The following is a 114,157-nucleotide window of genomic DNA, read 5'->3' as shown; positions in this document are numbered from 1 at the left end:
TTGCCGGCGGTCACTTTCAAGGGAGCGGAACCGGTCGATCCGGTTCCGCCCGCTGCGCGTCAGTCGCCGGCGACGGTCATGCTTTCCAGCAGGATGGAGCCGGTTTCCTTGGTGCCGCGCACCAGGGTGTCGTTGCCGATGGCAACGATCTGGCGCAGCATGTCCTTCATGTTGCCGGCGATGGTGATCTCTTCCACCGGATACTGGATCACGCCGTTCTCGACCCAATAGCCAGAGGCGCCGCGCGAATAGTCGCCGGTCACGTAGTTCACGCCCTGGCCCATCAGTTCGGTCACCAGGAGGCCGGTGCCCATCTTCTTCAGCATGCCCTTGAAGCTGTCGCCCTTGGCGGTGCGCGTCGAGGTCAGCGTCAGGTTGTGCGAGCCGCCCGAGTTGCCGGTGGTCTGCATGCCCAGCTTGCGCGCCGAATAGGTCGACAGGAAATAACCCTGCACCACGCCGTCCTTCACCACTTGGCGCTTGACGGTGCGCACGCCCTCTTCATCGAAGGGCGCCGAGCCGACGCCGCCGACCACGTGCGGGTCTTCCAGGATCTGGATGTGTTCGGGGAAGACCTGCTGGCCCAGCGAATCGAGCAGGAAGGTCGACTTGCGGTACAGCGCGCCGCCCGACACCGCCTGCACGAAGGCGCCCAGCAAACCCGCCGCCAGCGGCGCCTCGAACAGCACCGGGCACTTGCGGGTGGACAGCTTGCGCGCGTTCAGGCGCGCCAGGGCGCGCTCGGCGGCGTAGCGGCCGATGGCTTCCGGCTGGGCCAGCTTCCTGGGATCGCGCTTGGAGGAATACCAGTCGTCGCGCTGCATGCCGGCGCCCTTGCCGGCGATCGGCGCCACCGAAATGGTGTGACGCGAGAACGGATAGCCGCCCACGAAGCCGCGCGAATTGGCGGCGATGAAATGCGAATGCTGCACGTAGACGCCGGCGCCTTCGCTGTTGGCGATGCGGGGGTCGGTGTCCAGCGCGGCGGACTCGCAGCGTTGGGCAATGGCCACAGCTTCCTCGGCGGAAATGTTCCATGCCGAAAACAGCTTGAGGTCGCGCGGCGCCATCTCCAGCATGTCGGCGTCGGGCAGGCCGGCGCAGTCGTCGATGGAAGTGAAGCGCGCGATGTTGTAGGCGGCCTCCACCGTTTCCTTCAGGGCCTGCTGCGAAAAATCGGAAGTGCTGGCATTGCCGCGCCGCACCTGGCGGCCCTCTCCGAGGAACACGGTGACGCCGATGCCCTTGTCCTTGTTCTGCTCGATGGTCTCGACGCGGCCCTTGCGCACGCCGACCGAGAGGCCGCTGCCTTCGCTGATGTCCACCGCCGCGTCCGAGGCGCCCTTCTCCTTCGCGTAGCGCAGGACGTCCTGCGCAAGCTGCTTCAACTGATCTTGACCGTAGGTGAATGGGGTATCGCTCATGAGCCTGATTTCTCTGGAATGCGGGTAAAGCGGTTATCATAGCAGCCGTTAAGCAATATTTCTTGAAGTTGACCATGCCCAATGCAAACCGCGGCGCCGTCGGGTTCCAATCCAGCGAATTCGAACAGGAATACGACCGCCCTTCCAAGTCCCAGCTCAAGCGCGAGATGGATGCCCTGCAAAAGCTCGGCGAGGCGCTCGTCGCCGAACCGCGCGACCGCGTCAAGCGCGTGCCCATGCCCGAGGACGTGCGCGACGCCATCCTCGAATGCCAGCTGATCAAGGATCACGAAGGCCGTCGCCGCCAGATGCAATACGTGGGCAAGAAGATGCGCACGCTGGAAGCCGATGAACTGGCCATCATCCAGAAGACCATCGACAGCTGGCGCGGCGCGTCCAAGGCTGAAACCGCCGTCATGCACGCGCTGGAGCGCCGCCGCGAAAAGCTGCTGGCCGACGACGGCGCGCTCACCGAGCTGCGCGACCGGCATCCCGAGATCGACCTGCAGCACATGCGCACGCTGATCCGCAACGCCCGCAAGGAGCAGGCCGAGAACAAGCCGCCCAAGGCCTATCGCGAGATCTTCCAGATCCTCAAGCAATTGCACGTCCAGTCCAACCTGAAGAAGGACCAGGACGCCGGCGACGAATTGCCTGAAGAAGATGAAGACTGAGCGCGGGCATCTGCTGATCGGCCTGGTGTCGATCTCGGACCGCGCCGCCGGCGGCGTCTATGAAGACCGCGGCATCCCCGCCCTGCAGGAATGGTTCGGCGCCGCGCTGGCCAGCCCCTGGAAGATGGAAACCCGCCTGATCCCCGATGAACGCGCGCAGATCGAACAGACCCTGATCGAGCTGGTCGACCAGGTCGGCTGCGACCTGGTGCTGACCACCGGCGGCACCGGCCCCTCGCGGCGCGACGTCACCCCGGAAGCCACGCTGGCCATCGCCACCAAGGAGATGCCGGGCTTCGGCGAGCAGATGCGCCAGATCAGCCTGCAGTTCGTACCGACCGCGATCCTCTCGCGCCAGGTGGCGGTGATCCGCGAGACCGCCGACCATGCGGCGCTGGTGCTGAACCTGCCTGGCCAGCCGAAATCGATCCGGGAAACGCTGGAAGGCCTGAAGGACGAGGACGGCCGGCAAAAGGTGCCCGGCATCTTCGCCGCCGTGCCCTACTGCATCGACCTGATCGGCGGCCCCTACGTCGAGACCAACGAGGCCGTATGCAAGGCCTTCCGTCCCAAGTCGGCCATCAGGCCGGCCGCCAGCTAATCACTCCCCGTCCCGAGCGCCTTCGATACGCCTTCGGCTACTCAGGACGAACGGTTGGGGGGGGGGCCAGCACACCCCGCACCTCACCACTCCCCGCCATCTTCTTCACCCGTTCGGACTGAGTAGCCGCGCATGCGGCGTATCGAAGACGCCCGGGACTAACGGCCACACATCATTTCGGACAAGCGCCCTCATCCTTGCCGCCGCACAGCGACGCGCCGTTGAGCAGATCCAGGTACTGCTGCAGCCTGGCCGGCGTGATGCGGTAACCGTATTCCTTGAGCTCATTCTGGGTCGACGGGCGCCAGCTGAACTGCACCACGAACAGGCGCTCCTTGCCCTGGTAGACCGCCAGCACCGTGCCCTCGCCATATGGCGCCTGGGGGCCCGCGCGGTCGCAGAAGCCGCCGCTGACCGAGGTCGGGATGTTGTTGGTCAGGCTGTCCTTCTGCTTCATCGGCACGAAGCGGCCCGGGCAATTGCGCTGCGCATTCTGCATCACCTCGGTGATGGCCACCTGCGCCACGCTGAGATTACGCGCCGTGATATTGCTCACCAGCGCGCTGTCGGGATAGCTGCGGCGCTGTATGCCCATGTAGCCTTCGCGCCAGGAATCGTGCGCCTCGTTGGCCGGCAGGAAATCGACCACGTAGTCGCCGTCGGCATCGCCGTCCATGAAGGCCATGCGCCATCCCGACGGCGGGGTGATCATCAGGTTCTCGCCGCGCGGCTGGAACACCGCGCCTTCGGCCTCGGCCCTGGCCTGCGCCGGCAGCAGCGCGGCAGCGGCCGCGCAGGCGAGCGCCAGCGCGGCGCCCAGTTTTTTCAGCATCATCGGCATCCTCCACATCCTCGTTTCTGGCCGGGGAGATTTTCTCCGGCGTTCGTCGTATGATTGCCGTCTCGCGCAAGCGCGGCGACATCGGCAAAAACGTATTGTGCCCCCGCGCGACGATGCGCACAAATCGCCCTCCAACGAACGACAGGATCCGCACCCACACCATGGCCGCACTACTCGACACCATCCAGATCGAAACCGCTCCCAACCCGACCGCCGCCGTCATCTGGATGCACGGCCTGGGCGCCGATGGCTCGGACTTCGTGCCCATCGTGCGCGAACTCGACCTCAGCGGCTGCCCCGCCATCCGCTTCGTCTTCCCCACCGCGCCCACCATGCCGGTAACCATCAACGGCGGCTACGTGATGCGCTCCTGGTACGACATCTTCACGCCCGACCTGGTGCGCCGCGAGGACGAGCCCGGCCTGCGCGCCTCGCAGCAGGCCGTCGAAGCGCTGATCGCCAATGAAAAGGCGCGCGGCATCCCCGCCGGCCGCATCGTGCTGGCCGGGTTCTCGCAGGGCTGCGCGATGACGCTGCAGGCCGGCCTGCGCCATCCGGAAAAACTGGCCGGCCTGATGTGCCTGTCGGGCTACCTGCCGCTGGCGGCCAAGGCCGCCGACGAGCGCCATGCAGCCAACGCCGCTACGCCCATCTTCATGGCGCACGGCCGGCTCGATCCGGTAGTGGTGATCGAACGCGCCGAGCAGTCGCGCCAATTGCTGGAGCAGCTGGGCTACGCCATCGAGTGGCATGAATACCCGATGCAGCACTCGGTCTGCGGCGAGGAAGTCGAGGACATCGGCCGCTGGCTGGCCAAGGTGCTGGCCGACTGATCCCGCTCACGCTTTTCAGCCGGCAAGCCCGCAGCACGCTGCGGGCTTTTTTATGCGCGTGAAGCACGAAAAAAAGCCGGCCGCCGGCACGAGGCTGGCGACCGGCTCAGGTAGCGCGAGGCGTCGGCTTACTTGAGCTGGAACTTCAGCTCTTCGCCGGCCTGGCGCATCGCGGCCTGCACTTCCGGCACCTTGGCCAGCACGTTCAACAGGCCGAAGTCATGGATCATGCCGTTGTAGCGCACGCTGGTCACGGCCACGCCGGCGGCCTGCAGCTTGCGGCCGTACTCTTCGCCTTCGTCACGCAGCACGTCCTTCTCGGCGGTCTGGATCAGGGTCGGCGGCAGACCCTTCAACTGCGCCGGGCTGGCTTGCAGCGGCGAAGCATAGACTTCCTGGCGCTTGGCGGCGTCGGTGGTGTAGCTGTCCCAGAACCACTTCATCATGTTCCTGGTCAGGAAATAGCCATCCGCGAACTGCTTGTAGGAACCGGTCTCGAAGTTGGCGTCCGTCACCGGCCACAGCAGCACTTCGGAACGCAGCGCCGGGCCGCCCTTGTCCTTGGCCATCAGCGCCACGACCGCCGCCATGTTGCCGCCCACGCTGTTGCCGGCCACCGCCAGGCGCTTGCCGTCGACCTTGATCTCACGACCGTGCTCGGCGACCCACTTGGTGGCCGCGTACGCCTGGTTGATCGCCACGCCGTAACCGGCTTCAGGCGACGGCGTGTAGTTCACGAACACCGCCACGGCGCCGGAGTTGGCCACCAGGTCGCGCACCAGGCGCTCGTGGGTCGGGAAGTCGCCCAGCACCCAGCCGCCGCCGTGGAAGAACATGAAGGCCGGCAGCGTCTTCTGTACGCCGGCGGGGCGCACGATGGTCAGCTTGATTTCCTGGCCGTCGGCCACGATGGTCTTCTCCGACACGTCGGCCTTGGGCAGCTGCAGCTTCACGCCGGCCTGGGCGCCGACCAGCACGGCGCGCGCATCCTTGGGCGAGAGCTGTTCGAGAGGCTTGCCGCCGCCGGCCTCAAGCGCCTGCAGGAAGGCTTGGGTGGTAGGTTCCACACCGGCGTCGCCGGCCGCGTAGGCATTGCCGAATACCAGGCCGATGGCGGCCACTGCTGCGAGTTGTTTGAGCGATTTCATGATGTCTTCCTTGTGGTTGAGGGTGTCGCTTGTCGACGAATACGGCTTGCGCCGGTTTTGTTTTCCAGGGTGAAACGGGTGCTGCCTGAATTCCAAAAAACTAAATATCTATTAAATAGCAAACTACTTATTTACCGCTATTGGCTCTGGGGATAAGGTCCCCGTGCAACCTTTGCCGGCCATTCGATTGCTGCGGCATCAATATAAACACTATTAAATAGCGCACTATATATTTGACTTGAAAAACGGATGCCGAGGCATCCGCCTTCACTCGCCGGTGTTCTTGTGCAGCCGCGCCCGCAGCGTCATCAATTCTTCCTTCATCGCAGCCAGCTCGGCGGCGGTCGACTCGGTCGCCCGCAGCACCTCGCGCGGCAGCTCCACCGCCTTCTCGCGCAGCGCGTCGCCCTCGGGGGTCAGCGAGATCACCACCTGGCGCTCATCGCTGGCGGCGCGCTGCCGGGTGACCAGGCCTTGCGCTTCCATGCGCTTCAACAGCGGCGTCAGCGTCGCCGAATCCAGCACCAGGCGCTCGCCGATGTCGGACACGGTCAACTGGTCCTGCTCCCACAACACCATCAGCACCAGGTATTGCGAATAGGTGATGCCGAGATCGCGCAGCAGCTTGCGGTACAGCTTGCTCATGGACAGCGACGTCGAATACAGCGCGAAGCACAGCTGGGCATCCAGCAGCGGGGCCGACTTGCGCTTGTCTGTTTTCGAGTTCATGCAGCGCAGTTTATCCATCTCAAAATTAAATAGCAAGCTATCTAAGTAAATAAATTGTCCGTTTTGTTTCAGAAGCGTTGTCCAAAAACATCAGCTCACATTCCAATGTGCATTGAGAGCAGCGCCAGCAAGGCTTGCGGCGCGTTCTCGCTAGCCGATAAGTGATATCCGTAGCGAATTTTCTTTGTGAAAGAAAACAAGAATCGTTATCATTCTAGCCTTCCTTAACAAGACCTTAACAAGATAAGGCTCGCTTTTAACAAATAACAGCGCGGAGATCATCCGCGCGCCCTCGCTCAAGACCGACTCTTATGAAGACCATCCAACAACGCGCACTCAACGCGCGCCGCACCCGCTGCGCCGCCGCCATCTCGCTGGCCCTGCTCTCCTTCCACGGCATCGCTTCGGCCCAGCAGGCCGCCCCTGCCGCCTCAGCCACCCCGGCCGATGGCCTGGAAACCATCCAGGTCAGCGGCGACTGGCTGGGCACCGGCCTGGCCAACAGCGTCAAGACCTATCCTGGCGCTCGCACGGTGGTGAAGAAGGATGAAATCGAAAGCACCGGTGCCGTGAGCGTGGGCGACCTGCTGCGCCGTATTCCTGGCGTGCAGGCCACCGACAACTCGGGCTCGGCCGGCAGCTCGATCGCCCTGAACATCGGTGTGCGCGGCCTCACCGGCCGCTACTCCCCGCGCTCCACCATCCTGCTGGACGGCATTCCGCTGGCCTCGGCCCCTTATGGCCAGCCGCAGCTTTCCTTCGCCCCCGTCAACCTGAACAACATCGAATCGGTTGACGTCGTGCGCGGCGGCGGCGCGGTGCGCTACGGCCCGCAAAACGTCGGCGGCATCATCAACTTCAAGAGCCGCTCGATCCCGACCGGTCCTGGCGTCTCGGGCGATGCCACGATGCGCTACAACAGTTATGGCCAGGGCGGCTCCAACAACCAATACAGCGCCTTCGTCGGCGGCACCGCGGACAACGGCCTGGGCGTCGCCGTGCTCTATTCCGGCCAGGAAGGTTCCGGCTGGCGCGACAACAGCAACGAGCGCTTCAACGACTTCGCCCTGAAACTGCGTTACGAACTCAGCCCCACCTCGGAGATTTACGGCAAGATCAACTATTACGACGTCCTGTCGCATACGCCGGGCGGCCTGTCGGTGGCGCAATACAACGCCAATCCTTTCCAGAACACGCGACGCCGCGACTTCTGGAGCGGCGACCGCAAGGGCTTCGACCTGGGCTACCTGAACACGATCTCGGATGACCAGGAATTCGAGATCCGCACCTACTTCAATCAAAGCGTGCGCCAGAGCGCCCTGAGCAATATCGCCCAGACGGTCCTGACCTACCAGCCGCGCTACTATGAAACCCTGGGCATCGAGCCGCGCTACACCCAGCGCTTCACACTGGGCGGCAGCACCAACGACGTGACCGTCGGCTACCGTTACATTCGCGAGCGCGGCAACGACAACAATTACACGATGTCGATGACCACCGGCGCGACGACGGTTCCGACCATCATCAACAGCAGCACCGATGCGCATGCCGTCTACATCGACGACAAGATCTCGATCGGCCAATGGCGCATCACCCCGGGCCTGCGCGTTGAACACATCAAGACCACCCGCGTCAGCGGAGCCACCGTCAATGAAGTGGTCAATAACAAGCCGCTGCCATCGATCAATGTCGCCTATCTGCTGACCCCGGAACTGACGCTGTTCTCCAACTACAACACCTCCTTCGGCGTGGTGCAGAATACCCAGCTGACCTCGCCCTCGGGCAACCAGCTCTCGCCCGAACTGGCCAAGACGATGGAAGCCGGCGCGCGCTGGAAGGGGCAGCAGCTCTCCGCCGAGGCGACGCTGTTCCGCATCGACTTCGACAACCAGATCCAGCAAGTGGGCAACACCAATCCCGCGGTGTTCCAGAACGTCGGCAAGACGCAGCATGACGGCATCGAACTGGCCCTGGACTATGCGTTCGACAAGGCCAGCCTGCTGGGCGGCTGGAGCGTCTACGCCAACTACACCTACACCCGGGCCTTGCAGAAGTCCGGCGCCACCGCCGGAAAGGACCTGCCTTTCTACTCGCGCGTGACCGATACGCTCGGCACCCGCTTCCAGTCCGGTCCGTGGGGCTTCAACCTGTCGACCACGCATCAGGGCCGCCAATTCTCCGACCCGTCCAATACCGTGGCCGAGAGCGCGGACGGCGGCACCGGCGAAATCCCCGGCTTCCGCCTCTGGAATGCGCAGGTGGACTGGAAGGTTCCGGGCGCCAAGGGCTTCGACGTGTTCGCCGGCGTCAACAACCTGACCGACCGACGCTACTACACCCGCACCAACGACACCACGACCATCGGCCGCCTGGTCGGCGCGCCGCGCACGATTTACGTGCAGGGCCGCTACGCGTTCTGACGAGCTCTCCGCCTTACCTGCAAAGGGCAGCCCCGCGGCTGCCCTTTTTTATTGCCGCGCCTCCTCATCCCCCTGGCGGCCGCCCTGCTGACTATGCGCCGGAACGCAACGCGCGCGACATTTTCCGCACCATATCCGGACAGGCTGCGCGCCCCGGCACGCTGCCGCGCGCGGTTTTTCCCGCCGGCTGGAAGAACATGCGCGGAGCGCCCGTTGGCACGGAAAATGCATGTCTCCGCCAATGTATACATTGACGTATTTTGTCTTGCCGTCATGGTGTTCACAGGCTAACCTGCCCCCATGCCGGGCCGCATGGCCTGCTGTCGCCGAGCCGGCTTCGATGTGTCCGTCTTGAACTCTCAAAGGAAAAAGAATGAACAAGCGCGTTCCCCGCCTGCTGCTGTCCACCCTTTCCTGTGCGCTGCTGGCCGGCTTCGGCTGGTCCGCCATGGCCGCCACGCTCAACATCTCGCTGGATGCCGACCCCGGCAAGCTGGATCCGACCCAGTCCTCGATGCTCAACGAACGCATCGTCTACCAGAGCATCTTCGACAAGCTGGTGGACCTGGATGGCGAAGGCAAGATCGTGCCCATGCTGGCCGAGCGCTGGACCGTGTCGGACGACCAGAAGACCTACACGCTCTACCTGCGTAAGGGCGTCAAGTTCCAGGACGGCACGCCCTTCGACGCCAAGGCAGTGGAGTTCAACCTGCTGCGCGGCCAGGAGAAGACCTCCCTGCGCCGTAATGAACTGAAGTACGTCAGCAAGATCACGGTGGTCGACGAGCACACCATCAAGCTGGAGCTGTCCACGCCCTTCGCGCCCTTCCTCTCGATCCTGACCGACCGCGCCGGCATGATGTCCTCGCCGGCGGCGGTAAAGAAATACGGCGACGACTACGTCAACAATCCGGTCGGCACCGGCCCCTTCGTCTACAAGGGGCGCCTCAAGGGCGCCACCATCACGCTGGAGAAGAACCCCAACTACTGGCAGGCCGGCCTGCCCAAGGTGGACGGCGTGGTCTACAAGATCATGCCGGACGTCAACGTGGCCTTCAACAACCTGCGCAGCGGCCAGGTCGACATCACCAACCGCTTCCCCTACAAGGAAATCACCAACATCGCCGCCGGCGCCAAGTACACCGTGCTCAACAAGCCCTCGCTGGGCTTCCGCGGCTTCTACATGAACACCGGCAAGCCGCCCTTCGACAAGAAGGAAGTGCGTGAAGCGGTGGACATCCTGATCGACCGCAACGCCATCGCCAAGGTGGTCTACAACGGCGCGGTGGCGCCCGGCCACTCGGCCTTCTCCAAGGCCCAGTTCGCCAACGGCCCCAGCGACGCGCCGCCCAAGGTCGACCTGGCGCGCGCCAAGGAATTGCTGAAGGCGGCCGGCAAGGAAGGCGGCTTCTCCTTCAAGCTGACGCTGCCCACCACCGCCGACGAGCTGCAGGCCGGCCAGATGATCCAGGGCATGCTGCGCCCCGCCGGCATCAACGTGACGCTGGAGAAGACCGAGCTGGCGACGCAGATCGAGAACGGCAAGACCGGCAACTTCGAGGGCCTGTTCGTGGGCTGGAGCGGACGCCCCGACCCGGACCAGAACATCTATGACTTCGTCACCACCAACGGTTCGCTGAACTACTCGCACTACGGCGCCAAGGAGGTCGACGAGCTGCTGCAGAAGGCCCGCGTGGAAGGCGACCTGGCCAAGCGCAAGGCCATCTACGACCAGGCCATGGCGCTGCTGGTCAAGGAAGTGCCTTACATCTACCTGGTGCACGACAACGTGCTGTTCGGCATCTCGAAGTCGGTCGCGGGCTTCCAGTACGTGCCCGACGGCGTGATCCGCACCGCCACGGTCTCCAAGTAAGCTCGCGGCTAGGGGGCGGCGTCGCCGCTCCCCCACCCTTGCGTCCAGCCTTTTGCCAGACATGCACAACCTGTTCAAACGCCTCCTGCTTTCCATCCCCACGCTGATCCTGGTCAGCATCGTGGTGTTCTCGCTGCTGGCGGTGCTGCCGGGCGACCCGGTGGCCGCCATCCTCGGCATGGAAGCCACGCCTGAAGCCGCCGCCGCGCTGCGCCTGAAGCTAGGCCTCGACGATCCGCTGCTGGTGCAGTACGGGCACTGGATGTGGGCCGTGCTGCACGGCGACCTCGGCCGCTCCTTCATCGACAACACGCCGGTGGCCGAAGCCCTGTGGCAGCGCCTGCCGGTGACCATCGAGCTGGCCGCGGGCAGCTTCATCGTGGCCGTGATCATCGCGGTGCCGGCGGGCATCCTCTCGGCCGCCCGCCCGCGCGGCATGGCCAACGCGGTGGGCACCTTCATCGCCCTGTTCGGCATGTCGGTGCCGCATTTCTGGCTGGGCATGATGTTCATCATCCTGTTCGCGGTGAAGCTGGGCTGGCTGCCGGCCTCGGGTTTCGTGCCGCTGTCGGAGGACTGGCAGGCCAACCTGCTGGCGATGATCATGCCGATGGTGGTCACCGGCCTGCGCGAGGCGGCGATCCTGATGCGCATGGTGCGCAGCAGCCTGCTGGAGGTGCTCAACGAGGACTACATCCGCACCGCCTTCTCCAAGGGCCTGCGCGACTGGCAGGTGGTGCTGGGCCACGCGCTGCGCAACGCCATGATCCCGGTGGTCACGGCCAGCGGCCTGATGGTGTCCGGCATGCTGGGCGGGCTGGTCATCACCGAAAGCATCTTCGGCATTCCCGGCATGGGCAAGATGATCGTGGACGCCATCTTCCAGCGCGACTACGTCACCGTGCAGGCCGGCGTGCTGGCCGCCACCGTGATGGTGGTGATCGTCAACCTGTGCGTCGACCTGCTCTACAGCGTGATCGACCCGCGCATCGCGCGCTGACCAACAAGCTCCCGCCATGACCACCACCTCCCCTTCCCATAGCGCGGCAACGCAGCCAGCCCTGCCGCCGGCGCCGCGCTGGCGCATGCTGCGCCGCTTCGCCGGCAACCGCCTGGCCGTGCTCGGCGCGGCCATCATCGCGCTGCTGGTGCTGCTGGCGCTGGCCGCGCCGCTGCTGGCGCGCTACGACCCCATCTTCGACCAGGACTACGCCAACATCCTCGCCGGCCCCGGCGCGGCCCACTGGCTGGGCACCGACGACCTCGGGCGCGACATCTACACCCGCATGCTGTACGGCTCGCGCATCTCGTTGCAGGCTGCGCTGATCTCGGTCGGCCTGGCCTTTTCGCTGGGCGTGCCCATCGGCATCGTCAGCGGCTACTATCGCGGCGCCGTCGATGCGGTGGTGATGCGCGTGGTGGATGCGCTGCAGGCCTTCCCCTCGCTGATCCTGGCGCTGGCGCTGGCGGCCGCGCTGGGCGGCGGCTTCTACAACGCCATGGTGGCGGTGGGGATCGGCTTCACCTCGTCCTTCGTGCGCCTGGCGCGCGGCCAGGCCATGACCATCCGCAACCTCGACTACGTGATGGCGGCGCGCTCCATCGGCGCCGGCAACCTGCGCATCATGTGGCGCTACGTGCTGCCCAACGCGCTGGCGCCGTTGGTGATCCAGGCTACCTTCGCCATGGGCACGGCCATCATCGCCGAGGCCGGGCTGTCCTATCTCGGCCTGGGCGCGCGTCCGGAAGACCCGAGCTGGGGCTCGATGCTGCACATCGCCCAGGGTTATCTCAACACCGCGCCGATGCTGGCCATGTGGCCGGGGCTGGCGATCTTCCTGGTGGTGCTGGGCTTCAACCTGCTGGGCGATGGCATCCGCGAAGTGTTCGATCCAAAACTGAGCCGCTGAGGACGCCGCCATGCTAGAGATCCAAAACCTCAAGGTCGAATTCCAGAGCCATGGCCGCCGCGTGGCGCCGGTGGACGGCGTCTCCTTCACCGTCGGCCGCGACCAGACCGTGGGCCTGCTGGGCGAATCGGGCTGCGGCAAGAGCGTGACCGCCCTGTCGGTGCTGCGCCTGTTCCCGATGGCCAGCAAGGCCAGTCTTTCCGGCGCGATCAGGTTCGGCGGACGCGACCTGCTGCAGTCCGACGACGCCGCCCTGCGCGCCATCCGCGGCCGCGAGATCGCCATGATCTTCCAGGAGCCGATGACCTCGCTGAACCCGCTGCACCGCATCGGCCGGCAACTGGCAGAGATGCTGAAGATCCACACCGACCTGCCGCGCGGCGAGATCGACGCCAGCGTGATCGCGATGCTGGAGCGCGTCGGCCTGGCGCGCGCGGCGCAGCTGGTCGACGAGTATCCGCACAGCCTCTCGGGCGGCATGCGCCAGCGCGTGATGATCGCCATGGCGCTGCTGTGCCGCCCGCAGGTGCTGATTTGCGACGAGCCGACCACCGCGCTGGACGTCACCATCCAGGCGCAGATCCTGGACCTGATGCGCGACCTCAAGCGCGAGCAGCAGACCTCGATCCTGATGATCACCCACGACCTCGGCGTGGTGGCCGAAATGTGCGAGCGCGTGGTGGTGATGTACGCCGGCCAGGTGGTCGAGGAAAGCAGCGTGACCGACCTCTTCGACCGCCCGGCCCATCCCTACACCCATGCGCTGATGCGCGCGCGCCCGGCGCTGGACTCCACGCCCGGCGCGCCGCTGACCGCCATCCCCGGCAGCGTGCCGCCGCCCGGCCAGGCCGGCCCCGGCTGCCGCTTCGCCGCGCGCTGCCCGCGCGCGCAGGAGGTCTGCCGCCAGGAGATGCCGCCGCTCGACGAGATCGCCCCCGGCCACACCGCGCGCTGCTGGTATCCGCATTGAAAGGCCAACCATGAACATGCCCCTGCTTGAAGTTTCCGGCCTGAAAAAACATTTCGGCGCGCCCGGCGGCGCCGCGGTGAAAGCGGTCGACGACGTCTCCTTTTCCATCGCCGAGGGCCGCACCCTGGGCCTGGTCGGCGAGTCCGGTTGCGGCAAGTCGACCACCGGGCGCAGCGTGCTGCGCCTGATCGAACCCAGCGCCGGCAGCGTGCGCTTCATGGGCCGCGAACTCACCATCCTGCCCGACGGCCAGCTGCGCGCCATGCGGCGCCACATGCAGATGGTGTTCCAGGACCCATACGCCTCGCTCAATCCGCGCATGACCATCGGCGAGGTGCTGGAAGAGCCGCTGATCGTGCACAAGCTGCACGACCGCGCCACGCGCCGCCGCAAGGTGGCCGAGGCGCTGGACATGGTGGGACTGAACCCGTCCTACGCGGCGCGCCATCCGCATGAGTTCTCCGGCGGCCAGCGCCAGCGCGTGGGCATCGCGCGCGCCATCATCACGCGTCCCAAGCTGGTAGTGGCCGACGAAGCCGTGTCCGCGCTGGACGTCTCGATCCAGGCGCAGATCCTGAACCTGCTCAAGGAGCTGCAGCAGGAGCTGGGACTGACCTACCTCTTCGTCTCGCACGACCTGGCGGTGATCCGCCATGTCAGCGACACCATCGGCGTCATGTACCTGGGCCGCATGGTGGAGCTGGGCACGCGCGAGCAGATCTACGCCAACCCGCTCCACCCCTACACGCGCGCGCTGCTCTCGGCGATCCCGCGCGAGCATCCCAACGAGCGGCGCGAACGCATCGTGCTGCTGGGAAGCATCCCCAACCCAGCTGCCCCGCCGGCGGGCTGCCACTTCCATCCGCGCTGCCCGTCCTGCATGGAAGTCTGCAAGACCGAAGCGCCGCCTGCTATCAGGCTCGACGCCGGCCAGACCGTGGCCTGCCACCTGTACCGATAGAATATCGCCAACACAACCAGAGACTCCCCATGCCCAACTTCCCCGATTTCAGCTGCAACCACTATCCCTATATGTCCCGCCGCAGCGCCGTCTACGCTCGCCGCGGCATGGTCGCCACCTCGCAGCCGCTGGCCGCGCAAGCCGGTCTCGAAGTGCTGCAGAAAGGCGGCAACGCCATCGACGCGGCGATCGCCGCGGCCGCCGCTCTGACGGTGGTGGAGCCGACAGCCAACGGCATCGGCGGCGACGCCTTCGCGCTGGTGTGGCATGGCGGCAAGCTGCATGGGTTGAACGCCAGCGGCCCGGCGCCCAGGTCCATCACGGCCGAGAAGCTGGCCGCCGCCGGCCACAAGGAAGTGCCGAAATACGGCGCCCTGCCGGTGACCGTGCCCGGCACGCCGAGCGCCTGGGCCGCCATGGCCAAGCGCTTCGGCAAGCTGCCGCTGACGCAATCGATGGCCGGCGCCGTCGCGCTGGCGCAGGACGGTTTCCCGGTGTCGCCGGTGGTGGCGCATGCCTGGCAGGTGGCGCACAAGAACTTCAGGCGCGAGTTCAAGGAGGCTCACTTCCAATCCTGGTTCGACACCTTCTCCATCGACGGCCGCGCCCCCGAGGCCGGCGACCTGTGGCGCTCGCCCGGCCATGCAGCCACGCTGGCGGCGATCGCCGCCGACAACGCCGAGAGCTTCTACCGCGGCGCCCTGGCGGAGCAGACCGCCGCCTTCATCCGCGCCGCCGGCGGCTACATGGATGTCTCCGACCTGGCCGAGTACCAGCCGGAATGGGTCGATCCCATCGGCGTGAACTATCGCGGCTACGACGTCTGGGAGATTCCGCCCAATGGCCACGGCATGGTGGCGCTGATGGCGCTGAACCTGCTCAAGGCCTACGACTTCTCCGAGCGCGACACGCTGGCCACCTACCATCGCCAGATCGAGGCCATCAAGCTGGCCTACGCCGACGGCCTGGCCCATATCGCCGATCCGGCGCACATGAAGGTCACGGTCGAGCAGCTGCTCTCGCAGTCCTACGCCGACGAGCGCCGCAAGCTGATCGGCGAGCGCGCCACGCTGCCGGTGGCGGGCGATCCTTCGCGCGGCGGCACGGTCTACCTGTGCACCGCCGACGCCGAGGGCAACATGGTGTCCTTCATCCAGAGCAACTACATGGGCTTCGGTTCCGGCCTGGTGGTGCCCGGCACCGGCATCTCGCTGCACAACCGCGGCAACAACTTCACGCTGGAAGCCGGCCACCCGAACGTGCTGGCCCCGGGCAAGCGCCCCTACCACACCATCATCCCCGGCTTCATGACCAGGGACGGCCAGGCGGTCGGCCCCTTCGGCGTGATGGGCGGCTTCATGCAGCCGCAGGGCCACGTGCAGATGGTGATGAACACGGTGGACTTCGGCCTGAACCCGCAGGCTTCGCTGGACGCGCCGCGCTGGGAATGGGAGAAAGGCAACAAGGTCGCCATCGAGCACACCACCTCCGAGCACCTGTTCCGCGGTCTGGCCGGCCTGGGCCATGAGGTATCGTGGTCGGGCAACCAGCTGGGCTTCGGCCGCGGCCAGATCATCTGGCGCAACGACGCCGGCGTGCTGTGCGGCGGCACCGAGCCGCGCACCGACGGCTGCGTGGCTGCCTGGTAAGGACGCCGCCACCGTGAAAAGCATCGTCGCTCCCCTGCCCGCCGAACTGCTGCCCGAGCCCGCCGAGGGCGAGACCCGCAGCGGTTCGCTGCCGGAGTACGTCTATGCGCGCCTGCGCCAGGACATCTTCGACATGCGCCTCCTGCCCGGGGACCAGATCACCGAGACCGAGATCGCGGCCTTCTTCAAGGTCTCGCGCACGCCCGTGCGCCAGGCCTTGCAGCGGCTGCAGGGCGACGGCCTGATGCAGGGCTACGTGCGCGGCGGCTGGGAAGTGGTGCCTATCGACTTCAAGCGCTTCGCCGACCTCTACGAGATGCGCAAGCTGATCGAGACCCACGTGGTGCGCCGGCTGTGCGCGCGCGAGGCCGGGCATGCGCCGGACCTGTCGGTGATCGAGGCCTTGCGGCGCGACTGGTGCGTCGGCGCCGCCGAGCGCGAGCAGGACGGTCCCAAGGCGGCGCTGCTCGACGAAGTGTTCCACCAGACCCTGGTGCATGCCGCCGGCAACCAGGAGATGGCCGAGACCTTCGACCGCCTGACCGACCGCATCCGCATCGTGCGCCGGCTCGATTTCCTCTACGGCGACTGCCTCAACCCGACCTACGAGGAGCACGCCGCCATCCTCGACTGCATCGTCGCCGGCGATGCCGAGCAAGCCATGCGGCGCATGGGCGAGCACATCGACGGCAGCCACGCGGAAGTCAACCAGATCACCCTGCACCGCCTGCACAGCGCCCGCGCCACGTCCACCACCAAGCCGCCGCCGTATGTGTCGGTGCGCGTGCGCCGGCAGTTCTGAGGGCCTGCCGGCGCGGCATCGCTGTGTTAGGCTGTCCGCTTTCATACGGACAAGGAGGGACGGCAATGAAAGTCGCGGTGATGGGCGCGGGCGCGGTGGGCTGCTATTACGGCGGCATGCTGGCGCGCGCCGGACATGAGGTGGTGCTGATCGGCCGCCCGCAGCATGTGGCGGCTTTCAACCGGACCGGCTTGCGACTGCAGGCGCAAAGCTTCGACGACACCATCCCGGTCAGGGCCGATACCAACGCCGCCATCGCCGGGGGCGCCGACCTCGTCCTCTTCTGCGTCAAATCCACCGATACCGAAACCGCCGGCGCCCAGTTGCGCGAGCACCTGCGCGCCGACACCCTGGTGCTGACGCTGCAGAACGGCACCGACAATGCCGAGCGCCTGCGCGGCGTGATCGCGCAGGAGGTGGCCGCCGCCGTGGTCTACGTGGCCACCGAGATGGCCGGCCCCGGCCACGTCAGGCATCACGGCCGCGGCGAACTGGTGATCGAACCGGCGACGCGCAGCCGCGAAGCCGCCGATGCATTGATCGCCGCAGGCGTGCCCACCGAGATTTCCGACAACGTGCGCGGGGCGCTGTGGTTGAAGCTGATCCTCAACTGCGCCTACAACGCGCTGTCGGCGGTGACCCAGCTCCCCTACGGCAAGATCGTGCAAAACCCGGGCGTGCCCGCCGTGATCGCCCACCTGGTCGCCGAATGCCGCGCCGTCGCCGCGGCCGAGGGCGTGACGCTGGCGGGCGACGTCGATGCGGCGGTGCGCCGCATCGCCGAGACCATGCCCACCCAATACTCGTCGACCGCCCAGGACCTGGCGCGCCGCAAGCCCAGCGAGATCGACCACCTGAACGGTTTCATCGTCCGGCGCGGCCAGGCGCTGGGCGTTCCCACGCCGGTCAACCTGACCATGCATACGCTGGTCAGGCTGGTGGAGGCCAGGCAGGCAGAACAATAAGACAGCGCCGTGAAGTAACCCGAACGCACGGAGGTGCAAGCCGCCTCTGTCCTGTCGTTCCTGCGAAAGCAGGAACCCAGCGTCGTGCAACTGCACGTCGATGCGTAGAAAACGTCACTGGGTCCCTGCTTTCGCAGGGACGACAAGTCGTGAAATAACTCGAACGCACGAAGGTGCAAACCACCCCATCCCTGTCGTTCCTGCGAAAGCAGGAACCCAGCGTCGTGCGGCGGCCGTCGATGCGCAGAAAACGTCACTGGATCCCTGCTTTCGCAGGGATGACAAGTCGTGAAATAACTCGAACGCACGAAGGTGCAAATCACCACCTCGCTGTCGCTCCTGCGAAAGCAGGAACCCGGCGGCGTCCGTCGCGCGCCGCTCAGCGCAGCATGGACGACATCGCCGACAGGCTGTTCAACACCCGCACGGCATACTCGGCCGAGGGCGCGTCGAACTGCACCGTCACGTTGTCGATGCGCTCCAGGATGGGCAGCTGGCTGAACAGGTCGGCCAGCGCCACCGTCTGCGCCTGCAGGCGGCAGCGCAGCGGATGGTCGAAGCGCAGCGCGGGCGTCGCCTGCGCTTGCGCGATGAACGCCGAGACCGCCTCCCGCGCGCGCGCTTCCAGCAAGGCGCAGGAATGTTGCGGCGTGAGCGAGTCGCCGCTGTTGGCGCCGTAGGCCTTCTTGGTCTCGGCGAACAGCGCGTGCGGGAACAAGGGCTGGTTCTCTTCGATGAAGGCGTCGTCGCCGCTGCCGAAGATCACCGGCACGCCATACTCCCCGGCCAGCGCGCCATACAGGCCCGCCTCGCCCAGCTCCATCCCTGCCAGCCAGACGCGCGCAAAAGCGAAGCTGTTGGTGGTGTGCGCCAGGATGCCGCGGCCTTGGGCGCGCGAATGGTAGCCGACCAGCATGACCGCGTCGATGTCGTGCTCCACCCCGCCCATCATGCCCAGCACGCGCGGCTTGCCCAGCACCATGCGGGCCTGCGGATGCAGCAGGTCGGGCAGCAGGTTGCGAAAACCGCCGTGGGAATCGTTGACCTTGATGGCGCCGGCGCCGGCGGCCAGCGCGCCGCGGATGACGGCGTTGGCCTCCTCCGTCATCCAGCGCCGCGCGCGCTCGTATTCGCCATTGCCGGCGCGGGTCTGCTCCGGGTGGAAGACGCCGGCGACGCCTTCGATGTCGACCGATACCAGGATATTGGCGCGCGTGGAATTGCTCATGGAGGTGTCTCGAAAGAAGCCAGCCGCTCGCGCAGGCAGGTGCGCACATGGCCGTCGCGTCCGCGCACGGTCTGCGCGGCGAACAGCGCATTGACGATGGCCTGCTCGACGCTGTCGGCGGCGGCATGGAACAAGGGATCCAGCAGATGGTCGGCCAAGAGCGCCGCATGCACGCAGTCGCTGTCGGACTCGATCTGTTGGGCAGTGGAAAAAGCCAGCGCGATGTCGCCGCTGCCGTGGCCGTAGGCCGAGCCGGTGCGCGCCAGCCCTGCGCCGGCGCGCGTGGCCAGGCGCTTCAACTGGCGCGCGTCGAGCGGCGCGTCGGTGGCCAGCAACATGATGATGGAGCCCTTCTCGGGCACCGCATCGGGCCCTTCGCCGGCGGCCAGTTCTCGGCCCAGCGGGCGGCCGTCCAGGATCAGATCGGGCAGCTTGCCGAAATTCGACAGCACCAGCGCGCCGACCATGTATTCATCGCCGGCGGCGCCCACCGCGGCTTTGCGCGAGGCGCTGCCGATGCCGCCCTTCAGGCCGAAACTGGACATGCCGCGCCCGGCCCCGAGCGCGCCCTGCCCGACCTCGGCCGAGGCGGCGGCCAGCGCTTGCCGGAAATGCTCTTCCCGCACGGCGAAGGCATGCAGGTCGTTGAGGTAGCCGTCATTGCATTCCATCACCACCGGGTTGACGGTCGGGAGGTTGCGGCCGATCCCGGGCGTCGCCTGCAACGCCTGGCGGATCTGCGCGGTGACGAGCGTGCCGACCGAAAAGGTGTTGGTCAGCGCGATGGGCGTCTCCAGCGTGCCGAGTTCCTCGATCTGCACCAGCCCGGCGCTCTTGCCGAAGCCGTTGATCACGGCCGCGGCGGCCGGCAGCTTGTGGGAGAACAGGTTGCCGCCATGCGGCACCACCACCGTCACCCCGGTCTGCACCGGCCCATCGTCCAGCGTGCAATGCCCCACCGTCACGCCGGCCACGTCGGCAATGCTGTTGCGCGGGCCGGCGGCCAGCCGGCCGATATGCGGCAGGTCCATCAGCGCTGGTCGATCTTGGGATCGAGCGCGTCGCGCAGGCCGTCGCCCAGCAGGTTGAAGGCCAGCACGGTCAGGAAGATGGCGATGCTGGGGAACAGCGCGATGTGCGGCGAGGTCATCATGTCGGCGCGCGACTCGTTGAGCATCAGGCCCCACTCGGGCGTAGGCGACTGCGCGCCCAGGCCGAGGAAGGACAGGCCGGCGGCGGTAATGATCGAGGTGCCGATGCGCATCGTGAAATACACCACGATGGCCGACACCGTGCCGGGGAAGATGTGGCGCCACATGATGGTCATATCGGAGGCGCCGATGCTGCGCGTGGCCTCGATGTAGGTCAGGTTCTTCAACTGCAGCGTATTGCCGCGCACCAGGCGGGCGAAGGCCGGGATGCTGAAGACCGAGACCGAGATGATCACGTTGAACATGCCGCCGCCGAGGATGGCCACGATGCCGATGGCCAGCAAAATGCCGGGGAAGGCGAACAGCACGTCGCACACGCGCATGGTGATGCGGTCCCACCAGCCTTCATAGTAGCCGGCCAGCAAGCCGAACACGGTGCCGATCACCGCGCCGATGGCTACCGACAGGAAGCCCGAGGCCAGCGAGATGCGGGTGCCGGCCAGGATGCGGCTGAAGATGTCGCGGCCCAGCGAATCCACGCCGAACCAGTGCACCCAGGTCGGCGGCGAATTGAGGGCGTCGTAGTCGAAGAAATTCTCCGGGTCGAACGGCACCACCAGCGGCGCGAAGATCGCCAGCAGCACCAGGAAGATGACGAAGCCGCCGGCATACATCGCCAGGTGCTGCTTCTTGAACTTCCGCCAGAACTCGCGCCACGGGGTGCGGATGCGCTGGCCGCCGGCGGCAGCGACAGCGGACGGATCGGGCGGCGGCAGCGGCGCGCCGCCGGCGTCGGATTGGGAGATGGGTGCGTTGGAAAGCGACACGGTGCCCCTCACTTGAAACGGATGCTGGGGTTGATCACGGCATACAGCACGTCCACCACCAGGTTGATGAAAATGAATTCCAGCGAGAACAGCAGGATCTCGGCCTGGATCACGGGGTAGTCGCGCATCTCGACCGCGTCCACCAGCAGGCGCCCCATGCCGGGCCAGTTGAACACCACCTCGACCAGGATCGAACCGCCCAGCAGGAAGCCGAACTGCAAACCCATCATGGTGACCACCGGAATGAGCGCGTTGCGCAGGCAGTGCTTGATGACCACCACGGTCTCGGTCAGGCCCTTGGCGCGCGCGGTGCGCACGTAGTCCTCCTGCAGGATCTCGATGAAGGAAGCGCGGGTGAAGCGCGCCATCACCGCCGCCACCGCCGCGCCCAACGTGAGCGAAGGCAGGATGTAGTGACGCCAGGTGTCGTCGCCCACCGTGGGCAGCCAGCCCAGTTGCACCGAGAACACCTGCATCAGCAGGATGCCCAGCGCGAACGGCGGCAGCGAGATGCCCGAGACCGCCAGCGTCATGCCCAGCCGGTCCGGCCATTGGTTGCGCCAGACCGCCGAGGAGATGCCAATGACCAGGCCGAACAATACGGCCCACACCATCGCCACCAGGGTCAGCCACAACGTGGGCCAGAAGCGCGCGCCGATCTCCTCGGCCACCGGGCGCTTGGTGCGGATCGAGCGGCCGAAGTCGCCCTGGGCGGCGTTGATGAAGAAGTTCACGAACTGCTCGGGCAGCGGCTTGTCCAGGCCGAGGTCGGCGCGCACCAGCGCCACCGTCTTCTCGTCGGCCTCGGGGCCGGCCGCAAGCCGCGCCGGATCGCCCGGCAGCAGGTGGATGAACAGGAATACCAGGACCGCCACCAGCAGCAGCGTTGGAATCAGCCCTAACAGGCGTTTGATGACATAGGAAAACATGAAGCTCCGCCGGTGTATCCAAACCTTGGATGTTGCCGCTTGCCGGCGGGAAGGGCTCGCCCTGCCCGCCATTGAAATCGTCGCTCGACGGCGGCGCGCCATATCGCGCGCCGCCGCCTCACGTCACTGCATTACTTGGCGAATTCGATGTTCTCGAACTCATAGGCCTGGTCGGGCATGATGTAGATGCCCTTGAGGCTCTTGGCGCGCGCGTACAGCAGCTTCTCGGTCACCAGGAAGGCCCACGGGGCGTCCTTCCAGATTTCCTGCTGGGCGCTCTTGTACAGCGCTTCCTTCTCCTTGCGGTCGGACACGGTCAGGGCCTTGGCGATATCGCCGTCGACCTTGTCGCTCTTGTAGTAGGCAGTGTTGAACAGGCGCGGCGGGAAGGACTCCGAGGCCAGCAGCGGACGCAGGCCCCAGTCGGCTTCGCCGGTCGAGGACGACCAGCCGACATAGAACAGGCGGATCGGCGCGGTGGCCGGATCCTGCCAGCTTTCCACGCGCTCCACGCGCTGGCCGGCTTCCAGGGCCTGGATCTTGACCTTGATGCCCACCTGGGCCAGCTGCTGCTGCAGGAACTGGATCACCTTCATGGCGGTGGTGTGGGTGTAGGCCGACCACAGCTCGGTCTCGAAGCCGTTCGGGTAGCCGGCTTCGGCCAGCAACGCCTTGGCCTTCTTCACGTCATACGGCCAGGCGCCGCTCTTGTAGGCGTAGTCCACGCCCTGGGGCAGCACGCCGTCCTGCGGCACGGCATAGCCGTTGAACGCGACCTTGGCCAGCGCTTCCTTGTTAATGGCGTAGTTGATCGCCTGGCGCACCTTGAGGTTGTCGAACGGCTTCTGCTGCACGTTCATCGACATGTAGCGCTGGATGATGGAGGGGCCGGCCACCACGTCCAGGTTGCTCTTGGCCTTGAGCAGGTCGGCCTGTTCATACGGCAGCGGATAGGTGAACTGCGCCTCGCCGGTCTGCATCATGGCCGAGCGCGAGTTGTTGTCGACCACCGGCTTCCACAGGATCTCGTCGACCTTCGGGTAACCCTGCTTCCAATAGCCGTCGAACTTGGCGACCTTCAGGTAGTCGGTCTGCTTCCACTCGACGAACTTGAACGGGCCGGTGCCGACCGGATGGAAGGCGATGTCCTTGTTGCCGTACTGCTTCAGCGCAGCCGGCGAAATCATCGCCGCCGAGGGGTGGGCCAGCACGTTGATGAAGGCCGAGAACGGCTCCTTCAGGGTGACCTTGACGGTGTAGTCGTTGAGCGCTTCGGTCTTGGCGATGCGGTTGAAGAGGTTGTAGCGCTTCAACTTGTTGTCCGGGTTGGTGACGCGGTCGAACACGGCCTTCACGGCATCGGCCTTGAACACGGTGCCATCGTGGAACTTCACGCCCTGCTTGAGGCGGATGGTGTACTCCAGGCCGTCCTTGCTGACCAGGTAGCCTTCGGCCAGCACCGGGATCAGCTTCATGTCCTTGTCGAAGCCGTACAGGCCCTGGTAGAACGACTTCATCACCGACAGCGACAGGGTGTCGTTGGCGTCGTACGGATCCATCGTGGTGAAGGTGGAGGCCACCGCCACGGTCGCCGTCTTGGCGGCGAAGGCGTTCGCGGCGCCGAATTGCAGGGCGGCGCCCAGGGTGCCCATGGCCAGCCATTTGGCGGCGGTCATGGCTTTGCTCTTTGCGATTGCGGACATCTGTCTCTCCTGATCAGTGAAGCGTGGTTGATGCTGCTTGTTGAGATGCTTGGTGGACTTCATTGACAACAAAAAAACCTCTCCGCCGCTCAGAAAGCGCCGGAGATGCGATGGGTGGCCACGAAGTGCCCGGGGGCGACTTCATGCAACGGCTCTACCTTGGGCTCGTCGCCCACCAGCCGGATCGGGCTGGGAATCTCGTCGGTCATCAGCTTCTTGCCGGGCTGGCGCAAGGTGGGATCGGCCACCGGCACCGCCGCCATCAGCTTGCGGGTATAGGGATGCTGCGGATTCTCGAAGATGGCGCGGCGCGGCCCGATCTCCACGATCTGGCCCAGGTACATCACCGCCACGCGGTGGCTGATGCGCTCCACCACCGCCATGTCGTGCGAGATGAAGATGAAGGAAATGCCCAGCTCGGCCTGCAGGTCCAGCATCAGGTTGACGATCTGCGCCTGGATCGACACATCCAGCGCCGAGACCGACTCGTCGGCGATCACGATCTTGGGGTTCAGCGCCAGGGCGCGCGCGATGCAGATGCGCTGGCGCTGGCCGCCGGAGAATTCGTGCGGGTAGCGCTGGCCATGCTCGGGCGTAAGGCCCACGCGGGTCAGCAAGGCGTCCACGCGCTCCTGCGCCCCTTCCTTGACCCCGTGCACCAGCATCGGCTCCATGATGGAGTAGCCGACCGTCATGCGCGGGTCCAGCGAGGCGAACGGGTCCTGGAAAATGAACTGGATGTCGCGCCGCAGCTGGCGCAGCTCCGAGCGCGGCAGTTGCGCCAGGTCGCGCCCGCCGAACTCGACGCGGCCGCCGGCGATGTCGACCAGGCGCAGGAGCGAGCGGCCGGTGGTCGACTTGCCGCAGCCGGACTCGCCGACGATGGCCAGCGTCTCGCCCGAATACAGGTCGAAGCTGACCTTCTCCACCGCGTGCACGCGCTGCTTGACGCGGCCGAAGATGCCGCTCTTGACGTCGAAGCGGGTAGTCAGCTCGCGCACCTTGAGGATAGGCTGGCGCTGCTCCGCGATCTGTTGCTGGCCTTGCAGCTCGGCGGCGATCGCCTGCGGCTGGGCCTCGGCCTCGGCGGCGATGCCGAAGCGGCGCGGGCGGTCCGTGCCGCGCATCGAGCCCAGCCGGGGCACGGCTGCCAGCAGGGCCTGGGTATAGGGATGGGCCGGCGCGGCGAAGATGCTCTTGACCTCGTTCTCCTCGACCTTCTCGCCGCGGCGCATCACCACCACGCGGTCGGCCACCTCGGCCACCACGCCCATGTCATGGGTGATGAAGATCACGCCCATCTGCATCTCTTCCTGCAGCGAACGGACCAGCTGCAGGATCTGCGCCTGGATGGTCACGTCCAGCGCCGTAGTCGGTTCGTCGGCGATCAGCAGCGACGGCTTGCACGACAAGGCCATGGCGATCATCACGCGCTGGCGCATGCCGCCGGAGAGCTGGTGCGGATGGCGCCCCAGCACGCGTCTGGCTTCCGGGATGCGCACCATCTCCAGCATGCGCAGCGCCTCGGCCTGCGCGGCGGCGCGGCTCTTGCCCTGGTGCAGGCGGATCGACTCGGCGATCTGCTCGCCGACGGTGAAGACCGGGTTCAGCGAAGTCATCGGCTCCTGGAAGATCATCGCGATCTCCTTGCCGCGGATGCCGCGCATGGTGGCGTTGTCGGCCTGCGCCAGGTCGATCGCCTGGCCGTTGCGGCGCTGGAAGCGCATGGCGCCGCCGACGATCTTGCCGCCGCCGTGTTCGATCAGCCGCATGATGGCCAGCGACGACACCGACTTGCCCGAACCGGACTCGCCGACGATGGCCAGGGTCTCGCCCTGGCCGACGTGGAAGGAAAGTCCGCGCACCGCATCCACCGTGCGCTCGGCGCCGGTGAAGCGCACGCTCAGGTCGCTGACGTCGAGCACGCGCGGGTGATGAGCGGAATGTTGTGGCTGTTGCATCTCTGTTTCTCCTGACGGCGCCGCTCAGGCCGGGTCCGCGTAGATCTCGGTCACGGGCGCGAGCTCGCCGCGGCCATATGCACGATACATGCCTTCGGTGTTGAAGGGCAGCGCCAGGTTGCCCCGGGCATCCACTGCGATCAATCCACCGCGGCCATTAACCGTCGGCAGCAACTGGAAGACCACCTCGTGCGCCGCCTGTTCCAGCGACCGGCCGGCATAGGCCATGCGCGCGGCCACGTCGTAGCAGGCCACGGCGCGCATGAAGGATTCGCCGGTGCCGGTGGCCGACACCGCGGCCGTGGCGTTGGCCGCATAGCAGCCGGCGCCCACCAGCGGCGAATCGCCGACGCGGCCGGGCTGCTTGTTGGTGATGCCGCCGGTCGAGGTGGCGGCGGCCAGGTTGCCGAACTTGTCCAGCGCCACGGCGCCGACGGTGCCGAACTTGTTGTCGGGGTCGATGGGGGCCTTTTCCGCCGGCGCATCCTTGTGCGCGAAGGCGAAGGAAGCGGCGTCATGGTCCAGCATCGCCTTCGATTGCCCGCGCACGCGCTGCCATTGCTGGTGGCGGGCGTCGGTATGGAAGTAGTCGGGGCCGACGGTCTGCACGCCGTTGCCGGCGGCGAAGGCCTCGGCGGCCGGGCCGACCAGCAGCACATGCTCGCTCTTTTCCATCACCGCGCGCGCGGCCAGCACCGGGTTGCGCACGTTGGTGACGCAGGCCACCGATCCGGCCTCCAGGTCGGCGCCGTTCATCACGCAGGCGTCCAGCTCATGCTTGCCCTCGCTGGTGTAGACCGCGCCGTGGCCGGCATTGAACAGCGGGCAGTCCTCCAGCAGGCGCACGGCCTCGGTGACGGCGTCCAGCGCCGAGCCGCCGGCGTTGAGCACGGCCTGTCCGGCGGACACGATGGCCGACAGCGCCTGGTGGTAGCGCGCCTCTTCCTCGGCTGTCAGCGAACTGCGCGAGATGGTGCCCGCGCCGCCATGGATGGCGATTACCGGAGTCGTCATGCTTTGATCTTTCCTTTGTTCTTGGCGGGCTTGCCCGCCGGATTCGTTGCCGGGCGCTGTTGCTGCTGCGGCAGGTAGAGCCAGGGCAGCACGAACTCGGCCATTTGCGAGGCGGCCTGCACCGAGCGGCGGGCGCGGTGCGCAACGGCGTCGCACAGCGCCTGGATCAGGATCAGCGCGGCCGCGTCCGAGGTCGGCGACAGCGCGCGCTCGGTCTGGGCGTAAATGGTGACGTCGGCCAGCGGCACCAGCGGCGAACCGGGAGTGTCGGTGATGGCCAGGATCTTCGCCCCCTTCTCCACCGCGCGCTGGGTCAGCCACACGGTGTCGGCCGCATAGCGCGGAAACACCATCGGGATCACGAGGTCGCGGCTGTCGAGCTTGAAGAACTGGCGGCCGGCCTGCGACGGGCCGCCCGCCAGCGCCACCGACGACACGGTGCGCACGTAGGGCTCCAGCGCGTGCGCCATCAGCCCGGCCAGGTAGGCCGAGGCGCCGAAGCCGGTGATGAAGATGCGTTCGGCCGACAGGATCAGGTCCACCGCCTGGTCGCAATGCTCGGGCGTGAGCATGCGGCGCGTGGCCTCGATGTTGCGGATGTCGTTCTCGAAGGCGGCGGCCATGGTCTCGGCGCTGGTGGCCGGGCGCTGCACCTCGTCGCGCAGCTTTTCCACCGGCGCCAGCGTGGTGGCGAAGTCCGACACCAGCGCCGCGCGGAACGAGGCGTAGCCGTCGAAGCCCAGCGCATGCGCGAAACGGTTGGCCGTGGCCACCGAGATGCCGGCCGCCTCGGAGAGCTCGTCGATGGTCATCGTGGCGGCGCGAAAAGGGTTGCCCAGCACGTAGTCGGCGGTCTTGCGGTGCGACTTGGAGAGCTGCGGATACAGCTTTCCCACGGCATGCGCCACCGCTCCCGCGCCTTGCAGCGATATGTTCTTCGCCTGTTGCATCCCGTCTGCCTGCCCCATGAAATGTTTTATATCGTTGCCTTGCGGCAGCTTTTGCCGTCGTGCTTCAGGAAAAAAACGCCTGCGCCGATCTCAAAAAATGTAAATATATTTTCATTTTATTTTCGAGTAAAGAAAAAATACTTTCAAAATCCAAATATCGATATGACGCACCAGAAGCACGCGCGAAAGCGCCGCGCATGCACTGTTATCGGATTCATTTTTATCGCAGCGCACCAAAAATGACAGGCTCTCGCGCGCCTGCTCTGCGGCTAAAATACGCTCCTTCGCGCCGCCCCGCCATCGGACCGCGCGACATCGTTGCATCCGTTCGTCCCTCGCTTCTTACTTTGCCCTGCGCCCGCGCCATCCGCCATGAACATCCGCTTCCTCGAAACCTTCGTCTGGCTGGCCAAGCTGCGCAACTTCCGGCTCACCGCCGAGCGCCTGCATACCACCCAGGCCGCGGTCTCCAGCCGCATCGCCTCGCTTGAGCAGGACTTCGGCGTGCGCCTGTTCGACCGCAGCGCGCGCGAGGTGGCGCTGACCGCCGACGGCAGCAAGGCGCTGGTGTACGCCGAGCGCATGGTCAAGCTGATGCGCGAGATGAAGGACGACATGTCCGACAAGCAGGTCTACGCCGGCGTGATCCGCATCGGCGTGATCGAGTCCATCGTCCACAGCTGGTTCCCGGATTTCCTGGGCCGCCTGCACAAGACCTTCCCGCGCCTGCAGATCGAGATCGCCAGCGACACCACCATCCACCTGCACGAGCAATTCAGCAAGGGCAACCTCGACCTGGTGCTGCAGGCCGAGCCGGTGATTGGCCCGCAGGTGAGCAATATCGCGCTGTGCGAATTCCCGATGCGCTGGGTCGGCAGCCCCAAGCTCGACATCGGCAGCGAGACGCTCTCCATGTCGGACCTGGCCGCCTTCCCGGTGATCAGCTTTGCGCGCAACTCGGGGCCGCATGCGGTGATCGAGCGGCTGTTCTCGGGCAGCGAGCGCGGCAACCTGCACGTCAACTGCATCGCCTCGGTGGCCACCATGATCCGGCTGGCGACCGACGGCTTCGGCATCGCAGCGGTGCCGCCGGCCATCATCCAGCGCGAGCTCAACGAAGAGACCTTGCACGTGCTGCGGGTCGATACCGAGTTTCCCGCGCTGGCGCTGATCGCCTGCTTCCGCTCGGACCATGAGAATCCGCTGACCGAGACCGTGGCCCGCATCGCACAGCAGACCGCCTCGGATTTCGCACTCAATTGGGGACACGAGATCGCCCGCCTGCCCTCGCCGCTGGCCGCGGGCAAACCCGCCGCCGGCGACAGCGGCCCGGCCTGACGGCCTTATCTCCGTCCCGCGCGCGGGCGCCGCCGCCATGCTGCGCGGCACCATCATGCGGCATCGCGCGCCCCGCTTTTGCTCATAAGATTTTTCAATCGTTCCTGTTCATATTTTCTTGTTGGACAGCGCGCCTCCGCCATCCCCATACTGAATTTAAGACCGGCACCCGCGGCATGCCTCACGGCAAGCTCCGGGCAACAACAAGAGCACAGCCGGATCCGCTCATCGTCCAGCGAACCACACATCCAGACACCCACGCGCCGCGACAAGCCGGCCGGGCTCAACAACTTAGGGAGGTAGTTTCATGTCTTATTCCACATCCGCCGCGCTCGATCCGGGCGCCAAGGCAGGCGGCGCATCCGAGATGGATGCCACCTATCGCAAGATCGCCTGGCGGCTGATCCCCTTCCTGGTGTTCTTGTTCGTGCTGGCCTGGATCGACCGCGTCAACGTCGGCTTCGCCAAGCTGCAGATGCTGCAGGACCTGCAGTTCTCCGAAGCGGTCTACGGCCTGGGCGCCGGCATCTTCTTCATCGGCTACTTCCTGTTCGAAGTGCCCAGCAACCTGCTGCTGGAAAAGATCGGCGCGCGCAAGACGCTGGCCCGCATCACCATCCTGTGGGGCCTGGCCTCGATGGCCATGGCCTACGTCACCTCGCCGACCAGCTTCTACATCCTGCGCTTCCTGCTGGGGATCTTCGAGGCGGGCTTCTTCCCCGGCGTGGTGCTGTACCTGACCTACTGGTTCCCCGCCCAGCGCCGCGCCCGCGTCAACGGCCTGTTCATGACCTCGTTCGCCATCGCCGGCGCCGTCGGCGGCCCGATCGCCGGGCTCATCATGAGCAGCATGGAAGGCGTCGGCCACCTGGCCAACTGGCAGTGGCTGTTCATCATCGAAGGCATCCCGTCGCTGCTGGCAGGCTTCGCCGTGCTGGCCTGGCTGCCGGAAAAACCGGCCAACGCCAAGTGGCTCTCGGAGGCGGAAAAGAACGCCGTCTCCGCCGTGCTGGCCGCAGAGAACACCGCCCCGGGCAAGCATGTCTCGTTCAAGGACGCCTGTTCCAACTACCGCGTGTGGATCTGCGCCGCGGTGTACTTCTGCGTGGTCAGCGGCAACGCCACCATCGCCTTCTGGGCGCCGTCGATCATCAAGGAGATCGGCGTCAAGGGCAACCTGCAGATCGGCCTGATCTCGGCCATCCCCTTCATCGCCGGCACGCTGGCCATGATCTGGAACGGCATCCACTCCGACAAGACCGGCGAGCGCCGCATGCACAGCGCCATCGCCACCCTGATCGCCTGTATCGGCCTGATCGCCACCGGCCTGTCGCTGGGCAACGCCGCCGTCGCGCTGTGCTCGCTGACGCTGGCCGCCATCGGCATCCTGGCCGCGTTCCCGGTGTTCTGGTCGATCCCCGCCGCCTTCCTGGCCGGCACTGCGGCCGCCGGCGGCATCGCGCTGATCAACTCGATCGGCAACCTGGCCGGTTTCGTGGCGCCGTACATGATCGGCGCGTTGAAGACCAGCACCGGCTCGCTCTCCTCCGGCCTGTACTTCGTGGCCGCGCTCGAATTCCTCGCCAGCTTCCTGGTGGTGGTGTTCGTCAAGAAGCAGTAACCCTTTTTCGCCGGATCCGCTCGGCGGCTCCGGCGATCCTGCCCCCGCAATCGTTGTGAAGTGAACATCATGAAGCTCTCTTTCTCCCTCCCCGACAACACCGTCGTCGACGCCGACCTGAAGAACCTGGTCATCGCCGGCTGGGCCGGCCGCGACATGGCCGCCATCGAGCACCACATCGAAGAGCTGGAAGCTCTGGGCATCTCGCGCCCCAGCGCCGTGCCGCTGTTCTACCGTGTGTCCGCCAACCAGCTGTCGCAGGATCGCGACGTGCAGGTGCTGGGCGGCGAATCCTCCGGCGAGGTCGAGACCTTCGTCTTCAACGCCGGCGGCGAACTGTATGTCTCGATCGCCTCCGACCACACCGACCGCAAGCTCGAAGCCCACAGCGTGGCCTTCTCCAAGCAGGCCTGCATCAAGCCGGTGGCCGCCTCCGCCTGGAAGCTGGCCGATGTCGCCGACTACTGGGACGAGCTGGTGATCCGCTCCTGGATCGAAGAAAACGGTTCCACCGTGCTGTACCAGGAAGGTCCGCTGGCCTCGCTGCGCACGCCGTCCGACCTGATCGCACGCTTCACCGACGGCCAGGCCATCCTGCCCGAGGGCTGCGGCATGACCTGCGGCACGGTCGGCGCCATCGGCGGCATCCGTCCCGCGGCGTCGTTCACCATGGAACTGTTCGATCCACGCCGCAATCGTTCGCTGCGTCACAGCTATGTGACGGAATCGCTGCCCGAAATGGCATGACGGACGACGCTGGGTCCCGGCCTGCGCCGGGACGACACTGAAGTGGTGGTTTGAACCTTCTGTCCTTCGAGCCCATTCCTTGCCTGTCGTCCCGGCGCAGGCCGGGACCCAGCGGCGTTGAAGCGTCACCCAAACGCAGCGCCGTTTGATGCGATACTCTCCCCTCGCCCTGCGCATCCATCCACGCAACACCAGAGACAGAACCGACCATGTTCCCCAAACTCTCCCAACTCGCCGCCGACCTCGACGCCGGCCGCACCACCTCCGTTGAACTGACCGAACAGGCGCTGGCCAGGATCGCCGATGCCAACGGCGAAGGCGCGCGCGTCTTCACCAGCGTCTACGCCGACCAGGCGCGCGCCGCCGCCCGGGCCTCCGACGCGCTGCGCGCGGCCGGGCTGCGCCGCTCGCCCATCGACGGCCTGCCGGTGTCGGTCAAGGACCTGTTCGACGTCGCCGGCGAGACCACCACGGCCGGTTCCGTGGTGTTGCGCGGCAAGCCGGCGGCCCGCGCCAACGCGGCTGCGGTGCAAAAGCTGATCAACGCCGGCGCGGTGGTGATCGGCAAGACCAACATGACCGAGTTCGCCTACTCGGGCCTGGGCATCAACCCGCACTACGGCACGCCCAAGAACGCCTGGCAGCGCGAGGCGGACGGCGGCCGTATCCCCGGCGGCTCGTCCTCCGGCGCGGCGATCTCGGTAACCGACGGCATGGCCTTCGCCGCCGTCGGCTCCGATACCGGCGGCTCGGTGCGCATCCCCTCGGCCTTCAACGGCCTGACCGGCTTCAAGCCGACCGCCTCACGCGTATCGATGCAAGGCGTGCTGCCGCTGTCGGAATACCTGGATTCGATCGGCCCGCTGGCCGCCTCGGTCGAGTGCTGCGCCATCATGGACGCGGTGCTGTCCGGCGACGACTACGCCGCGCCCATTCCCCACACGCTGCGCGGCCTGCGCCTGCTGGCGCCGACCAACGTGGTGCTGGACGGCATGGACGAGCAGGTCGGCGCGGCCTACCGCGCGGCGCTGGCCAAGCTGTCGGCGGCCGGCGCGGTGGTCGTCGAGAAGGCCGTGCCGGCCTTCGGCGAACTGGCGGCCATCAACGCCAAGGGCGGCTTCACCGCCGCCGAGGCCTACGCCTGGCATCGCGAGCTGATCGCCGAGAACAAGGACGGCTACGACCAGCGCGTGGTCTCGCGCATCCTGCGCGGCAAGGAGATGGGCGCGGCCGACCTGCTCGACGTGATCCACGCGCGACGCGCCTGGATCGCCAATACCGAGGCCCAGCTGGACGGCTTCGACGCCCTGGTGATGCCGACCGTGCCGGTAGTGGCGCCGAAGATCGCCGACCTGCTGGCCAGCGACGAGGCCTACTACGGCGCCAACGGCGCCATCCTGCGCAACCCGACCCTGATCAACTTCCTGGACGGCTGCGCGGTCTCCCTGCCCTGCCACCGGCCGGGCGAGGCACCGGTCGGCCTGTCGCTGGCCGCGCCAGGCGGCAACGACCGCCGCCTGCTGTCCATCGCGCTGGCGGTGGAAGGCTTGCTGGCCGGCTGACGCGCGGCGCCTGCACCGCCCGCCCGGGACAGGAAAGGCTTGCCGAAAGGCAAGCCTTTTTCATTTGCGGCCTCCGCCAAAGTTGATTCAGCGGCAACATTCCGCGACAGCAATCTCCTGCGCTGCGGAATTTTCATTAGAATGCGCTTTGTCGACGCAAAGGCGGCCCGGTCTCCCGGCCTCCCGCGGCGCCCGCGCAATCCCTAGAATTCATCCGGCAAGCATCCGCCACGACCAATCAACTGCATGGCAACCAAGAAAACATCCCTGTCCGATTACAGTGAATCATCGATCCGCGTCCTCAAGGGCCTGGAGCCGGTCAAGCAGCGCCCGGGCATGTACACCCGGACGGAAAACCCGCTGCACATCATCCAGGAAGTCATCGACAACGCCTCCGACGAGGCGCTGGGCGGTTATGGCAAGAGCATCAACGTCACCCTGAACGCGGACGGCAGCATCGCGGTCGAGGACGACGGCCGCGGCATCCCGGTCGGCCTGCACCCTGAAGAGGGAGTGCCCACCGTCGAAATCGTATTTACCCGCCTGCACGCCGGCGGCAAGTTCGACAAAGGCTCGGGCGGCGCCTATGCCTTCTCGGGCGGCCTGCACGGCGTCGGCGTCTCGGTCACCAACGCCCTGGCCACGCGGCTGGAGATCATGGTGTGGCGCAAGGATGAACAGGGCAACGGCGTGCATACGCTGGCCTTCTCCGGCGGCGATGTCATCGAGCAGCTGAAGTCGCGCCCCGCGGCGCGCGACGACAAGAAGTCGGGCACCCGCGTCACCGTCTGGCCGGACTCCAAGTATTTCGACTCGCCGGCGATCCCGCTGGGCGAGCTGCAGCGCCTGCTGCGCTCCAAGGCGGTGCTGCTGCCGGGCGTGAAGGTCACGCTGACCAATGCCAAGACCGGCGACACCCAGACCTGGCAATACGACCAGGGCCTGCGCGGCTACCTGATGGAGCAGCTGGCCCAGACCGGCAACGGCGAGACCCTGATCCCGCTGTTCGAAGGCGAACAGTTCGCCGGCAAGGATGCCGAAGGTTTCGCCGAAGGCGAAGGCGCCTCCTGGGTGGTGGCCTGGACCGAGGAAGGCGCAGTGGTGCGCGAGTCCTACGTCAACCTGATCCCCACCTCCAACGGCGGCACCCATGAATCGGGCCTGCGCGAAGGTTTGTTCTCGGCCGTGAAGAGCTTCGCCGAGATGCACTCGCTGCTGCCCAAGGGCGTCAAGCTGCTGGCCGAGGACGTGTTCGCGCGCGTCTCCTTCGTGCTCTCGGCCAAGGTGCTCGATCCGCAATTCCAGGGCCAGATCAAGGAGCGCCTGAACTCGCGCGACGCCGTGCGCCTGGTCGCCGGCTACTCGCGCCCGGCGCTGGAACTGTGGCTGAACCATCACGTCGACTACGGCAAGAAGCTGGCCGAGCTGGTGATCAAGCAGGCCCAGAGCCGCCTGCGCTCGGCGCAGAAGGTGGAGAAGAAAAAATCCTCCGGCGTGGCCGTGCTGCCGGGCAAGCTGACCGATTGCGAATCCTCGGACATCTCGCGCAACGAACTCTTCCTGGTCGAGGGCGACTCCGCCGGCGGCTCCGCCAAGATGGGCCGCGACAAGGAGTTCCAGGCCATCCTGCCGCTGCGCGGCAAGGTCCTGAACGCCTGGGAAACCGAGCGCGACCGCCTGTTCGCCAACAACGAGATCCACGACATCGCGGTGGCCATCGGCGTCGACCCGCACGGCATGAACGACACGCCGGACCTCTCCGGCCTGCGCTACGGCAAGATCTGCATCCTCTCGGATGCGGACGTGGACGGCTCCCACATCCAGGTGCTGCTGCTGACGCTGTTCTTCAAGCACTTCCCCAAGCTGATCGAGAGCGGCAACATCTGCGTGGCGCGCCCGCCGCTGTACCGCGTGGACGCCCCGGCGCGCGGCAAGAAGCCGGTGCAGAAGCTGTACGCGCTGGACGACGGCGAGCTCGAAGCCATCGAAGACAAGCTGCGCAAGGACGGCCTCAAGGAAGGCGCCTGGAGCATCTCCCGCTTCAAGGGCCTGGGCGAGATGAACGCCGAGCAGTTGTGGGAAACCACCATGAATCCCGACACCCGCCGCCTGCTGCCGATCGGCTTCGGCGAACCCGGCGTCGAGACCTCGGAACAGCGCTTCAACATGCTGATGGGCAAGGGCGAAGCCGCCTCGCGCCGCGCGTGGATCGAAGAGCACGGCAACGAGGCCGAGGCGGACATCTGATCCGTTCGCCAGCACTACCTGCAACTGCACGTTAAAACAACAATACCGGGGTCGGCAGCATGATCATCGCCATCGATTTGGGCACCACCAACAGCCTTGTCGCCGTGTGGCGCGACGGCAAGGCGGAAATTATTCCCAATGCACTGGGTGAACACCTGACGCCCTCATGCGTCGGCGTCGATGACGACGGCACGATCCTGGTCGGCCGCGCCGCGCAAGAACGGCTGCAAACGCATCCGGAGATGACGGCCTCGCTGTTCAAGCGATATATGGGTAGCGACAAGCGCATTCCGATGGGCAAGCAAAGCTTTCGTCCGGAAGAATTGTCGTCCATCGTGCTGCGTGCCCTCAAGGCCGATGCCGAGACGCATCTGGGACATGCTGTGACCGAAGCGGTGATCACGGTGCCTGCCTATTTCAGCGACGCGCAACGCAAGGCCACCCGCCACGCCGGCCAGTTGGCGGGCATGAAGGTCGATCGCTTGCTCAACGAGCCCACTGCGGCGGCGCTGGCGTTCGGCATGCACCAGGCCCTGCCTGAAAGCAAATTCCTGATCTTCGACCTGGGCGGCGGCACTTTTGACGTTTCCATCCTCGAACTATTCGACGGCGTGATGGAAGTGCGCGCAACCGCTGGCGACAACTTCCTCGGAGGCGAGGATTTTCTGCAGCTCATGGCGGTCGACTTTCTGGCTCGCAGCGGCCTTGGCGCCAAGCTGGGTGATGCACCGCTGGGAGCGCAGCAGGCACGCAAACTACGTAATGAAATGGAACGCGGCAAGCGCGCGCTGTCGGACCAGACCTCCACTATCCTGCGCATCCAGTACGGCGAACAGGAATACACCTGCGAGCTGGACGAAGAGCACTTGGCGCGGCAAGCTGAATCGTTGTTGACGCGCTTGCGCCAACCGGTCGAGCGCGCCATGCGCGATGCGCGCATCCGCGCTCAGGAGCTGGACAAGGTCGTGCTGGCCGGCGGCTCCACGCGCATGCCGCTGGTGCGCAAGCTGGTGTCGCGCATGTTCGGCCGTTTCCCCGACATCTCGGTCAATCCTGACGAAGTAGTGGTGCTGGGCGCGGCGGTGCAGGCCGGCCTGAAGATGCGCGACGCAGCGCTCGACGAGATCGTGCTCACCGACGTCGCCCCCTATTCGCTGGGCATCGCCACCTCGCAGCGCATCGGCCCCACCCAATACAGCCACGGGCACTACCTGCCCATCATCGAGCGCAATACCGTCATCCCGGCTTCGCGCGTGAACAACGTCTCCACCATCCTCGACAACCAGGCGGAGGTCGACGTCCATATCTTCCAGGGCGAGTCGCGCATGGCGGCCGACAACATCCGCCTGGGACATATCAACATTCCCGTACCCAAACGCAAGGCCGGCGAGGTTTCGCTCGACATCCGCTTCACCTACGACGTCAACGGCATCCTTGAAGTGGAAGTCAAGGTGCTCGGCACCGATGACGTACGCAAGCTGGTTATCCTGGAAGCGCCGGGCGTGATGTCGCAGCAGGAAGTCCAGCGGCGCCTGGCCGAACTGGCCGAGCTGAAGATACATCCGCGCGACCAGTTGCAAACGCGCACGCTGCTGGCGCGCGCCGATCGCATCTACGAGCAGTCGCTGGGCGAACGCCGGCAGATCCTGTCGCACATGGTGAGCGGGTACCAGGCCACCCTGGAAACCCAGGACAGCCACCAGATCCGCAAGGCCCATGTGCATCTCAGCGAGCTGCTGGACCAGTTCGAACAGGAGAGCGTGCTTTGATGTACGCCGAATGGAACAAGTGGGTCTGGGACACGCTGGATATCGCTCCCACCGACGACACACGCGCCGTCAAGCGCGCCTATGCCAGCCGGCTGAAGGCAACGCGTCCCGAGGACGATGCCGATGGCTTCCAGAAATTGCGGCAAGCCTATGACACGGCGCTGGCCCTGGTGCAACACGCCATCGCCCAGCAAGATGCCGACACCCCTGATACAGCGACGCCGGCCGCGCCCGAAACCCTGGTCGCGCCGGCAATCGAGCCGACGGTCGCGGCGCGGACGATCGCCCCCGTGGCCGAGCCAGCCGCGCCGACGGCATCCTTCGTCGCCTCGCGAACACCGGAACAGAGCTGGCATGATTTTCTCGGCGCCTATGTCCGCGCTCATAACAAGAGCCTGCACTACAGCCTGCCGAAGGTGATCGAGGCCTTCACCGGCACGGAAGACTTTCACAACCTGGATTTCGCCGGCGCCTTCGAGATCGAGGCCGCCAACTACTGCGCCCAGGCCGACGCCGACACCGACCTGCGCGAAGGACTGGCCCAGTTCTATCGCTGGGAAGAGGATGCCAGCCATCTGCATCGCGCCCGCGTTGGCCTGGCCGGCCAGATCATTTCCAGAATCCGGGCCGAGCGCATGTACCAGCATCTGCTCGCCATGCGCACGCCTGCCGCGCAGGCGCTGCTGGCGGCCACCCATCCACGGTTTCCATTGCGGCTGCACCAACGAAAATTCAGCGACGAGATGGGGCAACTGATCCAGCACCTGCGCTGGAACGTTCCGGAAACCATCGCCTACAAGCTCAATCAGGACGTCGTCGCGTGGTGGGAAGAAAAACTCGCCGCACGCCGGCTGCAGACGATCCATCTGGGGGTGTCGTGCTTCGCCGGGGTGCTGCTTTCCCTCATGCTGATGGCGTCGGCCAGTCATACCGGCGCGGACGTGCCTCTACTGGCCGCCGTCGGCAAAGGCCGCTACTACCCGGGAATATGGATCCTGGGTCAACTGCTGTGCCTGGGCGTCGCGGTGCTTCTGGTGTTCGGCAAACCGCAAATCGCCCCACGGCTGATCGCCCTGCGCGAAACCCACAAGGGACAGTTAGGATGGATCATCCTGGCGGCGTTGCTGAGCTTGCCGATCCTGCTTACGCCACAACCCTCGGCATGGATGCTGCCGGTTTGCCTGGCCTTGTCGGTGCTGGGCCTGTACGCCATCTTCGCCTGCGCCGCCTTCTTCGAGGGGCTGCACATGATGCTGGCCCTGGGTATCTTCATCGCCATGATGCTGCTCTTTTCCGGCGACTCCGCCTGCTTTGGCCCAATGTTCCTCCCTTGGGCACTGCTGGTGGTCGCTGGCGGAGACCGTATTTACCAGCAACTGGATCCCGAATTCAAGCATTTGCTCAAATGGCGCGTGACCTGGCTGGCACTCGGCGCACTGACGCTGGCGGGAAGCGCGAACTTTTCGTACCAGGCCCCGGTGACCTGGACCATATGCTGCTGGATCCTCGCCGTGGCTGGATTGCTGCTGTCCAACATCTATAGCGGGTCGCGTACGTTGCCGTATCTTTGCGTGTTCACTTACTTTACCGCCAGCAAGTTTGTCGCCGTATTCGTCGCGGGTGAAATGGCGGGCTTGCTGATTCCGGCTACCATGCTGCTTACCGCCATGGGATTCACCATTGTCAACATGCTGACAATGACAGTCAGCAAAGGAAAATTTTTGTAGCAGCGATGCTGAACGGCCGCATACGAAGCGACTCTCAAGCATGACGCAATCACCAACCAGTGCCATGACCGAACAAGCCAAACCGTTCAATCCAATCCAGCCAGTGCCGGGCGACGCATCTGCCCCGTGGACGGCTGGCCGCGTCCCGCGTGGCCATATCTGACATGCCAGCCCCGGCGCCGCGCTGCCTGCCGCGTACGCTCATTGTCGCCCTGGCGGGCGCCGGCTGCGTGCTGTGCGCGCCGTTCGCGCTGGCCCAGCGCAGCGTCAACTACACCGACGCCGACGGCGTGGTGCACACGCACATCGAGTCCGAGGCGGCCGGCACCAACGACGGCCGCAGCATCGTCTATCGCTACACCGACGCCCAGGGCATGGTGCACTTCTATGCCGAGCGGGTCGACGATCGCGAGCGCCTGCTGGCCAACAGCGCCGCCGCGCTCAACCACACCCGCGGCAAGGACGGCTTCGCCGAGCGCGACCCGCCGTTCGTGAAGACCATGCTGGCCCATCCGGACGCGCGCAAGTACGACGCGCTGCTGGGCAAGACGGCCGACGAGTTCGGTCTGGATGCCGCGCTGCTCAAGGCGGTGATGACGGCCGAATCGGGCTTCAATGCGCGCGCGGTGTCGACCAAGGGCGCGGTCGGCCTGATGCAGGTGCTGCCGGCCACGGCCGAGCGCTACGGCCTGCAGGGCGACCGCCGCAAGACCCTGCACCAGAAGCTGACCGACCCGAAGATCAACATCCGCCTGGCGGCGCGCTACCTGCGCGACCTGATGACGATGTTCCCGCAGCACGCCGAACTGGCCATCGCCTCCTACAATGCGGGCGAAGGCGCGGTGCAGAAGTACGGCAACAAGATTCCGCCCTATCCGGAAACCCAGGGCTACGTGCGATTGGTGTCGCGCTTCTACCAGCTGTACCGTCCGGCTGCGCCTGGCGGCGCGATCGACGTCACCGCCAGGCGCGGCGCTGCGCTCGACGCCGGCGGACCGCGCCTGAAGGTCACGCTGCCGCCACACGCGCCCGGCCAGGCGCTGGCAGAGGCGCCCGCGCCGCAAGCCGTCGCCGGCGCCGCCAGGGAGCCATTGAACGATCAACACGAGCAACACGATTAATCCAGTCAGCCATCAAGACATATGACCGAACAAGCCAACCTGTTTGACCAGACCCCGCCCCCGCCGGACGGCGACTCGCTGACGCTGTCGACCTTCGCCGAGCGCGCCTATCTCGACTACGCGATCTCGGTGGTCAAGGGCCGCGCCCTGCCGGACGTCGCCGACGGCCAGAAGCCGGTGCAGCGCCGCATCCTGTACGCGATGAACGAGCTGGGCCTGAACGCCACCGCCAAGCCGCGCAAATCGGCCGCGGTGGTCGGCGACGTGCTGGGCAAGCTGCACCCGCACGGCGACCAGTCGGTGTACGACGCGCTGGTGCGCATGGCGCAGGATTTCTCGCTGCGCTATCCGCTGATCGACGGCCAGGGCAATTTCGGCTCGCGCGACGGCGACGGCGCGGCGGCGATGCGCTATACCGAGGCGCGCCTGACGCCCATCAGCAAGCTGCTGCTCGATGAAATCGACATGGGCACGGTGGAATTCCAGCCCAACTACGACGGCGCCTCGGAAGAGCCGCGCCTGCTGCCGGCGCGCCTGCCCTTCGTGCTGTTGAACGGCGCCTCCGGCATCGCGGTGGGCATGGCCACCGAAATCCCTTCGCACAACCTGGTGGAAGTGGCCAGGGCGGCGGTGGCCATGATCCGCAATCCCAAGATCACCCATGCCGAACTGATGGAACTGGTGCCCGGCCCCGACTTCCCCGGCGGCGGCCAGATCATTACCCCGACCTCCACCATCGCCGAGATGTACCAGAGCGGCCGCGGCAGCATGAAGGTGCGCGCGCGCTGGAAGATCGAGGACCTGGCGCGCGGCCAGTGGCAGGCGGTGATCACCGAGCTGCCGCCGGGCGTGTCGTCGCAGAAGGTGCTGGAAGAGATCGAGGAGCTGACCAACCCCAAGGTCAAGCTCGGCAAGAAGTCGCTCACGCCCGAACAGCAGACGCAGAAGGCCGCCATCCTCGGCCTGCTCGACGCGGTGCGCGACGAATCCGGCCGCGAGGCGCCGGTGCGCCTGGTGTTCGAGCCCAAGTCCAAGAACCAGGACCAGACCGAGTTCATGAACACCCTGCTGGCCCAGACCTCCCTGGAAACCAGCGCCTCGCTCAACCTGGTGATGATCGGCGGCGATGGCCGCCCGCGCCAGAAGAGCCTGGGCGACATCCTCGGCGAGTGGATCAGCTTCCGCTTCGAGACCGTCACCCGCCGCACGCAATTCCGCATGCAGAAGGTGAACGACCGCATCCACATCCTGGAAGGCCGGGAAGCGGTGCTGTTGAACATCGACAAGGTCATCAGGATCATCCGCGAGTCGGACGAGCCCAAGCCGGCGCTGATCGCGGCCTTCAAGCTGTCGGACCGCCAGGCCGAGGACATCCTGGAAATCCGGCTGCGCCAGCTGGCGCGCCTGGAAGCAATCAAGATCCAGCAAGAGCTGGCCGAGCTGCGCGGCGAGAAGGCCTCGCTGCAGGACCTGCTCGACAACCCGGCCTCGATGAAGAAACTGGTGATCAAGGAAATCGAAGGCGACGCCAAGCTGTACGGCGACGAACGCCGCACCATCATCGAAGAGGCCGTGCGCGCCACCTTCGAGCAGAAGGTGATCGACGAACCGGTCACCGTAATCATTTCGCAAAAGGGCTGGGTGCGCGCGCGCACCGGCCACGGCCACGACGCCGCCCAGTTCACATTCAAGGCCGGCGACGGCCTGTACGGCGCCTTCGAGTGCCGCACGGTGGACAACCTGCTGGCCTTCGGCTCCAACGGCCGGGTCTACACCATCGCGGTCAACGCCCTGCCCAACGCGCGCGGCGACGGCGTGCCCGTGACCACGCTGGTCGAACTGGCCGGCGGCAGCAACATCCTGCACTACTTCACCGGCCCGGCCGACACCACCCTGCTGCTGGCTTCCGACGCCGGCGTGGGCTTCGTCGCCAAGGCGTCCGACATGTTCGGCCGGGTCAAGGGAGGCAAGAGCTTCTTCACGCTGGACGAAGGCGCAGTGCCGCTGGCGCCGCGCCCGGTCGCTCCCGATGCCGGCGCCGTGGCCTGCCTCTCGGGCAACGGCCGCCTGCTGGTGTTCGGCCTGGACGAGATGAAGACCCTGTCCTCGGGCGGCCGCGGCGTGAACCTGATGGAGCTGGAAAAGAACGAGAAGCTGCTGGGCGCGCAGGCCATCAGCCAGAAGGGTGTCGTGATCCACGGCATCGGCCGCGGCGGCAAGGAGCAGGAAGTCTCGCTCTCGGCGGCGGCGCTGGCAACACACATCGGCAAGCGCGCGCGCAAGGGGAAGGCGCTGGAGTCGAAGATCAAGCCGGCCGGATTGGCTGCGTTGACCTGATCGCCGCGCGCGAGTAAAAGAAAAACGGCCCCTGATGCAAATCAGGGGCCGTTTTTTCATTCCGCCAAACACCGTCTCTCACGGGCAAACACATACGCTTGTTATTCGCCTTGAGTCCAAGCAGTTTCATAACCGCTATAAATCCGCTTCAAGCAGCAGAGTCGATAGCTGGCATCCCAACGCATCGGCAATACGCACCATGTTCAACACGGTGACATTGCGCTCGCCCCGCTCAATCTTCCCCATGTGAGACCGATCCAGGCCTGCCGCATCCGCGAGCGCTTCCTGTGAGATACCAGCGTTTTTTCGCCGGGCGCGAATGGCCGCCCCGATATTCATCAAGTGCGGGCTTCTTTCAAGTGGTGGGGAAATTGTTGGCATACAGCCATCATCGCGATATGATCCCTATACGACCACGGCTTTTACGACCCTTTTTTGGTGACATTCCGCTTTGTATCAGCTGTGTGGTTCTGTCCGTCACGGAGATTTCATGCCCGATGCCTCGCCTTCCGCCGATCCCGCCGCCCCATTGTTTCGCCCATGCTCCTGGCATCGCCACGACGTCCCGCCATCCCATCAAAAGGCCCTGGCCGAATACACCCACGACGTCGGCAACGGGTTGGCGGCGCTCCTGGCGTTGCTCGAATTTCATGAATCGCAGGAGCTCGACGATGCACCGCTGCTTGCAGCGGTCGACAAGGGTGCGCTTCTTCGCCTGGCCATCGCTTCAAGCAAATTGCTGGGGTGCTACGCCTACGTGCAGATTTCCAAGGCAAACCGGGCGCAACGCAAGGCCATTGTCACGGAGCGCCGGGACGAAGAAAACGGCCCCTGATACAAATCAGGGGCCGTGCTTGTGCACCAGGGTCGCCGCGCGGCTCAGTCCAGCTTGGTCAGCGCCTGCGCCACCGCTTCCGGCACCGAAGGACGGCCGTTGACGAAGCAGGTGGCGACGAAGGTGGCATCCGCGCAGGGCACGCCATCCACATTGATCTGCTGGAAGAAATTGACGCGGTTGCGCTTCTCGTTCTTCTGCAGCGCGCAGGTCACTTCCAGCTTGTCGCCTTTCTTCAGGCTCTTGCGGAAGCGCAGGGAGTATTCCAGCACCATGTACATCTTGCCCTGCTTGAATTCTTCCTCGATGTCGATGCCGAGGCCTTCCTTCATGAACGCGTGCCGCGTCCACTCCATGTAGAACGGGTAATAGAGACCATCGACCACACCCTGGAAATCGATATGCGCGGGGTCCACTTCGAAGTGTTTTACAAACATAGATTCAACCTGATCCGGTGACGATGCTTCAACAATAATAAAACCTGGGCCCGGGCGGGCCCTGATCATAGAGCATTATGTACCGGACAAGTTGCACGGACTTGCGTGCGCCCGGAACGCCCGCGGCCTACTCGCTGCAGCGCGCGCGTCACGGCGCCGCGGCCGCATTCCCGTCCGCATCGATCCAGTGGTAGTGCTCCGGCGCCGCCTGCCCGCGACGCAGGGGATTGCGCGTGCAAAACCGCGCATAGGCAGGATCGACGAAACGATACGGCAAGTGCTCGTCCCGCCCTGCCGTGATGCCCAGTCGCGTGGCCTGGATCAGCAGCGGCGGCGACTCGCCGACGTCGTCGACGAACAACTCCTCAAGATCGAACTGGCGCGCATCCCACTCCGTCACCCGCAACGCCAGCGCCCGGCACAGCTGGACCTGGCCGCCGCAAAGCCGTTCCGGCGGCCGCATCGCACCGCCGGCGGCGGGATTCTCCGCCTGCATCACGGCCAATGCCTCCGGTCCGGCGATGGCGTCCGTCCAGGGATAGGCCGACTTGATCAGTACCGCGTTGCCGGGCCCGGCGGCGCTGATATTGAATGAATCGCCGCCGCGGGAGTAATACATGTAGATGGTGCCGGCGTCCATGAACAGCGCGCGCCGCTTGTGCGTGTATCCCAGCGACGCATGGCTGCCCTTGTCGTCCAGCCGGTACGCTTCGGTCTCGATGATGCGCGCGGACAGCCACTGGCCCTTCCAGCGGCGGCGCAGCACCTTGCCGATCAGGGCGCGGGCCAGTGCCGGGCTGTCCTGATCGAAGAAGGATTGCCCCAGCGGGTGGAACCGGAGCGAGCCGCTCTCCTCATCATGTACCGCATCTGTCATTGAACACGCCTTGCCTGATTGGACCACAAGCGTGATTATTCCATGGCCCGGCATGAGGCCGCCCAGGGGGTGCCCGCCTCATCCCAATTGCAGGATGGTGGTGATCAGTTGGGGAAGCCGGGAGATGCCGACCGTCACAAACAGGGCCTGGATCTGGGCGCGCACCGTGGTGATCGAGACACCCCGGCCCTGCGCGCACTCCTGCGGGGAGATGTCGCGATAGGAGATGAGAATCGCCAGTTCAGCTTCGGCGCGGGTCAGTTGAAAAATCAGCTGCAGGCGCTGGCTTCGCGCTGTATGCGTGTCCATGCCGAATGCCGTCGTCAGGGCGAGCATGCAGAAGGGGCTGCAAGCCATGGCTTGCAGCCCCTTCTGCATGACGGTTTGAGGCGTGCCGGCAAATCAGTGCGGCACGCCGACCTGCTCCACGTAATGGTTCACTTCGGCCGCCACGGCGTTGAACAGCGCCTTGAGCTCAGCCAGCAACGGCCGGGCGCTTTGCGGCGGCTCGGCCCTGGACAGTTGTTCGATCGCCTTGAGCTGATCGGTCAGCGGGCCGGCGCCGACCAGCGCCGTCATGCTCTTCAGGCTGTGCGCCTCGCGCTTGACCTGCGGGGCGTCGTCGGCCGCGATGGCCTGCTCCAGCCGCGCGAACGTGGCCGGGGCGCTCTTGGCGAAGGTGCCGAACATGTGGCGGCAGGCGGCGCCATCGCCGCCCATGGCCTCCAGCAGAGGTTCCGGATTGATGTGGTGATACGGATGTTCAGTCATGCGTTTCTCCCTGTGGCCCCGCGCAATGTACGCATGCATTGCAATTCTTTCAATGTTTCTTTGACCATCTGGCGGCGCGGGGGTTCGCCGCTTGCACCGTTGGCGGGTGGCGCGGCTTTTCCATTAACGTAACCAAGCACGTAACCGGCGTCAACCAAAAGTCACGTTCCACTGGGAAATAGTCATCGGCGCGCCACAGCTCAGCGTCTTTTCGAGGCGCCTGCCGCCATTACCGCCAGCGCCGCCACGCAGGCCAGCGCGCCGGCCAGGAAGGCGGCGGGATAGCCGTACCAGCCGATCACCACGCCGACGATGGGGCCGGTCAACCCCGAGGCGACATCGATGAAGGCCATGAAGCAAGCCACCGCGATGCCGCGCGAATGGGCCGGCACCCGCGCCATGGCCTGCACGCCCATGGAGGGGAACACCAGCGAGAAACCGATACCGGTCAATACCGCGCCGGCCAGCGCCGCCAGCGGATCGTGCGCCTGCCACAGCAGCAGCTGGCCGCACAGTTCGATCGCCACCGACACCGCGCCGACCCGGGCGCCGCCGATGCGATCCGGCAAATGGGCGAAGAACAGGCGCACGCCGATGTAGCCGGCGGAGAAGCCGAGGATGGCGTAGCCCGCGCCCTGCCAGCCGTGGCTGCCGTACAGCAGCACCAGGAAGCTGGTGAGGATGGCGAATGGCATCGCCGCCAGCGCCAGTGCCAGGCCGAAGCGCCAGATCAGCGCCAGCGCGCCGCTGAAGGACAAGCCCTGCGCGTTGCCGCGCGTGACTGCCAGCGCCGACAGGCTGCGCGCCACGGCGAACCCCACCAGCGGCAGCAGGATGGTGGTCCAGGCGATGCCGGCGAAACCGAAGCGCTGCTGGATCGCCACCCCGAGCGGTCCGCCCAGGCCGAGAGCGGCGAACATGGCGATGCCCTGCCAGGCCATCACCTTGCCGGTCTTGGCGATGCCCACGCGTCCGATGCCCCAGGTCATGGTGCCGGTCAGGAACAGGCTTTCGGCAGGCCCCATCAACAGGCGTCCCAGCGTCAGCACGGCGATGCTGCCGAGCGGGTCGGCCACCAGCGTCGAGGCCAGGTACAGCAGGCCGGCAGCCGACGCCAGCGGCAAGCCCAGCGAGACCGACTGCTTGGGCCCGTGGCGGTCGCACCAGGAGCCGGCGAACTTGCGCGTGAGGATGGTGGCGAAGGATTGGATACCGACGATCCAGCCGACCACGGCGGCGCTGTAGCCCAGCGTGCCGTTGACGTGCAGCGGCAAGGCCGGCAGCGGGATGCCGATGGCGAGGAAGCCGGAAAACACGATGGCCACCAGCGGCAGCAGGTTGCGGGCGGCGGAGCGCTCCTGGGTATTGTCTTGGAGGTTCATGTCGATGCTCATGCGCGGCCTCGCTGTGCGCAGACGCGCGGCGCGCCGGCGCGCGAGGACGGTCGGGACGAAGGGATGCAAGCGCGCGCCTGGCGCCGCCGGGCGCAGGACGACGATTGCGGTTCGGGGTGGGAGCGAAGGCCAGTCTGGGCAAGGGAATGCACCGGCGGATAAAGTCGTTTCAAGTTTTCACCATGGCGTCTGTGGCATCGCATGCGAACGTAGTCGCACTTGGCAAGCGATGCCGGATGGACGCGTTGGTTGACGTGAACGCTTACGTATTCCAGGTTCGATCGAACGACGGCCCGGGAATATTTGCGGCGATTATACAGAAATCGCCGGCGGGTGTTCATATCGTTGTGGCGATGAGGTGTATCGGCTTGCCGCTCTTGTGTCGCGACGAACGACGCTGGGTCCTGGCCTTCGCCAGGACGACATGGAAGAGATAACTTGTGCCCTCGACTGTTCGAGTTCCTCCTCGCTTGTCGTTCCGGCGAAGGCCGGAACCCAGCGACGTTCTAAGCGAACAGACTCCGGTGAAAAGGCATAAAGAAAATGCCGTTCAGCATTCAGCTGAACGGCGTTGCCGCGCGCGGCGGGATTGTTGCGGTGAAGCTTAGGCAGCTGCGCGAGCTGGGTCCTGGCCTTCGCCAGGACGACATGGAAGAGATAACTTGTGCCCTCGACTGTTCGAGTTCCTCCTCGCTTGTCGTTCCGGCGAAGGCCGGAACCCAGCGACGTTCTAAGCGAACAGACTCCGATGAAAAGGCATAAAGAAAATGCCGTTCAGCATTCAGCTGAACGGCGTTGCCGCGCGTGGCGGGATTGTTGCGGTGAAGCTTAGGCAGCTGCGCGATCCAGGCGCTGCACATTGCTCTCGGGCGCGCCGATGTCGATCTTGCGCGGCTTGAGCGCTTCCGGGATTTCGCGCACCAGCTCGATGTTGAGCAGGCCGTTTTCCAGGCTGGCGCCGGTCACCTTGATATGGTTGGCCAGCTGGAAGCGCTGCTCGAAATCGCGGGCGGCGATGCCGCGGTGCAGGAAGTTGACCTGCTGGTCTTCCTTCTGCTTACGGCCGGTGATCTTGAGGGTTTCATTCTCGGTCTCGATCTCGATCTCGCCGCGGGCGAAGCCGGCGACGGCCATCGTGATGCGGTATTTGTCTTCGGCCACCAGTTCGATGTTGTACGGCGGGTAGCTCGGCTGATCGGCGCGCTGGGCGTTGTCGAACATCTGGGCCAGGCGATCAAAGCCGATTGCGGTGCGGTACAGGGGGGAGAAGTCGAAGCTACGCATAAAATATCCTTTTCAAGTAAGCGATGATTTGTTGGCAGACCTCGCGTTTGAGCATCTGCTGGTACTGATCTAGGGACGCGCTTTTTTCTTTTCAAGGGATTTTTTTGCAAAAAAAATCCGGCGACCTCAGCCGCCGGAAATCTCCTCCTTATCTATCCTTCCGGCCTGTCACGCCCTTGAAAATGCGCCATCCAGCACCATGGCCACGCGCTCGCGCTCGGCCCTGACCATCTCAGCGCCGGCGGCCAGGCCTTCCATGCTGTAGAAGCGCACGTCGTGCAGGCCGATGGTGGCCAGCGCCACCTTCAGGTAGGGCGTAAGGAAATCCGCCTGGCGCGCGCCGGGGCCGGAGAAGCGTCCGCCCGACACCACGCCGACGTGCACCGGCCGGTCGCGCAGCAAGCCCGCCTTGCCGTCCGGCGTGATGGCGAAGGTGCGGCGCACGCGCACCACGTGGTCGATCCAGGCCTTGAGCGTGGAAGGCACGGTGTAGTTGTGCATCGGCGTGCCGATCACCACCGCATCGGCCGCCTCCAGTTCGCGGATCAACTGCTCGGACAGCGCCAGCGCGCCGCCGGCCCGGGTTTCGTCGCCGGCATACACGGGCGAGCCGAGCGCGTCGGCGTATTCGCTGTCGACGTGGGCGATCGGGTCGGCGTACAGGTCGCGCACGGTGACGGCGGCCGCGCCAGAGCCGCGCGCCACCCGTTCGACGATCTGCTGCGACAGCCACCAGGCGTTCGAGGCCTCCTTGCGCGGACTGGCGGAAATATGCAGGAGCTTCATGCCGCGCCTCCGATCGCCTTGCCGAAGCGCATCGCGCCGGTCAGCAAGCCCTGACGGAAATAGAAGCGCTGCGCCAGCGCGTTGGCCATGCCGGTATCGAGCACCAGGCGCGCCACGCCGGCCTCCAGCGCCACCGCGTCCAGCGCCTTGAGCAGGCGCTCGCCCCAGCGCTTGCCGCGTTGGGTCTCGGCCGAGACCAGGTCGTCGACGTAGAGGAATTTCCCGTAGACCAGGTTTTCCTGGAAGCGATAACCGGCGATGGCCACCACGCGCCCCTCGTCCCAGGCCGCCAGCATGCGGTAGCTCTCGTCGGCGGCGCGGCCGATGCGCTGCATGAACTCCTCCTCGCTGGCCAGGTGCGGGCGCAGCTCGCGCATGACGGCGTAGCAGGCCCGTTTGTCGGCGTCGGTGTCGGCATGGCGCAGGGCATCGTCGTCGATGCGCCATTGCCTTGCGGCCAGTTCTTGCAGGCGGTGACTCATGGCAATCCTTTTCTGTCGATGGTCGAGTTTGAACAAGCGCCATCTTAGTGCGCCGATGGCATAATCAGGAGAGCCAAGAAATGACATTTGGAGTGGACCATGAAACCCGCCGCAGCGCACGACTTCCTGCAGCTCAACCCCGCCGCCGGCGAGCCCTACTATCGGCAGATCTATACCCGCCTGCGCGCGGCGGCGGCCGACGGCCTGCTCAAGCCGGGCGACCGCATCCCCTCGGCGCGCGCGCTGGCGGCCGAACTCGGGCTGGCGCGCGGGACCGTCGAGAGCGCTTATTCGCTGCTGGCCGCCGAGGGCTATATCGAGGCCCGCGGCCAGGCCGGCACGGTGATCGCCGCCGGCCTGCAGGCCAAGCCGTCGACCGCGGCGGCGAAGGCGGCGCCGGCGCCCGCCGCGCCCGCCCCTTACGATTTCGACAACCCCGCCGGCCGGCCGGCGCCGCTGCCGCGCCCGTTCCAGATGGGCGTGCCGGCGCTGGACGCCTTCCCCCGCAAGATCTGGGCGCGCCTGGCCGCGCGCGCGGCGCGCGCCACCGGCGCGGCCGACATGCTGTATCCGCCGCCGGCCGGAACCGATGCCCTGCGGGCCGAGATCGCGCGCTACCTGCAGCTCTCGCGCGGCCTGTCCTGCGCGCCGGCGCAGGTCTTCATCACCGCCGGCTACCGCGACTCGCTCGACCTGGCCGCGCGCGCCCTGCTCGAACCGGGCGACAAGGTATGGGTGGAGGATCCCGGCTATCCGCCCACCGGCGCGCTGCTGCGCGCGGCCGGCATGACGCTGGTGGGCGTGCCGGTGGACGATGACGGCCTGCAGGTGGCCGAAGGCCTGCGCCTGGCGCCGCGCGCCCGCGCCGCGGTGGTCACACCGGCGCACCAGAGCCCGTTGTGCGTGGCGCTCTCGCTGCAGCGGCGCATCGAGCTGCTCGACTGGGCCACGCGCAGCAAGGCCTGGATCATCGAGGACGACTACGACGGCGAATACCGCTACGTCAGCCGTCCGCTGCCGGCGCTGAAAAGCCTGGACCGCGACGACCGCGTGCTGTACGCGGGCACCTTCAGCAAGGTGCTGTTCCCGGCCATCCGGCTGGCCTACCTGGTGGTGCCGCTGTCGCAGGTGGCGCGCTTCGAGGAGACCGCGCGCCATTTCTCCGGCGGCAGCCCGGCACTGACGCAGGGCATCGTCGCCGATTTCATGGCCGAGGGACATTTCGCCCGCCACATCCAGCGCATGCGCCGGCTCTACGGCGAGCGGCGCGAACTGGCCGCGGCCGGGCTGGACGCGGTGCTGGGCAAGCAGATGCAGATGGAAGCGCGGCCCGGCGGCATGCACCTGCTGATGCGCCTGAAGGGCCGCCGTTCCGACCGTGCGCTGGCCGAGAAGATGCGCCAGGACGGCATGTTCGGGCGCGCCCTGTCGGAATGCCTGCTGGCGCCGCGCGAGGGGCTGCCGCCCATGCTGATGCTGAGCTTCACCAACATCGACTCGCGCCGCAAGGCGCAGGAACTGGCGCGGCGCATCCTGGCCTTGCTGTAGCGGCGCGGCCCATTGTCATGGCCCACTCCGGATAGCCATTCTTGGCACTTCCCGGCTAGGCCATGCGCGCCCATGATGGAGGCTCTTCCAACCCCGCAACCATCTGAAAAGGCCACGCCATGAGCAAGCGCATCGACATGTACAAGAACGCCACCGAACCCTACAACGGCTTCCTGGCCATCAACACCTATCTGAAGAACTGCAGCCTGCCGGCCGACCTGGTCGAGCTGGTGTTCCTGCGCGTGTCGCTGATCAACGGCTGCGCCTACTGCATCGACAAGCACTCGCGCGACCTGCTCAAGAGCGGCATGACGATCGACAAGCTGGTGCTGGTGCCGGTCTGGCATGAAGCCGGCAAGCTGTTCTCCGAGCGCGAGCAGGCCGCGCTGGCCTGGGCCGAAGTGGTCACCGACATCGGCGAGACCGCCGCGCCCGATGCCGACTACGCCGCCGTCACTGCGCACTTCAACGAGAAGGAGTATTCGGAGCTGACCATCGCCATCGCGCTGATGAACGCCATGAACCGCCTGGCCATCCCCGGCCGCATGGCGCCGCAGGCGGCCAAGCACTGAAGCCTGCCGCCACGCGCCTTCAGGCCGCCTTCAGCGCGGCCGCCAGGGTGCGCAAGGCCTCGCGCGTGCGCGCCTCCTTCAGGCGCGAATGCAGCATCACCTGCGCCAGCGGCAAGGGCGGCAACCCGAGCCGGGCGCCGACCTCGATGGCGCCGGCCGGCGCCGTACGATGCAGCAGCGCCGACACCGCCAGCCCGGCGGTGACCGCCGCGCCCACCGCCTGGATGCCGCCGCCGACGAACACCTCGGACCAGCGGATGCCGGCATCGTCCAGCCGCGCCAGCGAGAGTTCGCGGATGCGACAGGTCGACGAGAAGGTCGCCACGCGCAAGGTGTCGCCCGTCCAGCAATTGCTCTGCGGCGCGGCGAACCAACCCAGGCGCTCCTCCATGAGCAACTCGCCGCCGACGTCGTGCGGCTCGCGCCGCACGATGGCCGCGTCCAGTTCCCCGCGTTCGTATTGCTGCATGATGTCGCGCGAGGAGGCGATCCTGACCTCGATCACCACGCCCGGATCGTAGCCGTTGACCTGCGCCAGCACCTGGGCGAAACCGCTGCCCGTGACGTGGTCGCTGATACCCACCGAGAAGCGCGTCGCGCCCAGGTTCAACTTGCCCAGCGCCCGCTCATGCGCGGCCAGCAGCTCGCGCGCGGCCGGCAGGAAGTGCTGGCCGTCGGCCGACAGCCGCACCAGCCGCGGCGTGCGTTCCAGCAACCGGCGCGCCAGCCGTTGCTCCAGCTTCTTCAGCTTGAGGCTGATGGCCGACTGCGTGCTGTCGAGCGCCTCGGCGGCGCGCGTGAAGCTTTGCATGTCGGCCACCAGCACGAAGGCCTGGACGGCGTCGAGATCGAGCGGTCTTTCCATGGTGTTCCCTTCCCTGCCTTGGCTTTCAATGATTCGAAAATCAAATCATTGAAATATTCATCGAGTTATTTTTTTAATGACCAGGCGAGCGTAGCATGCTTCTCAACGGGTCGCAGCGGGCAATCTCACGCGGCTCGCCGACTTGCCAACCTGTCATCCCCCAAGGAGATCGCCATGCCCCTCGTCCGAGTATCCCTGCTGCGCGGCAAGCCGCGCGCCTACCGCGCCGCCATCCTGGAGAACATCTACCAGGCCATGATCGAGAGCTTCAACGTCCCCAGGGACGACCAGTTCATGGTGCTCACCGAGCACGATCCGGAGGAACTGGTGTTCAACCGCAGCTACATGAACATCGAGCGCTCCGACGGCTTCGTGCTGATCCAGCTGACGGTCAGCAACACCCGCGACCAGGCGCAGAAGAACGCCCTCTTCAAGCGCATCGTCGAGCGCCTGGGCGACGATCCCGGGGTGCGGCCGGAAGACGTGATGATCAGCCTGGTCGAGGGCGACAAGGGCAACTGGTCCTTCGGTCACGGCATCGCGCAATACGTGGCCTAGCGCGGCGCAGTCGACATGAAGGGAGAAATCCCGCGCCCGGCCGCCGCGCCGCTGCGCCGGCGCGGCTCTGCTGTTACGATGTCGTCCATTGACATCGCCTGCCGCAGTGCCGCTGCCGCCACCCATGCCGACCGACCTGCCCACACAGCACCATCGCCCCCGAGTTCTTGCCCAGGCCCTGGGCCTGCTCCTCGTCCTTGCGCTAGCGCTCGCCGGCTGCTCATCCTCCGGCAAGTACTACGACCCGGCCAAATCCAATCGCACCGAAAACGGTTTCCGCAACAATTACCCGCAAACCGAGCGCGCTTCCTTCTGGAAGTGGCAATGGGAGCGCCTCACGCAAGGCCTGCCCAAGCCGCCCGCCAACGATTACCGGTTCCCGGTGCAAAAGCCCGACCTGGCCTGGCTCAAGGCCAACCGCATCGCGCCCAGCGTGACCTGGATCGGCCACGCTACCGCCTTCATCCAGATCGGCGGCAAGAACGTGCTGACCGATCCGATGTTCTCGCAACGCGCCTCGCCCTTCTCCTTCATCGGCCCCGAGCGCAAGGTGCCGCTGCCGGTGCAGGTTTCCGAGCTGCCCCACGTGGACGTGGTGGTGATCTCGCACAACCACTACGACCACCTCGACCGCGCCAGCGTCGAGCAGCTGAACCTGCAGCCGGGCGGCCCGCCGCTGTTCCTTGTGCCGCTGGGCCTGCTCGCATGGTTCAATGACATCGGCATCACCAACGTGCGCGAGATGGACTGGTGGGACCGCCTCTCGCTGGGCAGCCTGGATATCTACTTCGTGCCCGCTGCGCACTGGTCGGCGCGCGGCCTGTTCGACCGCTCCGAGACGCTGTGGGGCGGCTGGGTGCTGCGCAACCTCAAGATGCCTGCCACCACCGAGACGCCGGAATCCGAACAGAGCGACGCCTATTCGATCTACTTCGCCGGCGACACCGGCTACTCCAAGGACTTCCGCGACATCGGCGAACGCTTCGGCCGCTTCGACCTGGCGCTGATCCCCATCGGCGCCTACGCGCCGCGCTGGTTCATGCAGAACCAGCACGTGGATCCGGCGCAGGCGGTGCAGATCCACGAGGACGTGCGCGCCAAGCGCTCCATCGGCATCCACTGGGGCACCTTCGAGCTGGCCGACGAGCCGCTGGACGAGCCGCCGCAGAAGCTGGCCGAAGCGCTGAAGGAGGCCAGGCTGCCGCCGGACCAGTTCATCACCCTCAGGCACGGCGAGACCTTGAAGCTGGATGAGTGATACCGTCCGCGCACAAAAAAGCCCGCATCAGTCGATGCGGGCTTTTTTTCGGTCGGGACAATCGGGAATCAGTCGACGATGAACAGCTTCGCCCCATTCGCTGTCGACGAGCGGTGCGGCTCGGCGTTGTCGGCCACCTGGTAGCTCATGCCGGGCTTGAGGACGAAGCTGCGGCCGTCTTCCAGCTCGGTGTGCAGCTCGCCCTCCAGGCACAGCAAGAAGTGCCCCTTCACGCACCAGTGGTCGGCCAGGTAGCCCGGCGTGTACTCCACCATGCGCACGCGCACGTCGCCGAACTTGCGGGTGCGCCAGAAGGCGCGGCCGGTCACGCCGGGGTGCTCGGTCGCCTCGACCGCGTTCCAGTCGGTGGTGCCGAAGGGCAGGTTGTCGATCTTCACGAACGATCCCCGATCACAGCTTGGAGGCGATCAGCTTGCCCAGGCGCTCCATGCCGGCGCGGATCTGCTCCGGCGGCACGGTGACGAAGGACAGACGCAGCGTGTTGTGCTCGGCCGTGTTGGCGAAGAACGGCGCGCCGGGCACGAAGGCCACCTTCTCCTGCTCGACCGCTTCGTTGAGCAGCGCGCCGGCGTCGATATGCCCGGGCAGCGTGACCCAGACGAACATGCCGCCTTCCGGCTTGCTCCACGAGCAGCCGGCCGGGAAATACTGCTGCAGCGCGTCCAGCATGGCCTGGCACTGGTCGCCGTAGAGCTTGCGGATGGTCGGCACGTGCTGGTCCAGGAAGCCATCCTTGATCGCCTCGTAGACCACCATCTGGGTCAGCTGGGCGGTGTGCAGGTCGGTGGCCTGCTTGGCCTGCTCCATCTTCAGGATCAGCGGACGCGGCGCGACCACGTAGCCCAGGCGGATGCCGGGAGTCAGCACCTTGGAGAAGGAGCCCATGTAGATCACGCCCGACGGGTTCATCGACAGCATCTTGGGCAGCGGATCCTTGCGGTAGCTCAGGGCGCCGTAGGGATCGTCCTCGATCAGCGGCAGGCCCAGGCGGGCGCAGGTCTCGACCAGCTGGTGGCGGCGTTCGGTGGGCAGCGTGCGGCCGGTCGGGTTCTGGAAGTTGGGCAGCGAGTACAGCATGCGCGCGCCGTCGGCAATGGCGTCGATGGCTTCCGGCTTGAGGCCGTTTTCATCGCTGGGGACGGACTCGAACTTGGCGCCATACAGCGCGAAGGCCTGCAGCGCGCCCAGGTAGCTGGGGGTCTCGACCAGCACCTTGCTGCCCTCGTCGATGAGCACCTTGCCCAGCAGGTCCAGGCCCTGTTGCGAACCCGACACCATCAGCACCTGCTCCGGCAGGATCGGGGCGCCGTCGGCCGACAGCGAGCCGGCGATCCATTCGCGCAGCGGCAGGTAGCCGTCGGTCGGGCCGTATTGCAGGGCGGTCTTGCCCTGCTGCGTCAGCACGCGGTCGAACGCGGCCTTCATGTGCTCCACCGGGAAGGTCAGCGGCGAAGGCAGGCCGCCGGCGAACGAGGTGATGTCGGGACGCATCGTCACCTTGAGGATTTCACGGATCGCCGAGCTTTTCATCGCTTCGGCGCGATGCGAAAACTGCCATTGAAGCGGAGCGGGGTTGTCGAGTTTCATGGTGTTTCTGCTATGAGGTGGTGGCGACCGGCCGCGGCAAGAGGGCCTGCGGCAAAAAAGTCCCGGTCGCTTGTTCTGTCTGTATCGCCACGGATGGGCCGGGCGCCGTCCGGCTTCTGGCGGCCGGAGCGGTTTGCTGCGAACTGCGGAAGAACGCTTACGCGATCTCGGCGATCATTTCGATCTCGACGCAGGCGCCCATGGGCAGCTGCGCCACGCCGAAGGCAGAACGGGCATGCTTGCCGGTCTCGCCGAAGACTTCGCCGATCAGTTCGGAGGCGCCGTTGGTCACCAGGTGGTGCTCGGTGAATTCGCCGGTCGAGTTGACCAGGCTCATCAGCTTGACGATGCGCTTGACGCGGGTGAGGTCGCCGCCGCAAGCCGCCTGGAGGGTGGCGATCAGGTCGATCGCCACTGCGCGCGCAGCCTGCTTTGCATCGTCGGTGCCGATGTCGCGTCCAAGCTGGCCGACCCACACCTTGCCGTCCTTCTTGGCCAGGTGGCCGGAGAGGAAGACGGTGTTGCCGGATTGCGCATACATCACATACGCCGCCGCCGGGGTTGCCACGGCGGGCAGTTCGATGTTGAGTGCTTTCAGCTTTTCGTAGACGGACATGCAGTGCTCCTTGTGGTGCATCGCCCCGCGTCCCGGGTTGGCCAGGCGGGCGTTGCTCGTTAAGAAAAATAAGTGTTCGATTATCTCAAATATCGACGCGTTTAGCCGCACAATCGGGCTCGCAATGGGCTAGCCGGCGAGGCTTCCCGCCGAGCAAGAAGCGGCCGCTCATGCGCTCGACAGCCCTGCCGCGCGCACCCTCAGCGCCGCACCGCCATGCGGCGCCCGATCGCCACCACCACGATCACCGCCAGCGCGAACAGCAGGTTGCTCGCATCCAGGGTTTCACCGACGATCACCGCCGCCCCCAGCAGGGTCATGAAAGGTTGCAACAATTGCACCTGTCCGACGCGGGCGATGCCGCCCAGCGCCAGGCCCTTGTACCAGAAGAAGAAGCCGATGAACATCGAGAACAGCGAGACATAGCCGAAGGCCAGCCACGACGCCGGCGAGGCCGTGGCGCCGTAGGTCCAGACCAGCCAGGCCGAGACCGGCACGGTCACCGGCAGCGACACCACCAGCGCCCAGGCGATCACCTGCTGGCCACCCATGGTCTGCGACAGGCGGCCGCCCTCGGCGTAGCCCATGGCGGCCGTCACCACCGCCGCGAACAGCGCGAAATCCGCCGCGTGGAAACTGCCGCCGCCCTCGCGCAGGGCGAAGCCGATGACGATGGCCGAGCCCGCCAGCGCCGCCAGCCAGAAGCCCGCCGACGGCCGCTCGCCGAAGCGCAGCGCGCCGAACAGCGCAGTGGCCAGCGGCAGCAGCCCGACCACCACCGCGCCGTGCGCGGCCGGCACGTAGCGCATGGCGATCGAAGAGAACAGCGGGAAACCCACCACCACGCCCAGCGCCGTGATCACCAACCCGCGCAATTGCCGCGCGTTCGGACGCGGCGCCCGCATCCACGCCAGCAGCGCCAGCGAGCACAGGCCGGCCACCACGGCGCGCCCGAAGGCGACGAAGGCCGGATTGAGTTCGGCCACCGCGATGCGGGTGAACGGCAGCGTGAGGCTGAACACCGCTACGCCGACCAGTCCCAGCCACATGCCCCTGGATTCACTGCCTGTCGCCGTGCCCTGGACGGCTTGCGCGCCGGCTGGTTTGGATTGCGCCTGCATGGTTGTCGCTCCTCGGAGAATAGTGTGATGGATTTGCCGTGCCGTCAGAACCAGATCGCCAGCGCCGAATACAAGGTCAGCAAGATCATCGTGGCGGCGAAGACGCCGCGCCACAGCGGCCGCTCCAGGTAGCGCCGCAGCATCGCGCCGGCGCCGGCCCAGACCGACACGCATGGCAGGTTGATGGCGCAAAACACCAGGCAGTAGAGCAAAATCGCCAGCCACACGGGATGGTTATGCAGCATCGGCATGAAGGCAGAGGCGCCGGTGACGGCCATCACCCAGGCCTTGGGATTGGCGAACTGGAACACCGCCGCGGCCCGGAACGACATCGGCCGCGCCGCCCCCTCCACCGCGCCGGCCATGCGCATGCCGCGCAGTTGCCAGGCCAGGTACAGCAGATAGGCCGAGCCCAGCGCCTTGAGCAGCAGCACCAGTTCCGGCACCGCGATCACCGCCGCGCCTATACCGAATGCGCATAAGGCCAGCAGCACGCCGAAGCCGAAAGTGATGCCCAGCATGTGCGGCACCGAGCGCTGGAAGCCGAACCAGATGCCCGACGAGGTCAGCATGATGTTGTTCGGCCCCGGCGTGATGGAAGAGACGAAGGCGAACGAGATCAGCGGCAGCAAGGCTTCCATGTCAGCGCCCTTCCCCGCCGCGCGCCGGGGACGGCGGCGAAGCGTCGGCGTCCAGCACCCCGGCGACCGCCGACTCGCGCGCCAGCACGCGGGCGAACACGTCATGATCGACGTTGCCGCCGGACAGCGTCAGGCCGACCTTGCGGCCATGCAGGCGCGCGCCCAGCTGGCGCGCCGCCGCCAGCGCACAGGCGCCGGCGCCTTCGGCGACGTTGTGGGTGGCGATGAAATACAGCTTCATGGCGTCCATCACCTCGTCGTCGGTGACGGCGACGACCTCATCCACCTCGGCGCGCAGCACCGCCAGCGAAGCCTCGTCCGGCACCCGGCAGGCGACGCCGTCGGCGATGCGCGTGGACACCGGCGACTCCACCGCCGCGCCCTGCTCGAAGGACAGCTTGTAGGCCAGCGCATGCGCCGACACCACGCCGATCACCCGGGTCTTCAGGCCCAGCGCGTTGCGCGCGGCCACCGCCCCGCACATGCCGGAACCCTGGCCGACCGGCACCAGCACCAGGTCGAGGTCGGGCTGGGCGGCGAACAGCTCCATCCAGTAAGTGGACACGCCCGCCACCAGGTCGCGGTGGTAGGAGGGAATCATGTGCAGCCCGCGCTCCCGGGCCAGCTGCTGGGCATGCTCGCGGCTCTCCTGGAACTCGCTGCCGTGCTCCACCAGCGACACGCCCAGCGCGCGCATGGCGGCGTTCTTCTCGCGGCTGTTGCCTTCGGGGACGACGATGGTGGCGGCGATGCCGAAGCGCGCGGCGGCCAGCCCGATGGATTGCCCATGGTTGCCGCGTGTGGCGGAAATCACGCCGGCCAGTTGCGGCTGCTCGCGGGCCAGCTTGTCCATGTAGACCATGCCGCCGCGCACCTTGAAGGCGCCGGTGGGGGCGTGGTTCTCATGCTTGACCCAGACCTGGGCGCCCAACGCGCGGTTCAGGAGCGGCCAGGACAGCTGCGGCGTCGGCGCCATGGCGCCGTAGACCACTTGCGCGGCCTGTTCGATCTCGGCGCGGTTGGGCAGCAATTCGCGGGCGGCTTGGGTCATGGGGTCTCCTGGGTGACGATGTGTTCGGTCTTGCAATGGAAGCCATCGTAACGGACAATACCTGTACAGAACCTATACAGTTTTTGAAATAATTCCAAACATTGTCACGGTAAAATGACCAATACAGCCAAGCATTCCCGCCCCGCCCCGCGCCTCTCCGCCCCGGCCGCCGCCAATGCCGCCAGCAGCGACGCCGCCCTGCCCGGCTGGCCGCTGCTCTCGCGCGAGAGTGGCGACTCGCTGGTGGAACAGATCGTGCGCGGCATCCGTTCGCGCATCGACGACAAGCTCCTGCGCACCGGCGCGCGCATGCCCTCGATCCGGCAGTTCGCCGACACCCATGCGGTCTCGCGCTTCACGGTAGTAGAGGCCTACGACCGGCTGGTGGCGCAAGGCTTCCTGGAGTCGCGCCGCGGCTCGGGTTTCTATGTGCGGGAACGCTCGCCCATGGCCGGCGGCTACGGCGCCGACCCGGCGCGCGCCGCGACCGCGCATGAAGCGGCCGAGGGCGGGCTGGATGTGGTCTGGCTGGTGCGCAACATGTTCCGCCAGATGCCGGCCTCGAAGATGCCCGGCGGCGGCCTGCTGCCGTCCGACTGGCTGGATGGCGAACTGATCGCCAATGCGCTGCGCGCGATCAGCCGCGACAATCCCTCGCTGCTGCTGGGCTACGGCACGCCGCAGGGCTTCCTGCCGCTGCGGCACCAGCTGCAGCTCAAGCTGGCCGAACTGGAGATCGCCGCCGCGCCCGAGCAGATCGTGCTGACCACCGGCGTGACCCAGGCGCTGGACACCGTGGCGCGCCACTTCCTGCGCCCCGGCGACGTGATCTTCGTCGACGATCCGGCCTGGTTCCTGATGTTCGGCTCGTTCGCCGCGCTGGGCGCCAAGGTGGTCGGCATCCCGCGCCTGGCCGACGGCCCCGACATCGTGCGCCTGGCCGAGCTGGCGGCGCTGCACAAGCCCAAGCTGTTCGTCACCAACTCGGTGCTGCACAACCCCACCTCGGCCTCGATGACCGCCGCCAAGGCGTTCCAGGTGCTGCGCATCGCCGAGGAACACGACTTCATCATCGTGGAGGACGACATCTATTGCGACATGCACCCGGGTTCGCCGGTGCAGGCCGCCACCCGCGTGGCGGCGCTGGACCAGCTGCACCGGGTGATCTACCTGGGGGGATTTTCAAAGACCTTGTCGGCCAACCTGCGCGTGGGCTTCATCGCCACCTCGGCCGAGCTGGCGCGCCAGCTGGCCGACCGCAAGATGCTCTCGACCCTGACCACCGGCGAGATCGGCGAACGGGTGGCCTACAAGGTGCTCTCGGAGGGACATTACCGCAAGCACACCGAACGCCTGCGCACGCGCTTGAACGGCGCGCGCGACAAGGTGGCGCGGCAACTCGAGAAGCTGGGCGTGGAGGTCGGCGACCTGCCGCCCTGCGGCATGTTCCTGTGGGTGGATGCGCGCTGCGACACCAACGTGCTGACCGAAAAGGCCATGGAGCACGGCTTTCTGCTGGCGCCGGGCAGCCTGTTCTCGCCTTCCCAGCTGCCTTCCACGCGCATGCGCATCAACGTCGCCAGCATGGCCGATCCGGGGATCTGGCGCTTCCTGGAGAAGGAGCTGGGGCGCTGAAGCGGCCGCCATCCGCTTGCGGATGGCGACCCGCCCTCCTCGTCAGGCGGTCACGAGGTGGATGCGCGCGATTTCCTGGTTGCTGGCGTTGTAGAAGGCGTAGTCGGTCGTGCCGGGGAAGTAGACGTAATGGTCCGAACCGTTGGCCATGATCTGCAAGCTCTCCGAGGCGTTCATCTTGACCGTCAGCAGGTGCGACGTGGCGCCGCTGGCGATGCCCATCTTGATCACGTCGTCGGCGGTGATCACGATGTTGGTTGACGCGCCCGTGGTCACGTCCAGCGTCGTGATGCCGCTGACCTTGCTGGAGAAATTGCTCAGCGAGAGCGAGTTGCCGAGATCGTCGAAGTGCAAGGTGGTGGTGCCCGCCACGCCGTTGATGGAGACGATGTTGGTGGTGCCGGTATCCTTGTTGACGATATCGCTCTGCGCGCCCGCCGTGCTGTGGGAACCGGCGCTGACGTTGATGATGTTGGTCCCCGCACCGACCGTGACGGTGTTGTGCGCGCCTTCCAGCACGTTGAACACGTCGGTCTGGCCGGCGCCCGCCCCGCCGCCGCTGAGGGTATTGGTGGTGCCGGTGCCGCGCACCGTCAGGATGTTGCCGTTGGCGTCGCCGGTGAGGGTATTGTCGACGTAGGCGCTGCCTTCCAGGTTGGAAATGCCGATGTACTTGTCGCCATTGGCGTCGCTGCCCACGCCGCTGCCCTGGCCGGTGGCCAGGTTGGCGACGATGGCCGCGCTGGATGAGCCGCTGTTGGCGTAGTAGTAGCTGACGGTGTCGCCGGTGCCGGCGCCGGTGCCGCCGCCTATGTTGCCGCCGCCGGTGAAGGTGTTGGCGTTGCCGTCTGCATAGAAGGTGTCGTTGCCGGCGCTACCCACCACGTTCTGGATGTTGGCGTAGTGGTCGTTGGCGGCATAGCCGCCGCTGCCGTTGTGGTTGTACAGGTCGACGGTCACCGCGGCGGTGCCGGAACGCGCGTAGTTGACGGTGTTGGAGCCGGCGCCGCCCTCGAAGCTGTTGGCCACGTTGCTGGCGTAGAAGGTATCGTTGCCGGATCCGCCGATGAGGTTCGAGATGCCGTTGAACTTGTCGCCCAGGGCATAGGTTCCGCTGGCGGCCAGCGTGTTGGTGAGGTCGACCGTCACCCCGCCGGTGTCGTACTCGTAGCTCACCGTATCGGTGCCGCCGTTTCCGGTGAAGATGTTGGCTTGCGTACTGGCCTTGAAGAGGTCGTCGTGCGTACTGCCGATGACATTGTCGATGTTGACCAGAATATCGCCCTGCGCGTCGCCGCCCGTGCCGCTGCCGTTCTTCAGGTCGATCGTCACGCCGAGCGCCGAGCCGGCATAGGACGCATAGGTGCTGGCGCGGTTGGCCGCGATGGCCGTGATGGTGTCCGCGCCGGCGCCGCCCTCCAGTACCGATTGGGTTCCCACCGTGGCAAAGCCGGTCAGCGTGTCGTTGTAGGCGCTGCCGACCGCGTTCTCGATGTTGGCGTAGGTATCGCCTTGGGCGTAGTTGCCGCTGCCCACGCCGGTGGACAGGTTGACCGTCACGCCGGTGGTGCCGTTGCTGCTGGTGGACAACGAATAGTTGACGGTATCCGAACCGGCTCCGCCATCGAGCTTGTTGGCGAAGCTGCTGGCATAGAACACATCGTCGCCGCCGCCGCCGATCACGTTGTCGATGTTGACCAGCACGTCGCCCTGGGCATCGTTGCCGCTGCCGGTTCCCGCCTGCAGGTTGATCGTCACCGAGCCCGAACCCGCGTAGCTGGCATAGGTAGAGGCGCGGTTGGCGGCAATCGCCGTCAGCAGGTCGGCGCCGGCGCCGCCGGTCAGCACCGAGACCACGCCGACGTTGTTGACGGCATCGTAGTTGGCGCCGGTCAGGGTGTCGGCGAAGGCGCTGCCGATCACGTTCTGGATGTTGGCGTAGGTATCGCCCTGGGCGTAGTTGCCGCTGCCCACGCCGGTGGACAGGTTGACCGTGACGCCGGTGGAGTTGTTGCTGCTGCTTGAGCCGGCGTAGCTGACCGTATTCGACCCCAGGCCGCCATCGAGGCTGTTGGCGGCGGCGTTGGCGACGATGGTGTCGTTGCCGCTGCCGCCGGTCACGTCCTGGATGTTGGCGTAGGTGTCGCCGTTGGCCAGGCTGCCCGCGCCGCCGCTGCCGGTGCCATTCAGCAGGTTGATGGTTTCATCGACGGTCGAGTTGATGTAGCTCACGCGGTTGTGCGAGCTTGCGGTGCTGGCGCCGCCGTCGAAGAAGTTGGCCGCGGCGCTGGCCACGAACAGGTCGTCGGCCAAGCCGCCGGTGGCATCCTGGATGTTGGCGTAGGTGTCGCCGTTGGCCAGGCTGCCCACGCCGCCGCTGCCCTGCCCGGTGAACAGGTTGATCGTCTCGGCCACGGTCGACGTGCTGTAGTTCACCCGGTTGTGCGTGCCGCCTCCGCCCTCGAAATTGTTGGCCGCCGTATTGCCGTAGAAGGTGTCGTTGCCCCCGCCTCCGGTCACGTCCTGGATGTTGACGTAGGTGTCGCCGTTGGCCAGGCTGCCGGTGCCGCCGCTGCCCTGGCCGGTGACCAGGTTGACGGTTTCATCGACGTTCGAGTTGAGGTAGCTCACGCGGTTGTGCGAAGCCGCGGTGCTGACGCCGCCGTCGAACCGGTTCGCCGCCGCGTTGGCGATGAACAGGTCGTCGGCCAGGCCGCCGGTGACGTCCTGGATATTGGCGTAGGTGTCGCCGTTGGCCAGGCTGCCCGCGCCGCCGCTGCCCTGGCCGGTGAACAGGTTGACCGTTTCGGCCACGGTCGAGCTGGCGTAGCTCACGCGGTTGTGCGCGCCGCCGCCGCCTTCGAAGTTGTTGGCTGCGGCGCTGGCGATGAAGGTGTCGTCGCCGCCGCCCCCGGTCACGTCCTGGATGTTGGCATAGGTGTCGCCGGCGGCATAAGTGCCGCTGCCGGTGCCGGCGATCAGGTCCACCGTCTCGGCAACCGACGAATTGGCATAGCTCACGCGGTTATGCGTGCCGCCTCCGCCTTCGAAGTTGTTGGCCGCCGTGCTGGCGACGAAGGTGTCGTTGCCGGCGCCGCCGGTGACGTCCTGGATGTTGGCGTAGGTGTCGCCGTTGGCCAGGCTGCCCGCGCCGCCGCTGCCCTGGCCGGTGACCAGGTCGATGGTTTCATCGACGGTCGAGTTGAGGTAGCTCACGCGATTGTGCGAAGCCGCCGTGCTGGCGCCGCCGTCGAAGAAGTTGGCCGCGGCGCTGGCCACGAACAGGTCGTCGGCCAGGCCGCCGGTGGCATCCTGGATGTTGGCGTAGGTGTCGCCGTTGGCCAGGCTGCCCACGCCGCCGCTGCCCTGCCCGGTGAACAGGTTGATCGTCTCGGCCACGGTCGACGTGCTGTAGTTCACCCGGTTGTGCGTGCCGCCTCCGCCCTCGAAATTGTTGGCCGCCGTATTGCCGTAGAAGGTGTCGTTGCCCCCGCCTCCGGTCACGTCCTGGATGTTGACGTAGGTGTCGCCGTTGGCCAGGCTGCCGGTGCCGCCGCTGCCCTGGCCGGTGACCAGGTTGACGGTTTCATCGACGTTCGAGTTGAGGTAGCTCACGCGGTTGTGCGAAGTCGCGGTGCTGATGCCGCCGTCGAACCGGTTCGCCGCCGCGTTGGCGATGAACAGGTCGTCGGCCAGGCCGCCGGTGACGTCCTGGATATTGGCGTAGGTGTCGCCGTTGGCCAGGCTGCCCGCGCCGCCGCTGCCCTGGCCGGTGAACAGGTTGACCGTTTCGGCCACGGTCGAGCTGGCGTAGCTCACGCGGTTGTGCGCGCCGCCTCCGCCTTCGAAGTTGTTGGCTGCGGCGCTGGCGATGAAGGTGTCGTCGCCGCCGCCCCCGGTCACGTCCTGGATGTTGGCATAGGTGTCGCCGGCGGCATAAGTGCCGCTGCCGGTGCCGGCGATCAGGTCCACCGTCTCGGCAACCGACGAATTGGCATAGCTCACGCGGTTATGCGTGCCGCCTCCGCCTTCGAAGTTGTTGGCCGCCGTACTGGCGACGAAGGTGTCGTTGCCGGCGCCGCCGGTGACGTCCTGGATGTTGGCGTAGGTGTCGCCGTTGGCCAGGCTGCCCGCGCCGCCGCTGCCCTGCCCGGTGACCAGGTCGATGGTTTCATCGACCGTCGAATACTGGTAGCTCACGCGGTTGTGCGAGCTTGCGGTGCTGGCGCCGCCGTCCAACCTGTTGGCTGCGCTGTTGGCGATGAACAGGTCGTCCCCGGAACCGCCGGTCACGTCCTGGATGTTGACGTAGGTGTCGCCCGCGGCGAAGCTGCCGGCGCCGCCGCTGCCGACGCCGTTGACCAGGTCGACGGTTTCGCCGACCGTGGAATGCGCGTAGCTGACGCGATTGTGCAGAGAGCCGCCGCCGCCGTCGAAATTGTTCGCGGCCTGGCTGGCCACGAAGGTGTCGTCGTAGATGCTGCCCGTCAGATCCTGGATATTGGACAACTTGTCGCCGGCAGCATATCCGCCCGAGGTTCCGGTGCCGTCGGTATAGGTCAGGTCGACCGTGACGGCGGCGTCGGAACTGGCGTAGCTGACGCGATTGTGGGAACTTGCGGTGCTGACGCCGCCATCGATGACGTTGGCGTCGCTGCTGGCCACGATCAGGTCGTCGGAAGCGGATCCGACCACGTTTTCGATGCCGGAATAGACGTCGCCGTCGGCAAAGCCGCCGGTGCCCAGGCCGGTCACGAGATTGACCGTGACGCCTGCGGTCGAATACCGGTAGCTGACCGTGTCCGAACCTTGTGCGCCGGTGAAGGTGTTGTGATTCGCGTCGGCAATGAACGTATCGTCATAGGCGGTGCCGATCACGTTCTGGATATTCGCGTAGGTGTCGCCTGCGGCGAAGCCGTTGCTGCCCACGCCGTTGAACAGGTCGACGGTCACGCCGTTGCCGTCGCCGGCCTTGGCGTAGCTGACGGTGTTGTTGCCCAGGCCGCCGTCGAACTTGTTGGCTGCCAGGCTGGCGATGAACAGGTCGTCGAAATTGGATCCGGTGACGTTCTGGATGTTGGCGTAGGTGTCGTTGTTGGCGTAGCCGCCGGTGCCCACGCCCAGCACCAGGTCGACCGTCACCGCCGCATTGGAGGCGGCATAGCTCACGCGGTTGGAGCCCGCCCCGCCCTCGAAATTGTTTTCCGCCAGGCTGGCGACGAAGGTGTCGTCGCCGGCGCCGCCGGTCAGGTCCTGAATATTGGCGAGCTTGTCGCCCTGGGCGTAGCCGCCGAAGGTGCCGGTGCCGTTGGTGTAGTTCAGGTCCACCGTCACGCCGGCAGTCGAGGCCGCGTAGCTCACGCGGTTGTGCAGCGAACCGCCGCCGCCGTCGAGGCTGTTGGCGTCGGCGCTGGCCACGAAGGTGTCGTCGTAGACGCTGCCGATGAGGTTCTGGATGTTGGTGAACGAATCGCCTGCGGCATAGAAGCCGCCGGTGCCGGTGCCGATGGTGTTGGTCAGGTCGACGGTGACGCCGCCGGTCGAATAGAAATAGCTGACCGTGTTGGAACCCAGGCCGCCGCTGAAATTATTGACGTCGGCGCTGGCGATGAAGATGTCGTCGTAGTCGCTGCCGATGGCGTTCTGGATATGCGCCAGCACGTCGCCCTGGGCATAGCCGCCGCTGCCGGTGCCGTGGAACAGGTCGACCGTTACCGCCGCGTTCGAGAAGGCGTAGCTGACGGTGTCCGAGCCGCCCAGGCCGCCGTTGAAATTATTGGCTGCGGCGCTGGCGATGAAGGTGTCGGAGTACGAGCTGCCGACGATGTTCTGGATGTTGGTGTAGGTGTTGTTCTGGGCATAGCCGCCGCTGCCGCTCATGGTGATCATGTTCACCGTGACCGCGCCGGTCGATGCGCCGTAGTTGACGGTATCGGAACCGCCGCTGCCGCCGTTGAAGTTCTTGCTGTCGACGCCGGCGATGAAGACGTCGTCGTAGGCCGAGCCGATGGCGTTCTGGATGTGGTTGTAGGTGTCGCCTTCGGCGTAGCCGCCGGTGCCGCGGCCGGACACGAAGTTGATCGAGACGCCGGAAGTCGATCCGGCATAGCTCACGGTGTCGTTGCCGCCGCTGCCGCCGTCGAAGCTGTTGGCCGCGAGGCTGCCGACAAAGGTATCGTCATAGGCCGAACCGACCACGTTCTGGATGTTCGCGTAGGTGTCGCCGGCGGCCGAGCCGCCGCTGCCGACGCCGGTCTGCAGGTTGACGCTCACGCCGGCGCCGGAGCTGGCGTAGGACACCGTATTGGAGCCGCCGCCGCCTTCGAAGCGATTGGCGTCGGTGCTGGCGATGAAGACATCGTCGTAAGCCGAGCCGATGGCGTTCTGGATATGGGTATAGGTGTCGCCCTGGGCATCGCCGCCGGTGCCGGTGCCGGTGATCAGGTTGACGGTGACGGCGGCGCCGGAATACTGGTAGGACACCGTGTCCGAGCCGCCCGAGCCGCCGTCCAGGCGGTTGACCGCCGAATTGGCGATGAAGGTGTCGCTGTAGGCGCTGCCCTTCAGGTTCTGGATGTTGAGCAGCGTATCGCCCTGGGCGTCGCCGCCCACGCCGGTGCCGTTGACCAGGTCGACGGTCACGCCCGCGCCGGAGTTGGCATAGCTGGCGGTGTTGACGTTGGTGCCGGTGCTGTTGACGCCGCCGATCAGGCGGTCGGCGCCGGCGCCGCCTTCGAAGAAGGTATTGCCGGTGCCGCCGTAAAGGGTGTCGTTACCGGTGCCGCCATACAGCAGGTCGTTGGCGTTGCTGCCGTAGATGGTGGTGCCGGCGTTGTTGTCGGCATGCACCTCATGGGGCGCGCCTTGCGCCGGCAGCACCAGCACCGCGTCGCCGGTGGCGGGGTCGAGGTAGTTCAGGTCGCCGTAGGCGCCGGCGTCCTTGACGGCCACGTGGCGCGAATCGTTGAGGGTGAGCTGGCCGTTGGAGGTCGCCACGACGGTGGTGAACGTCAGGTCGAAGGCCTGGTGCACCGGGGAGGATGAATCCGCTTCCACCGTCTGGTACTGCAACTGGATGTTGAAGTCCTTCTGGCCTGAGGCCACGGTGATCGAGTATTTCCCGCCGCCCAGGTCGGTGCCGTTGAGCACGGTCATGTTGGAAGGCACGCCCGAGATCACCACCGACAGCACATTGCCTGTGCCGGTGATGTTGACGTTGAACACCTTCACGAAGGTGCCGTTATTGTTGCCGGCGGCGTAGATCGTGGTGACGTCGTTGCCGGCGTTGATCACCTGGGTGCTGAACTGCTGCGGCAGCGACGCGTCGGTGGAGGAAGTCGGGATGCCGGCGCTGCCGTAGAGCGTGGTGCCGACCTGGGTGACGGTGGCCAGGTTGACCAGCTTGACGGCCTGCGTCGGCGCCGAAGGATCGATCACCACGGTGGGCGGGATGACGCCCGGGCGTTCCGGCGGCGCTTGCACTTCCACCGGCCGCACCGGCGCGTCATTGCTGCTGGTGCTTTGCGAGGCGACCAGCGCGGAGGCCGCGCTGGTGGTCGAGGCATCGGCGGTGGGTTGGGTCGGCACCGACAGGGTCTGCACGCCGTTGGTGGTCAGCGAGCCCGAGTTTTCGCTGATGATCTTGGCCAGCTGGCTGATGCCGTCGCTGCCCACGCTGGCGGCGTTGCGGTCGGTGCTGACGTGCTGCGGGCTCTGCACCGAGGCGTCGGTGGCCACGCGGTCGGGCGAGGCGATGGGATCGGAATTGAGTATGCGCGACTGGTCGTTGGGCGCCAGCGCGATCTTGCCCACGCTGTCGAGCAGCTTGCCGGTGTCGGCGCTGGTGTCGGAGAACTTGACCTTGGACTTGTCGTCCATCGCTTCCATGGCGCCGCCGGCCAGCACCACCTTGGTGCCGTCGGCCATGTGCAGCACCATGTCCACGTCCACCACCTGGACGCGCTGCACGGCGCCGCGCGGCGCGTTGAGCTGGAAGCTGCCGTTCTGGTCGGGCATCACCACCCGTACCGGGCCGGTGACTTTTTCCGCGGAGTTCGCTTGTGATGAGCTTGCGGTTGCCATGTTTTCTCGCAGTCGAAGGTCAGTTCAAAATTGTTGTTTCATCAAGTCGCAATGACGAGCTTGCCGGTCAGCAAGAAAATACTAGCGCATCATTGCAGGATCTGCTCGCGCGGCCCGTCGGCCACGATGCTGCCGCCGTCGATGACGATGATGCGGTCCACGTGGCGCAGCAGCGCCGGGCTGTGCGTGGCTACCACCAGCGTGCGTCCCGCCGAGAAGGCGATCATGCGTTCGATGATGCGCGCCTCGGTCTGCTGGTCGATGCCCGTCGTCGGCTCATCGAGCAGCAGGATGCGCGGCACCGACGCCACCACGCGCGCCAGCGCCACCATCTGGCGCTGGCCGCCGGAAAGGTTGCCGGGCGCCTTGAGCATCTGGTCCAGGCGCAGCTCGCCGCGCGCGATCAGCTCGTCCAGCCCGGACACGCCCAGCGCCGCCTCGTACACCTGCCCGGGCACGCGGTCGCCGATGAAGATGTTGGCGGCCAGCGTGCCGTCGAAGACAAACGGCTCCTGCGGCTTGAAGCCGATGTTGCGCATGCGCACCTCCGCGGCATAGGCGCTCACGGCCACGCCGTCGACCAGGACATGCCCTTCTTCCGGCTTGTGCAGGCCGGCCAGCGCGCGCAGCAGGGTCGACTTGCCGGAACCGGAACGGCCGACGATGCCGACCTTCTCGCCCGGCTGGATGGTCAGCGAGACGTGCTTGAGCGTGGGGGTTTCCTTCTTGTCCAAGTGCAGCATCAGGTTGCCGACCTGGATCAGGCCGCGCATTTCCTGGCGCAGCACATCGGCCGTGACCTGCTGCTCGTCCTCGCCGAACAACTGGTCGAACTCGGCGCGCGCGCGGCGGAACATTTCGATGCGGCCCAGCAGCGCCGCCAGCGACGACAGCACGGTGGTGGCCCGGCTGATCAGCAGCGAACCGGCGATCAGCGCGCCCACCGTCAGTGCGTTGTCTTCCACCAGATAGACGCCGACCACCAGCGTGGCCACCGAGATGAAGGTATAGCCGACCGAGGAAACCGCGTAGCCTGCGTTGGTCCAGAAACGGCTCTTGGCCTGCGCCACGGCGTTGTCCGTCGCGTCCGACAGGAAGGCGCGCATCAGGCGGTGCTGCAGCGGCGTGGTCTTCAGCGTTTCCATGCCGTAGACGATGCTGGCCAGCTTGTCGACCTTGCCGGTGCCGGCTTTCATGGCGGCATTGGCATAGTCCTGCGACGGCACCTTGAACAGCAACTGCGCGCCCACCAGCATGGCGCCGCCCACCAGCAGCACCCAGACCAGATGGCCGGCGACCAGGCCCAGCACCACCAGATACAGCAACAGGAACGGCAGGTCCACCAGCAGCAGCATGTAATTGGACGACATCAGGTCGCGCGCGGCGGAGAGGTCGCGATAGCGCGCCAGCACCACGCCGACCGGCGCGTTGACGCGGGAAGACAGCAGGCGTCGCGCCGACACCTCGTCGAACTCGGTGTCCAGGCGCCCCGCCAACTGCTCCGTGTAGTACACGCGGATGATGCGCAGCACCAGCTCCAGCGCAATGAACAGCAGCATGCCCAGGGTCAGCGCCCACAGGGTCTCGGGAATATGGTTGCCGATCACCTTGTCGTAGACCAGCCGCGAATACAGCGGCATGAGCAGGCCCAGGAAGTTGACCAGGACGCCTGCGACGACGATCTCGACGAAGCGGCTGCCGTAGGCGCGCAGCAGCGACAGGTAAGTTGGATCCTTGCGCAGGTCCTGGAGGACTTGCGGCTGATCGATGTGGACCTGTTCGCTTTCGTTCATGGTCGGATGCTCCGGTTGCGCCGCGCCGCCTCAGGCGGCGCTCAGGGCTGCACCCCGCGGTTGGCGGACATCTCGCGGATGGCTTCGCGCAGTTCCAGGCGCAGGTCCTTGACCATGGTCTGGCGGCCGGTGCGCATTTCTTCGATGACGGTCTGCCAGTTGATGTTCTGGCGCATCAGCGCCTCGGTGATCGAGGTCAGCGATTGCGGGATCGCGCCCAGGTTCTTGACGCGGTCGTTCTGCATCGCCATGTGCTTGGCCAGGTCGATCTGCAGCTGGCGCGCCGACAAGGCGTCGCGCGCCATGTTGCTGGAGTTCTCGCCGATGGTGCTGCCCAGCTCGTTCAGGCGGGCCGCCACGGTGGACTGGATTTCGCCCTGGTACTGGATGGCGCCCATCTCGTCGGCCAGGCGGATCGAGATCTGGTTCAACAGGGCCGGCAGCTGCGCGATGTTCTGCGCATTCTTCTCGTTCATGTTGGAGATTTCGGTCTGCTGCGCCTGCAGCGAGGTCAGCGACACCGACAGCGCCGACTGGCCGGCCTGGATGTTGGAGACGATCTGCGGCAGCACTTCGAAGGTGCGGTTGGCGATGTCGCCGTTGATGGAGAGGCGCTCTTCCAGCGACGACAGGCTGTCGGACAGGTCGCGCGCCGAGGTGATCTTGGTGTTGATGATCTGGCCGACGTTGCGGATCTCTTCCAGCGTCAGCTGCGCGGTCTCATGCATGCGCGGGCCGAAGGCGACCAGCTGGCGCAGGTTGCGCGATTCTTCCATGCTGTCCGTAAACAGCTGGACGATATTGTTCAAGCGCTCGTTCAGGCCTTCCAGCTTGATGCCGGCCTGCAGCGAGGCTTCCGAACTGTTGCGCGCGGCCATGATGGACTCGCGCTGCAGCACCATCAGATCCTGCAGGAACTCGGCCAGGAAGGTTTCCGACACGCCCTGGCGTTGCGTCGCCGCCGGGCCGGACATGTCGTGCACCACGTGCTGCACCATGTCGCTGATGCACTCGCGCGCGCGCGCCACCAGCTTCTTGCCGGCGCCGCGCAGCGGGGTCAGCGTCAGGCCCAGGGCGAGCGAACCGATCAGGCCGAACATCGAGGCCGAGAAGGCGGTGCCCATCGAGGCCAACGGCTTTTGCAGGTCGGCCACCAGGCGCATGAAGGAGGCGTCCATGTCGCCGCCGCCGGCTGCCTTGCCGAAACCGTCGATCAGCGCGGCGGTGCCGACCAGGGTTTCCAGCAGGCCGATAAAGGTGCCCAGGAGACCCAGCGCGATCATGAAGCCGGTCAGGAACTGCGGGAACTCGGTCTTGGCCTCGAGGTGGGCGCGCAGGTCGCTCAGCGAGCTTTCAATGGTCTCCTGTTCGATACGCGAGGTCAGGCGGCCCTTGGTGCTGGCCACGCTGACCAGGACCTGGCCGATCTCGGTGCCGGCGAACTCGGGCGCCTTGACCAGGTCGTCCATCGACTCGCCGGCCTTGGTGCGCGCATAGAACTGCATCAGCTTGTCATGCTCCCAGTTCACGCGCCACAGGTTGTAGCCGATCAGCGCCACGCCGAACAGCGCCACCGAAATGATGAACAGGTTCAGGAACGGGTTGATGTGAATCGCGTGCAGGACGAAGTCCCGGAACAGGAATCCACCCAACAGCAGCAGTAGCGTCGGGATGGCTGCAAGTGCATAGAATTGACGAAGGTTTTTCATACGTGCGAAGTTCCGGAGAAATGAACGCGATGGATGCTGGCAAAACGTGAAACTGAAACGGGCTTCGCCCGCGCCGCGTCAGCGGCCGGGCGGGCATGGGAAACGGCGGCGCGGGCGGCGCTCATCGCGGCTCCCGCATGGCGCTTTGCGAGAAGCGCGACAACGGCGACATCAGGTACTGCCAGACGGTGCGCCGGCCGACGATCACGTCGGCCGTGGCGGTCATGCCGGGCATCAGCGCCAGGTTGCGCTGGAGCTCGCCGGCGCCGCGGGTGACCTCGATCTTGACGCGGTAGAAGCGTTCGCCGCGCTCTTCGGGCACGGTGTCGGCCGACACCTCGGTGACCACGCCTTCCATGGCGCCGTAGACGCCGTAGTCGTAGGCCGAGACCTTGACCCGGGCGCGCGCGCCGGTCATCAGCTGGGCGCGGTCGGACGGCGAAATCTTCGCTTCGATCACCAGCTTGTCATCGCTGGGCGTCATCTCGATGATGGGGTCGCCCGGCTTGACCACGCCGCCGATGGTATTGATCATCACGCGGTTGACCACGCCGTCCATCGGCGCCTTCACTTCCGAGCGCGAGACGCGGTCGTTGCGCGACTTGATTTCTTCCTGCAGGCGCGCCAGTTCGGTTTCAGCCGCGGTCAGCTCGGTGCGGGCGTCGGAACGGAAGCGCGAGGAGGCCTCGCCCATCTTGGCCTGCGACTCGGCGATGGCCGCGTTCAGGCGCGGGATCATGGCATTGGTGGCCGACAGCTTGCTCTGCGCGTCCTGGGTGCGCGCCTGGGCCTGGATGTCTTCCAGCTGGGAGGCGGCGTTGCGCTCCAGCATGCCGTGGATCAGCTTGTACTGGCGCTGCGCCAGGTCGAGTTCGCTGGCCAGGCTTTTCTGGCGGCTGACCGCCTCGCCCAGCTCGGCCTGGCGCTGCGCCGATTGCTCGCGCAGCACCGACAGTTCCTGCGTCACCTTGGCGCTGCGCGCGGCGAAGGCCGCCTGCTCGCTTTGCACCGCCGGGTCGGCGCGGTCGAGATCGGCCGGCATCTGCAACCCAGGTGAACCCGATGCCTCGGCCGCGAGACGGGCGATCTTGGCGCGCAGGCCGAGGATCTTGACGCGGCCCTCGCCCAGGTCGGCGTTGGCGCGCACGTCGGAAATCGAGATCAGCGTCTGGCCCTTCTTCACCGCCGCGCCTTCGCGCACCAGGATGGAAGAGACGATGCCGCCTTCCAGATGCTGGATCACCTGGTTGTGTTCGGAGGAAACGATGCGCCCGGCGCCGCGCACCACCATGTCGATCGGCGCGAACACCGACCACACCAGCAGCAACAGCAGCAGCGCGGCGCAGGCCAGCACCGCCAGGCGCGGGCGCGGCATGGTGCGCAATTCGCCCAGGCGGCGGTCCAGCCGCGGCGCCAGCCGGCGCATGAAGCCCTTGCCCGGGGATGCGATCCCGTGGGCGGCGCCGGGCTTGATGGACATGGTCACTTTGCACCTGCCTGGTATTGGACGATCACGCGCGAGGCGTTTTCATCGCCGTTCTCGGCGGTGGCCACGCGGCTCACCACGCGTTCCTTTTCGACGCCGGCGTCGATCAGGTAATTGCGCACGGCCACGGTCCGGTAGTAGGCGCGACGGCGACTGTCGCTGTAGCCGCCGCTGCTGATGACGCCGGTCACCACGATCTTGCCCTGGCTGGATTTGACGCGCTTGACCCAGTCGCCGATGCTGCGATCCAGCGCCTTGGTGCCGTCGCCCGACAACTGCGTGGAATCGGCGTCGAAGTTGAGCACCACGGCCTTGTCGTTGGCGTCGATCTTCACGCCCGGCGCGATTTCGCTCTTGGTCGGATCGGTCTTGACCTGGATCGCGTTCGGGCTGGACGGCGCCGCCGCGCTGCGCATGCTGCCGGCGTCCGACTGCAGCGGCGCCGCGGCCAGCTTGGCTTTCAGGTCGGCCACTTCACGCTTCAACTGCACCACTTCCTCGGCGCGGTCGCGCTCGGCCTTGCTGTCGGAGACGTTGACGTCGGCGCCGTCGGGCGTCTTGATGAGATCGTTCTGCTTGCTCTTGGCCACGCCCTGCACCGCCTGCGTCTGGCTTTGCGACACCAGCTTGCTGACCTTCATCTGGGCCAGCTTCTGCGAGTAGTAGAACAGCGTGACGACGAACACCACGACCACGAAGATCATGACCAGCACCACGTTGGACAGCGCGTCCACGAAGCCTGGCCAGAAATTCTGTTCCTTTCCTCCCTCCATGCCCTTCCCCCGAACTATTTGGATGCCTGCGCCGGCGGCGTCGTCAGCGACGACGCCCGGCCGGTATTGCGCAGGATCTGGTAACTGATATCGGCCTGCTGGAACAGCAGGGCCGCGAAGTCCATGCGCGCCTGGTAAGCCTGTTGATAGGCATCCAGCACGTCCAGCAACTGCTTGCTGCCGGTCGACAACTGTTCCAGGAACACGTCGGCGACATTGGCGTTGGTCAGGTAGGCCTGGCGCGAAATGTCCATGCGTTTCCTGACCGCGCCCAGCGTGCGGTAGTTGATCTCGATCTGCTCACGCAACTTGCGTTCCAGGTCCAGCGCGGTATTGCTTTTCTCGACGTACTTGGCGTCGATCTGCTTGGTGTAATACATGTCGCTGCCGCCGTTGAGCAGGTTCATGGTCATCACCAGCATCAGGCGGCGGTCGGTCGCCAGCTGCAGGCTGTTGGTGCTGGTGTCGATGGCGCCGCCGGCGCCGCGCGTCTTCTGCTGCGTCCATTCGAGGGCCAGGGTCGGCGAGAACTTGGCGCGCGCCGACTTCAGTTCCTGGCCGGCCGCCTCGACATCGCGCCGCGCGGCGCGCACGCCGGGGTTGCTCTCGTAGACGTTGTTCAACGCCAGCTTCGAGCTGTCGGGCACCGAAGGCATCATGTGGTCGGGCACCTCGACCTGCTCGATCTTGCGGCCGGTGATCTGGTTCAGAGAAACCATGGCGGACTCCAGCGCGCCTTCGGCTTCGGCCACCGCGGCCTGCGCGGTCAGCGAGCGGCCGCGCACGCGCTCGAAATCGATGCGGCTGGCGCCGCCGCCTTCGAGGCGCTTGCGCATGTAGTCCAGCAAGGCGTCCATGCGCTGCGAATACGAGCGCGAGAAGGACAGCGACGCGTAGGCCCGCATCACGTCGTAGTAGGCCTTGATGGAGTTGTAATAGAGCGTTTCGCGCGCGTCGTCGCGGCGCAGGTCGGCCGCGGCGGCCAGCGTGCTGGATTTGCGGTAGTCGAAGTAGGAGCCCGGCGCGAACACGGGTTGGCGGCCGATCACCGTCACGTCCCAGCGCTTGTGGTCCGAGGCCTTTTGCACCAGTCCGGTGTTGGGATCGATGGCTGAGGACGGCGACGAGTATTCCTTGCCCTTCTGCGCGCGCAAGTCCAGGGTCGGACCCATCTGGCCCAGGGCGGCGTTGGCCTGGTAACGGGCCTGGTCGGCCTGGGCCGAGGTGGCGGCGTAGCTGTAGCTATTGTCCAGGGCCAGGTCGAGCACCTGCGACAGCGTCAGCCGGGGAACCGGGGCGCCTTCGGGAACGATGGTCGCTTCGGGCAGGATGATGGTGTTGCCGCTGAATTCGGCGTCGGATTGGCGCAGCAGCACCAGGATCTCGTCATCCGGGCTGGGGCCGTTCTTGGCATCCACCGGTAGCAGCGCCGGCAGGCGGGCCTCGCCGGCGGCGACGCCGGCCGGATTGGCGCCCAGGCGGATCTGCGGCGGCACTTCCAGTTTCTCGGGGACGGATGCCGCAGGCGCCGATGCGGGCGCAACAGCTGCGGGCGCTGTCGCCGCGGACGGCGTGCGCGCGGGCGGCTCGGACAGCGGTGCCAGCTCTTCCGCGGCACCGGCGAATTGGTGCGCGGTCAAGCCCAAGGAAAGGCTAATTAGAAAACGCTTGCTTTTGAGAACTATCATCAATGCCACGAACCGGCATTCCAGCCGGCCCCCCCGCCCCTATCCAACGAATAAGAAAGAAACCTGCAGTCCCATGCACCGGTTCCTGCTGTCTAAACCCAAGGCCCAGGTATTGTTCTTATTCTTCGGCCAGAAGAAATGGTGATTATATGTCAACAAATCTTTATATTTTGGCAAAAAGAATTCTAACATCCGTACATGGCGGGAAAATTACATAAAAAAGGGAAAAAATCTTTTAATTTCAATTGACTTGATCTATTTCGACGCTCGCCATTATCGGGAGCGCGATGTCATCCCGGTATCGGGAAATTCCGGAACCTGACAAAAACTGATAAAAGTCACCAATATGCGGTTGAAAAACCACAGTTGCTTCCCTATATCCTGCTCATCCACGATTGTTTTTCCCTATCCCCATTATTTGCATCAACAATTCCGGTACTGACTGAAACATGAATAAGGACACAAACATGGCCACCGAAAAACAGACCATGGGCTTCCAGGCGGAAGTCAAGCAACTGCTGCAGCTGATGATCCACTCGCTGTATTCCAACAAGGAAATATTCCTGCGCGAGCTGGTCTCCAACGCCTCCGACGCCGCCGACAAGCTGCGCTTCGAGGCCATCAACGACGGCAGCCTGTTCGAGGACGATCCGGAGCTGAAGATCAAGATCGCCGTCGATCCCGCGGCGCGCACCATCACCATTTCCGACAACGGCATCGGCATGAACCGCGACGAGGCGATCTCCCACCTCGGCACCATCGCCAAGTCCGGCACCAAGGAATTCTTCTCCCGGCTCTCGGGCGACCAGCAGAAGGATGCGGCCCTGATCGGCCAGTTCGGCGTGGGTTTCTATTCCGGCTTCATCATCGCCGACCGCATCACGGTGGAAACGCGTCGCGCCGGCGCCCCGGCCGACCAGGGCGTGCGCTGGGAATCCGAAGGCGCCGGCGACTTCTCGGTGGAAGCCATCGACAAGCCCGGCCGCGGCACCGACATCATCCTGCACCTGCGCGAAGGCGAGGACGAGTTCCTCTCGGCCTGGCAGATCAAGTCCATCGTGCGCAAGTATTCCGACCACATCTCGCTGCCCATCCTGATGAACAAGGAAGAATGGGACGAGGAGAAGAAGGCCAGCGTCGCCACCGACGAACTGGAAACCGTCAACCAGGCCAGCGCCCTGTGGACCCGCAGCAAGTCCGACATCACGCCGGAACAGTACGAGGAGTTCTACAAGCACGTCTCGCACGACTTCGGCGCCCCGCTGGCCTACACCCACAACCGCGTGGAAGGCCGCAGCGAATACACCCAGCTGCTCTACATCCCGGCGCGCGCGCCGTTCGACATGTGGGACCGCAACAAGCGCGGCGGCATCAAGCTCTACGTCAAGCGCGTGTTCATCATGGACGATGCCGAGCAGTTGATGCCGGTCTACCTGCGCTTCGTCAAGGGCGTGATCGATTCGGCCGACCTGCCGCTGAACGTGTCGCGCGAGATCCTGCAGGAGTCGCGCGACGTGCGCGCCATCCGCGAAGGCTCCACCAAGCGCGTGCTGAGCCTGCTGGAAGAACTGGCCAACAGCGATGAGCAGGAGCAGAAGGACAAGTACGCCGGTTTCTGGACCGAGTTCGGCCAGGTGCTCAAGGAAGGCATCGGCGAGGACGCTGCCAACAAGGAGCGCGTGGCCAAGCTGCTGCGCTTCGCGTCCACCCACAACGACAGCGAGGCCCAGAGCGTATCGCTGGCCGACTACGTGGGCCGCATGAAGGAAGGCCAGGACAAGATCTACTACGTCACCGCAGAGAACTACCAGGCCGGCAAGAACAGCCCGCACCTGGAGATCTTCCGCAAGAAGGGCGTGGAAGTGCTGCTCATGACCGACCGCGTGGATGAGTGGCTGCTGTCCTTCCTGACCGAGTTCGACGGCCGCGAGCTGGCCTCGGTGGCCAAGGGCGGCCTCGATCTCGGCCAGTTGGAAAACGAAGCCGAGAAGAAGCAGCATGAGCAAACCCAGGCCGATTACCAGGAGCTGGTCGGGAAGATGAAGCAGGCGCTGGCCGACAAGGCCAAGGACGTGCGCGTCACCTTCCGCCTGACCGACTCCCCCGCCTGCCTGGTGGCCGACGAGAACGAGCTGTCGGGCAACCTGCTGCGCATGCTCAAGGCGGCCGGCCAGAACGCGCCCGAGTCCAAGCCGACCCTGGAAATCAACCCGGACCACCCGCTGGTGCAGCGCCTGAAGTACGAGCAGGCGCGCTTCGACGACTGGTCGCACCTGCTGTTCGATCAGGCCCTGCTGGCCGAAGGCGGCGCCCTGGGCGACCCGTCCGGCTTCGTCAAGCGCTTGAACGACATGCTGCTGGGCATGGCCGCGAAATAAGCGACATCGTCCGGCATGGCGCCGCCGCCCCATCCCCGGATGGCGCGGCGGCGTTTTTCATGGACGCAGGAGCGGCCTGTGTCTTGCCGCGCCCGCCTATCCGTGGGTACCATCGGGCATCGGGCCCCGTCCACCTCCGCACGCAATGGAATTCAACTTCATCACTCCCCGCAAGAACGCCCTGGCTTACCTGGTCAAGATCCTCTCCGGCTGCCTGATCCTGTGGTACGGCCTGCGCGCGGCCGGCATCGAGGAGCCGTACTGGGCGATGATCTCGCTGATCATCGTCACCGAACCCGACATGACGGTGGCCAAGGCCAATTTCCGCGCGCGCCTGATCAACACCCTCTCCGGCTGCGTGGTGTCGTGCATCGCGCTGGTGATCTTCGGCCCGACCTTCCTGGCCATGCTGGTGGCGCTGACGGCCGCCGTGATCGTGGCCATGCTGCTGCAGAACTACCCCAGCAACTGGCGCCTGGGGCCGGCCACGGTGGTGATCCTGCTCTCGGCCGCCTTCAGCGGCAACGGCCTGAACCAGGAGCTGCACCTGGCATTCATGCGGGTGGGCGAAGTCATCGTCGGCAGCACGGTGGCCTTGCTGCAGACCGTGATCTACATCTGGCTGGTCAAGCACCGGCAAGGCCATGACGGCCCCCCGCCACCCGCCTGAGGCCGGCGTGCTGCGAGGCGCGCGGGTGCTGCTGCGCCCCTGGCGCGCGGCCGACCGCGCGCCTTTCGCCGCCATCAACGCCGATCCCCGCGTGATGCGGCATTTCCCCGCCACGCTCACCCGGGCCGACAGCGATGCCGTGGCCGAACGCATCCAGGCGCATTTCGATGAACACGGCTTTGGCCCCTGGGCGCTGGAGATTCCCGGCGTGACCGGATTCGCCGGATTCGCGGGACTGCTCAAGGTCTCCTTCGACGCCCGCTTCACGCCGGCCGTGGAGATCGGCTGGCGGCTCGACGCCGGCCTGTGGGGCCGCGGCTATGCCAGCGAAGCGGCGGCGCTGGCGCTGCACTACGGCTTCACCGCGCTGGCCCTGCCGGAAATCGTCTCCTTCACGGTGCCCGCCAACCATCGCTCGCTGGCGGTGATGCAGCGGCTGGGCATGCACTGCGACATCCGCGAAGACTTCCTGCATCCGCGCCTGCCCCCGCAACATCCGCTGCGGCTGCACCGCCTGTATCGGATCGGACGAGAGGAATGGATGGAGCGCCAGCCCCTTTGACATGTGCAGCGCCCATGAAAAAAGCAGGACCGAAGTCCTGCTTTTTTTGCGTGCCCGACCGGATGATCAGTGCGTCACGCGGGTGGTGCGGCCGTTGGACAGCAGGCGCACGCGTTCGCCGATGCGGAACGGCTCGTCGGCGTCCTGGGTGATGGCGCGCAGTTCGCCGTTGTCCAGGCGCACGGTGATTTCCAGGCCAGGGCGATTGTTCAGGTGGGCTTCGGCCTGGTTGCCCAGGACGCCGCCGGCCAAGGCGCCGACGATGCCGGCCGCCAGCGCGCCGTTGCCGCCGCCGATGCTGGAACCTGCGGCGATGCCACCCAGCGCCGCGCCGCCCAGGGTGCCGACGCCGGTCGATCCCTTGTCAATGGTCACGTTGCGGATGGATTCGACCACGCCCATGCGCACGGTCTGCTCACCCTGCGCCTGGCGGGTGTTATAGACGCTGGCCGAGTTCGGCGCGACGGCGCAACCCGCCACCAGGGCGCCCAATACTGCGATCGACAATAATTTTTTCATGCTTGAGACTCCGACTGAAATTTGGCCCGGCGACCGGGCTGCATAGATTGCCTGCGCCCCGCCGATCGGCATGATCGCGCTTTTTGAGCGGCGGCAAACAATTCTTTACATCTTAATACAAACCGCCCGTTTGGCCGAGCGTCGCGGCCAAACGGGCGGCTTGCCGACACCTCGGGATGCGCCTTTCAGTAGCGGATCCGCCAGCGACGGTACAGGAAGGCCAGCACAAAGAGCGGCCCGACCAGCAAGAAGCGCAGGTCCTCAAAAAAAGACGGTTTCTTGCCCTCGATCTTGTGGCCGACGAACTGCCCGATCCAGGCCAGCACGAACACCACCGCCGACACCGGCAGCACCGCGCCGGACGGCAGCCTGGCCAGCAGGACCAGCATCACCGCGGCCATCGCCATCATGCCCACGGCGAACGGTGGCGACAGGCGCAGGTAATACGCCAGCGAGGCCGCCGCCACTACCAGCGCCACGGCCGGCGACACGGACCAGCACAGCCCCAGCAGCGAGAACACGATGGCCGGGATGCAGACGCAATGGATGATCTCGTTCATCGGATTGCGATGGCTCTCGCCGTAGCGCGCGAGCAGCTGGTCGATGCGGCGCTGCGAAAGATCGTTCATGCCTGCCTCCGATGCGGGTGGGTGGTGCCGGCCGGCGGCGCAGTCCCGGGATGGGTAATCAGCGCCCGCCGGACACGTCGATGAAAGTGCCGGTGGCGTAGGACGACTCGTCCGACACCAGCCACAGGATGGCGTTGGCCACCTCCTCGGCGCTGCCGCCGCGCTTCATCGGCACGGCGTCCTTCAGGCGATCGACGCGGCCGGCCTCGCCGCCGCTGGCGTGGATGTCAGTATAGATCAGGCCGGGACGCACGGCGTTGACGCGGATGCCCTCGGCCGCCACTTCCTTGGCCAGGCCGATCGTGAAGGCGTCGATGGCGCCCTTGGAGGCGGCATAGTCGACGTACTCGCCCGGGCCGCCCAGCTTGGCCGCCATCGAGGAGAGGTTGACGATGACGCCGCCGCTGCCGCCGTGCTTGGTCGACATGCGTTTGACCGCCTCGCGCGCGCACAGCAGGCTGCCGGTGATGTTGGCGATCAGCACGCGGTTGATGCGCGCCGCGTCCATCTGGTCCAGCCGCGACTGGTGCTCCAGGATGCCGGCGTTGTTGACCAGCGCCGTGACCGGGCCGAGCTCCTTGTCCACGGTGGCGAACAGGCGCAGGATGTCTTCCTCCTTCGAGACGTCGCCGCCCACGGTGATGGCGCGGCCGCCGGCCTGGCGGATCTCGGCGGCCACCGCTTCGGCGGCGTCGCGGTTGGACACGTAATTGACCGCGACCGCGTAGCCGCGCCGGCCCGCCAGTCTTGCGGTAGCCGCGCCGATGCCGCGGCTGCCGCCGGTAACGATGATGACCTTGTCTGCCATGTTCTCTTCTCCGTGTAGTTGTGGGATGTGCGATAGCGGAAATTGCACGCGCGGCAATTACGTTAAGATCGCCATTTTGCCGCAAGCGGCGAAAGCGCGGAGCCGGCGCGACAGCATGCCGCGCTCGGCGAAGCCGGGCCATTGTGCCCTGCCCCGCTCCCGCCTGCGCACCCTGTAAATATTTTCATCTTCGCTCCAGCCCCGATGCCCGCCCGCAAGCCCTTGCAATTCACCGCCGCCGATCCGCTCCTGGCCAGCTTCCCGCCGGTAGTCGCCGCCGACACCCGCACACTGATCCTGGGCAGCCTGCCGGGCGCGGCGTCGCTGGCGGCGAGCCAGTACTACGGCCATCCGCGCAACGGGTTCTGGAAGCTGCTGTCGGAAATCACCGGCGAAGACCTGGTGGCGATGGCGTACGAAAACCGGCTGCAGGCGCTGCTGGCGCATCGCATCGGCTTGTGGGACGTGGTCGCCGCGGCGCGCCGCAAGGGCAGCCTGGACAGCGACCTGCGCGACATCGTCCACAACGACCTGGCCGACCTGCTGGCGCAGTTGCCGCAGCTGCAAACCATCGCCTTCAACGGCGGCGCGGCCGAACGCATCGGGCGCAAATCATTGGGAGGGCTGGCGGGGAAATACCGGATCCTGGCGCTGCCCTCGAGCAGCCCGGCGTTCACGCTGGCCTATGCCGAGAAGCTGGCGCGCTGGCGCGACCTGGTGCGGGAATGAAGGAATTTACTTGCGGAAAAACAGGTAGTCGTAGAACTCGCCCGAGAAGCCGCCGTTGAAGATCAGGTACTGCAACGCCTTCGCGAAGAACACGATGCCCGCGAAGACAATGGCCAGCTTGATGCAGAGGATGATATTTTTCAGCATGGGCGCAGTGTAGCCGAGCGCCGCCCAGACAGGACGCCCGGCTTATAAAAAAACCGTGCGAGCCACAATCCATGTCTTATACTTCATCGCATCCTGGCTAACATGAAAGCCGGCCAGACACTCGGTGAAAACTCAACGCACGACCGCTTCGCAATAAATACTGATATCGTGCATTTCATCCAAGGTAGGAATGCTTGCTCGATACTCATCACGAATTGCGTCACCATCCAAGCTCAATATGCTGAAACCGCAGCTTTCCAACAAAGCCAGGAGCTCTTCCCTATCCCAGGCATTTTGATGATTGAAAGTCGGTTCAATCTCTTCGCGTCTCACCTTTTCCGCCAAGGCTTGCGCCAACTCATGAGCACTCAACGTAGTGATCATCTGCGCGAACTCGTGGCCGCTAACCGAGGCCGGACCATGATAGGCCGCAGGGTCCGCGTTAATATTCCATGAGAAATGATCTCCGTACTCTTTGTTCCAATAGCCACAATAAATCATCGAAGCTCGGTTATTGATGTCGTCGATGACTCCGCGCCGCAACCAGGTGGGAATAATGACATCAAGCCCCCATTGCGCAAAGAAATGTGAATCTTGCTCAATCCACGATTTTTTCACCAGATCAAAATCGGGCAATTTAAGAATTAATCTACCGTTTGGGCTCACAACCCGCTGCGCTTCACTCAGCACACGAGCGACGGTTTTATCGTTCAAGTGCTCAAGGCAATGCGAGGAATAAACGATCTGCGTCGTCCCCGAAGCAATTGGAAACATACAGTCCTCGGCAAACCGGAACGGAACAGGATTTCTGCGGCTCGCCACACCGTCGAGATTCAACCATCCCGGATGCTTGAAATTCGGCCCCCCACCAATATTTACTTTGCCGATCTGGTTCATTATCGGAGCAGCCGGCTCAGTAGGATAAACATCTTTCGGCGCAATGGGCTGCGCTTGTAGCGTCTTGGGAACGTACCGGACTGCAGCGACCTGCTTCATAATCTCCGGAGAAAAGTCCTTAATTCCGCGTGCATTTTGTCCTGCGTAGACGTAGCCCGTGGAGGTTTCCGTCGCTGGACAGATCGTGACCTCGATCATGGGCCGCAAGCGGTTCTCGGCCGAAATGCCCCTATGCAGAAGGATCGCTACGTCGGCAAGCACGCACATTGCTGAGTCGCCTTCCAGCCGATGCAGCTGTCCCGAACGATCCGCAATCTCAAGTGACCCATTCCCTGGAGTGAGCGAATTCGGATATATCATCAGCTTCCGGATGTAGTGAGACGAACCATCACAGTGCCAATCCGAAGGACCGTATTGAGTTTGAGGCTTTGCGTTCCACGCACGAACATTGATTACACGCCATTTTTGTGCAATCTGACGCTCTACTAGTTCGGCAATATCCTTCAGGTACTTCTCAAGAACGGCAATCGCATCGGAGCCCGGCTTCCCATAATAGATATTGTCTTTGTTGATTCGCTCGACCACTTCCGACGGCAAATCGGAAAATAGATATCCATCAGCATGATCGTCAATGTCGAATTTGATCTTGAAGTCATCATCAAAGAATCCACGCAAACCTTCAGCGGTTACCGGGTCAACCCCAAATGCGTGGAATCCGTTCTGCAAGAATTCGCTGCGATATAATCCGCCGCCAGACGATTCGATCCATTCTGACTCAAGTTCCGCACCATAGATGTTCATGGCTGCGGAGACAAGTTGAGAGTCATCCAACACATCCGACATTTAAGTTTCCTTGCTTCAATTGGGCTACGCAGCCAATCGGCAGAATATATCCTGATTCATTGCCTTTTTCAAACGACGTGAGCGTCATCCCGCACAGCCTTCAGTCAGCTTCGAACAAACAAACATTTGCCCAGAAAGACCGCGACGTAGGTGCTGAGTTCCAAACGGCTTCCCTGCGATTTCACTAAGCAAATTAAGCTTGTTGCCTCCCTTCCTGTCAGGAAGAAGATAAGGTTGGCACGATTCTCAACTCTTCTACGCAATGCGTAAAAATAGAAAAGCCGCCCGGGATCAACTGGACGGCTTTTGAAATTAGAGAGAATCAGAACGCCGGCACCAGCGATCCCTTGTATTCGGTCTCGATGAACTTGCGCACCTCGTCCGACTGGTAGGCGTGCACCAGCTTCTTCACCCAGGGCTTGTCCTTGTCGTCGGCGCGGGTGGCGATGATGTTGGCGTAGCGGCCGCGCGGGTCTTCCACGGCGATGGTGTCCTTTTGCAGCGACAGGCCGGCCTTGAAGGCGTAGTCGTTGTTGATCGAGGCTGCGGCCAGGTCGTCCAGCGAGCGCGGCAGCTGGGCGGCATCGAGCTCGACCAGCTTCAGCTTCCTGGGGTTCTCCACCACGTCCAGCGGGGTCGCATTGACGCCGTTCTCGCCCACGCCCGGCTTGAGCTTGATCAGACCGGCCTTCTGCAGCAGGAGCAGCGCGCGGTTGCCGTTGGAGGGATCGTTCTGGATGCCGATGGAAGCGCCATTGGGCAGCTGGTCGATCGACTTGTATTTCCTGGAGTAGATGCCCAGCGGCGCGGTGATGGTCAGGCCCACCGGCACGATCTTGTAGCCGCGCGCCTTGATCTGGCTGTCCAGGTAGGGCACGTGCTGGAAGGCGTTGGCGTCCAGGTCGCCGGCGGCCAGCGCGGCATTGGGCTGCAGGTAGTCGCTGAAGACCACGGTCTGGATCTCCAGGCCCTCGCGCGCGGCGACCTTCTTGACCACTTCGAAGGTCGCCTCGGCATTGCCTACCGAGATGCCGACCTTGATCTTGTTCTTGTCCTGCGCCGATGCGCCGTGCGGCGCCAGGCTCAGCGCCAGCGCGGCGAACGCGCCAGCCAGTCTTGCCAATGAAACGAATTGCATGATGCCCCCGAGAAGATAAGGCAGGCATCCTCACACAAAGGCCACGCCGGCTGAACGAATGTATCCGCATGTCGATATGCGGGAAGCGCAGCAAAGCCGCTGCGCAGAACGGCTCCATGCGCCGGCTGCATGTATCATTCGGCATCCGCGGCGCTGCGCCGCCACCTCATTGCCCATCATGCTGATCAGACGAAAATCCATCGAGGCCCAGGCCAATACCAAGGCCGGTCCCAACCGCCGCCGCCAGCAGCTCGAAGCCGACGCCGCCAAGCCGCGCAAGCCCAGGTTCGCGCCGGTGACCCTGTCCGAGCTGGACGGCGTGCGCTACCTGCACTTCGGCACCGAGTGGGTGCAAGGCGCCATGCGCATCCGCAAGCCGGACTGGATCGAACTGGAATACGCGCAGCAGATGATGGCCTGGATGCTGTTCAACCCGTCGCCGCGCCACATCGTGCAGCTGGGCCTGGGCACCGGCGCGCTGACCAAGTACTGCTACCGGGAGTTCGCGCAGGCCCAGGTCACGGCGGTGGAGCTGAACCCGGCGGTGATCGCGATCTGCCACAGCATGTTCAAGCTGCCACAGCCGGATGAACGCCTGATGTTGATCGAAAGCGACGCCATGGACTTCATCGTCCACGCCGCCACGCACGGCATCATCGACGCCCTGCAGGTCGACCTCTACGACGCCACCGCGCGCGGCCCGGTGCTCGATACCCCCGAGTTCTACCAGGCCTGCTACCGGAGCCTGGCCGAGGGCGGCGTGATGACGGTCAACCTGTTCGGCGACCATCCCAGCTACGCCAAGAACCTGCGCGCCATGGAATACGCCTTCGATACCGTGGTCTCGCTGCCCGAAGTGCACGACGGCAACGTGGTCGCGCTGGCCTTCAAGGGCCGCCAGGAGTTCAACTTCGTAGACCTGTACGCCCGCGCGGCACTGGTCGAGGCGCAGACCAGGCTGCCGGCCAAGTCCTGGGTCAACGGGATCAAGAGCGCGCTCTGAGCCCGTGGCCGGCTCGCTGGCCCCGCCCCTGCGGGCGCCCCACCGGGACCGTAGAATATTTTTTAGCTTTTTTCTCAAAAAGGGCTTGCGGTCGAAAAAAAGCTCTCCTATAATGCGTCCTCTCTTGCAGCACTGAGCAACAACGAAGTGCAGCAACGGGGCGTTAGCTCAGTTGGTAGAGCAGCGGACTCTTAATCCGTAGGTCCACAGTTCGAATCTGTGACGCCCCACCAGAATTCAAAGCCTTCCAAAGTTTTCTTTGGAAGGCTTTTCTGCTTTGGCCGCCTGATCGGTGTGAATATCCAACCATGAACCTCGCCCCCGACGACTTCGCCCTGGTGATCGACTCCACCCCGCTGGTGTCGATCGACCTGCTCATCCGCAACGCCGGCGGAGAGGTATTGCTGGGCCTGCGCCGCAATCGGCCGGCGCAGGATTTCTGGTTCGTGCCCGGGGGACGCATCCGCAAGAACGAGGCGCTCGGGGAGGCGCTGCGCCGCATCGCGCTCGCCGAGCTGGGCGCGGAGCCGCAGAGCTGGGAACTGCAAGGCGCCTACGATCACATCTACGACGACAATGCGCTGGGCCGCGCCGGCATCAATACGCATTATGTGGCGCTGGGCTGTCGCTGCGTGCTGCCGCCAGACAGCCGCATCGCGCCGGATGCGCAGCATGCGGAGCTGCGCTGGTGGCCGCTGGAGGCGTTGTTGCAGGATCCCCGGGTCCACCTCAACACCAAACGCTATTTCCAAGAGGCCCCAGCCAACCGGCTGTAGGCCGCACGGCCCTTGCCCCGCCTCATTCCGGCGCCGGGGCCGACACGGCCAACGCCGCCTTGATCGCCAATATCGCATCGTCCCACTGCCCGGCCCGCTGCTGGCGGAACAGGCGCGCCGTCGGATACCAAGGCGAGTCGTGACGGTTGAGGAACCAGCGCCAGTCCGGCGCGAACGGCAACGCGATCCATACCGGCAAGCCCAGCGCGCCGGCCAGGTGCGCGGCGGCAGTGTCCACCGTCACCAGCAGGTCCATGCATGAGAGCGCGGCGGCGGTGTCGCCGAAATCCTCGATCCCCTCCCCCAGCTCATGCCAACCGGCCTGGCCTGCCAGCCACGCCGCATCGGCCTCGCGCAGGTCTGGCTGGACCACGAAGAATGCCAGGTCGCCGCGCGCCTGCGCCAGCGGCGCGAACTGCCGCAGCGGGATCGAGCGGCGGCCATCGTTGGCGTTGCCGGGGTTGCCGGAACAGACGATGCCCACGCGCAGCCGCTTCTGCGCGCGGGGGGCAATGGCGTCGATGCGCGCGGCCCAGGCTGCGCGCCGCCGCTCTTCGGCGCGCAGGTAAGGCGCGCCGGCCGGGATCGCGTCGTACGCGGTATTGCACACCAGCGGCAGGCTCATCAGCGGCAGCTGGTAGTCGACCTCCGGCAGCGGCTCGCCCACGGCGGCCAGCTGCAGTTGCGGGGACGGCGGCAAGCCGGCCATCAGCGGCAGCAATGCCGCCGGCGCCTCAAGCACCACCTGCGCGCCGGCTTCCAGGATCTGCTGCACATAGCGGCTGAACTGGATGGTGTCGCCATGGCCCTGCTCGGCCCATAGCAGGATGCGCTTGCCGAGCAAGACGCTGGCGCCGTTCCACGCGGGAATACCGGCGTGGCGATACGGGTCGGCGCCGCGTCCTTCCCAGCGCCATTCGTAAAGCGGCCATGCCTCCCGCAGGCGGCCCAGCACCAGCAGCGAGAGCGCCAGGTTGAGCTTGGCGTCGGCATCGTCGGGATGGAGGGCAAGCGCGCGGCGGTAGCTGTCGATGGCCTCGTCGTACTGCCGCAGCCGTGCCAGGCTGGTGCCGCGGCTGACGTGGGCATCGGCGTGGCCGGGATCCAGGATCAGGGCCTGGTCGTAGAATTTCAGCGCTTCCTCGAATTGCCCCAGCGCGTGCTCGACCAAACCGGCATCGAGCCAGTAGACGGCCTGCCGGCCGTCCAGCTGCAAGGCGCGATGCATGCTGGCGCGCGCGGCTTGCCATGCCTTGCCGCGCTCCTGCAGCAAGGCCTTGCGGTGCCAGGTGTCGGCGGCGTCGGGTTGCAGCTGCAAGGCTTCGTCCAGCAGCGCGATGGCCTGTCCGTCGTTCTTGCCCGAGGGCGAGAGCGCCTGCAGCGCGGCGGCGGCGGCGATGAACAGTTCCGGCAAGCGCTGGCCGTTCTCGATCAGCTCGCGGTACAGCAGGAAGGCATCTTCGAAGCGGCCCAGTTCGTAGAAGGCGCGGCCCAGCTTGTAGCGCACCGCCAGGGCCTCGCGGGCGCCGGCGGGCAGCACCCGCAGCGCGCGTTGCAAGGCCAGCGCCGCTTCCTCGAAGCGCCCTTGCGCCGCCGCCGCGCTGCCCAGGAGGTGCAGCGCCTGGCTGTTGGCGGGGTCGGACTCCAGCAGGGCGAACAGCGCCTGCTCGGCGTCGGCGTAGCGCTCCTGTTCAAAGAGCTGGAAGGCTTGTCTCAGCGTTTCGGTGGCATTCATGGCGGGATGGACTTGGCAAACCGCCGTATTGTCTCATCCCTGCCATGGCGGCGACGCGCGGTCCGGGCTTTTACATGTCGCTCACCAACGCAGCCCTGGCCTCGTCGGCTGGCGCGTCGCCTTCCATCACGATCAGCCTGGCCGGCGCGGCGCTCGCGCCAGGCGCAGCCAGCTTGCGGGTGGGCCCGATCGCGGTGCCGTTGGACATGCCCTTGGCGTCGGTCACGAAGCTGGCCACCGGCGTCGCCTGGCCGCTCAGGTAGACGTTGTAGTTGGTCTGCGGCTTCAGCTTGAACAGCGACACTTCCAGCGCGTCGACCACGCCCAGGTTGCGCGAGGCCACGAAACCGCGCGCATCGGCCGCCGTCACCGCCTTGAGGCGGATGTTGAGCGGCTCGGCATTGGCCAGCGGCGCCAGGTTTTGCTTGCCGTCGCCCTCCTTGATCACGTTGGACAGAAACACCAGCGCCTGCGGCGCCTGGCCGCCAGCGATGTGGGCCACCACCTTGTTCTGCGCCGGGTCGAGCACCTCCACGCCGTCGCCGTTCTCCAGGCCGACGTAGATACGGCTGCTGTCATCCGAGCTCCAGATGCCGTGCGGCAGCGCACCGGTCGGGATGGTCGCCACCAGTTTCGCATCGGTATCGGTGGTGAATACCTTGACCACGTTCTCGCCGCCCACGGTGACGTAGGCCAGCACTCTGCCATCCACGGTCGCGAAGGCCAGGTGGTTGGTGATGAAGCCGGTGTCGATCACGCCCGTCACCTTCAGCGTGCGCGTGTCGATGCGGGTGACCTTGCCGACGTCCTTGTGGGTCATCCACAGTTCCTTGTGGTCGGGCGTGAACTGCAGGAAGGGCGAGAACGGGCTGACCACGTCGATCTTCCTGATTACCTTGTGCGACTTGACGTCGATCACGTCCACCTGCGGCGTGAAGCTGGCCACCGAGAACGCCAGCTTGCCGTCGGGCATGAACTGCACCATGCCGGGCCCGACCGCGGTCTGGATGCGGCGCTTTTCCTTGAAGCTCTTGGGGTCGATCACCGAAATGTAGTCCTCGCCGCGCACCACCACCCAGACTTCCTTGCCGTCGGCGGTAAAGAAGCCCTCGTGCGGTGAACGGCCGACATAGGCGACGCCCTTGACGGCGTTGGTGGCGGTATCGATGAAGGTGACCGAGTTGGAGCCGTTGGAGACCACCACCAGCGTCTTGTGGTCCGGCGAGAAGCCCATGCCGTGCACGTTGATCTGCCCCTTGTACAGCGGCGAGAGCACGTCCGGGCGCGGATTGCCCAGGCGGATCTGGCCCACCAGCGTGTTGTCGGCGGGGTTGAAGACGGAGACCGTGTTGCTGTTCTGGTCGGCGGTGTAGACGCGGTCGTGCGCGCTGGGCAGCGCCATCGCGGAAGACGCGATCAGGCCGAGCGCGGTGCACGAAACTGCATGGGCGAGCTTATTCATCGTTGCTTGTCTCTCGTTGGGTGGGGGGAAGGAAGGAGTTGCCGATCAGGGCGCCGTGGAGGGGTAGCCGTGGCGCTTCAACCAGGCCTGCATCACCTGGATCTCGTTGCTCTGCTCGGCGATGATGCCCAGCGCCAGGTTGCGCAGCTCGGGATCCTGGCTGTACAGCAGCACCGCCTTGGCCATGTCCACCGCGCCCTGGTGGTGCGGCAGCATCATGGCCACGAAATCGTGCCCGGCGTCGCCGTTCATCGGCGCTTGCTTCATGCCGTGGTCCATCACGTTCATGGCGTCGTCCATCAGGCCGTCGAAGGGCTTGGCGGTGCTGGCGACGAACACCGGCGGCGCGGCATCCTGCTGCGCCTTTGCGTGCATGTCGTGGCCGCCGCGCATGTCGGACATATCGTGCGCCAGCACCGCGGCCGACAAGGGCGCGATGACGCAGGCCGCCAGCAGCAGCCGGTGCAGCTTGTTGTGGGGCCCTGGGCGTGCCGCTTGGGGGGCTGCGTTCATGCTGTCTCCTCGGTCAAGTGATGCGGCCAGTGTAGGCAGCGGGCGGCAACCATCGGATGACAATCGAATGACAAATCTGTCACGCGCGGCAAATAAAAAAGGCCGCATCGCGCGAGGCGATACGGCCCTTGGCAAGCAACCGGTTCAGCGCGTCAGCGCTTGAACACCAGCACCGGATCGGCGCGGTAGATGGCCGGGTACATCTTCTGCAGGTTGGAGATCTTGGGCAGGTCGTTGTAGGCGATGTAGGGCTGGTTCGGGTGCAGCGTGGCGTAGTCCTGGTGATAGTCTTCGGCCGCGTAGAAGCCTTGCAGCGGCGCCACCTGCGTCACGATGGGCGAGGAAAACACCTTGGCCGCATTGATCTGCGCGATGTAGGCCTCGGCGGCCTGCTTCTGCTGGTCGCCGGTGGTGAAGATGGCCGAGCGGTATTGCGTGCCACGGTCCGGCCCCTGGCGGTTGAGCTGGGTCGGGTCGTGCGCCACCGAGAAGTAGATCTGCAGGATCTTGTCGAAGGAGATCTTGCGCGGGTCGTAGGTCACCTGCACCGACTCGGCGTGGCCGGTCGAGCCCGAACTGACCATGTCGTAGGTGGCGGTATCCTTCTTGCCGCCGGCATAGCCGGAGACCGCGCGCAGCACGCCTTGCGTGTGCTGGAACACGCCCTGCACGCCCCAGAAGCAGCCGCCGGCCAGCACCACGGTCTCGCTCTGCGCGCTGGCCGCAAGCTGGGCCTTGCCGGATGCGGCGGGCACCGCGACGGCGGGTTCGGCGGCATTGACGCGCACCATGGCGGCCAGCGACAGGCACAGCGCGGCGGCGGCCGAGACGACGACTGCGGGTTTCAGGATGGACATGGCTTTCTCCGGAGCAAAAATGACGACGATATTGGAATGACTGTTCGGCGCGCTGCGCCCTGCCCCGTCAGGAGCGCGTGGCCGGCGCGCCGGCCTTCTTGCCCTGGCGCCACAGCACGCGCAGCGCCAGCAGCACGCCCACCAGCACGGCGAACAGCAGCGGCTGCGCGATCAGGTTCTTGCCCGACTTGTCCCACCAGTAATGCAGCACGCCCAGCGGCACGATCAGGTAGATCAGCTTGTGCAGCGCCTGCCAGCGCTTGCCGCCCAGCCGGCGCACCATGCCGTTGGTGCTGGTCACGGCCAGCGGGATGGTCAGCGCCAGGGCCAGCACGCCGACCGTGATGAAGGGCCGCTTGACGATGTCCTTCCAGATCTCGCCCAGGTCGAAGAAGTGGTCGAACCAGACGAAGGTGGTGAAGTGCAGGCACAGGTAGAGGAAGGCCATCAGGCCCAGCATGCGACGCATCCTGATCAGCCAGTTCATGCCGGTCAGCTTGCGCAGCGGCGTGACGGCCAGCGTGATGCAGAACAGGTAGAGCGTCCAGTCGCCGGTGCTGTGGGTGATGAACTCCAGCGGATTGGCGCCCAGCCCGCCGGTGAAACCCAGCCCCACCAGGCGCGCCAGCGGCGCGAAGGCCAGCGCCAGCGCTACCCACCACAGCACGGTGACGGTGCGCGGCGCAAGGTTGCGGAGGGCGGCGGGAGCGAGTTGCATGGGGGGCCTCGTCAGGGATCAGAAATACTTGCGCAGGTCCATGCCCGAATACAGGCCGGCGACGTCGTTATAGCCGTTGAACATCAGCGTCTTGCGCTTGGGCGAAAAGAAGCCGTCCTCGCCGATGCGGCGCTCGGTGGCCTGCGACCAGCGCGGGTGATCGACGTTGGGATTGACGTTGGAATAGAAACCGTACTCCTGCGCGGCGTACATGTTCCAGGCGGTCTTGGGTTCTTCCTTGACGAAGCGGATCTTGACGATGGACTTGGCCGACTTGAAACCGTACTTCCACGGCAAGATGATGCGCACCGGCGCGCCGTTCTGGTTGGGCAGCACCTCGCCGTACATGCCGAAGGTCAGGAGCGCCAGCGGATGATTGGCCTCATCCATGCGCAGGCCCTCGCGATAGGGCCAGTTCAGCACCGGATCGTAGAGGCCGGGCATCTGCTTCTTGTCGGCCAGGGTGACGAACTCCACGTACTTGGCGTTGGCGGTGGGCTCGGCCTTCTTGATCAGCGCCGACAGCGAATAGCCGATCCACGGGATCACCATCGACCAGCCTTCCACGCAGCGCAGGCGGTAGACGCGCTCCTCCAGCGGCGCCAGCTTCATCAGCGCATCCAGGTCCAGGGTGAAGGGCTTCTTGACCTCGCCCTCGATGTCCACCGTCCACGGGGCCGTCTTGAGGGTGCCGGCGTTCTTGGCCGGATCGGCCTTGTCGGTGCCGAACTCGTAGTAGTTGTTGTAGGTGGTGGCGTCCTTGTAGGCGGTCTGCTTGTCCATCACCGCGAAGGCGTTGTTGAGTTTGGCGGGCAGCTTGCGCCCCTGCTGCGCGAAGGCCTCGGGAAACGCGCCGAAGCCGCCGGCCAGGGCCGCGCCCGCCGCCATCTTCGCCATGAAACTGCGGCGGCCCAGGTAAATCTCCCTGGGCGTGATTTCCGACGAGGTCGGGATGTCGATCTGGTCTGGACGGATCTTGATCAGCATGGTGCGCTCCGGCAAAAAATGGGGTTGATGCAACGTCGGCGGCCTCGCCTTTGCGACGTGTGGCCATGTTAAAAGCGATGGGGTGACATCCGGGTGGCAATCTGATGACAATTTTGTCATGAAGAAAAACCGCGCCATTGCTAGAATTTGCTGCATTTCTCCAAATCCGACAAGCCTTTCGGCAAATACCACAGCATGGCCATTCTCGTAATCGAAGACGACCCCAAGACCGGCGACTACCTCAGGAAGGGACTGCGCGAGTCCGGCTATGCGGTCGACCTCGCGCGCAACGGCGCCGACGGCCTGCACATGGCGCTGGAGCAGGACTACGAGCTGGTGGTGCTGGACGTGATGCTGCCCGGCATCGACGGCTGGCAGGTGATGAGCGCGCTGCGCGCCAAGCGCGACCTGCCGGTGCTGTTCCTGACCGCCAAGGACCATGTCGACGACCGCATCCGCGGCCTGCAGCTGGGCGCCGACGACTACCTGGTCAAGCCCTTCTCCTTCACCGAGCTGGTGCTGCGCATCCGCACGCTGCTGCGGCGCGGCGTGGTGCGCGAGGCCGAGGTGCTGGAGATCGCCGACCTGCAGCTGGACCACGTGCGCCACAAGGTCACGCGCCAGGGCGTCAACATCGCGCTGACCAACAAGGAGTTCATGCTGCTGCACCTGCTGATCAAGCGCCGCGACGAGGCGCTCTCGCGCAGCGTGATCGCCTCGCAGATCTGGGACATGAACTTCGACAGCGACACCAACGTGGTCGACGTCGCCATCAAGCGCCTGCGCGCCAAGATCGATGCGCCGTTCGAGAAGAAGCTGATCCACACGGTGCGCAGCGTGGGCTACATGTTCTCCGAGAATCCATGACGGCGCCGGCATCCACGGCGCGCGGCTGGACCCTGGCCGCGCGCGTCACGGCGCTGTTCTCGCTGCTGGCTTGCCTGGTGGTGGGCGGCCTGGGCCTGTACCTGAACGGCTCGGCCGCCGCCGCGTTGGAGTTGCGCGCCGACCAGGCGCTGATCGGACGGGTCGAGCACTTCCGCAACCTGATGCACGACCTCTACAACGTCGAGCAGATGGAGCAGCGGCCGGCGCTGTTCGAAAGCATGATGGGCAACGAGCAGGACGTGCGCATCTTCCGCCGCCGCGGCGAGGCGCCCTTCATCCAAAGCAATCCCGATCGCTTGGTGCCGCCGGAGATGGAGCCCATCCCGGTGGGCACGCCGGTGTCCTCCGCCGACATCTTCACCAGCACGCGCGCCGACGGCGTGCGGGTGCGCTGGGTCTCGGCGCTGGCCGAGGTAGGCAAGCCCGGGCTCGGCCACGATGGCGGCGACACGGTGGAGATCGTGGCCGCCTACGTCATGGTGCAAGAGGCGAGCATGATGCGCGCCTATCGCTGGCGCATCGCCGGCGCCGCCGCCGGCGCGGTGCTGATCACCGCCCTGCTCGGCTTCGTGCTGCTTCGGCGCGGCCTGCGCCCGCTGGAGGACATGAGCCGGCGCGCCGCGCAAATCACGCCCGACCGCCTCTCGATGCGGCTGGAACAGGAAGGGATGCCAGAGGAACTGCGGCGCGCGGCGGTTTCCTTCAACGCCATGCTGGACCGGCTGGAAGCCGGCTACGAACATCTCTCGCAGTTCTCCGGCGACCTGGCGCACGAGATCCGCACCCCGATCAACGTGCTGATGGGCCAGAGCCAGGTGGCGCTGGGACAACGCCGCACGCCGGAAGAGTACGAGCAGTTGCTGGAATCGAATGTGGAAGAGTTGCAGCGCCTGTCGCGCATCGTCGAGAACATCATGTTCCTGGCCCAGGCCGACCACGCCACGCTGGCGGTGGAATGCGCGCCGCTGGACCTGGCCGACGAACTGGGCCGGATCGCCGACTACTTCGAAGGCATCGCCGACGAACGCGGCATGCGCTTCGAGCTCGATGCCCAAGGCGTATGCTGCGCCAACCTGGTCATGTGGCGCCGCGCGGTGAGCAACCTGGTGATCAATGCCGTGCGCTATGGCGAGGCGAACACGGCGCTGCGCATCACCGCGCGCGGCGACGATGCCGGCAGCAGCATCATCGTCGAGAACCGCAGCGACGACGCCACGCCCCACGTCATGGTGCGCATGTTCGACCGCTTCTATCGCGGCGACCGTTCGCGCAGCGCCTTCACCGAATCCAACGGCCTGGGACTGGCCATCGTCAAGGCCATCATGGCCCTGCACCGGGGCACGGCGACGGTGGAATGTCCGCAGCCGGGGTGGATACGGTTTACGCTGAGTTTCCCGCCGGCTGGGCGCTGAGAAGCAATCGAACCGCCTTGCGTCAGGATTCCCCGTTCCCTGTCGTTCCTGCGAAAGCAGGAACCCCGTGACGTTTTCCGCGCAGCGACGGCCGTTGAGCGACGCTGGGTCCCTGCTTTCGCAGGGACGACACTGCGGAAATAGCCAACACCTCCGTGCGCCCTAGCCCCCCACTCCTTGCCGTTCCTGCGCAAGCAGGAACCCAGTGGCGTTTGCCGCAGCTGCCTATGTCTTGTCACCGATATTGACCTGCACCACCACCGGCGGCGCGTTCTGCCGCTCCTGCGCCTCGGCCTCAAGCTGAGCCTCGGCGAGCTGGGCCTCGCGCGCTTCCGCTTCGCGGCGCAGCTTTTGCGCCGCCGAGGCGCGGGTGAAGATGATCTTCAGCGCCGCCATCGCCGGCACCGAGAGGAAGATGCCGGCCACGCCGCCCAACTGGTCGCCGGCCAGCAGGCCCAGGATCACCATCAGCGGGCTCACCTCCACGCCCTCGCTCATGAGGTAGGGATTGAGCACGTAATCCTGGAAGACGCGGTAGGCGACGATGAAGCCGAGCAGCCACAGCAGGTGGTCGTAGCCGCTGAAACCGGCCACCACCAGGGCCGCCGCACTGGCCGCCAGCGGCCCGGCGAAGGGGATGAATTCCAGCACCGCCGCCAGCCCGGCCAGCAGCATCGAGTACGGCACGCCCATCAGCGAGAAGGCGATGCTGTAGGCCACCAGCGTGGCGATCGAGAGGAACAGCAAGGCCCGCACGTAGCGCGAGAGCAGCACGTCGAGGTCCTTGATGATGTGGTCCCACAGGCGGCGGTTGGCGCGGCTCATCCAGGACAGCATCTCGTCGCGCATGGCCGGCGCTTCCTTGATCAGCAGGAAGCTGATTACCGGCACCAGCACCAGGTAGATCAAGTTGCTGGCCGCGTGCATCACGGAGACGCCGAACTGCTTGGCCAGCGGCATGGCCTGGTCGGTGCCGTTGGCCAACTGGTCGCGCACGAAGCCCAGGATGCGCGCGCGCAGCGGCTCCGCGAAGCCGGGCAAGGGAATGCGCGAGACCATGTCGTTGGAGCGCAGCAGCGCCGGCAACTGTTCGCTCAGGTGCAGGGCCTCGTCCTGGATGCGCGAACCGAACACGGCGGTGACCGCCGCCGCCACCGCGATCACCAGCATGAACACCAGCGCGATCGACACCGTGCGCGGCACCCGGCGCGGGCGCACGCGCTCCACCAGTTCCACCATCGGATACACCAGGTAGCTGAAGAAAACGGCGAACACCAGCACCAGCAGCGTGGATGAAACGGTGTAGGTGACATACAGCAGCAAGGCCACCAGGAACACGGTCCAGACGATCCTGGCGACGCGGAAATCGAAACCCAACATAGGCAGTCCTTGAACGGGGATGAGAGCGGAAGGCCCGGCGCAGCCCCTGGCGCCGGCCTTCCCTGAAGCAACCCGGCGATGCGCCGATGGCGCCGGGCGCCGTCGTGTGCGCGCACTCCGGGATCGTGAACAGCGTATTTGATCGACATCAAACGTCCTATCGGCCGAGCTCTTCTGTACGTGTAGGAAAGCGGGAGAATGTTGCCATGCAGCGCGACAGGGCTGCGCCTTGCGGAACCGGGAAGTCCGCATGGGCGCGATGCCATCCGCCCCGTCGTCACGATAAATAGTTTCATTATTGAAACTGTTTGCCGCGGTGACACGGATGCGACATTCCCGCACCGTCGCCGCCGGCGTGCCACGGCCTGCGCCCCGCGCCGGCTCTGGCTCATTCTTGCCAGTGATGACTGTTATCAGGAAATTGATGGGCTTGTGTCCTTGTCCGGGGCCGTCCAATTGTTTTAAATTTCAGTAATTACTGAAAATTCAAAATAATCGAAATCATGGAAACCAATACCTTGACCCCGTTGATGCAGCGCTTCATCAGCCATTTCGGCGAAATGGGGAGCCGCTGGGGCATCAACCGCACCGTCGGCCAGATCTACGCCCTGCTCTACATCTGCGGCCGTCCGCTCAACGCCGACGAGATCGCCGAGTACCTCAGCTTCTCCCGCTCCAACGTCAGCATGGGCTTGAAGGAGCTGCAATCCTGGCGCCTGGTGAAGCTGCTGCACCGACCGAACGACCGCCGCGAATACTTCGAACCGCCGGGCGACATCTGGGACATCTTCAAGGCCCTGCTGGAAGAGCGCCGCCGCCGCGAGATCGAGCCGACGCTCTCGATGCTGCGCGACGCCTTGCTGGAGCAGCCCAACGGCCCCGGCGACCGCGAAACCCAGAAGCGCATGCGCGACATGTACGAGCTCATCGAGCTCTCCAGCTCCTGGTTCGACGACGTCCAGCGCCTCTCGCCGGAGACCCTGGTGTCGCTGATGAAGATGGGTTCCAAGGTCAAGAAGCTGCTCGACGTGCGCGAGAAGTTCCGCTTCGGCGCACCGCGCGCCGAGGCTGCCGCAGACAACGCGGCCGATGCGCCGGCTACGCCGGGCGCGCCCGACAAGGAGTAAGACATGCGATTCCCAGGCAAGCTGCCCCGACTGACCCAGCTGCCGCTGGGAGTCGAAATCACCCTGCTGCTGATCGTCAAGCTGGCGCTGCTCACGGTGCTGGCAAGGACCTTCTTCGCCCATCCCGAGGCCAAGCACATGCGCATGCCGACGGCCAGCGTGGAGCAACGCATGCTCTCGCCGGCCGCGGCGCCCGCGCCCTCCACGCATTCCGCCCTGCCTGACACACCCAACACACCGGAGTAACACATGGTTCCGATCGATGAAGTCGTTTCGCTGTCGCGGCTGCAGTTCGCCGTGACGGCGCTGTATCACTTTCTGTTCGTCCCGCTCACGCTGGGCCTGTCCTGGATCCTGGTGATCATGGAATCGGTCTACGTCATGACCGGCAGCCCCATCTACAAGGACATGACCCGCTTCTGGGGCAAGCTGTTCGGCATCAACTTCGCCATGGGCGTGGCCACCGGCATCACGCTCGAATTCCAGTTCGGCACCAACTGGTCCTACTACTCGCACTACGTGGGCGACATCTTCGGCACGCCGCTGGCCATCGAGGGCCTGGCGGCGTTCTTCCTGGAGTCGACCTTCGTCGGCCTGTTCTTCTTCGGCTGGGACAAGCTCTCGCGCAAGCAGCACCTGATGGTGACCTTCCTGGTGGCGCTGGGCTCGAGCCTGTCGGCGCTGTGGATCCTGATCGCCAACGGCTGGATGAACAATCCGGTCGGCGCCGAGTTCAACTATGAAACCATGCGCATGGAGCTGGTCAGCATGACCGAGGTGATCTTCAACCCGGTGGCCCAGGTCAAGTTCGTGCACACGGTGGCGGCCGGCTACGTGACCGCCTCCATGTTCGTGCTGGGCGTGTCGGCCTGGTACCTGCTCAAGGCCCGCGACACCGCCTTCGCGCTGCGCTCCTTCGCGGTGGCGGCCGGCTTCGGCCTGGCGGCGACGCTCTCGGTGATCGTGCTGGGCGACGAGTCCGGCTACACCGCCGGCGAGGTCAACAAGGTCAAGCTGGCCGCCATCGAGGCGGAATGGGACACCCACCCCGCCCCGGCCGGACTGACGCTGTTCGGCCTGCCCAACGACCGCGAGCAGCGCACCGATTACGCGGTGAAGATACCCTACGTGCTGGGCCTGATCGCCACCCGTTCGGCCGATACCCAGGTCATGGGCATCAAGGACCTCAAGCGGGAGCATGAGGGTCGCATCCGCAACGGCATGCTGGCCTACGCCGCGCTGTCCCGGCTCAAGTCCGGCGACAAGTCGCCCGCGGCGCGCGCGGCCTTCGAGGCGCACAAGAAAGACCTCGGCTACGGCCTGCTGCTCAAGAAGTACACCAACAACGTGGTCGACGCCACGCCCGCGCAGATCGCCAGCGCCGTGAATGACACGATCCCGAAGGTGGCGCCGCTGTTCTGGTCGTTCCGCGGCATGGTGGCGATCGGCTTCCTGATGCTGTTCATCTTCGCCGCGTCGGTGTGGTTCCTGGGCAAGAAGCAGCTGGCGCCGCAGCGCTGGCTGCTCAGGCTGGCGGTGTGCGCCATCCCGCTGCCGTGGATCGCCGCCGAGCTGGGCTGGATCGTGGCCGAGTACGGCCGCCAGCCGTGGACCATCGCCGGCGTGCTGCCCACGCACCTGTCGGCCTCCTCGCTGCAGCCTGGCAACCTGTACTTCAGCCTGGCCGGCTTCATCCTGTTCTACACCTTCCTGCTGGTGGTGGAGATGACCCTGATGATCAAGTACGCCCGTCGCGGCCCGAGCAGCCTGCATACCGGCAAGTACCACTGGGAGACGCAGGACAAAGAGGCCGGGGCCGGCAATGCGCTGCCGCCGCCGATCAATCCCGCCGCCAATTCCGGCGCCGCCTGAGCGCTGAAGAAATGAGGAACGCAAGATGATCTTCGATTACGAAACACTCAAACTGATCTGGTGGGCCTTCGTCGGCGTGCTCATCATCGGCTTCGCGCTGACCGACGGCTTCGACTTCGGCGTGGGCATGATGCTGCCTTTCGCCGGCAAGACCGACGCCGAGCGGCGCGTGCTGATCAATTCCATCGGCCCCACCTGGGAAGGCAACCAGACCTGGTTCATCACCGCCGGCGGGGCCACCTTCGCGGCCTGGCCGCTGGTCTACGCGACCGCCTTCTCGGGCTTCTACATCGCCCTGATGGTGCTGCTGTTCTCGCTGTTCTTCCGTCCGGTCGGCTTCGACTACCGCAGCAAGGTGGCCGATCCGCGCTGGCGCAGCGCCTGGGACTGGGGCCTGTTCGTGGGCGGCTTGGTGCCGCCGCTGATCTGCGGCGTAGCCTTCGGCAACCTGCTGCTGGGCGTGCCCTTCCACTACGACGACACCATGCGGGTGGAATACACCGGCAGCTTCTTCGCGCTGCTCTCCCCCTTCGGTTTGCTGGCCGGCCTGTTGTCGGTGGCCATGCTGCTGATGCACGGCGCCGCCTTCGCCTTCGTCAAGACCGACGCCGCAGTGGGCGAACGCTCGCGCAAGGCGGTGATGGCCGCAGCCGTCGCCACCGTCCTGCTGTTCATCGCCGGCGGCCTGTGGGTGGCGCAGCTGCCGGGCTACCGCATCACCGCCATGCCCGACGCCAACAGCGCCTTCACGCCGCTGGCCAAGACCGTCGAGATCGCCGGCGGCGCCTGGTTCGACAACTACGCCCGCTGGCCCGTCGCCAAGCTGCTGCCGGCGCTGGGCATCGCCGGCGCCGTGCTGGCGGCGCTGCTGGCGCTGACGCGCCGCGCGCACCTGGCCTTCATCGCCAGCGGCCTGTCGGTGGCCGGCATCATCCTCACCGCCGGCATGTCGCTGTTCCCGTTCGTGATGCCTTCCTCGCTCGATCCCAAGAGCAGCCTCACGGTCTGGGACGCGGTGGCCAGCCACAAGAGCCTGGGCCTGATGTTCTGGATGGTGCTGATCTTCCTGCCGCTCATCGTGGTGTACACCGGCTGGGTGTATCGCGTGGTGCGCGGCAAGGTCACCCTCAAGGACATCCACGACAACGAACATACGGCGTACTGAACGCGCCGCAATCTGAAACAAGGAGAACACCATGTGGTATTTCGCCTGGATACTCGGCATCGGCCTGGCGCTGGCCTTCGGCATCATCAACGTGATGTGGCTGGAAGCCAATTACGCCTTCGGCCGCCGCAAGGCCGAAGAGACCCACGAGCGCTTCGCCAGCGCCAGCGCGGCGGACCAGAAGCGCCGCGGCGGCAATTGAGGCAAGGCGGGCGCGGCGCCAGCCGCGCTGCCGCGTCGCCCCAACAAAAAAACCCGCGAAGAGATTCGCGGGTTTTTTGTTGCCTGGCGGCCCGGGAGCCGCGCGGCGGCTTACACCAGGTTCAGCGTGACGTTGATGTTGTCACGGGTGGCGTTGGAGTACGGGCACACTTGGTGAGCCTTGTTCACCAGGTCTTGCGCCACGGCGCGGTCGATGCCCGGCAGCGAGATGTTCAGTTCGGCTTCGATGCCGAAACCGGCCGGGATCTGGCCGATGCCGACCTTGCCGGTGATGCTGGCGTCAGCCGGCAGGGCAACCTTGGCCTGGCCGGCGACGAACTTCAGCGCGCCCAGGAAGCAAGCCGAGTAGCCGGCTGCGAACAGTTGCTCGGGGTTGGTGCCCGGGCCGCCTGCGCCGCCCAATTCCTTGGGGGTGGACAGGCGGATGTCCAGCACGCCGTCGGACGACTTGGCTGCGCCTTCACGGCCGCCGGTGGCGGTTGCAGTGGCGGTGTACAGGGCTTTGGTGATTTTATCGGAGGGCATTTTCTTTCCTTTCAGCTTTCTGGTTAAGGCCTCTTGGGCCGACTTTCGAGAGTGGGGCGGCGAAAGACTCGCCATTTCTTGCTGCTATTTTCTTCCGTTTGCTTCTGCTTGCGATCCTGCGTGTCTTGCCGATTACTGCTGCTGCCGTACTGATGATTCAGGTGCTTCAAATCCTGCTTGCTCTTGCCACATCAGGCGCATATATTATTTACAATATAATTGCGAACAACATAATTTATACACCAAAAATCCTTGTTTCGTCCATGGAGTCCTGCATTGCGAGCATCATTGCTCCTCATCCTGCAGGTTCCGGCGCACGTCCTTGAGATCGGCCACCAGCTTCTGCACCTGCTCCAGCGGGGGCAGCATGCAGCTCATCTTCACCGGCACCGCACGGGCCCGCTCGCGCAGCGCGCGGCCGGCATCGCTCAGGGTCACCATCACGCGGCGCTCATCCCCGGCATCGCGCGCCCGGTGCAGCAAGCCCATGGTTTCCATGCGCTTGAGCAGCGGCGTCAGCGTGCCCGAATCGAGGAACAGGCGGCCGCCGAGCTCGGACACGGTAATCTGGTCCTTCTCCCACAGCACCATCATCACCAGATATTGAGGATAGGTGATATCCAGCGCACCGAGGATCTTTTTGTAGGCCTTGGTCATCGCCAGGGACGCCGAGTACATGGCGAAACACAGCTGGTTGTCGAGAAGCAGGGCTTCATCGATCAGCGCGTCCGGCAGCTTCGGTGTGTGTGCGTTGTCCATGTGTCGAATATTAAACTGCTCAAAATTAAATTGCAAGCTATTTAAATCGAATATTTTTGAATTTGTTGTTCAAATCCCTTTTACCCGGCGTTCCCGCCGGCTCTCCAACTTGGGTATCATTCGCGCTTTCCTCGTATTTTCCCGCGCTCCGGCGCGTCCCGCCGCCGCAATCCTCCATGCCACCTGACACCGCCGCCCCCGCCCGCAACCCGCTCAAGACCCTGGACCTGTTCTGCAAGGTGGTCGACAACTATGGCGATATCGGCATCTGCTGGCGCCTGGCGCGTCAGCTGGTGCGCGAGCATGGCATCGCCGTGCGGCTTTGGGTGGATGACCTGGTCAGCTTCCGGCGGATCTGGCCGGATGTCGACGCCGAGGCCGAACTGCAACAAATCGCCGGCGTCGCCGTGCAACACTGGCGCGGCCAGGAAGGCGCCTATGCGCCGGCCGACGTGGCCGACATCGTCATCGAGTTCTTCGGCTGCGAGATCCCGCCCGGCTACGTGGAAGCGATGGCGCAGCGCGCCGTCAAGCCGCTCTGGTTCAACCTGGAAGGCCTGTCGGCCGAGCCCTGGGTCGAAGGTTGCCACACCCTGCCCTCGCCGCACCGCACGCTGAAGCTGACCAAATACTTTTTCTTTCCCGGCTTCAACGAGCGCACCGGCGGCCTCAGCTTCGAGGCCGACCTGGAAACGCAGCGCCAGGCCTTCCTGGGCGAGGGCCAGGCCGCGCCCTTCCTGCAGCGCCTGGGCGTGACGCCGCGGGAACAGCTGGGCCTGAAGGTCTCGCTGTTCTGCTACGACTACGCCCCCATCCCCGAACTGTTCGCCGCCTGGGAGGCCTCGCCGGTCCCGGTCACCTGCCTGGTGCCGGAAGGCGTGGCCCGCTCCACCGTGGAAGCCTTCCTCGGCGCGCCGATGCGGGCCGACGCCGCGGCCACGCGCGGCGCGCTCAGCGTGCGGGTGCTGCCCTTCGTGCCGCAGACCGACTACGACCGCCTGCTGTGGAGCTGCGACTTCAACTTTGTGCGCGGCGAGGATTCCTTCGTGCGCGCGCAGTGGGCCGGCAAGCCTTTCGTCTGGAACATCTACCAGCAGGACAAGAACCTGCACCACACCAAGCTCAACGCCTTCCTCAAGATCTATGCCCCGGCCACGCCCGCGCTGATCGACGCCAACCGCGCCTGGAACGGCGCCAAGCACGCCGACGTTGATTGGCAGGCAAGCTGGGAGGCGCTGCGCGGCGAGTTGCCGGCGCTCACTGAAGCAGCTGATCAATGGCTGGCGAGGATGTTGGCAAATGGCGACTTCATGGCCAATTTGCTCGGTTTCGCCCGCCGCCTGGTGGTGGAAGCCCCATGAAAATAGGGTAAAATAACGGGCTTAGTTTTTTAAACGCAGTTTGGAATTCAATCGTACGTGGGCTTGCGGTGAGGTTTTGCCAGTGGGCTACTGACAGTTTGAAGCAACCTACTTTTCACGACATATACCGCTATGAAATTTGCAAAAGAAGTCCGCGTCGGCAACATCATCATGGTCGACAGCAAGCCCATGATCGTCCTGCGTTCGGACGTCAACGGTTCCTCCCGCACCGGTTTCACCTACAAGTGGAAGATGAAGAACCTGCTGACCAACACCCCGATGGAAAGCGTCTTCCGCGGCGACGACAAGTTCGACGTCGTGGTGCTGGACAAGAAGCCGGTCACCTACTCGTACTTCGCCGACCCGCTGTTCGTCTTCATGGACGAAGAGTACAACCAGTACGAAATCGAAGGCGAGAACATGGGCGACGCCATCGGCTACCTGAAGGACGGCATGCAGTGCGAAGCCGTGTTCTACGACGGCAAGGCGATCTCGGTTGAAATGCCGACCACCATCGTGCGCAAGGTTGCCTACTCGGAGCCGGCGGTCAAGGGCAACACCTCGGGCAACGTCCTGAAGGAAGCCAAGATCGAAAACGCGATCGAAGCCAACCAGATCGTCGTGATGGTCCCGCTGTTCGTCAGCCAGGACGACGACATCGAAATCGACACCCGCACCAACGAGTACAAGAAGGTCGTTCGCGGCTGATTTTCCGCCGATGCGATAAAAAAACGCTGCCTTGGGCAGCGTTTTTTTTCGTCTATTGCATCGCTCAGCCTACTCCTTTGGCCCGACCTGCTGCGCCAGTTCGCGCGCCGCCGCCTGCCCGGCCTCGCTGGCCCAGAACTCGCGGTCGGCCGCCTGGATGCGCTGCGCTGAATTCTCCATGTGCTGCAGGGCCGCCTCCCGCGCGGCCGCCGCGTCGCCGCCGGCGATCGCCTGGGCGATGGCCGCGTGCTCGCTGCGCACCTGCTGGCCGAAGTCGCTGCGGCGCGCCTCATTGATGCGCGCCACGCGGATGGCGGCGCGCAGGAACTGGCTCAGGAACTGCACCAGCGAGGTATAGAGCGGATTATGGGAAGCGTTGGAGATCGCCGCATGGAAGGCGAAGTCTTCCTGCACGCCGTCGCGCCCCTCCTCGGCGGCGCGATCGATCGCCTTCAGGGCCTGCTGGATCGCCTGGTTCTGCGCCTTGGTGCGGCGCTGCGCGGCCAGCGCCGCCATCTCGCCCTCCACGCCGCGGCGCAACTCGATCACGCGCAGCACGGCCTGGATGGAATCGCGCACATCGTCCACCTGCATGTCGAGCCGAAACGGCGTGGCCCGGTTGGCGCCCAGCACCACCGTGCCGCTGCCGCGGCGCGAACCGACCAGCCCCTCCGACTTCAGGCGCGAGATCGCCTCGCGGATCACTGTGCGGCTCACCGCGAAACGCTCGGTCAGCTCCATCTCCGACGGCAGGCGCGCATCGGGCGCGAACTCGCCCTCGCGAATCTGTTTGGCCAGCACGCCGGTCACGTGGTCGGCCAGGGTGCCCTTGCCCCGGCCTGAGGCTGGCGTGGGTTTCGGGGCTCTGGCGTGGGCATCGGCGTTCTTCATGGCGCGCAATGATACCGCTTTTGCCCGCGCCTCCCTGTTGTGGAAACCCGCAAATCTTTTCCGGGATCATCAAAAGTTGTATGACAACTTTCTGCTATAATCGCTGCCGCACGCCGCGCCAACGGATGGCGCGGCGCCAGTTTCCAGACCAACGAGGAGAACACATGCATATCGTCATCACCGGCGGCGCCGGATTCCTGGGCAGCCGGCTGGCGCGCCAGCTCTTGCAACGCGGCGCCCTGACCGGCCGCGACGGCAAGCAGCAGGAAATCAAGCGCATCACCCTGCTGGACGTGGTGCCCGCGCAAGGCTTCGACGATCCCCGCATCGAAGCCGTGACCGGCGACATCGCCGACGCCGCCGTGATCGAGCGCGTGATCACCGCCGAGACGCAATCCATCTTCCACCTCGCCGCCATCGTCAGCGGCCACGCCGAAGCCGACTTCGAGCTGGGCATGAAGATCAACTTCGACGCCACCCGCATCATCCTGGAACGCGCCCGCGCCCTGGGCACCAAGCCGCGCGTGGTGTTCACCAGCTCGGTGGCGGTGTTCGGCGGCGAGCTGCCGGCCGTGGTGCCGGACAACACCCTGCTGATGCCGCAAAGCTCCTACGGCGCGCAGAAGGTCATGGGCGAGCTGATGGTGCAGGACTACAGCCGCAAGGGCTTCATCGACGGCCGCGCGCTGCGCATGCCGACCATCTCGGTGCGCCCGGGCGCACCCAACAAGGCCGCCTCCAGCTTCGCCTCCGGCATCATCCGCGAACCGCTCAACGGCCAGCCCTCGGTGTGCCCGGTCGGCGCCGACACCCGCATGTGGCTGATGTCGCCGCGCCAGGCCATCGCCAACCTGATCCACGGCCATGAGATCAACGGCGCCGACCTCGGCCTGGCCCGCTTCCTTTCCATCGACGGCCTGTGCGTCACCGTCAAGGACATGGTCGCCGCGCTGGAAGAAGTGGCGGGCGCCGATGTGGTCAAGCTGATCGAATGGAAGGAAGACGAGGCCATCAAGCGCATCGTCAATTCCTGGCCCGGCCAGTTCGAAGCCAAGCGCGCCAAGGCGCTGGGCTTCACCGCCGACGCCAACTTCGCCGACATCATCCGCGCGCATATCGAGGATGAAGTGAAGAAGTGATCGCCAGTCTGGCTTGTGGGAAGAATGACGGCGCCTTGGGGCGCCGTTTTCTTTTCCATCGCGAGCTCGGTGAACGACGCTGGGTCCTGACCTTCATCAGGACGACGGGACGGAGAGGCCTTGAACCAGCGGCGCTTCAAGCAACATCTCAGCGTCGTCCCCGCGCAGGGCGGGACCCGGTGACGCTTGTCATGCCTCGATGGCCGCTGAACGACGCTGGGTTCCTGCTTTCGCAGGAACGACGGTGCGTAGAAGACACCTTGCGGTTGCTTGAACAGACGACGGCTCAAGCAACACCTCTGTGTCGTCCCGGCGCAGGCCGGGACCCAGCGTCGTTCGCCGCGGGCGAAAAAAAACGCGGCCGGAGCCGCGCAAGAATTACTTCCTCGGAGTACAAACGAACCGCATGAAGAACAGCATGCAATCCTTTACTGCGCCTTGCCCAGCAAGTTGAAGATGCTGGAGAAATCCAGCTTGCCGGAACCGTTCTTGCTGTGGATGTCGTACAGGTTGCGCGCCGCCGCGCCCAGCGGGATGGCGCTGTTGGTGGCCAGCGCGTTCTCCACCGCCAGCCCCAGGTCCTTCAACATCAGGTCGACCCCGAAGCCGCCGGCGTAGTCCTTGGATGCCGGCGCCGTGTCCATCACGCCCGGACAGGGGTTGTAGACTTCCAGCGTCCAGTTGCGGCCGGAGCTCTTGGACATGATCTCCGACAGCACCTTGGGATCCATGCCATTGGCCACGCCCAGCCGGATCGCTTCCGAGGTGCCGATCATCAGGATCCCCAGCAGCATGTTGTTGCACACCTTCACCGTCTGGCCGCTGCCGCTCTCGCCGGCGTGATAGATCGCCTTTCCCATCTTCTGCAGGTAGGGCTGGGCCGCCTCGAAGGCCTGCTTGCCGCCGCCCACCATGAAGGTCAGCGTGCCGGCGGCGGCGCCGTTGGTGCCGCCGGAGACCGGCGCATCGAGCATCTGGAATCCCTTGGCCGCGGCCGCCGCGGCCACCTTGCGCGAAGCCTCCGGCGCGATGGTGGAGCAGTCGATCAGCAGCGCGCCCGGCTTGGCCGAGGCCAGCACGCCGCGGTCTCCCAGATAGAGCGACTCGACGTGCTTGCTGGCCGGCAGCATGGTGATGACGACGTCGGCCTTCGCCACCGCCGCCATCGAGTCGGCCTCGGTCTTGCCGCCGGTTTCCACCAGCTTGTCCACGCTGGCCTTGACCAGGTCGTGGCCGCTGACCGCGAAGCCGGCCTTGACCAGGTTCTGCGCCATCGGCAGGCCCATGTTGCCCAGGCCGATGAAGACAATGTTGGCGCTCATGATGCCCTCCTCACTTCAGCGAAATGGTGGTGTTGACCTGGCCGGCGGCCTCGTCGGGCGCATACCAGCGCGCGGTGACGGTCTTGGTCTGGGTCCAGAAGGTCACGGCCTGCTTGCCGTTGGGGCCGAGGTCGCCCAGCTTGGAGGCGCGCGAACCGGTGAAGCTGAAGTAGGCCACCGGCACGGGGATGGGCACGTTGATGCCGACCTGGCCGACGTCGATCTCGTTCTGGAACTTGCGCGCGGCATAGCCAGAGCTGGTGAAGATCGAGGTGCCGTTGCCGTTGGGGTTCGCGTTGATGAAGGCGATCGCCTCGTCCAGGGTTTCGACTTCGACGATGCACATCGCCGGGCCGAAGATCTCCTGGGTGTAGATGTCCATCTCGGCCTTCACGCCGGTAAACACGGTGGGGCCGACGAAGTTGCCGTTCTCGCTGCCGGCCACCTTGAAGTTGCGGCCGTCCAGCAAGAGCTTGGCGCCCTGCTCCACGCCGCGGCCGATCAGGCGCTCCACGCGCTCCTTGGCCGCCGGCGAGACCAGCGGGCCGACGTCGGCCTTGCGGTCGCTGCCCGGGCCGACCTTCATGGCCTTGGAGCGCTCGACGATCTCGGGGATCCATTCGCGCGTCTTGCCCACCAGCACCACCACCGAGTTGGCCATGCAGCGCTGGCCGGCGGCGCCGAAGGCCGCGCCCAGCAGGTTGTTGATGGCATGGTCCTTGGGCGCGTCGGGCAGCACGATGCAGTGGTTCTTGGCGCCCATCATGCACTGGGCGCGCTTGCCGGCTTCGCTGGCACGGCGGTAGATGTGGGTGCCCACGTGGGTCGAGCCGATGAAGGAGACCGCCTTGATGTCGGGATGGTCGCAGATCATGTTGGCCACGTCGGGGCCGCCGTGCACCACGTTCAACACGCCCGGCGGCAGGCCGGCCTGGTTGGCAAGCTCGACCAGGAACAGCGAGGAGGTCGGATCCTGCTCCGAGGGCTTGAGCACGAAGGTGTTGCCGCAAGCCACAGCGATGGGGAACATGAAGCAAGGCAGCATCACCGGGAAGTTGAAGGCGGTGATGCCGGCGCCCACGCCCAGCGGCTGGTACAGGGTGTAGACGTCGACGCCGCCGGCCACGTTCTCGGCCATCTCGCCCAGTTGCAGCGAGGTGATCGAGCAGGCGTGTTCCACCACTTCCAGGCCGCGCATGACTTCGCCCTCGGCGTCGGGCAGGGTCTTGCCGTGCTCGCGGGTGATCAGCTCGGCCAGCGGGCCGATGTTCTCGCGCAGCAGTTGCTGGAACTTCAGCATGATGCGCATGCGCTGGGCCAGCGAGGTGTTGCGCCAGGTCTTGAAGGTTTCCTTGGCGTTGGCGACGGCGCGGTCGACTTCTTCCTTGCTGGCGAAGGGCACGCGCGCGACCACTTCCTGGGTGGCCGGGTTCTTCACGTCGCGCCACTCCTTGGAGGTCGACTGCACCTTCTCGCCGTTGATGTAGAGGGGAACGTTGGGAATGTTGGCTTGGCTCATGATGCGGTTTCCATAAGTGAAAAAGAAGAGCCGGACGGCGCGCCGCCCGGTTGAAGCTGAAGCGTTATTGCTTGGTCAGCGGGCAGGCCGCGTCCATCGGACGGAAGGCCTGCTGGGCCGGGATCACCGACAGCAGTTTCAGGTAGTCCCACGGCGCCTTGGATTCGGCCGGCGTCTTGACCTGGTACAGGTACATGTCGTGGATCACGCGGCCGTCGGGGCGGATCGACGCGTTGCGCATGACCACGTCGGAGATCGGGATCTCGCGCATCTTTTGCGACACCACCTTCCAGTCGGCGGTCTTGGCGGCGGCACGCGCCTTCAGGAAATGCAGCACGCTCGAATACACGCCGGCCTGCACCATGGTCGGCTTGTTGTTCTTGAACTGGGCTTCGAAGCGCTTGGAGAAGGCCCGGGTCTGTTCGTCGTAGTCCCAGTAGAAGCCGTCGGTGTAGACCAGGCCCTGGGCCGCGTCCAGGCCCAGCGCATGGACGTCGGACAGGAACACCAGCAGCGCCACCAGGCGCTGGTCCTTGCCGCCCACCGCGAACGAGCGCGCCTGCTTGATGGCGTTGACCACATCGGTGCCGCCGTTGGCCAGGCCGATCACCTGCGCCTTGGACGCCTGCGCCTGCAGCAGGAAGGACGAGAAGTCGGACGCGTTGAGCGGATGGCGCACCGAGCCCACCACCGTGCCGCCGTTGGCCTTGACCACGTCGGCCGCATCCTTCTCCAGCGAGTGGCCGAAGGCGTAGTCCACCGTCACGAAGTACCAGGACTTGTTGCCCAGCTTGGTCAGCGCCGCGGCCGCGCCGGCGGCCTGCGAATAGGTGTCGAACATCCAGTGGAAACCGTTGGCGGCGCATTCGGCGGTGGTCAGGGCGCCGGTGGCCGGGCCGCTGTACATGGCGATGCCGCCCTTCTCCTTGATCAGCTTTTGCACCGCCAGCGCCACCGAGGAGTTGGTCAGGTCGGCGATGGCCTCGACCTTGTCGCGGTCCAGCCACTCGCGGGCGCGGGTCACGCCCACGTCCGGCTTGTTCTGGTTGTCGGCCGAGAGGATCTCGATCTTCATCCCCTTGCACTCGGCCTTGAGGCAGTCTTCCACCGCCATCTTCGCCGCCACCACCGAGCCCTGGCCGCCCATGGCGGAATACGGGCCTGACATGTCGGTCAGGATGCCGACCTTGACCGTGTTGGCGTCTTGCGCCGCGGCCGGAACGGCGGCGCCGAAGAGGGAAACCGCACAGGCAACCGCCGCGGCCATGACCGGACGGCCGAATACGTTCTTACGCATCTTGTCTCCTTGATATTGTCGTTGTTGTCGGTCGCGCCGGGCGTTACGTCGACGCCGGGTCGTGCCGCATTCCTCCTGTCGCCGCAGAACGCGTTTCCTCTGCAGCAGCTGCATTTTGCATGTGCGTTAATATCGGTACAATAAACATAAATCCAAAATGCTTTTGCACCAATGCAAAACGCCCGCAATCCCCACAGGAGACCGCATGCTGGACTGGGACAACCTCAGGATCTTTCTCGAACTCACCCGCAGCCAGGGGCTGGTGGATGCCGCCAAGAAGCTGGGCATCGACCATTCCACCGTGTCGCGCCGCATGAAGCGCTTCGAGGAACAGGTCGGCAGCCAGCTGTTCGACCGCAACAACCACGGCTACAAGCTGACCGCCGACGGCTACCGCCTGGTGGAGTACGCCGAGAAGATCGAAAGCACCATGTACGCCGCCGCCGAAGAGCTGGGCGGCCACAACAGCAAGCTCTCCGGCCAGGTGCGGCTGGGCGCCACCGAGGGCTTCGGCTCCTTCGTGCTGGCGCCGCACATCGCCCACTTCTGCGCGCGCAACCCGCACATCACGGTGGACATGCTGCCGATGCCGCGCTTCGTCAACCTCTCCAAGCACGAGGCCGACATCAGCGTCTCCATCGAGCGCCCGCTGTCGGGTAATTACGTGGTCACAAAACTGTCCGACTATGTGTTGAAGCTGTACGCCACGCGCGAGTACCTGGAGCGCCACCCGCCCATCGCCAGCCTGGCCGACCTGGACCGGCACAACTTCATCGGCTACATCGACGACCTGGTGTTCAGCGAGGAATTGCGCTACAAGGACACGGTGGCACCGGACTCCTTCCGCGCCTTCCGCAGCACCAGCGTGGTGGCGCAATACACCGCCGCCTGCGCCGGCCGCTCGCTGGCCATCCTGCCCTGCTTCCTGGCCCAACAGTCGGAGCAGCTGGTGCCGGTGCTGGAACGCGAGAGCGCCATCACCCGCACCTTCTGGCTGGTGGCCTCCAGCGAGCAGCGCCACGTGGCGCGCGTCTCGGCGCTGTGGAGCTACCTGCGCGAATGCGTGGAAATGAATCGGGATTTTTTGATGGGCGATACGCGTCAGATGCGATGGCTGGCCTGAAGCATTCATGCCGCGCCGCCCGCCAGTTTCACGCCGGCCGACAACCGGCCTTACCCCCAAGGAGATGATGATGGCTGCGAAGAAGATCCTGTTGCTGACCGGCGATTTCGCCGAAGACTACGAGACCATGGTGCCGTTCCAGGCGCTGCAGATGGTCGGCCACACGGTGCATGCGGTATGCCCCGGCAAGAAGGCCGGCGACAAGGTCAAGACCGCCATCCACGACTTCGAGGGAGACCAGACCTACACCGAGAAGCCGGGCCACAACTTCGCCCTCAACGCCGCCTTCGACGACGCCCGCGAGGCCGACTACGACGCGCTGGTGGTGGCCGGCGGCCGCGCCCCGGAATACCTGCGGCTGAACCCCAAGGTGATCGAGCTGGTGCAAGCCTTCGCCCGCGCCGACAAACCCATCGCCGCGGTGTGCCACGGCCCGCAGGTGCTGGCCGCGGCCGGCGTGCTGGAAGGCAAGAAAGTCTCGGCCTACCCGGCCTGCGCGCCGGAAGTGAAACTGGCCGGCGGCCAGTTCGCCGATATCGCGGTGGATGCCGCCATCACCGACGGCAAGCTGGTGACCGCGCCCGCATGGCCGGCGCACCCGGCCTGGCTGGCGCAGTTCCTGAAGGTGCTGGGGACGAAGATCGAGCTGTAGAACGGCGAACGGCATCCGCCGGGAACGCGTCCTTCGGGGCGCGTTTTTTTGCGCCTGCGCGATGCGGCAAACGTCGCTGGATCCCCGCTTTCGCGGGGACGGCACCGAGGAGGTCGCCAAACCCCTCTGCCTGCTCAAGATTATCTTGCCTGTCGTTCCTGCGAAAGCAGGAACCCAGCGTCGTTCAACGCCCGCCAAGCGCAACGAACGCCGATCCCGCGACCACCTTGTTCCGCCATGTATCAAATCCTGTTCTGCGCAGGCCCTTTTTCCGCGTCGGGACGATTCCTATAGTTGCGTCCAAGGCAGCGCAACCGCCTGCCGCAACGAAAAAAGGAATACATCATGTCGCAAGCAAAAACCATCATCGTCACCGGCGCCTCCAGCGGCATCGGCCTGGCCATCGCCCGCGCCTATCTCGAGCGCGGCGACCACGTGGTCGGCAATGCCCGCACGCAGGCCCGCCTGGACGCGGCCGCCGCGCAGTTTCCGAACGCCGGCAACTTCCTCGGCGTGGCCGGCGACATCGCCCTGCCGGCTACCGCGCGCACACTGTTTCACCGGGCAATGGAGCGCTTCGGCAAGGTCGACGTGCTGGTCAACAACGCCGGCATCTTCATCGCCAAGCCGGCCGCCGACTACACGCCCGATGATGTCGACGCCTTGATCAACACCAACCTCAAGGGCTTCTTCTACATCACGCAAGAGGCAGTGCGCCACATGGGCCAGCGCCGCGCCGGCCACATCGTGAACATCACCGCCAGCATCGCCATGCAGCCCTCCACCATGGTGCCGGCCCTGCTGCCGGTGCTGGCCAAGGGCGGCCTGAACCAGGCCACCCGCGCGCTGGCGCTGGAGCTGGCGGCGCATAACGTGCAGGTCAACGCGGTGGCGCCGGGCATCATCGAGACGCCGCTGCATGCGCCGGGCACGGAGGAGTTCCGCAAGCAGCTGCAACCCGCCGGCCGCATCGGCCATGTCGACGACATCGTCGGCGCGGTGCAGTACCTGACCGATTCGAACTTCACCACCGGCGCCATCTTGCCGGTCGACGGCGGCGCCACCGCCGGCCGCTGGTAAGCGCGGAGGCCGCCATGTCAATCGAGTCCAGGTTGAAAGCGCTCGGATTTTCGCTGCCGCCGGCGCCGCAGCCGCTGGGCCGCTATGCGGCGGTGGCAGAGGCGCACGGCTTGCTGTTCATTTCCGGGCAGTTGCCGCTGCGCGACGGCAAGATGGCCTTCAGCGGCCGCGTGGGCGAGGAGCTCAGCGTGACGCAAGGGCGGCAGGCGGCCGAACTGGCGGCGCTCAACGTGCTGGCGCAGATCCACCGCCACCTGGGCGGCTTCGATCGCCTGGAAAAGATCCTGCGGGTAGAGGGTGCGGTGGCCAGCGCGGATGGCTTCTTCAACCAGCCGGCCGTGCTCGACGGCGCCTCCGAGCTGTTCGCCGAAGTGCTGGCGGACAAGGCCGGCCATGCGCGCAGCGCGAGTTCGGAGCGCCAGCTGCCGGCCAACGCGGCAGT

At 65.6% G+C, this 114,157-nt stretch carries 100 protein-coding genes and 1 tRNA gene (1 of these 101 cut by a window edge); 48 read left to right on the top strand and 53 right to left on the bottom strand.

Features of this window, described 5'->3' with window-relative positions; genetic code table 11:
- Positions 1–59: 59 nt before the first annotated feature.
- Complete coding sequence (gene pmbA, locus Herbaro_RS08385) at positions 60–1,424, bottom strand: metalloprotease PmbA (protein ID WP_275013363.1); 1,365 nt, start codon at positions 1,422–1,424, stop codon at positions 60–62.
- A gap of 74 nt (positions 1,425–1,498) precedes the next feature.
- Here pmbA and yjgA point away from each other — a divergent pair, with 74 nt between their 5' ends.
- Both yjgA and mog read left to right on the top strand, forming a co-directional pair.
- Positions 1,499–2,098, top strand: coding sequence for a ribosome biogenesis factor YjgA (yjgA, locus tag Herbaro_RS08380; protein WP_275013362.1), 600 nt, complete (start codon positions 1,499–1,501; stop codon positions 2,096–2,098).
- Positions 2,088–2,699 carry a molybdopterin adenylyltransferase gene (gene mog / locus Herbaro_RS08375; protein ID WP_275013361.1) on the top strand — a complete coding sequence of 204 codons (612 nt, stop codon included), beginning with the start codon at positions 2,088–2,090 and terminating at the stop codon, positions 2,697–2,699. The genes yjgA and mog overlap by 11 nt, the downstream gene beginning before the upstream one ends.
- A gap of 172 nt (positions 2,700–2,871) precedes the next feature.
- Here mog and Herbaro_RS08370 read toward each other — a convergent pair whose 3' ends face one another.
- The gene (locus Herbaro_RS08370) at positions 2,872–3,531 is read right to left on the bottom strand and encodes a hypothetical protein (protein ID WP_446719332.1); all 660 of its coding nucleotides are present in this window, start codon (positions 3,529–3,531) and stop codon (positions 2,872–2,874) included.
- A 170-nt stretch (positions 3,532–3,701) separates the two neighbouring features.
- Here Herbaro_RS08370 and Herbaro_RS08365 point away from each other — a divergent pair, with 170 nt between their 5' ends.
- Positions 3,702–4,373, top strand: a complete 672-nt coding sequence (locus Herbaro_RS08365) for an alpha/beta hydrolase (RefSeq protein WP_275013359.1) — start codon at positions 3,702–3,704, stop codon at positions 4,371–4,373.
- 128 nt (positions 4,374–4,501) lie between these two features.
- On the opposite strand, the gene Herbaro_RS08360 is transcribed toward Herbaro_RS08365, so the two are convergent.
- Positions 4,502–5,521, bottom strand: coding sequence for an alpha/beta hydrolase (locus Herbaro_RS08360; protein WP_275013358.1), 1,020 nt, complete (start codon positions 5,519–5,521; stop codon positions 4,502–4,504).
- 267 nt (positions 5,522–5,788) lie between these two features.
- The gene (locus Herbaro_RS08355; protein ID WP_275013357.1) at positions 5,789–6,250 is read right to left on the bottom strand and encodes a MarR family winged helix-turn-helix transcriptional regulator; all 462 of its coding nucleotides are present in this window, start codon (positions 6,248–6,250) and stop codon (positions 5,789–5,791) included.
- 311 nt (positions 6,251–6,561) lie between these two features.
- Between Herbaro_RS08355 and Herbaro_RS08350 the strand changes: the two genes are divergently transcribed.
- From Herbaro_RS08350 to Herbaro_RS08310, 9 genes are all read left to right on the top strand, one after another.
- Positions 6,562–8,670 (top strand): TonB-dependent receptor family protein, encoded by a 2,109-nt coding sequence (locus tag Herbaro_RS08350; protein ID WP_275013356.1) that lies wholly within the window; start codon positions 6,562–6,564, stop codon positions 8,668–8,670.
- 373 nt (positions 8,671–9,043) lie between these two features.
- Complete coding sequence (locus Herbaro_RS08345; RefSeq protein ID WP_275013355.1) at positions 9,044–10,543, top strand: ABC transporter substrate-binding protein; 1,500 nt, start codon at positions 9,044–9,046, stop codon at positions 10,541–10,543.
- A 61-nt stretch (positions 10,544–10,604) separates the two neighbouring features.
- A complete protein-coding gene (locus Herbaro_RS08340) occupies positions 10,605–11,543 on the top strand; it encodes an ABC transporter permease (RefSeq protein ID WP_275013354.1) in 939 nt (312 codons plus the stop codon).
- A gap of 16 nt (positions 11,544–11,559) precedes the next feature.
- The gene (locus Herbaro_RS08335) at positions 11,560–12,453 is read left to right on the top strand and encodes an ABC transporter permease (RefSeq protein ID WP_275013353.1); all 894 of its coding nucleotides are present in this window, start codon (positions 11,560–11,562) and stop codon (positions 12,451–12,453) included.
- A 10-nt stretch (positions 12,454–12,463) separates the two neighbouring features.
- On the top strand, positions 12,464–13,423 hold the full coding sequence (locus tag Herbaro_RS08330; RefSeq protein ID WP_275013352.1) for an ABC transporter ATP-binding protein: 960 nt from the start codon (positions 12,464–12,466) through the stop codon (positions 13,421–13,423).
- 10 nt (positions 13,424–13,433) lie between these two features.
- Positions 13,434–14,384: an ABC transporter ATP-binding protein gene (locus Herbaro_RS08325; protein ID WP_275013351.1), complete on the top strand. Its 951-nt coding sequence runs from the start codon at positions 13,434–13,436 to the stop codon at positions 14,382–14,384.
- A gap of 29 nt (positions 14,385–14,413) precedes the next feature.
- On the top strand, positions 14,414–16,033 hold the full coding sequence (locus Herbaro_RS08320) for a gamma-glutamyltransferase family protein (protein WP_275013350.1): 1,620 nt from the start codon (positions 14,414–14,416) through the stop codon (positions 16,031–16,033).
- 22 nt (positions 16,034–16,055) lie between these two features.
- Complete coding sequence (locus tag Herbaro_RS08315; protein ID WP_275013991.1) at positions 16,056–16,835, top strand: GntR family transcriptional regulator; 780 nt, start codon at positions 16,056–16,058, stop codon at positions 16,833–16,835.
- Between the two features lie 65 nt (positions 16,836–16,900).
- Positions 16,901–17,800, top strand: a complete 900-nt coding sequence (locus Herbaro_RS08310; protein ID WP_275013349.1) for a ketopantoate reductase family protein — start codon at positions 16,901–16,903, stop codon at positions 17,798–17,800.
- 379 nt (positions 17,801–18,179) lie between these two features.
- Here Herbaro_RS08310 and Herbaro_RS08305 read toward each other — a convergent pair whose 3' ends face one another.
- From Herbaro_RS08305 to Herbaro_RS08270, 8 genes are all read right to left on the bottom strand, one after another.
- Entirely contained in the window at positions 18,180–19,028 is an 849-nt protein-coding gene (locus Herbaro_RS08305; protein ID WP_275013348.1) for a M55 family metallopeptidase, read from the bottom strand.
- Complete coding sequence (locus tag Herbaro_RS08300) at positions 19,025–20,059, bottom strand: DmpA family aminopeptidase (RefSeq protein WP_275013347.1); 1,035 nt, start codon at positions 20,057–20,059, stop codon at positions 19,025–19,027. Before Herbaro_RS08300 ends, Herbaro_RS08305 begins: the two co-directional genes overlap by 4 nt.
- Positions 20,059–20,955, bottom strand: coding sequence for a glutathione ABC transporter permease GsiD (gene gsiD, locus Herbaro_RS08295; RefSeq protein ID WP_275013990.1), 897 nt, complete (start codon positions 20,953–20,955; stop codon positions 20,059–20,061). The genes Herbaro_RS08300 and gsiD overlap by 1 nt, the downstream gene beginning before the upstream one ends.
- A 59-nt stretch (positions 20,956–21,014) precedes the next feature.
- Positions 21,015–21,935, bottom strand: a complete 921-nt coding sequence (gene gsiC / locus Herbaro_RS08290; protein WP_275013346.1) for a glutathione ABC transporter permease GsiC — start codon at positions 21,933–21,935, stop codon at positions 21,015–21,017.
- A gap of 131 nt (positions 21,936–22,066) precedes the next feature.
- Positions 22,067–23,638, bottom strand: a complete 1,572-nt coding sequence (gene gsiB / locus Herbaro_RS08285; protein ID WP_275013345.1) for a glutathione ABC transporter substrate-binding protein GsiB — start codon at positions 23,636–23,638, stop codon at positions 22,067–22,069.
- Between the two features lie 89 nt (positions 23,639–23,727).
- Positions 23,728–25,599 (bottom strand): dipeptide ABC transporter ATP-binding protein, encoded by a 1,872-nt coding sequence (locus Herbaro_RS08280; protein ID WP_275013344.1) that lies wholly within the window; start codon positions 25,597–25,599, stop codon positions 23,728–23,730.
- Between the two features lie 24 nt (positions 25,600–25,623).
- Positions 25,624–26,613: an isoaspartyl peptidase/L-asparaginase family protein gene (locus tag Herbaro_RS08275; RefSeq protein WP_275013343.1), complete on the bottom strand. Its 990-nt coding sequence runs from the start codon at positions 26,611–26,613 to the stop codon at positions 25,624–25,626.
- Positions 26,610–27,563, bottom strand: a complete 954-nt coding sequence (locus Herbaro_RS08270; protein ID WP_275013342.1) for a MurR/RpiR family transcriptional regulator — start codon at positions 27,561–27,563, stop codon at positions 26,610–26,612. Before Herbaro_RS08270 ends, Herbaro_RS08275 begins: the two co-directional genes overlap by 4 nt.
- A gap of 372 nt (positions 27,564–27,935) precedes the next feature.
- Here Herbaro_RS08270 and Herbaro_RS08265 point away from each other — a divergent pair, with 372 nt between their 5' ends.
- The 9 genes from Herbaro_RS08265 (at position 27,936) to parC (ending at position 42,032) form a co-directional block, all read left to right on the top strand.
- Positions 27,936–28,901, top strand: coding sequence for a LysR family transcriptional regulator (locus tag Herbaro_RS08265; RefSeq protein WP_275013341.1), 966 nt, complete (start codon positions 27,936–27,938; stop codon positions 28,899–28,901).
- Between the two features lie 307 nt (positions 28,902–29,208).
- Positions 29,209–30,522, top strand: a complete 1,314-nt coding sequence (locus Herbaro_RS08260; protein ID WP_275013340.1) for an MFS transporter — start codon at positions 29,209–29,211, stop codon at positions 30,520–30,522.
- 69 nt (positions 30,523–30,591) lie between these two features.
- Positions 30,592–31,269: a DUF2848 domain-containing protein gene (locus Herbaro_RS08255; protein ID WP_275013339.1), complete on the top strand. Its 678-nt coding sequence runs from the start codon at positions 30,592–30,594 to the stop codon at positions 31,267–31,269.
- Between the two features lie 209 nt (positions 31,270–31,478).
- Positions 31,479–32,831, top strand: a complete 1,353-nt coding sequence (locus tag Herbaro_RS08250) for an amidase (RefSeq protein ID WP_275013338.1) — start codon at positions 31,479–31,481, stop codon at positions 32,829–32,831.
- 246 nt (positions 32,832–33,077) lie between these two features.
- Positions 33,078–35,078: a DNA topoisomerase IV subunit B gene (locus Herbaro_RS08245; RefSeq protein ID WP_275013337.1), complete on the top strand. Its 2,001-nt coding sequence runs from the start codon at positions 33,078–33,080 to the stop codon at positions 35,076–35,078.
- A 59-nt stretch (positions 35,079–35,137) separates the two neighbouring features.
- A complete protein-coding gene (locus Herbaro_RS08240; protein ID WP_275013336.1) occupies positions 35,138–36,847 on the top strand; it encodes a molecular chaperone HscC in 1,710 nt (569 codons plus the stop codon).
- Positions 36,847–38,574 (top strand): NnrU family protein, encoded by a 1,728-nt coding sequence (locus Herbaro_RS08235; RefSeq protein WP_275013989.1) that lies wholly within the window; start codon positions 36,847–36,849, stop codon positions 38,572–38,574. The genes Herbaro_RS08240 and Herbaro_RS08235 overlap by 1 nt, the downstream gene beginning before the upstream one ends.
- 164 nt (positions 38,575–38,738) lie before the next feature.
- Positions 38,739–39,695: a lytic transglycosylase domain-containing protein gene (locus Herbaro_RS08230; protein ID WP_275013335.1), complete on the top strand. Its 957-nt coding sequence runs from the start codon at positions 38,739–38,741 to the stop codon at positions 39,693–39,695.
- Between the two features lie 21 nt (positions 39,696–39,716).
- The gene (parC, locus tag Herbaro_RS08225; protein ID WP_275013334.1) at positions 39,717–42,032 is read left to right on the top strand and encodes a DNA topoisomerase IV subunit A; all 2,316 of its coding nucleotides are present in this window, start codon (positions 39,717–39,719) and stop codon (positions 42,030–42,032) included.
- A 135-nt stretch (positions 42,033–42,167) separates the two neighbouring features.
- On the opposite strand, the gene Herbaro_RS08220 is transcribed toward parC, so the two are convergent.
- Positions 42,168–42,413, bottom strand: a complete 246-nt coding sequence (locus Herbaro_RS08220; RefSeq protein WP_275013333.1) for a type II toxin-antitoxin system RelB family anti-toxin — start codon at positions 42,411–42,413, stop codon at positions 42,168–42,170.
- A 109-nt stretch (positions 42,414–42,522) separates the two neighbouring features.
- Between Herbaro_RS08220 and Herbaro_RS08215 the strand changes: the two genes are divergently transcribed.
- A complete protein-coding gene (locus Herbaro_RS08215) occupies positions 42,523–42,867 on the top strand; it encodes a hypothetical protein (RefSeq protein WP_275013332.1) in 345 nt (114 codons plus the stop codon).
- A gap of 44 nt (positions 42,868–42,911) precedes the next feature.
- Here Herbaro_RS08215 and Herbaro_RS08210 read toward each other — a convergent pair whose 3' ends face one another.
- The 8 genes from Herbaro_RS08210 to Herbaro_RS08175 form a co-directional block, all read right to left on the bottom strand.
- Entirely contained in the window at positions 42,912–43,304 is a 393-nt protein-coding gene (locus Herbaro_RS08210; protein WP_275013331.1) for an acyl-CoA thioesterase, read from the bottom strand.
- 148 nt (positions 43,305–43,452) lie between these two features.
- Positions 43,453–44,181: a DNA-3-methyladenine glycosylase gene (locus Herbaro_RS08205; RefSeq protein ID WP_275013330.1), complete on the bottom strand. Its 729-nt coding sequence runs from the start codon at positions 44,179–44,181 to the stop codon at positions 43,453–43,455.
- Positions 44,182–44,259: 78 nt separating this feature from the next.
- Positions 44,260–44,559: a helix-turn-helix transcriptional regulator gene (locus Herbaro_RS08200; protein WP_275013329.1), complete on the bottom strand. Its 300-nt coding sequence runs from the start codon at positions 44,557–44,559 to the stop codon at positions 44,260–44,262.
- 24 nt (positions 44,560–44,583) lie between these two features.
- The gene (locus Herbaro_RS08195; RefSeq protein WP_275013328.1) at positions 44,584–44,952 is read right to left on the bottom strand and encodes an Hpt domain-containing protein; all 369 of its coding nucleotides are present in this window, start codon (positions 44,950–44,952) and stop codon (positions 44,584–44,586) included.
- A gap of 200 nt (positions 44,953–45,152) precedes the next feature.
- A complete protein-coding gene (locus tag Herbaro_RS08190; RefSeq protein ID WP_275013327.1) occupies positions 45,153–46,334 on the bottom strand; it encodes an MFS transporter in 1,182 nt (393 codons plus the stop codon).
- A gap of 840 nt (positions 46,335–47,174) precedes the next feature.
- The gene (locus Herbaro_RS08185; protein ID WP_275013326.1) at positions 47,175–47,630 is read right to left on the bottom strand and encodes an Hsp20 family protein; all 456 of its coding nucleotides are present in this window, start codon (positions 47,628–47,630) and stop codon (positions 47,175–47,177) included.
- Between the two features lie 168 nt (positions 47,631–47,798).
- Positions 47,799–48,416 (bottom strand): FMN-dependent NADH-azoreductase, encoded by a 618-nt coding sequence (locus tag Herbaro_RS08180; RefSeq protein WP_275013325.1) that lies wholly within the window; start codon positions 48,414–48,416, stop codon positions 47,799–47,801.
- A complete protein-coding gene (locus Herbaro_RS08175) occupies positions 48,413–48,898 on the bottom strand; it encodes a GNAT family N-acetyltransferase (protein WP_275013324.1) in 486 nt (161 codons plus the stop codon). Before Herbaro_RS08175 ends, Herbaro_RS08180 begins: the two co-directional genes overlap by 4 nt.
- Before the next feature lie 99 nt (positions 48,899–48,997).
- Here Herbaro_RS08175 and pdxR point away from each other — a divergent pair, with 99 nt between their 5' ends.
- Positions 48,998–50,446 carry a MocR-like pyridoxine biosynthesis transcription factor PdxR gene (pdxR, locus tag Herbaro_RS08170; RefSeq protein ID WP_275013323.1) on the top strand — a complete coding sequence of 483 codons (1,449 nt, stop codon included), beginning with the start codon at positions 48,998–49,000 and terminating at the stop codon, positions 50,444–50,446.
- Positions 50,447–50,565: 119 nt separating this feature from the next.
- Positions 50,566–51,018: a carboxymuconolactone decarboxylase family protein gene (locus Herbaro_RS08165; protein WP_275013322.1), complete on the top strand. Its 453-nt coding sequence runs from the start codon at positions 50,566–50,568 to the stop codon at positions 51,016–51,018.
- A gap of 19 nt (positions 51,019–51,037) precedes the next feature.
- Here Herbaro_RS08165 and Herbaro_RS08160 read toward each other — a convergent pair whose 3' ends face one another.
- Positions 51,038–51,883: a LysR family transcriptional regulator gene (locus Herbaro_RS08160; protein ID WP_275013321.1), complete on the bottom strand. Its 846-nt coding sequence runs from the start codon at positions 51,881–51,883 to the stop codon at positions 51,038–51,040.
- Between the two features lie 174 nt (positions 51,884–52,057).
- Between Herbaro_RS08160 and Herbaro_RS08155 the strand changes: the two genes are divergently transcribed.
- Entirely contained in the window at positions 52,058–52,441 is a 384-nt protein-coding gene (locus tag Herbaro_RS08155; protein ID WP_275013320.1) for a tautomerase family protein, read from the top strand.
- Positions 52,442–52,565: 124 nt separating this feature from the next.
- A complete protein-coding gene (locus tag Herbaro_RS08150; RefSeq protein WP_275013319.1) occupies positions 52,566–53,699 on the top strand; it encodes an MBL fold metallo-hydrolase in 1,134 nt (377 codons plus the stop codon).
- Positions 53,700–53,767: 68 nt separating this feature from the next.
- On the opposite strand, the gene Herbaro_RS08145 is transcribed toward Herbaro_RS08150, so the two are convergent.
- From Herbaro_RS08145 to Herbaro_RS08120, 6 genes are all read right to left on the bottom strand, one after another.
- Positions 53,768–54,097, bottom strand: a complete 330-nt coding sequence (locus Herbaro_RS08145) for a DHCW motif cupin fold protein (protein ID WP_275013318.1) — start codon at positions 54,095–54,097, stop codon at positions 53,768–53,770.
- 13 nt (positions 54,098–54,110) lie between these two features.
- Positions 54,111–55,307 (bottom strand): aminotransferase-like domain-containing protein, encoded by a 1,197-nt coding sequence (locus tag Herbaro_RS08140; RefSeq protein WP_275013317.1) that lies wholly within the window; start codon positions 55,305–55,307, stop codon positions 54,111–54,113.
- 157 nt (positions 55,308–55,464) lie between these two features.
- Positions 55,465–55,923 carry a RidA family protein gene (locus tag Herbaro_RS08135; RefSeq protein ID WP_275013316.1) on the bottom strand — a complete coding sequence of 153 codons (459 nt, stop codon included), beginning with the start codon at positions 55,921–55,923 and terminating at the stop codon, positions 55,465–55,467.
- A 200-nt stretch (positions 55,924–56,123) separates the two neighbouring features.
- Positions 56,124–57,044, bottom strand: coding sequence for a DMT family transporter (locus Herbaro_RS08130; RefSeq protein ID WP_275013315.1), 921 nt, complete (start codon positions 57,042–57,044; stop codon positions 56,124–56,126).
- A gap of 44 nt (positions 57,045–57,088) precedes the next feature.
- The gene (locus Herbaro_RS08125) at positions 57,089–57,685 is read right to left on the bottom strand and encodes a LysE family translocator (protein WP_275013314.1); all 597 of its coding nucleotides are present in this window, start codon (positions 57,683–57,685) and stop codon (positions 57,089–57,091) included.
- A gap of 1 nt (position 57,686) precedes the next feature.
- On the bottom strand, positions 57,687–58,736 hold the full coding sequence (locus Herbaro_RS08120) for a threonine dehydratase (RefSeq protein WP_275013313.1): 1,050 nt from the start codon (positions 58,734–58,736) through the stop codon (positions 57,687–57,689).
- Positions 58,737–58,850: 114 nt separating this feature from the next.
- On the opposite strand from Herbaro_RS08120, the gene Herbaro_RS08115 reads away from it, so the two are divergent.
- Positions 58,851–60,371 (top strand): aminotransferase-like domain-containing protein, encoded by a 1,521-nt coding sequence (locus Herbaro_RS08115; protein WP_275013312.1) that lies wholly within the window; start codon positions 58,851–58,853, stop codon positions 60,369–60,371.
- Positions 60,372–60,413: 42 nt separating this feature from the next.
- Here Herbaro_RS08115 and Herbaro_RS08110 read toward each other — a convergent pair whose 3' ends face one another.
- The 6 genes from Herbaro_RS08110 to Herbaro_RS08085 form a co-directional block, all read right to left on the bottom strand.
- The gene (locus Herbaro_RS08110) at positions 60,414–68,453 is read right to left on the bottom strand and encodes a calcium-binding protein (RefSeq protein ID WP_275013311.1); all 8,040 of its coding nucleotides are present in this window, start codon (positions 68,451–68,453) and stop codon (positions 60,414–60,416) included.
- Positions 68,454–68,542: 89 nt separating this feature from the next.
- The gene (locus Herbaro_RS08105) at positions 68,543–70,246 is read right to left on the bottom strand and encodes a peptidase domain-containing ABC transporter (RefSeq protein ID WP_275013310.1); all 1,704 of its coding nucleotides are present in this window, start codon (positions 70,244–70,246) and stop codon (positions 68,543–68,545) included.
- Between the two features lie 41 nt (positions 70,247–70,287).
- Positions 70,288–71,955, bottom strand: a complete 1,668-nt coding sequence (locus tag Herbaro_RS08100) for a biopolymer transporter ExbB (protein ID WP_275013309.1) — start codon at positions 71,953–71,955, stop codon at positions 70,288–70,290.
- Positions 71,956–72,076: 121 nt separating this feature from the next.
- Positions 72,077–73,441, bottom strand: a complete 1,365-nt coding sequence (locus tag Herbaro_RS08095; protein ID WP_342456509.1) for an HlyD family type I secretion periplasmic adaptor subunit — start codon at positions 73,439–73,441, stop codon at positions 72,077–72,079.
- Positions 73,438–74,214, bottom strand: coding sequence for an OmpA family protein (locus Herbaro_RS08090; protein ID WP_275013307.1), 777 nt, complete (start codon positions 74,212–74,214; stop codon positions 73,438–73,440). The genes Herbaro_RS08095 and Herbaro_RS08090 overlap by 4 nt, the downstream gene beginning before the upstream one ends.
- A 14-nt stretch (positions 74,215–74,228) precedes the next feature.
- Entirely contained in the window at positions 74,229–75,902 is a 1,674-nt protein-coding gene (locus Herbaro_RS08085) for a TolC family protein (protein ID WP_275013306.1), read from the bottom strand.
- Between the two features lie 467 nt (positions 75,903–76,369).
- Between Herbaro_RS08085 and htpG the strand changes: the two genes are divergently transcribed.
- From htpG to Herbaro_RS08070, 3 genes are all read left to right on the top strand, one after another.
- Positions 76,370–78,280 carry a molecular chaperone HtpG gene (gene htpG, locus Herbaro_RS08080; protein WP_275013305.1) on the top strand — a complete coding sequence of 637 codons (1,911 nt, stop codon included), beginning with the start codon at positions 76,370–76,372 and terminating at the stop codon, positions 78,278–78,280.
- Between the two features lie 145 nt (positions 78,281–78,425).
- Positions 78,426–78,950: an FUSC family protein gene (locus Herbaro_RS08075; RefSeq protein ID WP_275013304.1), complete on the top strand. Its 525-nt coding sequence runs from the start codon at positions 78,426–78,428 to the stop codon at positions 78,948–78,950.
- Positions 78,925–79,512, top strand: coding sequence for a GNAT family N-acetyltransferase (locus Herbaro_RS08070; protein ID WP_275013303.1), 588 nt, complete (start codon positions 78,925–78,927; stop codon positions 79,510–79,512). Before Herbaro_RS08075 ends, Herbaro_RS08070 begins: the two co-directional genes overlap by 26 nt.
- Before the next feature lie 66 nt (positions 79,513–79,578).
- On the opposite strand, the gene Herbaro_RS08065 is transcribed toward Herbaro_RS08070, so the two are convergent.
- The 3 genes from Herbaro_RS08065 to Herbaro_RS08055 form a co-directional block, all read right to left on the bottom strand.
- Complete coding sequence (locus Herbaro_RS08065) at positions 79,579–80,031, bottom strand: outer membrane lipoprotein (protein WP_275013302.1); 453 nt, start codon at positions 80,029–80,031, stop codon at positions 79,579–79,581.
- A gap of 185 nt (positions 80,032–80,216) precedes the next feature.
- Positions 80,217–80,660, bottom strand: coding sequence for an Mpo1 family 2-hydroxy fatty acid dioxygenase (locus tag Herbaro_RS08060; protein ID WP_275013301.1), 444 nt, complete (start codon positions 80,658–80,660; stop codon positions 80,217–80,219).
- A gap of 58 nt (positions 80,661–80,718) precedes the next feature.
- A complete protein-coding gene (locus tag Herbaro_RS08055; RefSeq protein ID WP_275013300.1) occupies positions 80,719–81,468 on the bottom strand; it encodes an SDR family oxidoreductase in 750 nt (249 codons plus the stop codon).
- 204 nt (positions 81,469–81,672) lie between these two features.
- Between Herbaro_RS08055 and Herbaro_RS08050 the strand changes: the two genes are divergently transcribed.
- The gene (locus Herbaro_RS08050; protein WP_275013299.1) at positions 81,673–82,197 is read left to right on the top strand and encodes a DNA-deoxyinosine glycosylase; all 525 of its coding nucleotides are present in this window, start codon (positions 81,673–81,675) and stop codon (positions 82,195–82,197) included.
- Positions 82,198–82,203: 6 nt separating this feature from the next.
- On the opposite strand, the gene Herbaro_RS08045 is transcribed toward Herbaro_RS08050, so the two are convergent.
- From Herbaro_RS08045 to Herbaro_RS08035, 3 genes are all read right to left on the bottom strand, one after another.
- The gene (locus Herbaro_RS08045; protein ID WP_275013298.1) at positions 82,204–82,344 is read right to left on the bottom strand and encodes a hypothetical protein; all 141 of its coding nucleotides are present in this window, start codon (positions 82,342–82,344) and stop codon (positions 82,204–82,206) included.
- 132 nt (positions 82,345–82,476) lie between these two features.
- The gene (locus Herbaro_RS08040; protein WP_275013297.1) at positions 82,477–84,084 is read right to left on the bottom strand and encodes a methyltransferase domain-containing protein; all 1,608 of its coding nucleotides are present in this window, start codon (positions 84,082–84,084) and stop codon (positions 82,477–82,479) included.
- Between the two features lie 322 nt (positions 84,085–84,406).
- Positions 84,407–85,222 carry a MetQ/NlpA family ABC transporter substrate-binding protein gene (locus Herbaro_RS08035; protein WP_275013296.1) on the bottom strand — a complete coding sequence of 272 codons (816 nt, stop codon included), beginning with the start codon at positions 85,220–85,222 and terminating at the stop codon, positions 84,407–84,409.
- A 178-nt stretch (positions 85,223–85,400) separates the two neighbouring features.
- Here Herbaro_RS08035 and Herbaro_RS08030 point away from each other — a divergent pair, with 178 nt between their 5' ends.
- The 3 genes from Herbaro_RS08030 (at position 85,401) to Herbaro_RS08020 (ending at position 87,001) form a co-directional block, all read left to right on the top strand.
- Positions 85,401–86,225, top strand: coding sequence for a spermine/spermidine synthase domain-containing protein (locus Herbaro_RS08030; RefSeq protein ID WP_275013295.1), 825 nt, complete (start codon positions 85,401–85,403; stop codon positions 86,223–86,225).
- A 157-nt stretch (positions 86,226–86,382) separates the two neighbouring features.
- Positions 86,383–86,458: transfer RNA gene (locus Herbaro_RS08025), tRNA-Lys, on the top strand.
- Positions 86,459–86,533: 75 nt separating this feature from the next.
- Positions 86,534–87,001 (top strand): GDP-mannose mannosyl hydrolase, encoded by a 468-nt coding sequence (locus Herbaro_RS08020; protein ID WP_275013294.1) that lies wholly within the window; start codon positions 86,534–86,536, stop codon positions 86,999–87,001.
- 22 nt (positions 87,002–87,023) lie between these two features.
- Here the strand turns inward: Herbaro_RS08020 and Herbaro_RS08015 are convergent, their stop codons facing one another.
- The 6 genes from Herbaro_RS08015 to msrP all read right to left on the bottom strand — a co-directional run bounded on the left by Herbaro_RS08015 (position 87,024) and on the right by msrP (position 93,273).
- Entirely contained in the window at positions 87,024–88,736 is a 1,713-nt protein-coding gene (locus Herbaro_RS08015) for a tetratricopeptide repeat protein (protein ID WP_275013293.1), read from the bottom strand.
- Positions 88,737–88,806: 70 nt separating this feature from the next.
- The gene (locus Herbaro_RS08010; RefSeq protein WP_446719313.1) at positions 88,807–90,198 is read right to left on the bottom strand and encodes a YVTN family beta-propeller repeat protein; all 1,392 of its coding nucleotides are present in this window, start codon (positions 90,196–90,198) and stop codon (positions 88,807–88,809) included.
- Positions 90,199–90,243: 45 nt separating this feature from the next.
- A complete protein-coding gene (locus tag Herbaro_RS08005; RefSeq protein ID WP_275013987.1) occupies positions 90,244–90,600 on the bottom strand; it encodes a DUF305 domain-containing protein in 357 nt (118 codons plus the stop codon).
- A gap of 263 nt (positions 90,601–90,863) precedes the next feature.
- The gene (gene msrA / locus Herbaro_RS08000; RefSeq protein WP_275013292.1) at positions 90,864–91,568 is read right to left on the bottom strand and encodes a peptide-methionine (S)-S-oxide reductase MsrA; all 705 of its coding nucleotides are present in this window, start codon (positions 91,566–91,568) and stop codon (positions 90,864–90,866) included.
- Between the two features lie 67 nt (positions 91,569–91,635).
- A complete protein-coding gene (locus tag Herbaro_RS07995; protein WP_275013291.1) occupies positions 91,636–92,286 on the bottom strand; it encodes a protein-methionine-sulfoxide reductase heme-binding subunit MsrQ in 651 nt (216 codons plus the stop codon).
- Between the two features lie 18 nt (positions 92,287–92,304).
- Complete coding sequence (gene msrP, locus Herbaro_RS07990) at positions 92,305–93,273, bottom strand: protein-methionine-sulfoxide reductase catalytic subunit MsrP (RefSeq protein WP_275013290.1); 969 nt, start codon at positions 93,271–93,273, stop codon at positions 92,305–92,307.
- 195 nt (positions 93,274–93,468) lie between these two features.
- Here msrP and Herbaro_RS07985 point away from each other — a divergent pair, with 195 nt between their 5' ends.
- Both Herbaro_RS07985 and Herbaro_RS07980 read left to right on the top strand, forming a co-directional pair.
- Entirely contained in the window at positions 93,469–94,140 is a 672-nt protein-coding gene (locus tag Herbaro_RS07985) for a heavy metal response regulator transcription factor (RefSeq protein ID WP_275013289.1), read from the top strand.
- Entirely contained in the window at positions 94,137–95,573 is a 1,437-nt protein-coding gene (locus Herbaro_RS07980; RefSeq protein ID WP_275013288.1) for a heavy metal sensor histidine kinase, read from the top strand. The genes Herbaro_RS07985 and Herbaro_RS07980 overlap by 4 nt, the downstream gene beginning before the upstream one ends.
- Positions 95,574–95,798: 225 nt before the next feature.
- Here Herbaro_RS07980 and Herbaro_RS07975 read toward each other — a convergent pair whose 3' ends face one another.
- Positions 95,799–96,953: an AI-2E family transporter gene (locus tag Herbaro_RS07975; RefSeq protein WP_275013287.1), complete on the bottom strand. Its 1,155-nt coding sequence runs from the start codon at positions 96,951–96,953 to the stop codon at positions 95,799–95,801.
- Between the two features lie 503 nt (positions 96,954–97,456).
- Here Herbaro_RS07975 and Herbaro_RS07970 point away from each other — a divergent pair.
- The 5 genes from Herbaro_RS07970 to cydX are packed head-to-tail and all read left to right on the top strand — an operon-like array spanning position 97,457 to position 101,319.
- A complete protein-coding gene (locus Herbaro_RS07970) occupies positions 97,457–98,080 on the top strand; it encodes a GbsR/MarR family transcriptional regulator (RefSeq protein WP_275013286.1) in 624 nt (207 codons plus the stop codon).
- A gap of 3 nt (positions 98,081–98,083) precedes the next feature.
- The gene (gene cydP, locus Herbaro_RS07965; RefSeq protein WP_275013285.1) at positions 98,084–98,326 is read left to right on the top strand and encodes a cytochrome oxidase putative small subunit CydP; all 243 of its coding nucleotides are present in this window, start codon (positions 98,084–98,086) and stop codon (positions 98,324–98,326) included.
- 3 nt (positions 98,327–98,329) lie between these two features.
- Positions 98,330–99,952, top strand: a complete 1,623-nt coding sequence (locus Herbaro_RS07960) for a cytochrome ubiquinol oxidase subunit I (protein WP_275013284.1) — start codon at positions 98,330–98,332, stop codon at positions 99,950–99,952.
- A 25-nt stretch (positions 99,953–99,977) separates the two neighbouring features.
- The gene (gene cydB, locus Herbaro_RS07955; RefSeq protein WP_275013283.1) at positions 99,978–101,117 is read left to right on the top strand and encodes a cytochrome d ubiquinol oxidase subunit II; all 1,140 of its coding nucleotides are present in this window, start codon (positions 99,978–99,980) and stop codon (positions 101,115–101,117) included.
- 31 nt (positions 101,118–101,148) lie between these two features.
- Positions 101,149–101,319, top strand: a complete 171-nt coding sequence (gene cydX, locus Herbaro_RS07950) for a cytochrome bd-I oxidase subunit CydX (protein ID WP_275013282.1) — start codon at positions 101,149–101,151, stop codon at positions 101,317–101,319.
- A gap of 110 nt (positions 101,320–101,429) precedes the next feature.
- Here cydX and Herbaro_RS07945 read toward each other — a convergent pair whose 3' ends face one another.
- Entirely contained in the window at positions 101,430–101,864 is a 435-nt protein-coding gene (locus tag Herbaro_RS07945) for an organic hydroperoxide resistance protein (RefSeq protein ID WP_275013281.1), read from the bottom strand.
- Between the two features lie 285 nt (positions 101,865–102,149).
- Positions 102,150–102,623, bottom strand: a complete 474-nt coding sequence (locus Herbaro_RS07940; protein ID WP_275013280.1) for a MarR family winged helix-turn-helix transcriptional regulator — start codon at positions 102,621–102,623, stop codon at positions 102,150–102,152.
- A gap of 176 nt (positions 102,624–102,799) precedes the next feature.
- On the opposite strand from Herbaro_RS07940, the gene earP reads away from it, so the two are divergent.
- Together earP and Herbaro_RS07930 are read left to right on the top strand one after the other, a co-directional pair.
- The gene (gene earP, locus Herbaro_RS07935) at positions 102,800–103,984 is read left to right on the top strand and encodes an elongation factor P maturation arginine rhamnosyltransferase EarP (RefSeq protein ID WP_275013279.1); all 1,185 of its coding nucleotides are present in this window, start codon (positions 102,800–102,802) and stop codon (positions 103,982–103,984) included.
- 132 nt (positions 103,985–104,116) lie between these two features.
- Complete coding sequence (locus Herbaro_RS07930) at positions 104,117–104,692, top strand: elongation factor P (protein WP_079215514.1); 576 nt, start codon at positions 104,117–104,119, stop codon at positions 104,690–104,692.
- Positions 104,693–104,761: 69 nt separating this feature from the next.
- Here Herbaro_RS07930 and Herbaro_RS07925 read toward each other — a convergent pair whose 3' ends face one another.
- Positions 104,762–105,583, bottom strand: coding sequence for a FadR/GntR family transcriptional regulator (locus Herbaro_RS07925; protein WP_275013278.1), 822 nt, complete (start codon positions 105,581–105,583; stop codon positions 104,762–104,764).
- Positions 105,584–105,747: 164 nt separating this feature from the next.
- Between Herbaro_RS07925 and denD the strand changes: the two genes are divergently transcribed.
- Positions 105,748–106,722: a D-erythronate dehydrogenase gene (denD, locus tag Herbaro_RS07920; protein WP_275013277.1), complete on the top strand. Its 975-nt coding sequence runs from the start codon at positions 105,748–105,750 to the stop codon at positions 106,720–106,722.
- Between the two features lie 428 nt (positions 106,723–107,150).
- Here denD and mmsB read toward each other — a convergent pair whose 3' ends face one another.
- From mmsB to Herbaro_RS07905, 3 genes are all read right to left on the bottom strand, one after another.
- A complete protein-coding gene (gene mmsB / locus Herbaro_RS07915) occupies positions 107,151–108,044 on the bottom strand; it encodes a 3-hydroxyisobutyrate dehydrogenase (protein WP_275013276.1) in 894 nt (297 codons plus the stop codon).
- Between the two features lie 10 nt (positions 108,045–108,054).
- Entirely contained in the window at positions 108,055–109,563 is a 1,509-nt protein-coding gene (locus Herbaro_RS07910; protein ID WP_275013275.1) for a CoA-acylating methylmalonate-semialdehyde dehydrogenase, read from the bottom strand.
- A 64-nt stretch (positions 109,564–109,627) separates the two neighbouring features.
- Positions 109,628–110,860: an ABC transporter substrate-binding protein gene (locus Herbaro_RS07905; protein ID WP_275013274.1), complete on the bottom strand. Its 1,233-nt coding sequence runs from the start codon at positions 110,858–110,860 to the stop codon at positions 109,628–109,630.
- 205 nt (positions 110,861–111,065) lie between these two features.
- On the opposite strand from Herbaro_RS07905, the gene Herbaro_RS07900 reads away from it, so the two are divergent.
- The 4 genes from Herbaro_RS07900 to Herbaro_RS07885 all read left to right on the top strand — a co-directional run.
- Complete coding sequence (locus Herbaro_RS07900; RefSeq protein ID WP_275013273.1) at positions 111,066–111,983, top strand: LysR family transcriptional regulator; 918 nt, start codon at positions 111,066–111,068, stop codon at positions 111,981–111,983.
- A 70-nt stretch (positions 111,984–112,053) separates the two neighbouring features.
- Positions 112,054–112,635, top strand: a complete 582-nt coding sequence (locus Herbaro_RS07895) for a DJ-1/PfpI family protein (protein ID WP_275013272.1) — start codon at positions 112,054–112,056, stop codon at positions 112,633–112,635.
- Positions 112,636–112,977: 342 nt separating this feature from the next.
- Positions 112,978–113,715 (top strand): SDR family NAD(P)-dependent oxidoreductase, encoded by a 738-nt coding sequence (locus Herbaro_RS07890; protein ID WP_275013986.1) that lies wholly within the window; start codon positions 112,978–112,980, stop codon positions 113,713–113,715.
- A gap of 14 nt (positions 113,716–113,729) precedes the next feature.
- Positions 113,730–114,157, top strand: partial view of a RidA family protein gene (locus Herbaro_RS07885; protein WP_275013271.1) — the 5' portion only. The gene runs 37 nt beyond the window's last position; the window shows 428 of its 465 coding nt (coding positions 1–428); it begins with the start codon at positions 113,730–113,732; its stop codon lies beyond the right edge, outside the window.

This window comes from Herbaspirillum sp. WKF16 (assembly GCF_028993615.1).
Taxonomy (GTDB): Bacteria; Pseudomonadota; Gammaproteobacteria; order Burkholderiales; family Burkholderiaceae_D; genus Herbaspirillum.
The sequence above is the reverse complement of the archived record's forward strand: the minus strand, read 5'-3'. Positions and strand labels throughout refer to the sequence as shown.

Bases quoted from the DNA above. Each gene is read 5' to 3' on its own strand.
- Herbaro_RS08235 (WP_275013989.1), top strand. From the start codon at position 36,847: ATGTACGCCGAATGGAACAAGTGGGTCTGGGACACGCTGGATATCGCT.
- Herbaro_RS08070 (WP_275013303.1), top strand. From the start codon at position 78,925: ATGACGGCCCCCCGCCACCCGCCTGAGGCCGGCGTGCTGCGAGGCGCG.
- Herbaro_RS08305 (WP_275013348.1), bottom strand. From the start codon at position 19,028: ATGAGCAATTCCACGCGCGCCAATATCCTGGTATCGGTCGACATCGAA.
- Herbaro_RS07970 (WP_275013286.1), top strand. From the start codon at position 97,457: ATGGAAACCAATACCTTGACCCCGTTGATGCAGCGCTTCATCAGCCAT.
- Herbaro_RS08210 (WP_275013331.1), bottom strand. From the start codon at position 43,304: ATGTTTGTAAAACACTTCGAAGTGGACCCCGCGCATATCGATTTCCAG.
- Herbaro_RS08275 (WP_275013343.1), bottom strand. From the start codon at position 26,613: ATGACGACTCCGGTAATCGCCATCCATGGCGGCGCGGGCACCATCTCG.
- msrA (WP_275013292.1), bottom strand. From the start codon at position 91,568: ATGTCCATCCTGAAACCCGCAGTCGTCGTCTCGGCCGCCGCCGCGCTG.
- Herbaro_RS08075 (WP_275013304.1), top strand. From the start codon at position 78,426: ATGGAATTCAACTTCATCACTCCCCGCAAGAACGCCCTGGCTTACCTG.
- Herbaro_RS07895 (WP_275013272.1), top strand. From the start codon at position 112,054: ATGGCTGCGAAGAAGATCCTGTTGCTGACCGGCGATTTCGCCGAAGAC.
- Herbaro_RS08150 (WP_275013319.1), top strand. From the start codon at position 52,566: ATGCCGACCGACCTGCCCACACAGCACCATCGCCCCCGAGTTCTTGCC.
- Herbaro_RS08335 (WP_275013353.1), top strand. From the start codon at position 11,560: ATGACCACCACCTCCCCTTCCCATAGCGCGGCAACGCAGCCAGCCCTG.
- Herbaro_RS07980 (WP_275013288.1), top strand. From the start codon at position 94,137: ATGACGGCGCCGGCATCCACGGCGCGCGGCTGGACCCTGGCCGCGCGC.
- denD (WP_275013277.1), top strand. From the start codon at position 105,748: ATGCATATCGTCATCACCGGCGGCGCCGGATTCCTGGGCAGCCGGCTG.
- Herbaro_RS08160 (WP_275013321.1), bottom strand. From the start codon at position 51,883: ATGGAAAGACCGCTCGATCTCGACGCCGTCCAGGCCTTCGTGCTGGTG.
- Herbaro_RS08345 (WP_275013355.1), top strand. From the start codon at position 9,044: ATGAACAAGCGCGTTCCCCGCCTGCTGCTGTCCACCCTTTCCTGTGCG.
- gsiB (WP_275013345.1), bottom strand. From the start codon at position 23,638: ATGTCCGCAATCGCAAAGAGCAAAGCCATGACCGCCGCCAAATGGCTG.
- mog (WP_275013361.1), top strand. From the start codon at position 2,088: ATGAAGACTGAGCGCGGGCATCTGCTGATCGGCCTGGTGTCGATCTCG.
- parC (WP_275013334.1), top strand. From the start codon at position 39,717: ATGACCGAACAAGCCAACCTGTTTGACCAGACCCCGCCCCCGCCGGAC.
- Herbaro_RS08020 (WP_275013294.1), top strand. From the start codon at position 86,534: ATGAACCTCGCCCCCGACGACTTCGCCCTGGTGATCGACTCCACCCCG.
- Herbaro_RS07925 (WP_275013278.1), bottom strand. From the start codon at position 105,583: ATGAAGAACGCCGATGCCCACGCCAGAGCCCCGAAACCCACGCCAGCC.
- Herbaro_RS08115 (WP_275013312.1), top strand. From the start codon at position 58,851: ATGACCAATACAGCCAAGCATTCCCGCCCCGCCCCGCGCCTCTCCGCC.
- Herbaro_RS08135 (WP_275013316.1), bottom strand. From the start codon at position 55,923: ATGTCCGTCTACGAAAAGCTGAAAGCACTCAACATCGAACTGCCCGCC.
- Herbaro_RS07900 (WP_275013273.1), top strand. From the start codon at position 111,066: ATGCTGGACTGGGACAACCTCAGGATCTTTCTCGAACTCACCCGCAGC.
- Herbaro_RS08370 (WP_446719332.1), bottom strand. From the start codon at position 3,531: ATGCTGAAAAAACTGGGCGCCGCGCTGGCGCTCGCCTGCGCGGCCGCT.
- mmsB (WP_275013276.1), bottom strand. From the start codon at position 108,044: ATGAGCGCCAACATTGTCTTCATCGGCCTGGGCAACATGGGCCTGCCG.
- Herbaro_RS08185 (WP_275013326.1), bottom strand. From the start codon at position 47,630: ATGCGTAGCTTCGACTTCTCCCCCCTGTACCGCACCGCAATCGGCTTT.
- Herbaro_RS08015 (WP_275013293.1), bottom strand. From the start codon at position 88,736: ATGAATGCCACCGAAACGCTGAGACAAGCCTTCCAGCTCTTTGAACAG.
- Herbaro_RS08090 (WP_275013307.1), bottom strand. From the start codon at position 74,214: ATGGAGGGAGGAAAGGAACAGAATTTCTGGCCAGGCTTCGTGGACGCG.
- Herbaro_RS07945 (WP_275013281.1), bottom strand. From the start codon at position 101,864: ATGCCCTCCGATAAAATCACCAAAGCCCTGTACACCGCCACTGCAACC.
- Herbaro_RS08045 (WP_275013298.1), bottom strand. From the start codon at position 82,344: ATGCTGAAAAATATCATCCTCTGCATCAAGCTGGCCATTGTCTTCGCG.
- Herbaro_RS07910 (WP_275013275.1), bottom strand. From the start codon at position 109,563: ATGAGCCAAGCCAACATTCCCAACGTTCCCCTCTACATCAACGGCGAG.
- Herbaro_RS08155 (WP_275013320.1), top strand. From the start codon at position 52,058: ATGCCCCTCGTCCGAGTATCCCTGCTGCGCGGCAAGCCGCGCGCCTAC.
- cydX (WP_275013282.1), top strand. From the start codon at position 101,149: ATGTGGTATTTCGCCTGGATACTCGGCATCGGCCTGGCGCTGGCCTTC.
- Herbaro_RS08320 (WP_275013350.1), top strand. From the start codon at position 14,414: ATGCCCAACTTCCCCGATTTCAGCTGCAACCACTATCCCTATATGTCC.
- Herbaro_RS08250 (WP_275013338.1), top strand. From the start codon at position 31,479: ATGTTCCCCAAACTCTCCCAACTCGCCGCCGACCTCGACGCCGGCCGC.
- gsiC (WP_275013346.1), bottom strand. From the start codon at position 21,935: ATGTTTTCCTATGTCATCAAACGCCTGTTAGGGCTGATTCCAACGCTG.
- cydP (WP_275013285.1), top strand. From the start codon at position 98,084: ATGCGATTCCCAGGCAAGCTGCCCCGACTGACCCAGCTGCCGCTGGGA.
- Herbaro_RS08035 (WP_275013296.1), bottom strand. From the start codon at position 85,222: ATGCAATTCGTTTCATTGGCAAGACTGGCTGGCGCGTTCGCCGCGCTG.
- Herbaro_RS07975 (WP_275013287.1), bottom strand. From the start codon at position 96,953: ATGTTGGGTTTCGATTTCCGCGTCGCCAGGATCGTCTGGACCGTGTTC.
- Herbaro_RS08215 (WP_275013332.1), top strand. From the start codon at position 42,523: ATGCCCGATGCCTCGCCTTCCGCCGATCCCGCCGCCCCATTGTTTCGC.
- Herbaro_RS08030 (WP_275013295.1), top strand. From the start codon at position 85,401: ATGCTGATCAGACGAAAATCCATCGAGGCCCAGGCCAATACCAAGGCC.
- Herbaro_RS08065 (WP_275013302.1), bottom strand. From the start codon at position 80,031: ATGAAAAAATTATTGTCGATCGCAGTATTGGGCGCCCTGGTGGCGGGT.
- Herbaro_RS07930 (WP_079215514.1), top strand. From the start codon at position 104,117: ATGAAATTTGCAAAAGAAGTCCGCGTCGGCAACATCATCATGGTCGAC.
- Herbaro_RS08270 (WP_275013342.1), bottom strand. From the start codon at position 27,563: ATGCAACAGGCGAAGAACATATCGCTGCAAGGCGCGGGAGCGGTGGCG.
- Herbaro_RS08100 (WP_275013309.1), bottom strand. From the start codon at position 71,955: ATGAAAAACCTTCGTCAATTCTATGCACTTGCAGCCATCCCGACGCTA.
- Herbaro_RS08050 (WP_275013299.1), top strand. From the start codon at position 81,673: ATGCCCGCCCGCAAGCCCTTGCAATTCACCGCCGCCGATCCGCTCCTG.
- msrP (WP_275013290.1), bottom strand. From the start codon at position 93,273: ATGCTGATCAAGATCCGTCCAGACCAGATCGACATCCCGACCTCGTCG.
- pmbA (WP_275013363.1), bottom strand. From the start codon at position 1,424: ATGAGCGATACCCCATTCACCTACGGTCAAGATCAGTTGAAGCAGCTT.
- Herbaro_RS07960 (WP_275013284.1), top strand. From the start codon at position 98,330: ATGGTTCCGATCGATGAAGTCGTTTCGCTGTCGCGGCTGCAGTTCGCC.
- earP (WP_275013279.1), top strand. From the start codon at position 102,800: ATGCCACCTGACACCGCCGCCCCCGCCCGCAACCCGCTCAAGACCCTG.
- Herbaro_RS08130 (WP_275013315.1), bottom strand. From the start codon at position 57,044: ATGCAGGCGCAATCCAAACCAGCCGGCGCGCAAGCCGTCCAGGGCACG.
- Herbaro_RS08255 (WP_275013339.1), top strand. From the start codon at position 30,592: ATGAAGCTCTCTTTCTCCCTCCCCGACAACACCGTCGTCGACGCCGAC.
- htpG (WP_275013305.1), top strand. From the start codon at position 76,370: ATGGCCACCGAAAAACAGACCATGGGCTTCCAGGCGGAAGTCAAGCAA.
- Herbaro_RS08280 (WP_275013344.1), bottom strand. From the start codon at position 25,599: ATGCAACAGCCACAACATTCCGCTCATCACCCGCGCGTGCTCGACGTC.
- Herbaro_RS08005 (WP_275013987.1), bottom strand. From the start codon at position 90,600: ATGTCCGACATGCGCGGCGGCCACGACATGCACGCAAAGGCGCAGCAG.
- Herbaro_RS08355 (WP_275013357.1), bottom strand. From the start codon at position 6,250: ATGAACTCGAAAACAGACAAGCGCAAGTCGGCCCCGCTGCTGGATGCC.
- Herbaro_RS08325 (WP_275013351.1), top strand. From the start codon at position 13,434: ATGAACATGCCCCTGCTTGAAGTTTCCGGCCTGAAAAAACATTTCGGC.
- Herbaro_RS08220 (WP_275013333.1), bottom strand. From the start codon at position 42,413: ATGCCAACAATTTCCCCACCACTTGAAAGAAGCCCGCACTTGATGAAT.
- Herbaro_RS08040 (WP_275013297.1), bottom strand. From the start codon at position 84,084: ATGTCGGATGTGTTGGATGACTCTCAACTTGTCTCCGCAGCCATGAAC.
- Herbaro_RS08330 (WP_275013352.1), top strand. From the start codon at position 12,464: ATGCTAGAGATCCAAAACCTCAAGGTCGAATTCCAGAGCCATGGCCGC.
- Herbaro_RS08265 (WP_275013341.1), top strand. From the start codon at position 27,936: ATGAACATCCGCTTCCTCGAAACCTTCGTCTGGCTGGCCAAGCTGCGC.
- Herbaro_RS08200 (WP_275013329.1), bottom strand. From the start codon at position 44,559: ATGCAGAAGGGGCTGCAAGCCATGGCTTGCAGCCCCTTCTGCATGCTC.
- Herbaro_RS08190 (WP_275013327.1), bottom strand. From the start codon at position 46,334: ATGAACCTCCAAGACAATACCCAGGAGCGCTCCGCCGCCCGCAACCTG.
- Herbaro_RS08310 (WP_275013349.1), top strand. From the start codon at position 16,901: ATGAAAGTCGCGGTGATGGGCGCGGGCGCGGTGGGCTGCTATTACGGC.
- Herbaro_RS08360 (WP_275013358.1), bottom strand. From the start codon at position 5,521: ATGAAATCGCTCAAACAACTCGCAGCAGTGGCCGCCATCGGCCTGGTA.
- Herbaro_RS07940 (WP_275013280.1), bottom strand. From the start codon at position 102,623: ATGGACAACGCACACACACCGAAGCTGCCGGACGCGCTGATCGATGAA.
- Herbaro_RS08260 (WP_275013340.1), top strand. From the start codon at position 29,209: ATGTCTTATTCCACATCCGCCGCGCTCGATCCGGGCGCCAAGGCAGGC.
- Herbaro_RS08340 (WP_275013354.1), top strand. From the start codon at position 10,605: ATGCACAACCTGTTCAAACGCCTCCTGCTTTCCATCCCCACGCTGATC.
- Herbaro_RS08060 (WP_275013301.1), bottom strand. From the start codon at position 80,660: ATGAACGATCTTTCGCAGCGCCGCATCGACCAGCTGCTCGCGCGCTAC.
- Herbaro_RS08140 (WP_275013317.1), bottom strand. From the start codon at position 55,307: ATGAAACTCGACAACCCCGCTCCGCTTCAATGGCAGTTTTCGCATCGC.
- Herbaro_RS08010 (WP_446719313.1), bottom strand. From the start codon at position 90,198: ATGAATAAGCTCGCCCATGCAGTTTCGTGCACCGCGCTCGGCCTGATC.
- Herbaro_RS08055 (WP_275013300.1), bottom strand. From the start codon at position 81,468: ATGGCAGACAAGGTCATCATCGTTACCGGCGGCAGCCGCGGCATCGGC.
- Herbaro_RS08230 (WP_275013335.1), top strand. From the start codon at position 38,739: ATGCCAGCCCCGGCGCCGCGCTGCCTGCCGCGTACGCTCATTGTCGCC.
- Herbaro_RS08120 (WP_275013313.1), bottom strand. From the start codon at position 58,736: ATGACCCAAGCCGCCCGCGAATTGCTGCCCAACCGCGCCGAGATCGAA.
- cydB (WP_275013283.1), top strand. From the start codon at position 99,978: ATGATCTTCGATTACGAAACACTCAAACTGATCTGGTGGGCCTTCGTC.
- Herbaro_RS08195 (WP_275013328.1), bottom strand. From the start codon at position 44,952: ATGACTGAACATCCGTATCACCACATCAATCCGGAACCTCTGCTGGAG.
- yjgA (WP_275013362.1), top strand. From the start codon at position 1,499: ATGCCCAATGCAAACCGCGGCGCCGTCGGGTTCCAATCCAGCGAATTC.
- Herbaro_RS08105 (WP_275013310.1), bottom strand. From the start codon at position 70,246: ATGAACGAAAGCGAACAGGTCCACATCGATCAGCCGCAAGTCCTCCAG.
- Herbaro_RS08110 (WP_275013311.1), bottom strand. From the start codon at position 68,453: ATGGCAACCGCAAGCTCATCACAAGCGAACTCCGCGGAAAAAGTCACC.
- pdxR (WP_275013323.1), top strand. From the start codon at position 48,998: ATGAAACCCGCCGCAGCGCACGACTTCCTGCAGCTCAACCCCGCCGCC.
- Herbaro_RS07985 (WP_275013289.1), top strand. From the start codon at position 93,469: ATGGCCATTCTCGTAATCGAAGACGACCCCAAGACCGGCGACTACCTC.
- Herbaro_RS08240 (WP_275013336.1), top strand. From the start codon at position 35,138: ATGATCATCGCCATCGATTTGGGCACCACCAACAGCCTTGTCGCCGTG.
- Herbaro_RS07995 (WP_275013291.1), bottom strand. From the start codon at position 92,286: ATGCAACTCGCTCCCGCCGCCCTCCGCAACCTTGCGCCGCGCACCGTC.
- Herbaro_RS08350 (WP_275013356.1), top strand. From the start codon at position 6,562: ATGAAGACCATCCAACAACGCGCACTCAACGCGCGCCGCACCCGCTGC.
- Herbaro_RS07905 (WP_275013274.1), bottom strand. From the start codon at position 110,860: ATGCGTAAGAACGTATTCGGCCGTCCGGTCATGGCCGCGGCGGTTGCC.
- Herbaro_RS08165 (WP_275013322.1), top strand. From the start codon at position 50,566: ATGAGCAAGCGCATCGACATGTACAAGAACGCCACCGAACCCTACAAC.
- Herbaro_RS08245 (WP_275013337.1), top strand. From the start codon at position 33,078: ATGGCAACCAAGAAAACATCCCTGTCCGATTACAGTGAATCATCGATC.
- Herbaro_RS08125 (WP_275013314.1), bottom strand. From the start codon at position 57,685: ATGGAAGCCTTGCTGCCGCTGATCTCGTTCGCCTTCGTCTCTTCCATC.
- Herbaro_RS08180 (WP_275013325.1), bottom strand. From the start codon at position 48,416: ATGAAGCTCCTGCATATTTCCGCCAGTCCGCGCAAGGAGGCCTCGAAC.
- Herbaro_RS08085 (WP_275013306.1), bottom strand. From the start codon at position 75,902: ATGATAGTTCTCAAAAGCAAGCGTTTTCTAATTAGCCTTTCCTTGGGC.
- Herbaro_RS08300 (WP_275013347.1), bottom strand. From the start codon at position 20,059: ATGGACCTGCCGCATATCGGCCGGCTGGCCGCCGGCCCGCGCAACAGC.
- Herbaro_RS08175 (WP_275013324.1), bottom strand. From the start codon at position 48,898: ATGAGTCACCGCCTGCAAGAACTGGCCGCAAGGCAATGGCGCATCGAC.
- Herbaro_RS08365 (WP_275013359.1), top strand. From the start codon at position 3,702: ATGGCCGCACTACTCGACACCATCCAGATCGAAACCGCTCCCAACCCG.
- Herbaro_RS08205 (WP_275013330.1), bottom strand. From the start codon at position 44,181: ATGACAGATGCGGTACATGATGAGGAGAGCGGCTCGCTCCGGTTCCAC.